The following is a 114028-nucleotide window of genomic DNA, read 5'->3' as shown; positions in this document are numbered from 1 at the left end:
GAGGGCAAGACGCTGCTCCTGATAGAGGTTTTTGTCAGCGGCACCCGGCCGCACTGGCTTAAATCCGAGGGCGCTGAATCAGGCGTCTATGTCCGCCTGGGGTCGACCAGTCGCCAGGCTGATGCGGCGCTGATCGGCGAACTGCGGCGGTCGGTCGATGGTGTGGCTTTTGACGAGATGCCGATGCCGGACTTGAGTCTGAAGGATCTCGACATGGAGGCGGCCCGGCAGCTCTTTCCTGGACTGAACAGGCCGGGCGAGCAAGCGCTGCGAACGCTCAAGCTGGTGACCCCGTATCAGGGTCATCTTGTGCCGACCAAGGGCGCCGTACTGCTGTTTGGCAAGGAACGAATGCAGCATTTCTCCGATGCCTGGGTTCAGTGCGGTCGTTTTGTCGGCACGGACAAGGCCGAAATCTTTGACCACGTCGACGTCCATGAGCATTTGCCGACGGCCGTGGATCACATCATGCTGTTTTTGAAAAAGCACGCGATGCGCGGTGCCGATTTTACGGAGGTGCGCCGCAAGGATGTCTGGAGCATTCCGCTGCTCCTGTTGCGGGAGGCCGTGATCAACGCCCTGGTGCATGCCGATTATTCGCAGCGAGGCGCACCCATCCGCCTCGCTTTTTTTGACGACCGTATTGAAATCGAGAGCCCCGGCATCCTTCTGCCCGGCATGACAGTGGCCGACATGCGTCAGGGTGTTTCGAAGATCCGCAACCACGTCATCGCCCGTGTGTTCCGTGAACTGAATCTGATCGAGCAGTGGGGCAGCGGGGTACCGCGGATCTTCCGGGAAGCCGAGGAGCAGGGTTTGCCGGAACCGCAAATCATTGAAGTGGGAATGCGCTTGCGCGTGGTGGTGCATCTGGCCGAAGCGATCCGCCCGGTACAAGTAACCGAGCAAGTAACCGAGCAAGTAACCGAGCAAGTAACCGAGCAAGTAACCGAGCAAGTAACCGAGCAAGTAACCGAGCAAGTAACCGAGCAAGTAACACGCTTCCTTGAATGCCTGAAGCAAGGGCCGCTCAGCACGCGCGAGGCGATGGAGCGTTTGGCGTTGCAGCATCGACCGACGTTTTCTGCGAACTATCTGCTGCCGGCGCTGAACGCCGGCCTGGTTGAAATGACCCAGCCGGAATCGCCAAGAAGTCCTACCCAGAAATACCGCCTGATTGCTCCAGCGTACCGCAGTGGTCGCGCACCGCTTGAACCGAAGGGATGAGCTAATGAATGAGGCTGCCGACACCGATTTGTCCAACAGCGTGTTGCACAAATGCTCTGCTGTTGCCCCCGATGATTCCCGGCTATGGCACTTCACGGCGGCAATCCGATGAGCGAGCAACGCATCACCGACGCGCTCAGCACCGCGTTCTCCAGTCATCCGATTGTCTTCTGGCACGATGTCGACGGGGAGTTCTCTTTCTCGGTCAGGAATCTCTTGCCCGACGGCGTCGAACTGCTCTATCTCGACGATCTGCCGGCCTTGTCGATCAAGCTCCAAGTGGAGCGCGCCGCGCCGCAGGCCAGCTTCCTCCTCTACAGCGCCAAACCGCTCCCTGTGCTTGCCGACGACTGGCTGCTGGACATCCGGCTGCGCAGCAAGAGCTTCCACGCCGACAACGCGTCGATTCTGCTGGAGGATCTCGGCCTGGCCTCGCAGCAACTGCGAGCGCATCTCAAGGAGCGCGCCAGGTTTCTCCAAGCCAAGGAGCGCGTCGAGCGCCTCAAGCGCTGGGTTGCGCCCAGCGATGGCGCCGGAGATCTCGATCGCAAGATGATCGCGGTATTGGCAAAGGCCGAGCAAGCCGATCTCGCTGCCATCCTTCTGCGTCTTTTTTCTGCCCTTGTTCAGGACGGCGTCGCCGATCTTGATGCCGAGCCGAAAGCGTGGTCCGACATCGTCGCCAACGACCTGATCGATTCGTTCTGGGTCCTGGTTGAGCAGGAGATGGGATATCGCGACGCCGCGCCGACACTGCGGGACTTCCTGTTCCGGATCCTGGTGACGGATCTTTCGCGGACCGTCAGCGGTGCTTGTCCGGCGCAGTTGTCGCATTTCATCATCAGTGACAAGGCACGCGCGGCGAATGCCTCGGTCTTTGTTGCCGGATGGCGTTCTCACATGCAGCACTTTGCCAGCTACGATGCCTTGTCGGGCAGCGTGGCTCGCGAACTGGGGCTGAGCAATGTGATTGCCGCTCTATCTGCCGAGTCATTGGCGGAAACGATGACTTTCGAGGAAGTCGAGCGGCGCATCATCCAGGACCTCAAGGGCCGCATCATCGCTGGCGCTGGCGCCGATATGGATACCTTGCGCGGACTGATTGCCCGGCGTCGCGACGGCCATTGGGCCAACAAGCTATTGGCGCATTCCAGCGCCACGACACGCGCGCTGGCATCGTGTTACGACGCGCTGGAAGCAGCGGCTGGCTTCTTCGAGTTGAAAGAAAGATTCAGCGTCGGCTTCGGTTTCGCCAACGCCGAGGCCGGTTTGGCGGCGTACCAGAGCGAGTTGTTCCGCTTCGATCAACTCTATCGCCAGATCAACCACGCCGCCGATGGCGTCGAGCCGATGGGCTGGGCCTTGCTGCATGAGCTTCGTCAGCGTATCGAGAGCGCCTATTCGGGCTGGTTCGTTCCGCAGCTGGCGTCTGCCTGGAGCAAGGTGCTGGAAGGCAAGGACGGCCTGTTGTCGAGCTGGCAGGTTGCTGCCTGGGTCAATCAGCCGGACTTCTTCGAAACGCACGTCATGGCGCATCTGGATGCGGGGATCCGCCGGGTGTTTGTCGTCATTTCCGACGCCTTCCGCTACGAGGCGGCGGAGGAACTTGTTCGCGACATCAATGGCAAGAGCCGCTTCAAGGCGGCGCTGACACCGATGCTCGGCGTGCTGCCCAGCTACACCGCGCTCGGCATGGCGTCGCTTTTGCCGCACCATACGCTGGCCTACAGGACGAACAGCAATCTCGACGTGATGGCCGACGCCGACGTGGTTTCGACGCTTGAGCAGCGCAGCGCACATCTCTCCAGATATCAGGGGGTTGCCGTCAAGGCCGATGAGCTGCTGGCGATGGGCAAGGACAAGGGCCGGGAGTTTGTCCGCGATCATCGCGTGATCTACGTCTATCACGACAGGATCGACATGCTCGGGGACAAACAAGGCTCGGAGGGGCAGACCTTCGACGCCGTTGCCCAGACGCTGGCCGAACTGAATCAGCTCGCGAGCTTTATCGTTAATAGCCTCAATGGGTCACTGGTGTTGATCACCGCCGATCACGGCTTTCTTTACCAGGAGTCGGCGCTCGACAAGGCCGATAAATCGACGCTCGGTGACAAGCCGGCGGGAACGCTGCGAGCGAAGAAGCGCTATCTTCTCGGGCAAGGGATCGGCGAGAGCAGCCACGCGTGGTGTGGCAACACGGCCGTCACGGCGGGAACGACAGCGGGTGAAGGCAGCATGGATTTCTGGCTGCCCAAGGGAGCCGCCCGCTTTCACTTTGCCGGCGGCGCCCGTTTCGTTCATGGCAGCGCCATGCCGCAGGAGATCGTCATCCCGGTGATCACCCTGCGCGAGAGCGAGCACCAGTCGGCCAGGACGCGCACGGTGGACTTCAGCTTGCTGGGCTCGTCGAACAAGGTGGTCACCAACAAGCAGCGCTTCGAATTCATCCAGACCGAAGCCGTTTCGGAACGGGTATTGGCCAGATCGGTGCTGGTCTCTCTGCGTGACGGCGAGACCATGATCAGCGACGAGCAGTCGCTGACTTTCGACAGCAGCTCGGGCCTGATGGACGAGCGCAAGCGCTCGGTGATCCTGACCATCAAGTCGGGTCAATACGACAAGAGCAAAGACCATTTCCTGATTGCCCGTGACACGCAAACCAAGGTCGAAGTGGTCCGGATTCCGGTCAAGGTGGACCTGGCCTTCGCCAACGACTTCTAGAACCGATCATGACTGAACAACTCCCCGAGAACGACACGAATCTCGATGCCCTGCTGAATCGGCAATTCGCCGGCAAGGTGGTGCGCAAGGATCTGACCAAGCTCATCAAGGAAGGCGCCAATGTTCCTGTCTACGTCCTCGAATATCTGCTCGGGATGTACTGCGCGTCCGATGATCAGGCGACCATCGATGCCGGACTGGTCAATGTAAAGCGGATTCTCAGCGAGAACTACGTTCGACCCGACGAGGCCGAGAAGGTCAAGTCGAAGATTCGCGAGAGCGGCAGTTACAAGGTCATCGACAAGGTGACGGTCAAGCTGAATGAAAAGCGCGATGTCTATGAGGCGCTGCTCTCCAATCTCGGGGTCAAGAACGCAGAGATTTCGGATGCCTACGTTCGCCAGTTCGAGAAGCTTCTGGTTGGCGGCATCTGGTGCATTGTGACCCTGCATTATCGATTCGAGGAGAACCAGAAGGGCTCGCCCTTCCTGGTCACCGACCTGAAACCGATCCAGATGCCCAACATGGACATGCCTGGGCTTTTCGAAGGGCGCAAGGCATTCACGGAAGCGCTGTGGATCGATGCACTGATCCGGTCAACGGGCATGGAGCCCTCCTGCTTCAAGGAGCGGGTGAAGTGGCATTTGCTGGCGCGGATGATTCCGCTGGTCGAGAACAACTACAACTTCTGCGAGCTTGGCCCGCGCGGCACGGGCAAGAGCCACATCTACAAGGAGATCAGCCCGAACAGCATTCTGGTTTCGGGTGGCCAGACCACGGTCGCCAATCTCTTCTACAACATGGCGGCGCGCAAGGTGGGCCTGGTCGGGCTGTGGGACGTGGTGGCCTTCGATGAGGTGGCGGGGATCAACTTCAAGGATCAGGACGGCGTCCAGATCATGAAGGACTTCATGGCCAGCGGATCCTTCTCGCGAGGCCGCGAGGCGATCAGCGCCAACGCGGCGATGGTTTTCGTCGGCAACCTCCCGCAAGGGCAGACTGTCGAGTCGTTGGTCAAGACCAGCCACCTGTTCAGACCCTTCCCCGAGGTGATGATCGATTCGGCTTTCTTCGACCGCTTCCACGCCTATGTGCCCGGCTGGGAAATCCCGAAAATGCGTCCGGAGTTTTTTACCAACCAGTATGGGCTGATCGTCGATTACCTGGCCGAGTACCTGCGCGAAATGCGCAAGGTCAACTTCGCCGACGCCATCGACAAGTGGTTCAAGCTCGGCAACAACCTGAATCAGCGCGACACCATTGCCGTGCGCCGAACGGTGTCGGGCCTTCTGAAGCTGATCTGTCCAGCCGGCGATTACGACAAGGAGATCGTGAAGAAGTGTCTTGAGTACGCGCTGGAAGCTCGCCGGCGCGTGAAGGAGCAGCTCAAGAAGATTGGCGGCATGGAGTTCTACGACGTGCACTTCTCCTACATCGATCTTGAGGATAGCCAGGAACGTTTTGTTGCCGTTCCTGAGCAATCGAGTGCTGCCTTGATCCCGGATGGCCGCCTGGCACCTGGCGCACTGCATACGATCAGTATGGGCACATCCGAAATGCCGGGGATCTACCGCATTGAAATTCAAACCATCGCCGGCGGTGGCAAAGTATCTGCCTCGGGTGTTGCACCGCGCGAGCCGGTGCGCGTGGCCTTCGACTACTTCAAGGCCAATTCTGCGCGTGTCAGTGCCTCGATCAAGCCAGGCGAACACGATTTCCACCTGCAGCTTGTCGAGCTACAAAATGCCGGCGCGCCGCAGTTATTCACCCTCGCCAGCTTCATCGCCCTTTGCTCGGCAGCGCTCGGCCGCCCGGTGCAGTCGCAGATGACGATCATGGGCGATATGAGCCTCGGCGGAACGGTCGTGCCGGTCAGGAATCTTGCGGAAAGTTTGCAGATCGCGTTTGACGCCGGGGCCAAGAAGATACTGTTGCCGATGTCCAGCGTCGGCGATATTCCGAGTGTTCCGGGGGAACTGTTCGCCAGGTTCCAGACAAGTTTCTATGCCGATCCCGTGGATGCGGTGTTCAAGGCGATTGGCGTTGAGTGAGGTCGGTTTTGAGGAAGGCAGTTCATGAAAAGCGCTTTATTCGTTGATTTCGACAATGTTTATTCCGGCCTGCGTCGCCTCGACCAGGGTGCCGCCGACCAGTTCGCACGCATGCCGACGGCCTGGATGAATTGGCTGATCGAGTCGCTGGAACTGCCCGCGCCAACTCGGCCCGGTGCCCGGCGCCGTATCCTTGTGCGGCGCTGCTACCTGAATCCGCAGGCTTATCAACGCTTTCGCCCCTCGTTCAATCTGGCTGGCTTCGAAATCGTCGATTGTCCACCCATGACCACCGAGGGCAAGACCAGCACCGACATCCACATGGTCCTGGACATCGTCGATCTGCTGCAACAGGAAACGCATTACGACGAGTTCATTGTCTTTTCTGCTGACGCTGATTTCACTCCGCTGCTGCGCAAACTGCGGCGCTGGGATCGGCGAACGACCGTGCTGGCCATTGGTTTTCCCTCGGCAGCTTACCGGGCGTCAGCTGACCTGTTGATTGATCAGGATGACTTCATCAGGGAGGCGCTGAGCTTTGGCGACGCTCTCACCGAGCCGCCTCCGGTAGAAATCCGCCCAGCCCGGACGTTGGCATCATCAGCCCTGGCTGTGATCCGCGAGGCGGTGCAAGAAGCGCCGACTCCGGTCCCCCTGGCCAAGATTGCTTCGGCACTGCTGCGGGCCGTCGACGGCCTCGACGCGTCGTCATGGGGTGGCCTCGGCAGTTTTCGCGCCTTGCTTGATTCCCTGGATCTCACGCCTCTGGCTGTCAGCTGGGAGGGTGGCGGGACGATCTACGACCCCAAGCGCCATTCGCGCGCCGTGACGCATGGCACTGGAGCAAGCGGTGGCAAGCTCAACGGCGTACAGCCCATGCTCGAGGAGCTGATCAGGGCAGAGGTCGCCAAGGCATCGCAGCCGGTACCCTGCGGACGATTGGCAACGCTGATTCTCGGGCAGGACGGATCGCTGGCAGCCGACTGGGCCGGCAAGGGAACATTTCGAAAGTTTGTCGAATCGCTGAACGTACTACCTGTTCGCTTCAACTGGAATGCTTCGGGCGGCTTTGCCGTCGACCCGAGTCGTCATACTGTGCCCTCGGACGTCGCCGTTGATCCGGGAACAGAGTGGGCCGACAACGCTCTCTACGAGGTGGCAAAACACATCCATGACCTCACCGATGTGCCTCTGCTCTCGCCAAAAAAATACCGAAACCTGATGGAGGTCATCGCAAGTGATGTTCTCGGCAGCCCATTTCACCTCGTCGCGACCGGCAAGCGAGTTCGCGACCGCTGTCGTGATTCCGGGTTGCCGGTCAGCCGTGCGGACGTGAATCATGTGTTGCGGGGCTTGTTGATGCGCGGCCACTCCTTCGAGGAGGGCAGCAATGATGCGCCTACCCTGTGCAGGAAGCTGGCGGACAGCATTCGTTCACTCTGTCTGCGCGAGGAAATCATGCTCGACGCCGCAATGGTCAGTGCGATCGACAACTGGATAGGCGGCGGAGCCGCTCGCTGAGGGCCGGTCGTGGTCGAGGAAATTCGGTGCTTCCACCGCGTCGGCTGGCCGGCCAACAGCCCCACGGCGAGCGGCTTCCTCTATGCCGCCGCTACCTTTTGAGCACTACTGGCATCTCCAGACAGGCCAGCGTCCTTATCCAGGAGTCCAAAAACTTGTCTTCCAAAAAGTTGTCGGACAACGCCAAGCGCTTCTTACCCCCAACATTGCAAAAAAAGGATTGAGTCATGATTAGAACGAAAGCATACGCAGCCCAAAGTGCGACGAGCGAACTTGCCCCTTTCGAACTGGACCGCCGCAGCCCCGGTGCAGAAGATGTGCAGATCGAGATTCTCTATTGCGGCGTATGCCACTCGGATTTGCACACGGCTCGTGGCGAGTGGCATAACAGCTTGTATCCGTCAGTCCCGGGCCACGAAATCGTTGGTCGAGTGGTCGCCGTGGGCGATAGCGTTCATGACTTCAAGCTAGGAGACCTGGCTGGCGTAGGCTGCATGATCGACAGTTGTGGGAATTGCTATTCTTGCCATGCGGGCGAAGAGCAATACTGCGAAAATGGCTTCACTGGAACCTACAACGGGCCGGTTTTTGGCGGCGAGAATACCTACGGGGGTTATTCCAAAACCATCGTCGTCAAAGAGTCATTTGTCTTGCATATCAACCACGCCGAAGAGGACCTGGCGAGTGTGGCGCCCCTCTTGTGCGCTGGAATAACCACCTATTCGCCCTTGTGTCATTGGGGTGCAGCGCCAGGCCAGACGGTTGGAATTGTCGGACTTGGCGGCCTTGGCCACATGGCAGTGAAAATTGCACACGCCATGGGCGCGCACGTGGTGCTATTCACCACATCGCCAACGAAAGTCGAAGACGGCAAGCGCCTGGGTGCCGATGTAGTGTGTATTTCCACCAATCCCGAGCAAATGGCTACCTATGCAAATCAGTTCGATTTCATCCTGAACACCGTGGCCGCCTCGCACAGCCTGGATGTCTATCTGCAAATGCTCAAGCGTGACGGTACGATGACCCTGGTCGGAGCTCCTGCCGAGCCGCACCCTTCGCCCAATGTCTTCAATCTGATCTTCAAGCGCCGCCAGCTAGCGGGATCACTCATCGGTGGAATCCGTGAAACTCAGGACATGCTTGATTTTTGCGCCAAACACAACATCGTTTCAGACATCGAGATGATCCCCATCGATTACATCAATACGGCCTACGAGCGAATGCTGAAAAGCGATGTGAAATACAGGTTTGTCATCGATATGGCGACTCTCAAGTAAGACCAGCCGACCGAATGAGCCGGTTCTGGCGCGAAAACCCGGCCGGTGGGGACGTGCGGAGCCAAAGCGTTCCGCGCGGAAAGCCCGCCAACAGGAGTTCCAGACTTTCCGGACCAGGGACGATATGTCGTGACCGTTAGCCCGGATAGCCGCGCACAGCCGGCGGAAAATGCGATGAGACGTTTGCTCTCGACGAAAACCACAGCCGGGTCACGCGCGGTACTCCGCTGCGACTGCGGTTATTGCAGCATGAAGGTTTCGTACTCGAGCCGGCTCAGACGACGGTCGAGGAGTGCCAGCGCGGTGGCCAGGGTGACGAGTACGGAAAGGGCGAAGCCGTAGCCGTAGAGCGCAGCACCCCACCATAGTGATACCTCGGTGAGCAAGATGTTCAGCAGCAGGAATTGCGAACAGAGCAGCAGGATGATGCGCCGCTGATCGAGATAGAAGAAGATGTTGAGCACCGACAGCAGCACGATCTGCAGGCTGGCGCCGATGACCTGAATGTAGAGCAGCGGCAAATAGAGCTCGGAAATGTCGAGAGCCTTCAGCAGGAGCGGCCCGGAAACGAAAGTGACGAGCACGGCGAGGGTCTGGATCTTGCCGATTTCGGCCAGCCCCTGCTTGATCGAGTAGACCATTTCGTCGCGCATGTCCTCAATGTATTCCAGCGAGCCGCCGCTGCGTACGGCATCGTAGAACTTGTCGTAGTACTCGACGAAATCGGTTTCGATACGCAACATGAATACCGCCATGCCGGGGATGATCGACAGGTAGGCGAGGAAGACCGGCAGGTCGTAGATGAGCGAAGCGCGCAGGGCGCCGATGATCGGTTCCGAGGTGTCCGGGAAGAACCAGAACATGAACTTGTCGGCCCAGATGCCAAGGTTGTAGAGAAGACCGATGGCGAGCAGGCTGGAAAACATCGCTCCGCGTTTGGCGAAGTCGAAGGCAATCAGGTCGCGCGGACGAAACTCGCCAATCGTCACTACCCACATGCCAGCGAGCAGAACACAGTGACCGATGACGAATCCGGCCAGCAGCCCTTCCAGCCCGAACGAGCGCAACAGCAACGCCAGCGAGACGGTGATCGCATAGCCGATGGCGAACAGCGCGACGATGGCCTTGTAGCGCTTCATCCCCGACAGAAAGATGGTCATGATCCAGATGGCGCACATCAGCACGAAAGCGGCGAGCATCAGGATGCGATAGACGACCCCTGTTCCGGGGAGCAGAACGAACATCCCGATGATGCTGACCGCCGATGCGACGAGGATGATCAGCATCAGCACCCCGTTGAGGTTCGGCGTGACGAGATGGTCCTTGTTTTCGAATAGGCGATCGGAGACGAAACGCGTGAAGCCCAGTTGCAAACCGCCGGTCAGGATCAGGCTGGTGGCAATCAGGTAAGTCACCGAGGTCTGGAACTGGGTCACCAGGAAGGAAGGCACGACAACCGAGCTGCTCAGCAGGCCGATGATCAGGATGCCGAGGATGGACAGCACCCAGGGGCCGGAGCCGATGATGCCGGCAAAGGTGTAGGCCTGCAGCAGCCCGACCAGCGTCTCCTTCTTCAGCAGCTTGCGCAGTTCGAAGCCGATGCCCGCCATCAGTCCAGCCCTCTTGCCGCCAGCGCCCGCTCATAGACCCGGCGATAGGCGCCGAACATCAGGTCGTCGGTGTAATAGCGCTCGACACGGGCGATCCCCGCCCGGCTCGCGGCGGCCCAGGCCGCGGGGTTGCCGAGCAGATCAAGGGCTGCATCGGCCAGCGCCTGCGGCTCGGCGATATTGACCACCGCGCCGGCAACACCCAGTCGGCGGTCGTCGCCGTCCAGCCCTTCGATCAGTTGCCGGCATGAGCCGACGTCGGTGGAGACGGTGGGAACGCCGGCGGCGTAGCCTTCAAGGATGACCAGGGGCAGCGCTTCGCTGATCGACGAGAGAATGGTCAGGCCGATCTTCGGCAGGATGTCCTCGACCTTCTGGAAACCGAGGAACTTCACCTTGCCTTCAAGGCCCAGACTGGCAACGAGATTGCGGCACTCCTCGGCGTAGCCGGGGTCTTCGTCCTGCGGCCCGGCGATCCAGCCTTCCGCCGCCGGCATCTGGTTCGCCACCCTGCGCATGGCCCGGATGAAGGTCTTCACGTCCTTGATCGGCACCACCCGCCCGATCAGGCACAGTACCGGCGGCGGCGTTTCCGGCCGGAGAGCGCGCAGCGGTGCGAAACGCTGCAGACTGATACCGTTGGGGACGTTGAAGGTCCTCTCGGCCAGTGCTCCGTCGGCCACCTGACGCAGCCTGTTGGCTTCGTAAAGGGCGATGATCGGATCGGCCGAGTCGTAGCAAAGTCGTCCCAGCCATTCGAAAAAGCGGATCCACATCTGGCGGAAGTAGGAGAGTTCGGTCGGGTCGCGCTGGAAGATGTTCCGGTTGTCGCGGATCCACTCGCTCTTGAACAGGTCGATCTTCCGTTCCTTGGTGTAGATGCCATGTTCGGAGAGGATCAGCGGCCGCTGTCGCGTCTGCCGAAGCATGGCGCCGAGTAGTCCGGCATAACCCGTGGACACCGAGTGGAAAGCCCGCACAGGGATCAGCTCATGAGCGACGCGGGCGAGCTTCCAGAGCGGGGCATGCATCATGCGCACGGTCCAGAAGTAGTCGACGAAGGAGGGATCGGTGCAGTTCTTGCGATAGCGGTCGCTGATGACGCGCCAGGCCTCCTCGCTATGCAGAAAGTCAGCTTCCGGCAGGCGGCCGCCGGGCATCAGGTCGCGAACGATTTCGCCGAATGCAGCGCAGGCGCCAGCCGCTGCGTCTTCCCGCCGGAAAGCGTCGTGCAGTCTGTCGGCACGCGCGAAGGCATTTTCGCTGCCGCGACGGGGTTTGGGCTTTTCGCCATGAGGGGCGAAGTCATACAGGTAGTGGGTCTCCAGATGAACGACGTTCTCCGGCAGGGTGTATTTCATCTCGTCGTAGTCTTGCCGACGGCTGCCGATGAAAACGATGGCAAAGCGCAGTTCCGGGAAGGCACGGATGATCTGGTTGACCCAACTCGACACCCCGCCGCTGACATAGGGGAAGGTTCCCTCGAGAAGTAGCGCGATGTCGGCCTCGCGAGCCTGCGGGAAAGTCATGCCCGGCTCCAGTAGGCGATCACTGGCTGCAGGCGCGGCAAGGATTGCCAGTTGTCAAGATCGCCCATCAGGGCGCGCACCTCGTCGTAGTCCCCGGTCGCGAACGCCACTTCCGCCAGATACGGCACGATACGGGTTTGCGGCATCCCCAGCGCCAGCGCCCGGTCGTAGGCCAGGCGAGCTTCCTCCGGCTGGCGCAGTGCCTGCAGCAGGCGGCCGTGGCGCAGATGCAGGGCGGCATCATCAGCCGCTGCGGCGAGAGCGATGCGGGTGAAGCGCAGCGACTCGCGCAGGGCGTGCGTGCGCAGGTCCCCCTGGGCCAGTTCCTGATAGACCAGCTCCCAATACAGGTCGGCGAGCCGCCGGGCGGCCTGCCAGCCGGCAGCGCTCCCTTCAACTGCCGTCTGATAGCTTTGCGAGGCGCGGTGAATGTCGTCGTTGATCACCTTCTCCTTGCTGTCGAGCATGCCGTAGGCAAGCAGGCGGATATCCTCGGAAGGATCCGTGAGCACGCCACGCAAGAGCGGCGAGGCGACGTGCCCGGGTATATCCTGCAGGGCGACCAGTGCGCGCTGGCGGGCCGCCACGGGTGCGCGTTCATTGCTGATGAAGGAGCGCATGCCGGCCTGACGGAAACCCTTGCCGGCGCGCTGACGGGAGTCCATTTCCGGAAGGGACAGCGCCTCGAAGAGGCTTTCACGTTGGGCTGGTGGCAGGGAATGAAGCCTGAAAACACCGAGGATGACGGCCACAAAACCGAGTATGGGGACGGCGAAGCCGGTACCGGCAAGCAGCAGCAGGACGGGCACTCGCTTGCCGCTGGCGGGCAGAAAGGCGATCGCCACGCGGGCCAGCAGCAAGCTGGCAGCGGCATGCGCGCCAAGATAGGCGAGCAGCGCCGCATCGCTGCTGCCGCCAAGCAGCAGGGCGGCCCAGGCCGCCGACTCAAGCGTCAGCGTGTAGAGAGCGAGTTTCGGCTGGAACATTGCAGATTTCGAACAACTGCTTGAGCAGCGGTAGCGGCGCTGTTTCGTTGATCGCCAGGACGTGCGAAAAAACACCGGCCTCGCTCAGCCGGCAGCCGCTTTTTTGGCCAACCCACTCCTCGATGCGGGCGATATAACCTTCTGCCGCCGCCGCGCCTGCCAGAGGCATCAGGGTCACCAGCACTTTTCGTTGTGGGGAGTCGATCAGCCAGCTGACGTCCAGGGCGCGACGCTGCCGGCCGATCTCGAGGGCCAGATAGTCGAGCTCCGGGCGGGGCAGGAATTCGAGAACGGTGATGATACTGCCGGTTAGCGATCCCTGCCGGACACGCCACAGGCGCTGCAGCTCTGCCGCAAAATCGTCCGGGCAGGACGGGTATTCGCTTTGCACCTCGGCCGCCAGTTGGCGCGTGTCGAGTCCATCAACGTAGTAGCTGACGAGCAGGTTCAGGGTCTGCAGCATTTCTTCGTTGAGCGCAAAAAAGGGGACCCGCTCGACGGCCAGCACGCCGATCAGTTGCTCATCAAAAGTGATCATTGGTACGGCTATGGCATAAGTGCTGGGCGAGGTGCCGGCGGCCAGCGCAGCGGCCAGATGCGACAGCGTACCCGCCTCAAGGGCATCGCGGAGCAGAGGATCGTCAAGGTCGAGTTGGCCATGGTTCTGACACTGGCCGATGGTGGCGACCGCTTCTGTCGTGATTTCCCCACCTCGCGCCGCATGGATGGTGGCGATTTCCAGTTGGCAGTATTGTGCCAGCAGCCGCAACAGCCCCTGCGCACCGGGCAGGGGTGATGCGGCGGCTGCAGCCTGCTCGCGAATCAGCGACTGCAAGGTCGCCAGCGCGTCACGCATGGCCATCGGGCGGCCAATCAGATCCTGCTCGAGACGATCGTGCGACAGGCGCAGCAGGTAGTATTGGTGCGTCAGATATTCCAGCCGCTGGTGGAGGTACTTCTGGAGGCCCTCGGCGCGCCGGGCACGGGCCAGCCAGACACTGGAAAACTCGCCGGCGAGCATGACCAGAATCAGGCCGCCGAGGTAATTCAGTTTCGGGAATTCACCGACGACCCAGCCGGAGGCGTTGAAGGCGAGCCAGGCCAGCAGCAGCACAGCCGCCCCTCCCAGCCCGGGAAAGGGGCCGTAGCGCATGGCAAGAATGACCGGGGCGAACCACACCCACGGAAAACTGGCCTTGATCCACAGCGGGTCGAGCGGATTTACCCAGATGCCGATGGCCACCGCCAGCAGCGGCAGGATCGCGGTTTCGCCGGCGACGGCCCAGGGCTTGCCGAAGGGGCCGAGGTGGCGGAGGAGGAGTTCCTTGGCGGCCAAAGTGCTCGCTCCGCTCAGTCCTGGCGCGCCGAAAGTCCATCGCCGATCAGCTTGCGCAGCAACTGCTGCGCAACGGCGGCCAGCGAATCCCGACTCCAGCCGGCTTTTGCCCCGACGCCGGTCCACAGGGTTTCCCCGCTGGCCACGTCGATGATCGACACCGCGATGCCAACGGCAGGCTCGCCGTCCACACCGACTTTGTAGCGCCACTCTTCGACGCTGCCGCCAAGTGCGTAACGCGCCCCTTCAGCGCGCGCCCATTCGAGCGCCGCCTCGGTCTGCCGGCGATCAGCCGCTTCAAAAAGTGCTTCCTGCTGCAACGCCGCCGGGTAGCGGCGCAGCCTGGCGATGCCCTGCGCGCGCAGCACGCCCTCGGCAACCGCCTCCGCCCGGCTGCCGGCCAGCGGTGTTTCGGTGAGGTTGGCGAAAGGCAGCAAGACCCACGCGGCCTGTCTGCTGACGGCGGGTGGCGCGCTGCTGTCGAGCGTGCTGCAAGCCGCGAGCAGCAGAATCGCGGCCAGTGCGACGAAGCCTTGGACGATGCGTTTCATGGTGATTCTCCTGTGGTCAGTCTGTTCAATCCGTTCGCCCTAGAAGTGCAGGCGATAGTTGAGGCCGAATTCTCGCACCAGTCCTTCGGTGTTGGCGCCGCCGCGACTCAGTCGCCAGCCGAAATTGAGGTGATCGGCACCGAATACGCTGCCGGCAATACCCGTGGCCAGGTCGTAACCCGGCCCTTCGTCACTGTGCCAGGTGCGGGCAACGCTGGCATAGGGGCGCCAGGCACGGGTGTAGTCTTCTGCGAAATTCATGTCCGTCGACAGACGGATTCCCTTGTAGTCGAAGCCGGTTGGAACGAAGAAGGTGCCAACGCTCCACGGGCTATACTCACCGGCCGGGAACAGCGGCGCCAGTTGCGGGTCGTTAACGAAGTTTTTCTGGCTGTAGCGGTGCTGCGACCAGAAGACGCTGGCCTCCAGGCTGCGTGGCTCGACGCGCAAGGCATGGCCGTATTCAAATCGCCAGACATTCCCGCTGCCAACCTCGGCACCGGTCTGGGCATAGAAGCGATCAGTGCTGCGTTCGACCGTGAAGCGGTCGAAACGGGTCAGCTGGTAGGCCAGCGATAGCGCGGCCAAATCCCGCATGCCGCCGACGCGCAGCGCGGTCGACTCGTTGGCCGGCTGCTCGTGACCGAGCGCAAAGGTGGTCGTCAGCCGATTGCCCAGATTCTGCTCGTGCTCGATGAGCAGGGGATGGTACTTCTCGAAGCTGTTGTGCTCGGCAACGCTGAGCTTCGTTTTTCCTTCCTGGTGCAGCCATGTCATGCGCGCGCTGTAGTCGGTCTCATCGGGTGTTTCCCCCATGGTTTCGGGATCCAGGTTGTGGCGTGCGATTGTCCCCGCCGCGAAGTCCATCGACAGGCGCGGTGAGAGGGCGAGGTGGGCGCGGACACCGGTATTTCGTTCGTCAACCGTGCCGATATCGTTCTGCCAGACACTGCCACCCAGCTGCTGCGAGTGGGCGAGCAGGGTCTCGCTCAGCTGCTGGTGTAGCGGGTCATCTGCTGGCAGCTCGGCCTGTGCGTCGAAGGCTTCGCTCTGCGCCAAGCGCAAGTCCCCGACCACGCGTGCCGCCGCGATACGGTCGTAGCGTGGAATCAGCGGCGCAAAGTCATCGAGCAGCTCGCCGGCCTGCGCCCGGTCGCCCGACTCCAGGGCGAGGCGCATTTCCCCCCATAGTGGCCGTGCCGCCGTTTTTGCATATTGTTGCCAGAGCCAGCCACGCGCGGCGTCGAACTGCTGCGCATCGAGTAGCCAGCCGAAGGCCACATCGCGCGCGGACGGCGACAACTGGCCGTCTGCAGCACGATCAAGCCTGAGCATTTCGCGCAGCGTCGCATAGGCCGGGTCACCGGGCTCGGCAAGCATCAGCAGTCGCGTGCGCGCGGCCTGCCGCAGTGCGGCCATCGCCTGCGGCAACTGTTCGCCAGCGGCTTGCTGCCGCTGGCGCATGCGGTCATCGAGCAATAATTGCTTGCGCAGGCGCCAGGCACGATCCACGTCCTGATTCTGCTCCAGCGCATCGGCATAGTTCATCAGCCACAGGAAGTCGTCGCGGTGGGCGGCGAGCCGGGGGGTCAGATAGCGGCGCAGGGCAACGTCGGGAAGCGATAGCGCGAGATTGGCGGCAGCCAGCACATCGTGCATCGCCGGATCAGGCTGCCAATGGCGTTCGTGGGCGGCCATGATGTTGCGCAGGCGCTTTCCTTCACCGCTCTCGATGAGCAGCCAAAGCAATGCCTGCTGGATGTCGGCGCTGTCCGCGGCCAGCGCAAAGGCGGCATCCAGGTCGGCCAGCGCCATGCGCCGCTGACCGCTGGCCATCAGGTACTGGGCCGAAAGACGGAGGAAGCTGGCCTGGTGGCGCAGCTGGGCCGATTCTTCGGCCGACAGGGTGCTGATCAGCTTGCCCATCTCCTGCCAGCGCCCGGCCGTCGCGTAGAGGCCGAGCGCCTGCTGCAGCAGCTGCGAGTCACGGAAGCGTAACCAGCCGTCACTGCTGATACGCGCGGCTTCGAGCGGGTACTCGTCAAGGAGTAGTCGGGCCAGATTCTCGTGATCGCCGGCCAGCGCTTCCTGGCCAGCAAGCACGTGCCGATAGGCGGCGGCGGCCTGCTTGTCGTCACCGAGCCGCGCGGCGATGTCAGCGCGCAATCGCCAATAGCCAGCACCGGCAGCGCCGGCTTCGCCGGCATCATCGGCACCTTCAAGTATCGCCAGAGCGCTGGCCTGCTCGCCGCGTAGCAGGTAAAGCGTCGCCACGTGCACCGACTGCGCCGCTGTCAAAGCCTTGCTGGCCATGAAGCTTTGCCAGAGCGCCAGCGCCTGGTCATCGTCCCCCATCCGTTCGGCCAGTTCGGCCATGCTGAGCAGCAGTTGCGGCTGCTTGTGCCGGCGGTATTCCTGCTCGAGAAAGCGCATCGCCCCCCGGGGCTTGCCGAGACGTTCGAAGGTCGCCACCAGTTCCACGATCAGCGCCAGATTGGCGGGCTTCTGACGCAGCTGATGTTCGAGCGCGGCCAGCAAGGCCTGGTCGTCAAACAGCCCGGGCGCCAGCCGCAGGATGGCCTGCCAGGCTTCGTCGCTGGCGTTGGCACGCGCCAGATACAGCCAGTGGGTAAGCGCGATCGCCGGGCGCCCGCTCCATTCGGAAACGCGTGCCAGCCGCTTACGCCAAACCAGATTGTCGGGTGCCTGGCGCACCGCGGAGGCGGCGACTTGCCAGGCATCCTCGAGATTCCGGTTGTCGAGGAAAGCTTCGAAGCCGATGGTGTAGATACGGTCGTCGAACGGCAGCTCCGGGCCGCTCTTTTCGCCGACGGTTTGCCAGCGGATCGCGTAGGCGCGTGCCAGCTGCTCCTCTTTCAACTGTTGCAGCAGCGACAGGCGCAGGAGCTTGCGGGCATATTTGTCGGCCAGGTCCGGGCGCCTGAGCGAGCGCGCAAAGCGCACCAGCAGTTCCAGAACCCGAGTGCTTTCAGTCAGTGACGGCATTGCAGTCAGCGCTTCTTCAGCGAGGGCTAGCGCCTCCTTCACCTGGTCGCCGGACTGGAGCACGAGCATGCCATCCAGGAAGAAACGGCGTTGTTCGGCGGGCTCACTGCTACGTCGCGCCGCAGTCAGGAAAAACTTGCCCGCGGCAAGGTACTCGCCACCCGCCAGGGCGGCGCGTGCTGCCGCTGCGTGCCAGTCGGTAGAGCGTCCCTCACCGCTGACCGACATTCGCTGCAGCAATTCGATGCCCAGCCGGGCATCGCCGGCAAAGTGCACCAGCAGTGCCAGCACCTGTGGGTTTTCACCCAGGGACGGCGTTACGGTCAGCTCTTCTTCAACGAGGGCCAGCGCCTCCTTCACCTGGGCGGCGGACTGGAGCGCGCGCATGCCATCCATGAACAGGCGGTGTTGTTCGCCGGGCTGACTGCTACGCCGCGCCGCGATCAGGAAAAACTTGCCCGCCGTAAAGTATTCTCCTTCCGCCAGGGCTACGTGGGCGGCCTCTGCGTACCAGTCGGCAGAACGCCCCTGAGCGCTGGCAGAGCTGCGCTGAAACAATTCGATGCCGAGCTGGGCATCGCCGAACAGGAAGGCCCGCCGGGCAATCTCGATCGTCATGAGCTCGGGCCAGTCAAGGGCAGCCAGGGTGTGCAGCCTGGCCCGCAGTTGCGCCTTATGCTCTGCGTGTTGCGCTGTCCCGGGGGGCATGCGGGAAAAGCGTTGCTCCGCTGCGCGCCAGCTCAGCCAGCTTGCTTCCAGGCGGATTTCCTTGTCTGGCGACTGCAGCAGCTTGGCCAGCGTATCTTCCAACTGCTCGTAGAGGCCGCTGCTCAGGCGGTGGCGGGCGAGCAGCAGGCCGAGTTGTGGGTTGCCGGGATCGGTGCGCAGCAGATTGACCAGGTAGGCCTCGGTGACGGCATTCTGCGGGGCTTCGATGATGCGATTGACCAGCGCCTTGTGTGGATAGATGGCGACCAGCACGCCAAGCACCAGCACGCCAAGCAGCGTGATCGACCACGGCGGCGCCAGCCGCGGGCGCTCAATCGCGGCAGCGAGTTTCGATTGTTCCAGCAGCATCGCGCACACGGAAGGATTGAACGCCGCCGGAACTCTTCCACGGTATCAGCTTGCGCCCATTGGCGAGCACGCTGCAGTGGCTGGCGTTGGCCAGCGAAAACTCGATGGCCTGATGCCCCTTGAGCGAAAAGCGCAGGCCGGCCTCTGACGACTGCCAGTCAGTCAGTCGGGCGTCGGCATCGGCAAGATAGACGGCGCCGGATGGGCTGCCAGCAAAGCGCAGCAGGGTGTCGCCAGTGGCCAGGTGAATGTAGTTGCCCTCCTTGCCGACGAGATAGCCGGCGACACCGCTGGAAGCCCGGCGGTCCGGGTAGCCCATGCTGACCGGCGCGCGCAGCGTGCGCAACTCGCCGTTGCCGCGGATGCGCCAGCCGCCATCTTCCCGTGCCAGTACCATGGTCTCGAAATCAAGGGCCTTGCGGATGAAGTCGGAGGCGTGGATCAGGTTGGGTGACTGTGCCAGCGACCAGTCGTAGACCTTGTACAGCGCATTCAGCGACGCCCGCTTGCTGGCCGAGAAGGTGTGATAATAGATATCGATCGGCTTCAGCCGTCGCGGCGATTCGGTCATCTGGAAAGTCTCGATGACCCGCTCGAAGCCATAGAACGGGCCGTGCCAAAGGTTGGTGTAAACGTTCTCGTTCATCACCGGGGCGAAGGTCTGGAAGATGCCGTCGATGGCATAGCCGAGCGGTGAAACGGCGGTCAGGCTCGGGAAGGAGCGGGTGATGATGGTATTGCCGCCATTCATGTTCAGCAGGCCGGCATCTTCGGCAATGCGCAAAGCCCGCGCCTGGGGTGCGGCATCACCGCTCCACAGCATGATCCGAACCGGTTTTCCGGGCGGCGCAAGATTCTTGCGGATGTAGTCGACCGAACCGACGATCTCCCGTTCCAGATTCATCTCGTAGCCGGGAATCTCCAGATGATAGCTCTCCTCCCCTTTCTTTTTCGGCGTGGCCAGCTCGGCGCGACTCCAGTCAAACGGGTGCGAATAAGTGTGGCTGGCAATCTCGATGTAGGGCAGCGCGAAGGTGCGTCGGGCGATCGCCTCCATCGCCGGTGAGAGGGCCGGGTACAGCCCGTCCGGGGCGACCTCGCCTTCGATCACCGACATCGTCGTCGGTAGCCGGTAGCGCTGCAGCACTTGCGTCAGCAGTGCTTCGCCGGCCAGTGGTGTGCCCGGCAAGGCGGCGCGTGAAGGATAGCCGTCACCGTCGATATGGATGAACATCAGGCGATGGCCGTTCTCGGTCGTCGTATCCGGCAGTGGCAGCTCGGGCAGGGCCAGCGCCTGCTGCAGAAAGGCAAAGGGGTCGATGATCCAGCGCGATTGCTCGGTGTTGGGCAAGTCGATAGCAGCGAAGGGGTCAAGGACATAGCCTCCCCAACGGGTCAGTGCGGCAGCATCGAAAGTTTGCCCGCGAGCATCGGCCAGCTTCAGCAGGGAGCGGCCCTGGCCGTCAGCCAACTGCAACGGCTCCAGGCTGCGAGGATCGGCTTGCGGGGCTGCCTCGAAAGCCATCATCGCGTCCTGGCTGAGCACCGTCAGGCGCCCAGCGCTTCCCGATACCGGCACGGATTTCAGGCCCAGGCGCTGAGCCAGCCGGCCTTCCGCAGCAAAGGGGAAGTTACCGAATATGGCCACTCTCAGACCCTGGTCAATCTGTCGCTGCAGCCAGTCTGCCACCTGGCGGCCGTGGGCGAGCGGCGCTTCGGCCCAGCTCACAATGCCGGCGTAGCGCGCGGCCAGCGGGCCGGTAGGCAGCGGCTTGCGCAAGTCGTGGAAGTCGATCGCATAGCCCATGTGCTGGATCGGCATGGCGCCAAAACGCAGTGCCGGGTGATTGATCAGCAGCGCTCCGGGGCTGCCATCGTAGAGCATCAGGATGCGTCGTGGCACGACTTCCCGGCGCCCGATGCCGAGCGTGCTGACCTGCCCGTCGGTGACCCAGGGCTCGATGCCGAGCGCACGAATTCGCGCGGCCGTTTCGCGCATCTGGCCACGTGCCTGCGGCGGTAGGTAGTCGATGGCCAGCACCGGTACGCCGAATTCATCACGCACGCGACGCAACTGGCCGAGCAACCACTCGCGGTCATTGGCAGGCACTTCCACGTAGCGGCGCGCGGCCGCGTCCCAGCCCCGGAAGAGAGTTCGGCGGCGACCATGGTGATCTTGTCGCGGACGGCCGGCACGATCTCGAACCCACGGTTGAGAATCAGGCGAATACCCGGAAAGCGCTGGTGCAGTGTCGTAAGTATTCGGCCAACCCGTAGCGCGCCAGCGCCATTGCCGAGGCGGGTTAGCGGCAGAGGACTGATCGGAAGGATCGGTGAAGGGGATAGAGCCAGATATCCTTGATCGGGAGGATCGACTTGCGGGTGGGGCACTTCTTGCCTCGGCCGGCGGTTTGGCCGACCTTGATCCAGTTGGCGGCCTGGTAGCAGGTGCCGCGATGGCGGGGCGTCTCGACGAAGGTTTCGAGTAGTACGGGGCGGTAGCCGTAGCGCGCCAGCCAGTCCTTGGGCAATTGCCGCTGCATAAGCGAGAGGATCTTGGAGGCCAGGCCCTTGCACTGGATCCAGGGCAGGATCAGAAAGCGGGCATTGTTCACCACCAGTTGCAGGTTCCTTTGTCGCTGCTCATCGTGCCAACCGATGAATTGCTCGCGCGCGGCGAGTTTCCAGGCGCTGGCGCCGAAGCTGAGCAAGGCGACCAGGGTCTCGCCGGCGAAGACGAAGTAGCGGCTCTGACTGCCCGCCATGGGCGTGTGGCCGAGATAGTGGTAGCGGGCGATGTACTCGTTCCACAGACGCGAGTTCGCCGAACCGACGACCTGATGCAGACGCAGCGGCGGCAGTTCATGCACCGGCTGGGTGAGCAACGGTTGTGGATCGGTGGCGTGAGTAGGCAGATACTCGGGTTGGCGAGGAGCGGCCCGTCGTGCCGCCGGCAGGGTGAGCAGGCCGTCGGCCTGCATACGCAGCATGGCCACCCGGCAGGTCATATCCTTCAGCTCGCCATTGGGCTTACGCCAGTCGAAGAGCTCACACACCTGGCGCGACAGTTGCGCGCGGCTGCTGCCAGGATGGGCTTCGATCAGGCGGCAGAGGGCCTGCAGTTCGTCGTCGGTAAAGTGACGCCCGCAATAAGGCTTCACGAGCTATCGATGGGACGGCTCTGATCGACCGGGATGCCACGCATCTGAGCCAGTCGATCGGTCGCCATCGCCCAGGGCAGAAAGGCACTCAAGTCCGTCGGCGGCAGGTTGCCGTTGGCGGCGCAGGCCTCCAGATACGCCGTCAGCCAGGTGCGCGGGTTGATTCCCCACAAGCGCAGCGTCAGCAGCAAGCTGAACATCGTCGCGGCGAGTGCGCCGGACCAGAGACTGCCCGACCCATAGAAGTTCTTGCGTGCGACCACCGGCGTGCGCTGTGCGCGCTCGGCGGCATTATTGTCCATCGCCACCTCGGGGCGGTCGACAAAGACGGTCAGGCCGGACCAATGTTTGCGCATGCTTCGCAGCACCTTGCTCGCCGGCATTTTGAGCGCCGGGTTCGCCAGTTCGCTTTCCCGTTGACTGGCCATTTGCGTGATCGCCTGCCGCAAGGCGCGGTCGCGTTCGGCCCACTGTACTGGGTCGCTACGGACTTCCAGGCGCCGTCCATTCAAGTGGTAGAGCTGAGCGATCTGCTCGACCCAGGCCAGTGCCCAGTCCGCGAGCTCCGGATGGGCGTTGGCCAGTTCCAGGAAATCACGCCGCTGATGTGCCCAGCAGAAAGCCAGAATGAAGTGGTCAAGGACTCGCGCGAGCTTCTTGTAGGCCGAATAGCGATCACAGATGATGACTCCTCCGGCGCTACCGGAGAGCTCCCGGATCGGCACCGCCGCCGAGCGGCTCGGGTCGAGCACGAAGTGGATGACCGATGGGCCGTGGAACACCCAGAAATACCAGCGATGTCCGACCTTCCCTTCGGTCTCGGCAAAGACCCGCCAGCGGGTCTCGTCTGCGTGCCACTGTTTCTCGCTGCGTAGTTGGCCAAGCAGTGCTTCTTCAAGCGGCTCGAACAGCGGTGCCAAGGCACGCAGTCCGCCGGCCACCGTTCCTGCCGAGAGCGTCAGTCCGTGGTCGGACAAGTCTCGCAGAAGCCGATGCGTCGGCTGGCCGTACAAGAACTTCGACAGCAGCAGGTGCACCCAGATCGACACGCCGTACTTTCCACGCGGGATCAATCGTGCCGGCGGTGGCGCGGTCAGAATACCCCGCGCGCCCGAACACTGACAGGTCCGCCGGTAGCGCCGCCGGCAGATCTTCCGGCGGTAGGCCTTGACCTCGATCTCGAGGACTTCACTGTCTTCCGTGCCGGGAAAGTCGACGTAGCCCAGACCACAGTCCGGGCAATGCGGGCAGTCGATGTCGATGACCTCGATCTGCGTCGGCAAGTGACTTTCCGGGTTCCGCCCGTGACCCGCTGCTCCCGGTTGCTGACCTCGAGCTCGCGACGATTTTTGGTCCGCCGCCGGGTTCTTCTCGGCTCCCGAAGAGCGTTCTGACTTGCGACCAAACAGGCGTTTTTGCAGATCGCGGATCTTGCCCTTGGCCTGCTCCAGTTCGCTGCGCAAGGCCGCCTCGCGCGCCGCCGCTTGCGCCATTTCCACCCGATGAGCGGCCTCCGATTGCGCCAACCGAACCAGCGCTTGTCGATGTTGGCTCCGCCAGAAGCTGGCCTCCCAGCGGAGCTTGATTTCCTGCTCCTTGGTCAACGTCACCAACACCTCGGCGAACGGCGCCACTTGGCGGTGACTTGCCGCCGATCCTCCGCCAATGATGTCCGCACCCGTGTCCATGCGCCGCATGGTGCCGGATTTCCGCTGCTGTGTCCAGTCCAGATTTCCGGTCTACCCGCCAATCGCTGACTGAACCACGCCGACCAAAAAAGCGGGGGCTACGGGTTCACCGAATACTTACGCAGTGTCTCGATGACGGCAATCAGCCCTTTTTGTTGCGCCGCTTCGTCGATGCCGCTGGCCCGGCGGTACGAATCAAGCGTATCGAGGAAAAAGCCGCGGTAGCCTCTTTCCCAGAGCGGGCCGACGATTGCCTCGGCAACGAAGGTCGGCAGCTCCGGCCAGCTCAGGTCAATGACCTTCGACCCCCAGTCGGTATTGGTGGTCAGCAAGTGCTTGGCCGGAATCGCTGCTGCATGGGCGCGCGAGGGCTGCACTTCGCCGATGGCGATGTAGGCATACAGTTCGCTATAGGGCTTCTTGTAGCGCTTCGGGTCAAAACCGTGATCCGGTTCGACGACGACGATATCAAAGGCCTTGAGTTCTTCCAGCGGCGCGTCGGCACCATAGTGCAGCGCGACCGACGGGGAGACACCCCCCGCCTGGGCGCAGGCCAGCCACCCGAACAGGCCCACAGCAAGCGCGCAGCGCCGCAGCAGCCGCCCAAGGCCGCTAGCACAACCACTGGATTGAATTAGATAGTCACGCATCTCCGCTCGTCACCCATTGCAATCATGCCGCGTCTCGATCTGTGGGGAGTCTAATGCACGCGGTCACCGCGGATCGGGTTTTGTTACAGCGGCGCTGTTGAACGTTCGCTCCTTCTCCTCACACCGGCCACGTCGATGGTGTGATTGTGGTCGCCGCGTGTGCCGTAGATCTGCGTCCGGTGGATTTCGCCGGTGGTGCGCACCCGCCGTAAACAGTCCACGCCGAACGGATGCAGCGCCAGGTCCTCTTTGGCCAGTAGTAGGTTTGGGCGCCGGCCTGTCGATGAATTTGCAAGGCTGGCATCTTGTAGCGGCGCAGCTTACGCGGCCCTGTTCGCTCCCGGGTTGTCGACGTGGACGCTGGTGAGCCACTCATCGGATTCATCGGCGACCAGCGTCTCGCCCGTGGAGAAGGTCATGCGGTACAGGGTCGATCGACCAGAATGTCGGAGACCGCGGTGACGTTGCAAGGCTTGCCCTTTTCATCGAAGACTTGATCGCCGACCTTCAGATCGGCCATGCGCTTGAATCCCGCCGGGGTGGCCTTCAACGTGTCAGCGGCCAGCGCTTTGCCGTTGCCGCGTGGCACCTCGACGTAGGCCCGGCGAAAGCGGCGCTTGCCATCAGGCTTCACCCAGCCAAAGAGGGTGGTCAGGATGAACAACTGCCACGGCTCCAGAGTAATTGGCTGTCCTGCGAGCGGTCCCTTGACGTGCGGCAGACGCTCGATGAAGGCGCACAGGTTGTCGGCAGGCCGAAAACTGCGGCCCCGCTTGTCGGTCAGCGTCGGGTTGAAGTGGTATTGGGACTGTCCTTGCCTTTGAAGCGTGCCAGATCTTCGAGTTGCCGCTGGCAGGCCTCGCGCACCCACTTGCCGGTCGAGATTTTGCCGGTCACGACAGCCTTGGCGTACTGGTGGGCGGTGGTAGCGTAAGAACTCAAGGATCAGTCTCGGGCTTCGTGGTGTATTGACAACAGATACACGTCGCCATACGATAAGTGTGTTTTTTGTGTATGCATCAAAGGAGAAACTCATGCGTGACGCCGCCATCAACTTGCGAGCACTTCCCGAGCAGCGGGACCTGATTGATCACGCCGCGCAGTTGCTCGGCAAGAACCGTTCGGACTTCATGCTCGAAGCCGCCTGCGACAAAGCTCAGTCGGTGGTGATCGATCAGGTGTTCTTCGGTCTCGATGCCGGCAGGTTCCGGCAGTTCACCGCCATGCTCGACGCGTCTCCTGCCGACAATCCCGGACTTGAACGTCTGATGGCGGTCAAGGCGCCTTGGGAAGCAGACGCCACCAAGGCATGAACCTTTCGCTGAGCGCAGCGCAACCCCTGTTGGCTGCCCATCATCTGGATACATTCGACTGCGGCGAAGCCGTACTCGACGACTGGCTGAAACGCCGGGCGATGGCCAACCAGCTGAGCGGCGCCAGCCGCACGTTCGTGGTGGCCGATCGGGAGCAGCACGTCTACGGTTACTACGCTATGGCGGCAGGAGCGGTTTCGCACCATACAGCCACGAGTTCCGTGCGTCGCAACATGCCGGACCCCGTTCCGGTGATGGTACTGGCCCGGCTCGCCGTCGATCATCGTGCCCAGGGGATCAAGCTCGGCGCTTCCTTGCTGCAGGACGCCGTCAAGCGGGTGGCGATTGTGTCGCAAAACGCCGGGGTCAGAGCCCTGCTGGTGCACGCGATCAATGACCAGGCGAAGCAGTTCTACGAGCACTACGGCTTTCAGATTTCGCCGGTGCATCCCATGACGCTGATGCTGCGTTTGAGCCGCGTCGTTTCCTGAGCGCATCAACCGGCAATCTCCGACCAGGGATCCGACTCGGTCGTCGATTCCGCGGGTAGCGAGATGCGCAAGCGCGCCGCCGGGGTGAATCCCATCTCGGCCTCGTAGCCCTTCATCTCCAACGCCAGATCCCGGATCACGTCCATCAATGGCGAGCGCCGCAGGATGCCGCTGGGCGTCTTGATGATTATCCCCGAGACGCCGGCGCGATTGATCTTGGAGAGTGCCTCGCGGTACTTCGGCCTCCGGCGGACAGCGAGGCCGGGGAGAAGAATGGCCCGGAGAGAGTGAAGACGCCCAAATCCGGGCGCAGGCGGGAAACCCCGAAGTCCACAGCAACCCGCACGAACCCGCGTAAACACGCCGCAGTAGGCAAAAAAAGACCAACCCGATGAGGGGTTGGTCTTCTTGTTTGGTGGGCCCGCAGGGACTTGAACCCTGGACCAAAGGATTATGCTTACCACTACGGCTTTCGCCGCCTCTTTCGAGTTTGTGGTCTGGACTATACCTTCCCGTTACAGGCTGGCCGTCTAGTCTCTACACCTTCCCCCGTTGTCGTCTGGGGCTTGGCTCGGTATTGGCTTCTCCCGAAGGTCTTAGCTTCCACCGAATTTGACCAGTTCTACCCGCCACCAGCGTGTGACTGGTCACGGGCAACCCATGCCAAGCAGCCACCCATCGTCGATGTACAGGCTGCTCACGCTAAGTCCTCTGCTCTAACCAACTGAGCTACAGGCCCGGGACGGTATTCTACAGACTTCCGGCGCGCTGGCGAGCATCGACGAGCCGCGTCGCGGCGCTCGGCGGCGGCACCATCGACGCCATCGCTGGCCCGTGCCGCTCAGGAGCGCGCGTCGCCGGCTGCTTTGACTTCGGCCTCGATGAGGCAGCTTTCGATACGTTCGGTGGTCTGCTCGATATCCTCGTCGAGGCCGATCGAAAAGCGGATCAAGCCCTCACGCAAGCCCGCGGCTTCGCGCTCTGCGGGCGGGATTTCGGACGAGGTGCTGTGGCCCGGGGTGTTGAACAGCGTCTTGAAGTAGCCGAGGCTGACGGCCAGGTAGCCGACCTTGTCGCGCTGCATCAGCGTCATCAGGCGGTTGGCGGCGGCGAGGTCGCCGGCGTCCAGCGTCAGCATGCCGCCGCAGCCGTAGCCGGGGTTCATCAGCCGCGCCAGCAAGTCATGATGCGGATGGCTGGCCAGCCCCGGGTAGTGCACGGCGTGCCCCAGCGCTTCCAGCCGGCTGGCCAGGTAGAGCGCGTTGGCGCCGTGCTGACGGAGGCGGATGTGCAGGCTGTGCAGGTTCTTCAGGATGCTCGCCGCGCGCGTGCTGTCGAGGACCGGCCCAAGGAGCATGCTTGGACCGGCATTGATGTCGGTCAGGCGGCCAATGAAGTCGCGTGACGAGACGACGCAGCCGGCAACGCAGTCGCTGGTGCCGTTGACGAACTTGGTCAGGCTATGGACGACAATGTCGGCGCCGTGACGCAGCGGCGACAGGATCATCGGCGTGAAGGTGTTGTCGACCACCAGCTGCGCGCCCTGGTCGTGCGCGATGGCGGCCAGCGCCGGCAGGTCGCTGACTTCGAGCAGGGGGTTGCTGAGCGACTCGCAGTACAGCACACGCGTACGCGGCGTCATTGCCGCGCGCACCGCGTCGTGATCGCGGAGGTCGACGAAGCGCGTGTTGACGCCGAAGCGTGGCAGCAGGTTCTTGAGCAGCGCGTAGGTGCCGCCGTAGATGCTGCGGCCGCAGACAATCTCGTCGCCAGCGCTGCAGAGGGTCATCAGCGTGGTGCTGATGGCGCCCATCCCGGAGGCCATGACTTGCGCCGCCTGGCCGTCTTCCATGCGCTCCAGGGCGCTGGCGAGGTATTTGTTGGTTGGATTGAAATGTCGCGAGTAGAGGAAGCAGCCTTCGATCTCGTGTTCGAACAACTCCTCCATTCGTTCCGGGCTCAGGAAGGTATAGGTTGAGGAGTCGGTGATCGATGGATTGACGTCGCCGAACTCACCGAATACCAGGTAATCCTGGACGCGCGATGCTGGACTGAAAGCCATGCTGATGCCCTCCGGATGATGATCGAAAGGCAACCGTAGCACGTGCCCGGTGGCGCGTGCAAAACGCCTGCGCGTTGTCCGCCGGCGGGCGCTGTTCTGCGGCGCGCCGGCGCCAGTGGCCGCGCCGAACTTGCCGATGACGAGCATGTAAACACGTGTCGTGAAGGCCTTTGGCGCGTCGGGTCGGCGTTTTGTGGTGCGCCGCTAGCGCTGTCGAGTAACGCACCGGCCACCCCGGATCTGCAAAAAAAATCGCCAACGTAATAAAAACTCTTGACCACGCCGCACATTTTCCTTATCAATGGGCGGCGCCAAGCACTGCCATGGTGATTTCCCGGACGACGCTGCCACCGGGATTGATCGCCGTTGGCGGTGCAGCCGTCTCGGCCGCTTCGCCGGGATCCTTCGCTGCCGGCTTCGCCAGTCGACCTTTGCACTTTCAGGACAATGGAAAGAAGTGAGCATGGACAGAAGAGATTTGCATTTTCAGATCGCTGTTGTTCCTGGAGACGGAATCGGGCCGGAAGTCATGGCCGCGTGCCTGCAGGTTCTCGAGGTGCTGCAGGAGCGTTTCGGCGGCGCCAGCGTCGAGTTTCTACACATCGCTGCGGGCGCCGGCCACTACCAGAAAACGGGCATCGCCTTTTCCGACGAAAGCATGCGCGCGTGCCAGCGGGCCGATGCGATCCTGTTCGGCGCGGTCGGCCTGCCCGACGTCCGCTACCCGGACGGAACGGAAATCGCCACGCACTTCGACCTGCGCGCGGAACTGGGTCTGTACGCCGGCTTGCACCCGATCCGCAGCTATCCGCGTTTGCCGCGCCTCCTCGCCGACAAGCGCGCCAGTGCCATCGACCTGGTCGTCGTGCGCGAGCTGAGCGAAGGCCTGCTTTACTCGCGCGGTCGTGGCACCGTCGACAGTGACACGGTGGCCAGAGAAACGATGGTGATCACGCGTGACGGCAGCCGCCGGGTGTCGGAGTTTGCTTTTCGCGTCGCCAGCCGGCGTGCCACGGGCAAGCGGCGAGTCGGCAAGGTCACTTGCGTCGGCCAGGCCAACGTGCTGTCGTCGATGGCTTTTTTCCGCAAGGTCTTCGGCGAAGTCGCTGCCGGTTATCCCGCGGTCGACGCCGAGTACGGTTACGTCGACGCGATGGCAGCGAAGCTCGTCAAGTCGCCGTGGGAGTTCGACGTTCTGGTCGCCGAGAATTCTTGCGGTGGCGCATTTTCGAGCCTCGCTGCGGCGCTTGCCGGTAGTCTCTCGCTGGCGCCGACGGCCGACATCGGCGACCAGCATGCCGTCTTTCAGCCCGCGCACGGCAGCGCACCGGATATCGCCGGCCGCGACGTCGCCAACCCGGTGGCGCAGATTCTCTCGGCGGCGCTGATGCTCGACTGGCTGGCCGACCAGCACGCCGAACCGCGGCTGGCGCACGCCGCACGAATCCTGGAAAGCGCCGTCGACAAGGCGATGTCGGTGATCTACCCGATAGCTCTCGGCGGTCAGGACGGCACCAGGGCGATCACCAAAGCGGTCATCGCGCACCTCCGCAAAGCCTGATCTTCGGCACGGCTCTGGCGCTGGCGACCGCCAGCGCGTCGAGAAAACCGGGCAGGCTGCTAAAATGGCGGTCGTTTACCTGAATCAGGAGTCATTCGATGACCGCAGCAGTTACCCAAGCCGCCGATCTACTACTGCCCGCTGTAGAACGTCAAACCGGCGAGTCCCCCAAATGCGCGGTGATCTGGTTGCACGGGCTGGGCGCCGATGGGCACGACTTCGAGCCCATCGTCGACGAGTTCGATTTCGACCAGTTGCCAGCGCTGCGCTTCGTTTTCCCGCATGCGCCGATGCGCGCGGTGACGATCAATGGCGGCATGGTGATGCGCGCCTGGTACGACATCGTCTCGCCCGATTTTTCGCCGGGTCGTGAGGAAGCCACCGGCGTTCGCGAGTCGGCGCGACAAGTCGAAGCGCTAATTGCCCGCGAGAACGAGCGCGGCATTCCCGACTCACGGATCGTCCTGGCGGGTTTTTCGCAGGGCGGCGTCATTGCCCTGCATGCTGGCTTGCGGCATGGCCAGCGGCTGGCCGGCATCCTGGCGCTGTCGTGCTATCTGCCGATGGCCGATACCCTGGCTGCCGAGGCGCATGCCGCCAACCGCGACGTGCCGATCTTCATGGCGCACGGACAGAACGATGGCGTCATTCCCCACGACTTTGGCAAGCGCAGCTGCAAGCTGCTGAAGGCCGAGAAATACGCCGTCGACTGGCATACCTACGCCACCGAACACTCGGTGTGCATGGAAGAGTTGCGCGATATCGAAGCCTGGTTGCATCAAGTCCTGGCCAAAGCCTGCTGAGCGTGCTGCCGCTGCGCTATCTGGCGGGCTATCCGGAGCATCTGCAGCAGCAGGTTCGCGCGGCAATCGAGCACGGTCAGCTGGCGACGATGCTGCGCAGCCGCTATCCGGGTACGCACGCGGTACGTTGCGACAGCGCGCTGTACGACTACACGCTGGCGCTCAAGAGCCGTTTTCTGGGCAAGGTCGAAACGCCGGCCAGGGTGCTGTTCGACAGCCGCCTGCAGCTGACGGCCAATGCCCTGGGGGTCAATGGCAAGTTGCCACGCGTCCAGGGCAGCAAGATCAAGTGGAAACGCGAGATCCGCGTCGCCAGCGTTTTCAAGGAAGCGCCGCCCGAGTTCTTGCGGATGATCGTCGTGCACGAACTGGCGCACCTCAAGGAGCGCGAACACGACCGCGCTTTCTACCAGCTGTGCACGCACATGGAGCCAGCGTATCAGCAGCTCGAATTCGATCTGCGTCTCTATCTGACGCAGCGCGAGCTCGACGGCGCGTCTGGCGCCTGACGCTGGCGACATTTCCGAAGCCGCAGCGGCGCCTTTTCCGCCGCTCCGCACGCCGCGCGCTTTCCCGGACGTCGACTAAAGACTACACTCTCGGCTAATCCTTACATCCCTAGGGGGGAATGTCATGCGCCGAGTGGTCTTCAATCAGAAAGGCGGTGTGGGTAAATCGACCATTGCCTGCAACCTCGCCGCCGTCGGCGCCGCGCGCGGGCGACGGACGCTGCTGATCGACCTCGACGCGCAGGCCAATTCCTCGCGCTACCTCCTCGGTCAGGCGCTGCAGCAGCAGGACAAGACGCTCGCAAACTTCTTCGATGACCTGCTTGGCTACAAGCTTTTCCCCGAGCCGCTGGAGGCGTACATCGTCCATACGCCTTTCGCCAATCTCGACATACTGCCGTCTGATGCACGGCTCGAGGAACTGCAGTTCAAGCTCGAGTCGCGCTACAAGATGTACAAGTTGCGTGAGTCGCTCGACAAGCTGCGTGCCTACGACGACGTTTTCATCGATACGCCGCCGGCGCTGAACTTCTTCACGCGTTCGGCGCTGATCGCCGCCGATACCTGCCTGATTCCTTTCGATTGCGACGACTTCTCGCGGCAGGCGCTGTACACGCTGCTCGACAGCGTGCGCGAAATCAGGAGCGACCACAACCGCGAACTGCGCGTCGAAGGCATCGTCGTCAACCACTTCCAGGCACGCGCCAAGCTGCCGCTTCTCCTGGTCGACGAATTGCGCGCCGAGGGACTACCGATCCTCGACGCTTTCCTGTCGGCGTCGATCAAGATCCGTGAGTCGCACCATCAAGCCTTGCCGATGATCCATCTCGATCCGCGGCACAAGCTGAGCGGCGAGTTCGGCGCGCTCTACGATCTGCTGTCGAATTGAGCCGCGTGCCGGCGCCATCTGGCGGGCCGTCAGGGAATTTCTTGCTGTAGCGGTGGCTCGAGCGCGCCGACCCAGTCGCTGATCTGCCGATAGACGCGCGCATCGGTGAGCATTCGCAGGTGACCGAGCTTGCCGACGCTGGCGCACTGCACGTCGCCGTCGATGGCGTGCGCGGTGGCGCTGCCGAGCGTCACCATGCCGTCACCGAAGACGTTGCCGACGCGATAAGTGCTGTCTGCTGCCAGGCTCGAGCCGAGAAAGCGGAAAGCGATGTGCTCGTGCGCGGGATCACGGCTCGGCGCGCCAGGGCCGTGCCGGAGGTCCTTGATTCCCTGGCTGCGCGCGGCGGCGATCTTGCCGAGCGGCGCGGTGATCTTCGACACGTTCAGCGCCGTATTGGTTAGGTGACCGAGGCGCTCGACCGGCGAACCGAGGTTCGGCGAGCCGAGGCAAATCAGCATCCGCGTCGATTGCGGCCAATGCATCGCGGCCGCGGCGGCGTGCTCGCACGCCGACAGCGCGACCAGCCCGCCCATGCTGTGGGCGATCAGCAGCAGTTCGCTGGCTGGCTGCGGCCACGCCGCCAGCAGCTCTTCGAGGATGGCGGCCAGCTGCGCGCCATTGCGAACAATCGGCAGGCCGCTGTTGTAGCGCAGGTAAACCGGCGTGCACGCGAAATCGGCGTGCAGTTGCCGGCCAAAATGACATTGCGCCGTACTCGCGCGATCGTCGGCATCCCAGGAATGTTCGTCGCAACCGAGGCCGTGGACGAAAACACACAGGCGCTTGCCGGCGTCGGGGAAAGCGCCGCGCAGCGTTGCCGCGTCGAGTGCAATCGCCGCGCCGTCGACGTAAATCGCCATCGGCACCGCCAGGACGTTGTTGCTGGCCGCCAGATGATCGCCGAACGCGCCGTTCAGCGCGCTGCGCAGGCCAGTAGCGAGGCGTCCGGGTGGTTTGCCAGGTGGCCGGCCGCTGCCGCGCTTCTCGACCAGCGACGCGGCGGCGAGCAAGCCGCCACTGCCGTGGTGGATGGCGCCGTAGACGCCGGCGGCGATCGTGTCGTGGGCGCTGCGAACGAGCTGCGCCGGCGCCGACAGCAGTGGAATCCGGCTCAGGATGTCGAAATAGGTGTCGGCGATGGCGCTGTGCATTTCCTGGACGCGCCGGGCCGTTTGCTGCACGGCGGTTTTCGCGGCGTCGCTGTAGCCGGTGCGCGCTAGCGGCGCGCTGGATTTTGTCTGGTCGCCTGGCATGGCTACTTTACGCACTGTCGGGTGCTTGTGGCGGCACTCGGCGCCGATCGTCGCGGTCGTCTGCGACGTCGATCATGGGTGCAACGGCCCGGCCGTTCTGCAGCCAGGCGCGGTAAATTCGCAACGCCACTTGTGCGTCGTCGGCGGCGTAGAGCTTCTGCCGCTCACTCAGGCGTGCCGTTGCCCAGTTGCTGGTACCGATCTTCTTCGACTTCTGCAGCGTCTGCGCGAAGAAATGCGCCACCGCCACTTTGGCCCCGACCGTACCGCGATGCCCCGGGCCGCGCAGCACCTCACCAAGGTCAACGACGTTGCGCGTCTCGATTCGCAGCTTCGATTGCAGCGCTCGCCGATCATTGCCCAGGCCAAATCCGACCTTCAAGACGCGCGAAGACTCGAGAACTGCTCGCAACGCGTCGTTGCCGTGCGATCGCGAAATTGGGAACAGGTAGACGCGCGTGTCGGTAGCCAACTGCACCAAATGCGGACCCGTCGAGGCTTCGCCCTTGTGAAAGGTGGGCTTCGACTCGCTATCGAAGCCGATGGCGTCGCTGGCCAGCAATTCCTCGCCAGCCTCGCTGCACGCCGCTTCGCAATCGAGCAGGCGCACGTCGGCGAGGGCAATGCCCGGATACGCGGGAAACGCCGCGGCCCGCAGCGAGCCTCGGTTCAAGACGACATCAGTCAATTCGACACGCTACTTTCCCGGGTTTCCCCGCCGAGACCCCGGCAGCGCCTGCACGTTGCGGCGGTCGAGGAAATCAATCAATGAGCGACGCCTTCGCGACGCAGCACCTTGCGCATCGTCAGCCAGACGATGCGCATATCCAGCCAAAACGATCGCTGCTGCAGGTAGGCGACGTCGAACGCGACCTTTTCGGGCAGCGGCAACTCGTCGCGGCCATTGACCTGCGCCCAGCCGGTCAAGCCCGGCAGCAACTCGTCGATGCCGCGCTCGCTACGCAGGGCGATCAGGTCGTGCTGGTTGTAAAGCGCCGGGCGCGGCCCGACAAAGCTCATGTCGCCGGCAAGGATACTCCACAACTGCGGCAATTCGTCGAGACTCGAGCGCCGCAGGAAGGAGCCGATCGGCGTCAGAAAGCTTGCCGGATCGGCGAGCAGATGCGTCGCCACCGCCGGTGTGCCAAGCCGCATGCTACGAAATTTGGGCATCCTGAAAATGCGGTTGTGGCGGCCGACGCGATCCGACCAGTACAGGGCCGGTCCGCGAGACGTCAGCTTCACCGCCACGGCGACCAGACAAACCGGCAGCAACAGCAGCACCGCCGCCAGACACGCGAGCGACAGGTCAACGAGACGCTTGAGGAGAAAATTTTTCATGCGATACGACGATCCGGAATCCCGATTTCCATCGACGAGAAGGGAAATCGGGCGATTGCTGGGGGCGGCCCGGCACAGCAGCTGCGTGCGTGACCGGAGAGCGACTTTACCATGCCGGGGTATCGCCTATCCGCGCTTTGCCGTCGATCACGCGACACCGCAGCGCTAGGCGACCGCATTTCCGTTCCGACGGGGCTGCCGGCGACAATGAAACGCCACTGACCGGAGATCCCCGTGACGCCTGTTCTTGAATCGACACTCACCTGTCCGGCATGCGGCTACGTCAAAACCGAGCAGATGCCCACCGACGCGTGTCAGTGGTTCTACGAATGCACCGCGTGCCAGTTGCTGCTGCGGCCCAAGCCTGGCCATTGTTGCGTCTTCTGCTCCTACGGCAGCGTGCCGTGTCCGCCGATGCAACTTTCTGGCGGCGCGTGCTGTTCGCCGGACGGGGCGTAGCTGTTGGCGGCTGGCCAACAAAAAGCCCCGGTCTTTGGCCGAGGCATCGTGTCTATTTCTTGGTGGAGACAGGCGGGATCGAACCGCCGACCTTCTGATTGCGAATCTGCAGTTCTACACGTTTTTCTATGTTGAAGGGGATTCGAGAGAAGCATAAAAACTACGCGCAAACAGGTGTTTAGTGCGACTTGGCGTTGCTTGACGTTGAAGCGAATTGCTATAATTTGGCTACATGGTGGCTACATGAATTCTCCGTGTAGCCAAGACAGGAGCCAACAGCATGAACCGCGAACGCCTGACGCCCGACCGTATCCGCCGCCTGAAGCTGCCCGCCGAAGTGGCGCAAGCCTTCCTCTGGGACACCGACGCGCCGCGCCTGGCCGTTCGCGTGACTGTCGGTAGCAAGGCGTTCATCTTTGAGTCCAAGCTGAACCGGCGAACCGTCCGCACGACGATAGGCGACGTGCTCGCGTGGAATCTCGACGACGCCCGCAACGAGGCGCGCCGCCTACAGACGACGATCGACCAAGGCATGGACCCGCGCCAAGAGAAGGCCGATCGAATCGCCGCGGTAGAGGCCAAGCGGGAAGAAGCAAAGCGCATCAAAGCGCCAGCGCTGGAAGCGTGGCAGGCGTACATCGAAGCGCGCCGCGCGAGCTGGAGTGCGCGTCATCTTCTCGAACATGAAACCGTGGCCAAGGAGGGCGGCGAGCATCGCGGGCAAGGCCGCAGGCGTGGCGAGAGTGACAAAACCCTACCGGGCATCCTGCGCCCCTTGCTGGTTCTTCCACTGGAGCAGATCGACGCCGACCGCGTGCGCGCTTGGCTGAGAGACGAGGCAACGCATCGCCCGACCTACGCGCGCCTTGCGTTTGCATTGCTACGCGCCTTCCTGAACTGGTGCAGCGACCGCCCCGAGTACCGCGGCTGGGCGCACGCCGACGCGTGCCTTACCCGCATTGCCCGCGACGAACTGCCGAAGAAGAGCGCGAAGGATGATTGCTTACAGCGTGAGCAGTTGCCCGCGTGGTTCGCTGCTGTGCGCCAGATACAGAACCCGGTAATCGCTGCCTACCTGCAAACCGCCCTGCTTACTGGAGCGCGCCGGGAAGAGGTAGCGGGTATCCGGTGGGAAGATGTCGATTTCCAGTGGAAGGCCCTGACCATCAAGGACAAGGTCGACGGCGAGCGCACCATTCCGCTGACTCCCTATGCTGCCGCATTGCTGGCCGCGCTGCCGCGCCGCAATGAGTGGGTATTCTCCAGCCCTGCCGCGGCATCTGGCAGGCTGCAGGAGCCGCGCATTCAGCACAACAAAGCCCTGACCGCCGCCGGCTTGCCGGCACTCTCGCTGCACGGCCTGCGCCGCTCGTTCGGCACTCTGGCTGAGTGGGTGGAGTGCCCCGCCGGGGTGTCAGCGCAAATCATGGGGCACAAGCCGAGCGCGACCGCCGAGAAGCATTACCGCGTTCGGCCACTCGACCTGCTGCGTAAGTGGCACACGACGATAGAGGCCTGGATTCTGACCGAAGCAGGCATCGAGCAGCCCGGCGAATCCGACGCGGGTTTGCGTGTCGTGCGGAATCAATTGTAAAGCGGCGATATACAGACTAGGATTACTTCGTTCCGCCACAAAGGGCTGGAAGCGTTCTTCCGCTCTGGCACGCAAGCCGGCATACAGCCGATTCACGCCAAGCGCCTACGGGAAATGCTGGCCGCCCTGCACGCCGCCGCCGCGCCTGACGACCTGGCCCGCCCTTCCTGGCGTCTGCATGGCCTGTCCGGCAAGCTCGCCGGCTTTCATGCGATGACGGTTCAGGCGAATTGGCGGCTGGTTTTCCGGTTCGACGGAACGGACGTGGAGCTGCTCGACTACATCGACTATCAGTGAGGCCCGACACATGGACATGCACAACCCCGCGCCCCCCGGCGACCTGCTCGCCGGCTGGCTGGACGACCTCGACATGAGCGTGACTGCGTTCGCTGCACACGTGGGCATCAGCCGCGTCATGCTACTATCTCGCATCCTGCACGGACACGCCGCCATCACCGCCGATATGGACCTGCGCTTGCACGAAGCATTGGGCACGTCGCCGGGCTACTGGCTACGGCTGCAGGCACAACGCGACTTGTGGACCGCTGGTGAGCGTGCCAAGGAACGCGCCCCGGTCGCACGACTCGCCGCCTGACCGAGTTTGCCGCGCTTATCCCGACGGGAAGCAAAAACCGGGACGCTCTTGTCTCGCGGGCAAGATTCCTCAACGATAGGCCAAGCCTGAGGGAGACACCATGAACGTCGCAGTCATCACTTATGCGCACTTCTGCCAAATGCATCCAGGAGTCGGCACATGACGAACGCGCCTCGCTGGCGATTTCCGCCGATCCTTTGGCGCAAAGTCTGTGGAGCACTGGACGCGCTTAGCAGCCTAGGCCACGAAGAAACCATGGATTTGTTGGCGCGCTATCGGCGGAATCGTTGCAAGCGGATAGCGACCCAAGGTGTTCTCAATCCTCGTGCTTGGGTTGATGGACTTGAGCCGATTCCTTTTGCACACCAGCGGGCGATCGAGCGGCTGGATGAAGCCTTTGAAGAGTTGCACCACTACAGGGATGGGGGCGCCGGTGACTATAGCGCCATCGGCGTTGAGAGCGAGATCAATCGGCGCCGCGCGCAGCAACCGAGGAAGAGTAGCCACGAGCACGGGGAGATTTGCGCCTGGATGCGCCGCAAGGGGTACGAAGCCAGCGACGACAAGAGGACACTGATAGCAGATGCGGTAAGTTTTTTTGGAACCAGCGAGTCGACCGTTCGTAGGGCCATCCGCGCCGGCGGTCTTGCCCGGAAAAAGCGAACTGCTGTCACTTAGCGGCTGATGACAATTTAGGGCGCTTTAATCTGTTCGCCTACGGTGTTTCGCGTTGAAGCACCGAGGTTTTCCACCTTGGAGAACCAGCGAATGGAAAGCAACAAGACTGAAAAGTACGAACTGAGCGCCGAGCAGTTCGCCGCTTTGAATCAAGTCAAGGCACAAACGGTGCGCGCCCGGCTTTGCCGCACGGGCGCATACTTCGGCGTGGTTCCGTTGAAGCTGGCGAACGGACGGCTGGCTTGGCCTGCTGTTCAGGTGGCGAAATGAAAACGCTCCCGAACCAAACAGCATCCGAGAGCGCCCCAAGCAAGCGCCATCATAACCCGAGAAGCGCCTCCCCTCACACTTCGCTGCCGATCGTCACCGGGAAATGCGCACAGATGCTCGGAATCATCCGCGAGCAAGGCCCGGTCCCGAGCTTCGAGCTGACGGCGAACCGTGCCATCCCCAAAGCCGCGGCGCGCATTCACGGCCTGCGTGCAAGAGGGTTTAACGTCCTGACGGTGATCCTGGCGGAGTTTGAATTCCGCTGCACCGTCCGCCGCAACGTCGCCATATACTCGATGGGCACACCGGAATGGCCGGCGCCCGGCTTCCTTGAAACAAGAGGGTGTCGGTGATGCGTGACGATAGCCGCCATCAGGCTTGGCGTGTAGCGCATCAGCTCGCCTTGCTGATTCCAATCCGCCCCGCGCCAGAGAAGCGATTACTGAAATCGTCGTTGCTCGCCCTGTGGCTGCGCCTCCTGCGGGGGGTGCGCGAATGGAACTGATTGCCGCCCGCGACCTTCGGAGCGCGTTCGACATTGCCGGCATGCCCTTCCCGGATCGCGAACCGGAAGCCGGAGAACTGCTGCGATTCTCGACCAATGGCAGAAACGGCGACGCCGCCGGCTGGCTGCGAGTCTTCCCCGATGCCGATGGCGCCGCGTTCGGATGTTGGCGCTCCGACGTTTCATACACCTGGCAGAAACGCCGCGAAGGGCTGCCGCCGACTGGCGAGGAAATCGCACGACTGCGGGCCAAGGCCGAAGAATCGCGCCAGCAAGCCAAAGCAGACCGCGATGCCGGATATGCCGAGGCTGCGACTCGAGCCACAGACGAATGGAACAAGGCCCCTCCGGCCGAGCCCGCGCACGCCTACCTGAGCGCCAAGGGGATACCGGCAGACAGCTTGCGGCAGGATGCTGCCGGCCGCCTGCTCGTGCCAGTGCGCAACGGCGTCGGGGATCTGCAAAGCCTGCAAACCATCGCGCCCGATGGCACGAAACGCTTTCTACCTGGCGGACAAATGGCCGGCGGCCGTTGCTGGCTTGGCGAGCCTGACGCCGCCGGGCCGCTGGTACTGACTGAAGGGGTGGCGACCGCTGCGAGCATCCGACAGGCAACAGGCTGGCCTGTGTGCGCTGCCTTCTCTGCCGGCAATCTTCGGCGAGTTGCCGAAAGTGTTCGGTGCCAGTTCGGAAGCGCGGACATCTTCATTGCTGCGGACGACGACTGGCTGACAGAAGGCAATCCCGGGTTGACCAAGGCGACCGAGGCCGCCGAGGCCGTTAAGGGCAAGCTGATCGTTCCTGACTTCGGCGCCGATCGGCCAGAATGTGCGACCGACTTCAACGACCTGGCGAGATTGGCGGGAGAAGAGGCCGTGCGCCGCGCCCTCCTGGCTGGCACTTGGCCGGGCAACGGACTTGACATTGCCACCTGCCTGGCGACGCCTGCGCCGCCTGTACGCTGGTTCATCACCGAGCGAATGCCGGCCGGCCGTGCCGGGTTGCTGGCGGCTGTCGGGGGCAGTTCAAAGACTCGTCTGCTTTTTCACCTGGCCATCGGCGCCTGTATCGGGCGGCTGCCGTGGGCCTGGGAAGTCGCCAGAACGGGCCGCGCTGCGTTGCTGCTGGCTGAAGACACCGCCGCCGATGCTCACCATGCTCTGAGCACTATCGGACGCTTGCTGAGCGATAGCGAGCGGAAATTGCTCGCCGAGCGCCTGACCGTCTACGCGATGGCCGGCAAGGATGCGCGCCTGCTGCACTTGGCCGCCGGTGGCGTACTGATCCCGACGAAGAACGCCGCCGATTTGATGCGCCGATTGAGGATGACGCCGGACCTTGTTTTCATTGGGCTTGACCCTGCGCTAGCGCTTACCGAGGGCGACGAACTGAGCCCGGCGCACCAAAGGCGACTTGGAGAGCTTGTCGACCGGCTCGCAATCGACACTGGCGCTACCGTGCTTGTCTCGGCGCACGCCGCCAAGGGTAGCCAATCACTTGACGAACCGGGGAGCCACACGGCCCGCGGATCGGGCGCGCTGACCGATTGCGTGCGCTTTGAATACGTCCTGCGCACGATGACGGCGCAAGAGGCGAGGCAGTTCGGCATTACCGACATTGCAGAACGCAAGGCGCACGTTCAACTGCTGGCCACCAAGGGCAACGCCCTGCCGCCGTCATCGTTCGCGCCTCTGTGGCTGCGGAGAGGCATCGGCGGTGCCCTGGAGCTTGCCGAGCTTGAGCGACAGGAAGCAGGCGCCGTTGGCCGGCGAGAACTTGCCGCCCTGCAAATCCTGCGCGATCTGTGCCGGGAAGCGACACCTGCACTCAAGGACTGGCGCGAGGCTTGCGCCGCTGCCGGCCTGCTAACCGGCAACGCACCGCGCGCGCGCGAATCTTCAATGGAACGGATGCGTGATGCTCTGCTGGACGGTGGGCTGATTGTGGCGGGCGTCTGTCGTGGGTTCTTCACGCCAGTTGAGGACGAAAAATGAGCGCTTTTCTCCCCTCCCTTGCCCGCAAACCCCAAGCCCGCCCGCACCCTAAAGGGTGTGCGGGCATGGCGGGCAGGGGTTTTGCCGGAAATGCGGGCGATTTGCGGGCTTATTGCGGGCATGGTGCGGGCAGCGCGTTTTCCGGTGCTTTTAGGCCAGAAGAACGCCCCCTCTCTCGCACGCACGACGGTAGGCCATGACTGCCGACCTATTCGGGTTCGAGTCGCAGACGACCAGGCGCACCAACAACAGGCCCGAGGCCGCCGCGCTGGCCGAAGTGCTCAGAGTGCTGCGGCATCACCCCGCTGTCGCCTGGGTGGAGCGCCAGAATTCCGGGGTGGCGCGGATGGGCGGCCGGTTCGTGCGGTTCGGGTGGCCTGGCTGCTCAGACCTGATCGGCATGCTGCAGGACGGCCGATTGCTGGCGGTAGAGTGCAAAGCGCCAGCCGGGAAGGTGCGAGCAGAGCAGGCTGAGTTTCTTGCTCTGGTGCGCCGGTTCGGTGGCGTGGCCTTCGTGGCGAGAGATTGCCGCGACGTGCTGCGGGAACTACCCGGGATCGGCGGTGGATCGACAGTGCACCGCAACGCGCCGGCAACGCTGGCGAAGGGCTGACCGTGGGATACCTCGAGCAACGGAAATTCGGGGAGCTGGAAAGAAGCCATGCGGCCGAATCGCTCGATGCGATCACCGGGCAGACGCCAGCACCGATCCCCGCCGACCAGGAAGCCGCTATCGTCCGCTGGCTGGCAGCGATCGGCGAAACCGACCAGGCGATCATTGCCGACGTACTGACCACGTGCGGGCACGACGAGGGCGCGCGGGCGTACTGCCTTGGCCGGGCGGGGTACGCGGCAGCAGATGACCTCGACGACCGGCGGAGCTGCCGCAAGTGCCGCAACCTGCGGGCGGGCGCGTGCACCGTTGCCAAGCCAGGCAGTGCGGTATCGGCGACACGCGGTTACCGGCCGGCGGCGCCGGAAATGCTGCGGCGCTGCGACGGGTATGCGACATGAACGAATCGACACCCGAGAAGCGGCGGCGCTGGCGCGAGTATCACGAACTGTGCTCGGCTGTTCATCGGCTATGGCAAGAGCGTGACTATCGGCATCCTCTGCCACCTTGCCCCGCGTTCCCCGCCGACCTGATTGGCCTGGCCTGCGGCGCGAAGACGCGAGCCGGAACACCCTGCAAGATCACGGCGCTGTACTCGGGCGGGCGCTGCAAGTGGCACGGCGGCTGCTCGACCGGTCCGAAGACGGAGGCCGGCAAAGAGCAGTCACGCATCAACGGCAGGAAGGGCGGCAGGCCAAAGAGGCAAAAACCGGAGTCGTAGGAGGGAAGGTGGAAGGAAGGTTTCAGTCATCGGCAGCCGGCGGCCAAGAAATCCGAAGTCATAGATGGGCAAGGTAGCAGCAAGGTCACACCCCAAGTTGACCCCAAGGTTCAGTCGTCAGCATGGCGACCGTGGAAACCGAAGCCTAACGCTTGAAGAAACCTGACCAACATTGCCCGGGGCGCTTTTCGTTCGCTGTGGCGCGTTTCTGTGGCCTTGGCGCGGCATCGCCGACTGAAATAACAGGAGGGATTCAGGATGGTTTGGACAAAAGGGCAGAGCGGCAACCCAGCGGGGAAGCCTGCGGGGACCAGGAACAAGTCGACGCGCATGGTGCTTGCCATCATGGAGCGCGGCGCGAAGGAAATCACCGAGGCCGTCGTCAAGCTGGCCAAGGAGGGCGATCTATCCGCGGCGCGATTGGTGATTGAGCGATTATTGCCGCCGGCCAAAGATCGCCCGGTCTTCGTGGCGCTGCCGGACACCGACACTGCCGCCGGCATCGCCCAGGCTCAGGCCGTCATTTTGCGGGCCGTTGCTGCCGGCGAGCTGCTACCAGCCGAGGCCGCGACCCTGGCCGGTATCGTCGAGGGCTACCGCAAGGCGCTGGAGACGCAAGAGCTTGAACAACGCATCGCCGCACTGGGGACGAAATGACCGCGATAGAACGAAAGGTGGCTGCCCTGGAAGCACGCCACGCCAGCCAGGCCGAGGCACACGGCGGCATTGCTCCGCGGGAGCACGTCACCAAGGAGGACGGCACGCGGTGGGTGCGCATCACCTATGGCGACTCCGTGTACGAGCTACCAGACAACGGGGGTGACCCTGTGGACGAAATGTTCCGTCGTGTTGAAGGCGGGGAGCCGAAGCCGGACGATCTGACAGCCAGCGCGGATGAGCTGTGGGACCTCTTAAAGCACGTGAACGACAGCGTGTGATGGTTGCGGCGGGGCGCCGGCGCCCGCTATCGCGCCTTTTTATAGACCGCAACAACTGATCGCTGGCCCGCGTGATGCCTGCGCCGATCCGGCGCCGGCGACGCATGTCGGGCTTTGCGGCAAATGATGGCCCGGCACCGCCGTGGGACTGGCGGAAGGGGGAACGCTGATGCAGCCGAAGCAATTTCCGGAGACGCTCGACGAAGCGGTCGGCGTGGTGATCGCCGCCCTGTCGGATGACGAGAAGGCTAGAATGGCTACCGTGGCGCAATTTGCGCCCGCGGCCTGGGGAAGTGGGCTCGGAACAAGCTTGGGCTGTGGACGAGGAACAGCGACCTGATGCGGGCAATAGGAGTTGGTGATCAGTCGATGTGCCGGCACGACGCGCCGATGGTGAACACCGGGGATTTCTGGAATTGATTGCGGAAGATGGTGCCGAAGGTGCATTGATGGGAGGCTTGCGGCTATCAAAAGTCAGTCGCGCCGCGGCACATCGCGTCCAGGGCGACGGCCGGGAGCCGTTTGTTGTTTCAACGAATGGTTTTAACGTGTTCTTCCGAATTTTTCTGAGAGAGGGGTTGCCGTGTACATCTATCGAACCAAGGTTGGCGTCTTCTCAATCGTTCAGAACAACGGCCGCTGGCATGCCATGTTCATGGATGAAAACCTGGGTAGCTACATCTCTGCGCAGCACGCTGCAGACGATTTGGCTGGCGGCCATACGTTCACCCCGCCCGGTGGGTACGACACATCGACGCTCGGCATTCCAGAAGACATTGGGGAGTGGGAGCGCGTCAGGTAATAGATGTCGTTTCGAAGAACTCTAGGGCGACCCGAAATCCAGGCTGCCCGATCCGATCAGAGTCGCAGGCTGCAAGTCCCAAGGACCTGAGACCTAGCTCGCGAGGTGCCGCGTCGGAAGATGTTCTGGTACGGCATTGAACCAAGGGACATGCGCAGCGGAGCCTGTTGCGGTGAGGCTTCCAGCGTTCCGAGCGACGCCTAGTCACGGAGACGGCTCCGACGTTACGCAGGGTAACGCGGGGGCCCTAATTGTTAATAGTGTTTTTTAAAACATAAAGGAGGCGGGGGAGTGGTGGTGTGAACAAAAAAATGGTTGGGGCGGGTTGGGGGGGGGGAAGCGGGGGCGTGTAGGTGTTATGGGGGTGGAGGAGAAAACAAGGAAAAAAAAAAAAGAACTAATGAAAACAACAAAGAAAAATTGGTTTTGTAGGATGTTTTGTGTTTGTGTTAAAGAACAAAACGAAGTAGGCCTTCATGTGATGTGCTCCTCTAGGGTGAAATTGGGCTCACTATTCGCTTGATTTGTCTCGCGCTCGACACAGATTGTGATCGCAGGTCTTCTCTATCGTGCCTGCTACAACAATCAGCGACGGGCCTCCTATTGTCTATATTGGGCATCGTTCTCGCGGGCGCTGGCGCTTCTACTGGGCTCGTAACCTGTTTGCAATTGAAGCGTTCGCGGTGTTCCGAGATGTCACTTGAGGCCGCTTCGACATGATCATGAACTAAGGCATATGAAAAATGGCCCAAGGAGAGGCTCCAGAGTCAGTACGAGTATGTACAGTCGACGGCGCATGGCGCTCCCGGGCAAGGTTGATTCTTGACTGCCCGACCGAACGGGTTGGGGAGCGGATAACAGAGCCAGCACCGCACCGGGACGAGCCTGACTTTACCGACGAGGAAATCGAAAAAATGCAGAGCTTCGGGCCACGTGGACTAGGGAGCCTCATGGCTGACGTTCGTCGTTTGCCGCGCCCCGGGGCCTAGTGATGAAGCCCAAGCCATCCATCAACACGGACTGGCACGATAAAGCTGCGCCAGCCGGGTAATTCTAACCCTGAACGTCTGCTCTCAACCAACACGAAGGTGGCCTTTGTGTCGTAGGCCGCCATTCTCCAGCACCAAGTTGACCCGAAGGCGCAGTAATGAAGACGCGCTTTCCGCCGGCCGTTGCGCGACCGTAACTCAGGCAGGATTTCGCAGGATGATTAGTCCATTCTTTGCTAGATCATATAGCCTGCTACGCGCGCTGCGCCAAGCCTGTTTCTGTCTTCCAGGCAGCAAAAAGAAGACGTCACCGTGGCTGGAATCGGCTTCTGTTGCAGTGTCATACACTCCAAAGAGCCGGCGCACTGATTCTGGTTCGTGTCCGTGCAGTAGTAACCTAATGTCAGACGTTTTGAAGACGGTGTAGGCAACCATCCTTCTCTTCTCCGCTGTCGGTTGCCTCCCCAATGCGGACGCGTCTTTGGCCTTGCTGTGGTTGACCATCGCTACACGGGAAAACGCCAACCTTAGCGCGTCATCGACAGTGATATACGACATTCTGTTGACGGACATCCCTCGAATCTTTGCGTCGTCGAAGGCCGTCGGCACGATTTCGCCGTTCTGGAAGTGTACTGGTTGATCGAACGCGCGAAACAATAGTTCCGCGTCGCTAATTGGCCCTGGCGAGCAAGCGCTTACGCTTACTCTTTCACCGTTCAGTTGCCGAGTCTCTGTTAGCGCCTGAAGGCTTTCGGCCAGTTGTTCAGCAGTAGAAGTGGTGGCAGTCTCGAAAACGGTGAGCGCCATCGCGATTTAACACGCGACTCACGCAGCCGTCACGAGCAGGTGTGGTGCCAGAACGGCGAGGATCCGTTCTTGTTCCGGAAGCTGGCGAAACTCTGGCTCAAGGCTTTCCGCGAAGTACTCTTTGCCATCCTTGTCGCGGACGAAAAACGAGCCGATACCTTCGGCGTCGAAACTGATATCGGCATACCCGGTGGGCAGGCTCCAGTAGAACTCCATCTCGCCGAGTTCGGTCATCATCGGCGTAGGCAGTGCGATTCCGGGAGGTATTGAGTCGAGGAACACCCTTGCTGCATTCACCGCTGCGGCGCTTGGCGCTACACTTCCTTCGCCGTTCCAACCATCATGAATAGCGGCAAACTGCTCAATCAATCGTTGAAGTAGCTCTCGTTTGCCATGCACGCCGGACAAGGAACCCAACTGCAGGCACATCTCCGTCACGGCTGGTGTACGTTGAAGCAGAGCATGCTCCGTGTCCTGACGGCTGACCAATGGTGTTCGCTCGTAGCTGTCCACGTAGCGCTCGTACTCTGGACGCGCGGTAGCCAACCCGTACGCAACGGCCGGCATTGCGAGAATCGTAGTAATCTGAGCAAGCACGTATGTCTCCCTAATCAGCTCGAAAGCAAGTTGATTCTACGCAGTACCTCATCGCTGAAGAGGTCTGCCAGGATCGTCTTGTTGTCGTCATGAAACCTGTCGAGAACCTGTGAAATCGGGTCGTCGTCTGAAAGAGGCTGTTTCACCCAGATTGGGTTTGCAAAGCTGGCGCGGTGTGCGACCAATGCTTGCACAGATTCTAATGCGTTGACCATCGATCGGCTGACGTTAACGTTATCCAGTTGCTTGAAATTGCATGGTGATACCTGATCACAAAAATACCCGTGATGCGAATGCCATAGGTTCTGTATGCTGAAGACGTGTGGAGGTAGCCAAGTGGTATCTTGCTTGAACACCTCAGTCATGATCAGCTCGTCGGGTGGAGCCTTCCAGAGAAATACATCATTGAACTGCAATGTCAGGTGCAAGATTGGCACTGTCGTCCCGACCAATGGAAGCAAGACGTTCAAGTACTCTCGGATATCGTGCTTGGCCTTCGCCCAGCGAGTGTAGTCATCTATCTGGATGATGCAATTTTCGCGTGTCAGCATAACGCTGCGTGCCTCACCACCGGTAGGTGAGGGGCGGCTGGCCTTGAATCCCCCCACCACTTGTGATGAGTGCGAAGCCGCTTTCCCGGGAACCATCTGAAGTTCAAAGACGTTGAGTATCTCGCTCGCGCCAAGGCCGAGTTCGGCGAGCTTCGGTAGAGCCACACTCTGTAGTTGCTGCAGGTGGTCGGCCGCAAGATGCCCGGAACCGCCAGGCGCTGCCCATTCGACGACGACGACAGCGCTTTGGATAGCGTGGTCCCCAGCGAATGGAAATAGGTGCTTGAGACTCATGTTGCCTGACCGATAGGAAATCGAATGGTTCGTTGAGCAGTATACGGGCGTGTACGAACTGGCGTCAATCGACGAAATTCGCAATGCTCATCGTCGTTTCCGTCATGTGGTTCACACACTTCTCCTTGGTACCTATCCTTTGGGTCACCATCTGCGGTGGCTCGGGACCCGGCCGATTGAGCCGTGGCCCGGTCCTTGCCACCGCCGTGGCGGGCTCACCGTCAAGCCGATACCCGCAGCGCTCCACCCGCGAGCTTCCTGGACATCCGATCAGCACAAGCGTGCACGATCTCGGCCAGTAGCTCTCCCTCGATCATAAACCCCGGATCTCGTATCAGCGCCGGCTGTTCGTCCATCGTCAGCAAGAGTTCGTCGGGGCTGACTCGCGGGCGGCATAGTCGGAGATGATCACCCAGCGGTGGCTGACGGTCGCCGAGGCTGCGCTGACTTTCATCGAGGGCGTGGCGTGAGCGCTCCAGGCAATCCCCATTTGCAGGCCGCCCGGTCCGGGCGTATGATTTCGATGTCGCTGCACATCAGCGATGCGAGATTGGCGTCTCGGAGCTATGGCGGACAAACCGCCTGCAGTGCGGTATTTTTTTGTCCGTTGCATGCTGTCCAAGTTTTGGGCGGCCGTGCGGGGCAGCTTCGGCTGCGCCGGTTCCATAGCCCGGTACGCCAACCCGCACGGCCTGCCCTCCTCGATTGGCGTCGGGGAAGGCGGAACGAAGACCCGTTGCTATGGAGTTTCACCATGCCCAATATCCCCGGCGCCGACGCGCGCCAATCCCGCACGCTGCAAAGTCTCAACCGCTTCACTCCTGACGGAATCACTGCCCTGGCCGTTGTCGGGCTGGTACTGCTCGACGCGATCAACAAGGCGCACCTTGCCGTCAACGAGGCCCGGCTATCGCACGATCTGGCCTTGGCCTACCGGCGCATGCTCGACGACCTGTACGACGTCCAGGACGCGCTGCACGGCGACGCAAGCAAGCTGCCGGCCGCCCTGGCGGCATTCCTCGATACGGCGGAGGCGTGCCATGAATGAGCAGACACAAACCAGTCGCCCGGCTATCGACTCTTCCGTCTACGGCTTTGCCCCTGGCGCGACGGCTGACGACGTTCGAGAATTGATCGAGAAGAAGCTGGCGCACCTTGACGCAATGCTGCTGATGACATGGGGTGTCGGCGGCGAGACGTTCGGGCGCGTGCTCGACGCGTCGGCCCAAGACAATTACTTGTGGGCGTGCAGCGAACTGGCCACCGAGATACGAGAACTGTTTGGCTTGCAGGGGGTGATGCGATGAGAGCCGACGCCCACGTACAAGCCGAATGCGAGCCGAAGCCCTACTTCGCCACTGCCGGAAACGCTGCGCAGTTCTTCGTCGTCAGCGAGGACATCACGACCGAATGCGCACTTGAAGGGGCTTCGATGTTTTGTCGTCAGCCGCCAGCCTGGGCAGCAACTCGGACGCGCTGGACGATGGCGCCCGGTGGGCGATCGTTCACCTCGTTGAATGGCCAAGGCGCTTGTCGACACCGTCGTCTGTCCGCGCCGGCGTGAAACCGGTCCGCACTGGACGGTTTGAAACTGGAGTCCCGCCATGGCGTTCCCAGACAAAGAAAATCGCGCGCTTTCAGTGCGTTACCTCGCCTTGACATGTTGGCCAATCAGGTCTCGCTCCGACGCTCCGCTGGTTGTTCCACGGCCTCCAAAAGAACACCGAAGAAGGGCCACACAGCGAAGGAAGATACAAGATTTCCAATTTGCATAGCCAAAGAAGATCCAGTTTCACGTCGTCACGTTTGAGCCGGTTTCAGAATGGCCGCGACAGTCGTCAATGCTCAGATGGAAAGCCGTAGGGTGTAGCGACGTGGCAGCAGACCATGCACAGCCCTGGCCTCGCCGGGTTTTTCTGTGGTGCGGCTTGCTTCTGTGGGCTGGATGCGCCCTTCGGCCGGTTAGTTCTGGAAACCCGTCCGGGTATCGTGGCGCGCACAGCCGCAAAACTCCGACAACGGTATGGCGTGGCAAATCTCCGAAGTCGACGCGCTCAAAACTGCCGCCCTTCTTTCCTCGTGCGCCTAGCCAACCGTAGCGCTACGAGGCCGAGGCTGAAAAGAGCGAGGCTGGCGGGTTCGGGGACGGGAGCCAGCAAAAAGGCGTGCTCCTGTCCGGTGATGCTGTTGCGGGCGACGCCAGTAATCCAGCCACTGTCGTTGATGCCGTGACCCTCCGTCAACACCCAGCCTGAGCCGACAGTCGCAGCGTCAAGGAAGCTGTTCAGGTCAGTCGCTGCGCCTTCCTTCCAAAGGGCGGCGTGAGCAACCACGTCGCCTCCGATGAAGGAAGACCCAACAACCTGCCGCGAGTTGTTAATTCCAAAAGCATAGCTAATCCTTCCACCCAGGGTGCCGAGGTCAGTGGCCACAATGCCGTTCCAAATCGTGGCGTGTTGATCGCCGCCAGCGGTGTAGGCACCTCCAACGATTTGGCCGGAATCGTTAATTCCGTATGCACTGCTGTAATTTCCACCCAGGGTGCCGAGATCGGTGGCTGTGGTGCCGTTCCAAAGCGTGGCGCGCTGATCGCCGCCAGCGGTGTGGGCCCTCCCAACGACTTGCCCGGAGTTGTTAATTCCAAAAGCATAGCTAGATGTTCCGCCGAGGGTGCCAAGGTCGACCACCGCCGTACCGTACCAGACCGTGGCGTGCGCAGCCGCGTCACCCGCGGTGTGCCCAAACCCTACGACTTGTCCCGAGTCGTTGATTCCGTATGCGAGACTGTAAGTTCCACCCAGGGTGCCGAGGTCGGTCACGACCGTACCGTTCCAGACGGTGGCGTGGTAACCCTCACCAACCGCGGTTGTGTAGCTCCACCCCGCGACCTGCCCGGAGTTGTTGATGCCAACCCCAAAGCTAGACATTCCGCCTAGGGTGCCGAGATCAGTGGCTGTGGTGCCGTTCCAAAGCGTGGCACGCTGATCGCCGCCAGCGGTGTAGCTACTCCCAATAACTTTTCCTGCGTTGTTGATTCCAGAGCCATAGCTAGAGGTTCCCCCCAGCGTGCCTAGATCGGTAAAGGTGTAGCTGGCTGCGCTCACGCTGGTACTGGCTGAATATACGGCGGCTGCCGATAGGAGCAGCGCTACGGAGCGCAAACGACGGAAACGCGTACACATTGCTTAACCCCCCCTCTTGGTCTGAGCGAGAGTGCTGCTCCAATGACCCGGCACCGCGCCAAGTTTTCCTTTGGCGGGATTGATTCGGATTGCTCGAATCTGGCTACATGGTGGCTACACGGGCGCCAGACAGCAAAATCCCGACCTTGTGAGCCGGGCTAAGTGTTTGAATTACTTGGTGGAGACAGGCGGGATCGAACCGCCGACCTTCTGATTGCGAACCAGACGCTCTCCCAGCTGAGCTATGCCCCCGAACCCGCACGGATTCTACGTGTCGCGATTTGGCGCGTCAATCCCGGGAGTTGCCCGAGGATCGCGCGCCGTCGCCGCGACGGCAGAGGCGCGTCGTGTTTCTTCTTATTTCTTCTTCGCCTTGCTGCCTGCCGGGACGACGGAAACGGCCAGCGCCTGGGCATACACACCCTCGACCTGGTCACCCTTGTTGATCAGCTTCAGCTGTTCCGGGTCCTTGATCTTCAGCTTGACGGTCTTGGTGGCGCCGCGCAGTGTAATCACCTGCTTCTTGCGGTCGACGGCGGTCACGTCGGCGATGAAGGCGACTTCGTTAACGACCTGGGCGGCGGGCTTTTCACCCGGCTTTGCGGAGCCTCCCGAGGTGCTTTCGACACGCTCGCGAAGTGCTTTTCCGTCCTTGACCAGGGTAATGTCAAGCCCCTGCGTGTAGCTGGCGATGACCTGGTCGCCGACCTTGATCTGGGCGAAGTTCTTGACGGCGTCGCTGGCGATGATCGCCATTTTTTCGCCCTTGTCGTCGCGCAGGACAAGGCCGCGCGACGCCGGATCGATGGCCTCGACGACCAGGGTCACCTGAGCTTCGACGACGCCGGCAAAGTGGCCCGGTCCGACTGCGGTCAGCGCTTCGGCGGTAGCGGGCTGTTGCGCCGCTGCGGCCAACGGCAGAAGGGCAAGGGCGGCGGTGAGGATAGCGGTGCGGATACGCATGGGCAGGACTCCTATAGGGTGATGGACTGCCAAGAGGCAGGGTCAAGCGTCCGCGATGGACGCGGCTGGCTGGCTAGCTCTTGCCGGCAACTTTGCTCTTGAACGTTGCGCCGGCGGCGAACTTCGGGACGACCGTCTCGGGGATCTGAATCTTGTCGCCTGTTTTCGGGTTCTTTCCTTCGCGTGCCGCACGCGCGCTGGCCTTGAAGGAGCCAAAACCAACCAGGGTTACCGCTTCACCCTTGGCTACCGTTTCGACGATCGTGTCGATAACGGCATCAAGCGCCTTTGCGGAGCCTGCTTTGGAGAGCTCGGCGCGCTCGGCGATAGCGTCGATCATTTCGGACTTGTTCATATTGTCTCCTTTGGTGGTTAAAACCGTCTTTGCTGCTAGTACGGAAATTTACGCGGCGGCCGGTGAACGGGGCGCCAAAGGCTGCAATTCTGGCATGGTTTCGACGCCCGCCAAACAAGTTTTTTCGGCTTCGGCAGTTCGCAGATGCGCAGCCAGCGGCTTGTCGGCACGCGTCCAGTGGCCCAGGGCGGCGGCTCAATCGCCGCTTGCCGAAGCGCTGGCGGCGATTGTAACGGCATTTTCGGCGCGGGCCAGGAGGGCCGCCAGGAAGCGGCCGCTGTGGCTGCCGGCGAGTTGTGCGATCTGCTCCGGCGTGCCGGCGGCGAGAATCCGGCCGCCGCCAGCGCCGCCTTCCGGGCCGAGGTCGAGCAGCCAGTCGGCGGTCTTGATAACGTCCAGATTGTGTTCGATGACGACCACCGTATTGCCGTGGTCGACCAGCCGGTGCAGTACCGCCAGCAGCATCTCGATATCCTGGAAATGCAGGCCGGTGGTCGGCTCGTCGAGGATGTAGAGCGTTCGGCCGGTATCGCGCTTCGATAGTTCGAGCGCCAGCTTGACGCGCTGCGCCTCGCCGCCCGAGAGCGTGGTTGCCGATTGGCCAAGCGTGATGTAGCTCAGACCGACATCGACCAGCGTCTGCAGTTTGCGGGCGATCACCGGCACGGCGTCGAAGAATTCGCGCGCGACCTCGACGGTCATCTGCAGAACCTGGTGAATGTTGCTGCCCTTGTAGTGGATTTCGAGCGTCTCGCGGTTGTAGCGCTTGCCGTGACAAACGTCGCAGGGTACGTAGATGTCGGGCAGGAAGTGCATTTCGACCTTGATCACGCCGTCGCCCTGGCAGGCTTCGCAGCGTCCACCCTTGACGTTGAACGAGAAGCGTCCGGGGCCGTAGCCGCGCGCGCGGGCTTCCGGAATTCCCGAAAACAGTTCGCGGATCGGCGTCAGCAGGCCGGTGTAGGTGGCCGGGTTCGAGCGCGGCGTGCGGCCGATCGGGCTCTGGTCGACGTTGATCACCTTGTCGAAGTGATCGAGGCCGACGATGCGATCGTGTTCCGCCGGCTCGGCGCTGGACCCGTACAGGTGCCTGGCCGCGGCGGCATACAGCGTGTCGTTGATCAGCGTCGACTTGCCCGAGCCGGAAACGCCGGTGATGCAGGTAAACAGGCCGACCGGAATGTCGGCGGTGACGTCCTGCAAGTTGTTGCCGCGCGCGCCGACGATCTGCAGCAGTCGTTCGGGGTCGGCCCGGCGTCGCTGTGCGCGCAGTGCGATCCGCCGGCGGCCGGCGAGGTAGTCGCCAGTGAGCGAAGCCGGGTTGGCGACGATCTCGGCCGGCGTCCCCGCGGCGACGACGAAGCCGCCATGGACGCCGGCGCCCGGGCCGATGTCGACGACGTAATCGGCGCCGCGAATCGCTTCCTCGTCATGTTCGACGACGATCACGGTATTGCCGATGTCACGCAACTGTTGCAGCGTCTTCAACAGGCGTTCGTTGTCGCGCTGATGCAGGCCGATCGACGGTTCGTCGAGGACGTACATCACGCCGGTCAGTTGCGAACCGATCTGCGAAGCAAGCCGGATGCGTTGCGCTTCGCCGCCGGACAGCGTTTCTGCCGAGCGGTCCAGCGACAGGTATTCGAGGCCGACGTTGATCAGGAACTGCAGCCGGCTGACGATCTCCTTGAGCACCTTCTCGGCGACCTGCGCCTTGTTGCCGGGCAGCTTCAGTGCCAGGAAGTAGTCGCGTGCCTCGGTCAGCGGCATGCGGCTGAGTTCGTGCAGCGTGCGCGCGTTCGCCCGCACGCCGACGCGCACGTTGCGTGCCTCCTCGCGCAGGCGGCTGCCGTGGCAAGACGGACACGTCTGGTTGCTGATCAGCCGCGCCAGTTCTTCGCGAACTGCTTGCGAGTCGGTCTCCTTGTAGCGGCGCTCGAGATTGACGACGATGCCTTCGAAGCTGTGCTGCCGGACGCTGCGGCGTCCGCGCTCGTTGAGATACTCGAACGGCAACTGCTCGCGACCGGAACCGTAGAGGACGATCTGCTGAATGTTCTCGGGCAGGTCGGCAAACGGTGTTTCGACGTCGAAACCGTAGTGCGCCGCCAGCGAGCAGAGCATCTGGAAATAGAAGGGGTTGCGCCGGTCCCAGGCGCGGATCGCACCGCTGGCCAGTGACAGTTCCGGATGGCCGACGATGCGCTTCGGGTCGAAGAATTGAATGACGCCGAGGCCGTCGCATTTCTGGCACGCGCCGAGCGGGCTGTTGAACGAGAATATTCGCGGTTCGAGTTCGGGCAGCGAATACGAGCACACCGGGCAGGCAAAGCGCGCCGAGAAGAAGTGCTCGCGTTGGCTATCCATCTCGTAGGCGATGGCGCGGCCGTCGGCGTGGCGCAGCGCCGTTTCGAATGACTCGGCAAGCCGCTGGCGGCTGTCGGCACGCACCTTCAGGCGGTCGACGACGACGTCAACAGTATGTTTGCGCGTCTTGGCGAGCTTCGGCAGCGCGTCGATCTCGTAGATCTGGCCGTCCACGCGCAGGCGCGCGAAACCCTGCGCGCGCAACTCGGCAAAGAGCTCGAGCTGTTCGCCCTTGCGGTCGGCGACTACCGGCGCCAGGATCATCAGCCGGCTGTCCTCGCTCAAGGCGAGAACGTGGTCGACCATTTGCGAAACAGTTTGCGATTCGAGCGCCTGCAAGTGCTCGGCGCAGTAAGGAGTGCCGGCGCGGGCGAACAGCAGGCGCAGGTAGTCGTGGATTTCGGTGACCGTTCCGACGGTCGAGCGGGGGTTGTGGCTGGTCGCTTTCTGCTCGATCGAAATCGCCGGCGACAGGCCTTCGATCAGGTCGACGTCGGGCTTCTCGATGCGTTGCAGGAACTGTCTTGCGTACGCCGACAGCGACTCGACGTAGCGGCGCTGCCCTTCGGCGTAAAGCGTGTCGAAGGCCAGCGACGACTTGCCGGAACCCGAAAGACCGGTGATCACGATCAGCCGATTGCGCGGCAGGTCGAGATTGATGTTCTTCAGGTTGTGCGTACGCGCACCGCGGATCCGTATTTCTCTAATCTCGTCCATTGGTTGCCAGCCTGAGGGGCTTGAGCAAACCTGCTAATATACGCAATTCCGCAGTCGGCACCAACGCTCATGACAATTCGAGACACTTCCGATCATGATGGTCATGACTGTTTCCCGCCACTTGCCCCCTGAATTCCCCGTCGCATCCCGGCCCTTCTCCCACAGCGGCGAGAAGGAAGCTTCGTGAATCGCAGACGCGACTTTCACATTAAATCCCCGAATCGCCAATCCCATATGTCCGCGCCTACCATTGACCGCATGAACAGCCAGGAGAAGCGCGCCGGTATCAGCCTGGCAGCGGTCTTCGCCTTGCGTATGCTCGGCCTGTTCCTGATCCTGCCGGTGTTTGCCATCTACGCGCAAGACTTGCCCTCCGGCCACGACATCGCGCTGGTCGGCATGGCGCTCGGCGCCTATGGCCTGACGCAGTCCTTCCTGCAGATCGCCTACGGTGCCGCTTCCGATCGCTTCGGGCGCAAGCCGGTAATTGTCTTCGGGCTCATTCTCTTCGCCGTCGGCAGTTTCGTCGCCGCTTCGGCTGGCGACATTTACGGTGTGATCGCCGGGCGCGTCCTGCAGGGCGCTGGCGCGATCTCGGCGGCAGTCACCGCGCTGGCCGCCGACCTCACCCGCGAGCAGCATCTGACCAAGGTGATGGCGCTGATCGGCTCGTCGATCGGCATGGTCTTTGCGGTGTCCATGGTCGCCGCGCCGCTACTCTTTGTCAGCATCGGCATGCCCGGAATCTTCGTGCTGACCGGTGTCCTGGCCCTGCTGGCGATCTTCGTCGTCCTCAAGGTGGTGCCGGTCGCGCCGACGGTACCGCGCCAGCCGACCTGGCCAAGCTTTGTCGAAGTCCTCACCAATCGCCAGTTGCTGCGCCTGAACTTCGGTGTCTTTGCGCTGCACCTGATGCTCACCGCGATGTGGGTGTTGCTGCCATCACAGCTGATCAGCACCGGTGGCTTGCCGGTCGCCGAACACTGGAAGCTCTATCTGCCGGCGCTGCTGCTGTCGTTCGTGGTCATGGTCCCGGCGATCATCGCCGCCGAGCGCTACGGGCGCATGAAACTGGTGTTCAACGCCGCGGTGGCGCTGCTGCTCGTCGTGCAGATTGGTTTCGGCCTGTTGTCGAGCAGTATTTACTGGCTGGCCTTGTGGCTGACGCTCTTTTTCATCGCCTTCAACATCCTCGAAGCGACGCAGCCGTCGCTGATTGCGCGAATCGCACCCGCACACGCCAAGGGCGCCGCGCTCGGCGTATACAACACCACGCAGGCGCTCGGCCTGTTTGCCGGCGGCGTCCTTGGCGGCGCGCTATCCAAGTACGTCGGTCCGGGCGCCGTGTGGGGCTGCGGCGCGCTGCTGAGCGTCATCTGGCTGTCGCTGTCGACGACCATGATCATGCCGGCGCTACGCCGTCGGCAAGTGCCGGCCTGACGGCGCAGGCTCTATAATCGCGATCTTCTCTTCTCGTACTGCACATCCAGGGAGGCAACATGGCTTCGGTCAACAAAGTGATTCTCGTCGGCAATCTTGGCGCCGATCCGGAAACGCGTTATCTGCCAAACGGCGACGCCGTCTGCAACATCAGGATCGCCACCTCGGAATCGTGGAAAGACAAGCAGACCGGCGAAAAGAAGGAAGCCACCGAGTGGCATCGCATCGTCTTCTTCCGTCGCCTGGCTGAAATCGCCGGCCAGTATCTGAGAAAGGGCTCGTCGGTCTACGTGGAAGGCAGCCTGAAGACGCGTAAATGGCAAGACAAGGACGGTAACGAGCGCTACACCACCGAAATCACCGGCAACGAGATGAAAATGCTCGGCGGCCGCGAAGGCATGGGTTCGCCATCGTCGAGCGACGAAAGCGACTACGGCGGCAGCATGCCGTCGTCCGGTGGCCCCGGCGGCGGCGCTGGCGGCGCGGCGCGCTCGGCGCCGGCCAAGAAGGCGCCGAGTTTCGACGACATGGACGACGACATCCCGTTCTAGGCCGCCACTTGCCGGATGATTGCCAGATCGGCTCGGCAAGCCGGCTGGCCGTTGCGGCACAGCAGATGCCCATCGGCAGCGACAGCGAAACACGCCAGCCGGTGGCCGCTGGGCCGGTCGGTAGGCGTCTCGGCGCGGCGTCGCTTGTCGCCGACAAGATACGGCTGGCCGCGGCCAGGCAGCCATTTTCGAGCCCACGCTCATGACCACTGCAGACCCCATCGATCGTTCGCCCGATAAGCGCGCCGTCGTCCTTCTCTCGGGTGGCCTCGACTCGGCGACAACGCTGGCGATTGCCGGTGCCGCCGGTTTTGCCTGCCATTGCCTGTCGATCGACTATGGCCAGCGCCATCGCGCCGAATTGCACGCCGCGACGGCTGTTGCCGCCGCGTTTGGCGCGCACGCGCACCGCGTTTTGCGTCTGTCGCTTGAGGATTTTGGCGGTTCGGCGCTCACCGACGACGCCATCGCCGTGCCGGTAACGGGAATCGCGCCGGGCATCCCGGTCACTTACGTGCCGGCGCGCAATACCATCATGCTTTCGCTGGCGCTGGCCTGGGCCGAAGTACTCGGTAGTGGCGACATCTTTGTCGGCGTCAACGCCGTCGATTACTCGGGCTATCCCGACTGTCGCCCGGAGTACATCGAGGCTTTCGAAAGAATGGCCAACCTGGCGACCAAAGCGGCCGTCGAAGGCGCCCGCTTGCGCGTGCACGCGCCGCTGATCGATCTCGGCAAGGCGCAGATCATCGCGCGTGGCGCGGCGCTCGGCGTCGATTACGCGCTCACCGTTTCGTGTTACCAGGCCGATGAACTTGGTCGTGCCTGCGGAATTTGCGATTCGTGCCGCTTGCGGCGGGCCGGTTTTGTCACCGCTGGTCTGGCCGATCCGACGCGCTACGCGCGCTAGCGGCGACGCTCGTATCCGAAGCAATCGCCGCCGCTTCCGCGCCGCCGATCGCCAGCGCCCTGGCGATCAATACCTTATCGACTCTATTGTGGTCCATGTCGACGACCTCGAAGCGCAGCGCGGCGAGATCGAAGTAATCGGATGGCGCGGGAATCCGCCCGAGCACGTACATCATCAAGCCACCGACGGTATGAAAAGCGTTCTCGTCCTCACCCGGCAGATCGCCGCTGATCTTGACGACGCTGCGCAGCCGTTCGATGCTGACCCCGCCATCGACCAGCCACGAGCCGTCCTCACGAACGACGACGTCCTGGACCGCGGGCGTATCGTAGACCGGCAGATCGCCGACGATCGAAGTCAGCACGTCGGTAAGCGTCACCAGGCCCTGCAATTCGCCGTACTCGTCGATCATCAGCGCACATTGCTGGCGCGCCCGGCGGAAGGTTTCCAGCAGCTGCGTCGTGGTCACGCTGGCCGGCACGTAGAGCGGCGGCCGGACGAAGGACTCGATCGCCAGTGGCTGCCCGAAGAGCGCGCCTTTGAGCAGATCGCCGGTGCGCAGCACCCCGACGATCTGCTCGAGACCATCGCGGCAGACGACAACGCGCTTGTGCGGGCTGTTTGCGAGGCGATTGCGGATCGCTTCGTCGCTGTCGTTGAGGTCCAGCAGATAGATGTCCTTGCGGTGCGTCATGATCTCGCGGATGTGCTGCTCGTCGAGGCGCAGGACGTTGGCGACGATTTCCTGCTCGCTGGCGTGGAAGGTTCCCGCCAACGCGCCCTGGCGCATCAACAGCTTGATTTCGTCGTTGCTGACCGACGAGCTCTGCTCGCGCGGCGCGCCGAGCAGGCGCAACAGCACGCTCGACGATGACGAGAGCAGCCAGACCAGCGGCCGCGCCAGGCGCGACAACCCGTTCAGCGGCGGCGCCATCAGCGCGGCGACGCGTTCCGGCGCCAGCAGGCCGAGGCGCTTGGGCACCAGTTCACCAATGACCACAGCGAAATAGGTCACGGCGACGACCACCAGCGTCAGCGCCAGACCGCCGGCGTAGGGCGCCAGCGGCGGAAAAGTCGCCAGCCAGGCGGTCAGCGGCACCGCCAGTGCCGCTTCGCCAATGGCGCCGCTGAGGATGCCGACGCTGGTAATCCCGACCTGGATGGTCGACAGGAAGTTTGCCGGCGCGCGGTTCAGCTGCAGCGCCGAGCGGGCGCCGGCGTTGCCGTCATCGGCGAGCTTTTGCAGACGCGACTGCCGCGACGAAACGACGGCGATCTCGGCCATCGCCAGGACGCCATTGAGCAGGATCAGAAAGACGAGTAGCGCGATGTCCATGGGCAGTACGAGCTCGGTCGGGTGATTAGCCAGCGTTGCCGGCCGCTGTGCGCATTATATCGACCGTGGCCGCGGCCGCGCGGCGCCGCGATGCAGCGTCTGCGCGACGCTGACGAAGCGGCCGTCCGCTGCCCTTTGGCGCCGCGAAAAGAGGCTCGCGGCGAGCGCGGTGGCGTCTCGGGCCGCGTTTACGGCGCGCGATGTGTTGTATTGGCGCAACACTTTTCCCGGCGCCCGACGCCGTCGAGCGATGCCGCCGTGCTTGCCGCCGGTGAGCGCTGCAGCGCCCTTGGCGCAAGGCTTGCAGCGGCGTCGTCCGGCTGCCCGGCTGGCCTGCGCGCGGCGCCGCGGTGACCGCTGACGGCGGCCATGCGGGCGCCGTCCCGGCGCGGTGCCTTGACCAAGGCCTTGATTATCAATAGAGTCCGTTTCCTGTTGAAGCGCAGCCACCCAAATTCAGCTGTCCAGTTTCACTCCCGCCCCTCTGTTCGCGGCACTTAAAAGCGTACGGAGTCCCGGCCTCAGGGTACCTGTTTCCCCCAATTTCGAGGCTTTGCACCCGCCTGTAACAGTCGCTCGTCGGGCCGTTCATCGGTACGACGACTAACGTGAAGGAGAGAGCATGTCTGCATTTATTTCGCTCAAAAGTACAAGGGCGCGTCGTAGCGACGCCACCTTGAGTTCGATTCAATACGCATTGATTACCGTCAGCCTGATGCTCGTTCTGGGCATCGCCAAGCCGGCGTTCAGCAATAGCATCAGCAGCGGCGATCCACCCGCCGTGCCGATGACACCGAGCACCGCCGAAGAAGCATCGATTGACCCCGAAGCCTTGCCAAGCGAAGCCGTCAAGGTGTCGCCGACGAAAGCCGTAGCCGAAGCTGCCGTCGAAGCGGCGCCCGTCGAAGAAGCTCCCGAAGCACTCCGCCCGTCATTGCGGCGCGCCCTCGACTATGTGTCGCGTCGTTACCGCGTTGCTCCGGAGGCGCTGGTGCCGATTTTCCAGGCCGCGCAAAGCGTCGGTCGCGAAAGTCGTCTCGACCCTTTCCTGATCATTGCCATCATTGGTATCGAGTCGCGCTTCAATCCCTTTGCCGAAAGTTCGGTCGGCGCCCAGGGCTTGATGCAGGTGATGCCCAATATCCATCTGGACAAGGTGCCGGAAGGCGCTGGCGAGCAGCCCTTTCTCGACCCGGTGACCAACATCCAGGTCGGTGTCCATGTCCTTGAAGAGGCGATCCGTTGGCGTGGCAGCCTGACTGGCGGCCTGCAGCATTATGGCGGCTCGCCGACCGACCCGAAAACCGGTTATGCCAACAAGGTGTATGCCGAAAAACAGCGCCTTGAGCAGGCGGCGCGGCGCGGCAACGGCCGGGCCTGAGTCGGGCCTGTCACGGCGTGCCGATCACGCCGCCGGCTGGCTGGCGACGCCGGTACCAGCCAGCCGCCGGATTGCCTGCCGTGCCGCCGCCGCGAGCAGCAGCTCCGAGTCGGCCAGCGGCGCCAGCAGGCGATCGTCGAAATGCAGCAAGCCAGCATCGTCTTCGCGCAGGAATTCGGCTTCGATCAGCCAGGCAATGAACGCCGAGAAGCTCGCTTTTTCGGCGAACTCCGGGCTGTTGAAATCGTATAGTTGCGCCAGACGCTGGCCCAGGCGATGACAGTTGTCTGCCAGCGCCTGCCGCGTCAGACGACCGCTCCCCTGCTGTTCGAGCAAGGCCAGCGTCAGGAAGTGGCGCTCGAGCAGCGGTCGGATGCTCTCGCCGAGGAGCTGCAGTTCGGCAAATTCCGGGCTCAGCGGCTCGGGCGCGGTGAGCCCGCCCGACGCTGGCGGGCGACGTAGCAGGCCGCGCGCCAGAAACACGCGAACGACCGCCGCGCTGGCTGCCGGCAACTCGTCGACCGGCCAGCGCAGGAACAGCTCGCTGCGCATCAAGGAGTAGATGCCGCGCACCGCCTGCGCCACGCGCGCGTCGTCCAGGTGGCGGTTGTCGCTGAGCAGGCAGGCGATGACCGCCGGCAGGGCAAACAGGTGCAGAACGTTGTTGCGGAAATAGGTCAGCAAGGGCGCCTGTCTGGCGGGCGCACGGATCAGGTCACCGAGCGGATCGGCGCTGCGTTCGACGAAGGCCAGTCGTTCGCCGTAGGCGACGATGGCCGGCGCGTCGAGCGCACAGGCGACGCTGCTCGGAGCATATGCGGCCTCGCTGAGCAGTGCCTGGTAGTGCCCGATCAGCCGCTGCAGCGTCTGCTCGTCGGCGGTATGCTTGGGAGTCGCCAGCAAGGCCAGCGCCAGCAGGTTGACCGGATTGACCACCGCCGCTGCGTTCAGCCTGCGGGCGAGTTCGGCGGCGGCGCGGCGCGTTACACGCTGTGACCATGCTGACGGACAGTCGCCGGCTTCTTCGCGCCAGGCCGGGTGCTGGGCATCCAGGTAGTCGGCCAGCAGCAGCGGTTCGCCGACGTTGACGTGCACCTTGCCAAAGACCCGCTTGATCCTCCAAATACTCTTCAGGACGCCCAGCAGCGATTCACGCGGCTTGGCTTTGCCGGCCATTTCGGCGATATAGCTGGGCCCTTCGAGCAGTTTCTCGTAGCCGATGTAGATCGGGACGAAAACCAGTGGCCGCCGCTGCTCACGAATGAAGCTATGCACCGTCATCCCGAGAATTCCCGCCTTGGGCGGCAACAGCCGGCCGCTGCGGCTACGGCCACCTTCGATGAAGTACTCGAGTGGGAAGCCGCGGGCGAGCATCAGATGCAGGTACTCGTCGAAGACCGCTGCGTACAGGGGCTCGCCCTTGAAGCTGCGGCGCAGGAAGAAGGCGCCGCAACGCCGCAGCAGCGCGCCGATGAGCGGCAGATTGAGGTTGGCGCCGGCGGCGATGTGCGGCGGCGTCAAGCCATTGCGGTGAATCAGATACGACAGCAGCAGGTAGTCGATGTGGCTGCGGTGGCAGGGGACATACACGATCTCGTGGCCCGGCGCGATGCGCGCCACGACGTCGAAATGATGCACTTCGATGCCGTCGTAAAGCCGCGACCACAACCAGGTCAGCGACAGTTCCAGCGCGCGTACCGCGCCGTAAGAATAATCGGAGGCGATCTCCAGCGCAAAACGCCTCGCCTGCGCGCGTGCTGCTGCCGGCGAGATGGCCCGCGTCGCCGCTTCGCTGGCGATTGCTGCGCGGACGCGCTCGCCGGCAAGCACCGCGCCGACCTGCGTGTTGCGGTGCGACAGGTCGGGGCCAATGGCCATCTGGCGCTGGCGGCGAAAATGGACGAGCAAGACCCGCGACAGCTTGCGCAGCGCCTGTTCTTCGCCGACCGCCGCCGGCAGCAACTGGCGTAGGGACAGCGGCGCGCTGTAGCGCACCAGGACCTTGCGACCGTGCAGCACGATCGCCAGCAGTTGTCGCCAGGTGCCCGGCGGCCGCCAGTTTTCGGCGAACAGCGCCTTGACAATGGAGTCCTGCTTGTCCGGGGCGCGACCCCAAAGGATCAGCACCGGGACCAACTGCACGTCGACCGCCAAATCGTTCGGCGGCGCCGCACGCCGCTGGCGAAGCAAGTCGACCAGCAAGGCCGAATGCGCGCTGCCGTTACGGGCCCGGCCGGCCAGGCGGCGGTCACGGTTGAGGAAAAAGAAGGAGCGCGGCAGCCGCTGGCCGGCGATCAGCATTGGCGACTCGGCGCTCGGCAAGCCGGCTCGCCGCGACTCCTCGAAGAGCACCAGCAGATTCGAGAGATGTCGGTCCTGCAGCACGTAACAGACGGGTTTGTTCGGGTCGAGGCCGAGTTCCGCCGGGTTCTCCGGGAAAACCGCGGTCCGCACCCACAGATACAGCAGGCGGCGCGCCAGCCGGGCAAACCAGCCGGCGACGCCTGCGTCGCGCACGCCTACGCCGCCTGTCGCTGGCCGCTATTCCTCTTCAACGACCTGATGTTCCGAAACCAGTTGCTGCTGCGTCGCGGGCGGCACCTGCGCATAGTGCGAGAAGGCGATGTTGTACGAGCCCTGGCCGCCGGTTAGCGACTTGAGGCGTGATTGATAGCCCTCGAGTTCGGCCAGCGGGACCTCGCCGGTAATCGCCATCACCCCCGGGCCGCGCGGTTGCGTGCCGGTCAGGTGGCCGCGCTTGCTCGACAGGTCGCCGGTGAGGTCGCCGGTCATCGCGTCCGGCGCGAGGATTTCGATTTCGACCACTGGTTCGAGGATGATCGGCCGGGCGGCGCGAATCGCGTCGATGGTCGCTTTGCGAGCGGCGGTCACGAAGGCGATATCCTTGCCGTCGACCGGGTGCGACTTGCCGTCGTGGACGGTCACGCGCAGGTCCTGCACCGGGAAGCCGGCGAGGACGCCGTCGGCCAGCGCCTGGCGGACGCCTTTTTCGACCGAGGCCATGAACACTCCGGGAATGACGCCACCCTTGACGACGTCGACGAACTCGAAGCCGGCACCACGTTCCAGGGGTTCGACGCGCAGCGCTACTTCACCGAACTGTCCGGCGCCGCCACTCTGTTTCTTGTGCCGGCAGTGGCCTTCGGCCGAACCGGTAATCGCTTCACGATAGGCAATCTGTGGTGGCGTGGTGTCGAGTTCCAGTTTGTACTGCTGCGCCAGGCGCGTCAGTTTGGCGCGCAAATGCATTTCGCCGATACCGCGAATCACCGTTTCGTTGGTCGTCGGATGGCGTTCGATGATGAAGCACGGGTCTTCCACTTCGAGCTTGCGCAGGATTTCGAACAGTCTCTGTTCGTCGGCCTTGCGCCTGGCATGCACCGCCAGGCCCAGCATCGGCTGCGGGAATTCAAGCGGTTTCAGGTGGATATGGTCTTCGTCGTGGGAATCGTGCAAGACGCAGTCAAACTCGATTTCATCGACCTTGGCGATTGCCCCCAGGTCGCCCGGGAGCAGCGCTTCGGCCTCGACGTACTCCTTGCCCTGGACGTGGTAGATGTGGCCAACCTTGAACGGGCGCTTGGCGTCGCCGACGAAGAGCTGCGAATCCTTCCTGATCGTCCCCTGATGGACGCGGAAAATGCCGACCTTGCCGATGAACGGATCGCTGACGATCTTGAAGACGTGCGCCAGGACGTGCTTGTCCGGGTCAGGGTCGGCCGCGAAGGCTTCTGCCGGCCCGTCGGGTTCGCCGCGATAAAAAGGTGGCGGGTTGCTTTCGGCCGGACTTGGTGCCAGTCGGGCGAGGACATCGAGCAGTTGCGGGATACCGGCGCCGGTCCTTGCCGAGACGAACAGAATCGGAATCAGGTGACCCGAGCGCAGCACTTTCTCGAAGGGCAGGTGCAGTTCGTCCGGATTCGGGTCGACGCCTTCCTCAAGGTAGCGCGCCAGCAGATCCTCGTCTTCCTCGACGATCTGGTCGATCAGTGCGCGGTGCGCTTCGGCCACCGACGCAAAATCACTGTCGCCGCTGTCGTGCCCGAGCAACTCGACGACTTCGCAGCCGTCGTGCGCCGGCAGGTCGAGCAACAGGCACTGACGACCGAAGCGTTCGCGGATTTCACCGACCAGAGCCGGCAGGTTCACGTTGTCGGCGTCGATCTTGTTGACGACGATCATCCGGCAGACGCCGCGAGCCGCGGCCAGCGCCATCATCCGTTCGCTGACCAGCTCGATGCCGTTCTGCGCGTTGATCACCACCAGCGCGGTATCGACGGCGGCCAGGGCGCCAATCGCCTGGCCGGCGAAATCGGGAAAGCCCGGCGTGTCAATCAGCTGGACCTGCACGTCCTGCCACGAAAACCCCACCAGCGCCGCATTCAGGGAATGACCGAATTCCTTCTCTTGCGGATCGAAGTCGCAAACCGTATTGCCTTTTTCGACTGTCCCGCGGCTGTTGATCGCGCCAGCGGCGGCGAGCAGGCTTTCGGCGAGAGTGGTCTTGCCGGCGGCGCCGTGGCCGACCAGAGCGACCGTGCGCAACGTGTTGGTGGTGGTGTGGCCCATTCATCTTCTCCCATTGAAGGCAAACGCACGTCGCATTCGGAAAAAACCACCTGGCGTGGTGGCCCACGCGTGCTCACAGCATTTTACCCCGCTCGTAGCCGAATCGCTCGCCCGGCGCCGCGGGCGATTGTTGGTGCTTCCTGGCAGCGAAAAGAGCGCTCGTCGACGCACGGCAAGCGACGGCGGCGGTAATGCCGGCCAGTGACGAGTCGTCGACTGGCAAGCTCGCCGCGTCGGCAGGCTGTTCAGCGCGGCTGACGAACGACGCATCGATTTTGTGTAAACCGCCCGAGTCGGCTACAGTGACGCGCTCTATTTTGACCAACCCCATGCCAGGAGCCTCAATGAAAAAAGATCTGAGCCAGACCGATCTTCGTGAAGCGGCCCTCGAATACCATCGCTACCCGACTCCGGGCAAGGTTGCTGTGCAGCCGACCAAGGGACTGAGCAATCAACTCGACCTGGCGCTCGCCTATTCTCCGGGTGTCGCCTTCGCCTGCCATGCGATCGTCGACGACCCCGGCTCGGCGAGCCTTTACACCTCACGAGCCAACCTCGTCGGCGTCATCACGAACGGCACGGCCGTCCTCGGTCTGGGCAACATCGGGCCGCTGGCCGCCAAACCGGTGATGGAGGGCAAGGGTTGCCTGTTCAAGAAGTTCGCCGGCATCGACGTTTTTGACATCGAGCTGGCAGAAAACGACCCCGACAAGCTGATCGACATGATCGCCGCCATGGAACCGACGCTCGGTGGCGTCAACCTGGAAGACATCAAGGCTCCGGAGTGCTTCTACATCGAGGCCAAGCTCAAGGAGCGGATGTCGATTCCGGTTTTTCACGACGATCAGCACGGCACGGCGATCATTTCGTCGGCGGCGATCCTGAATGCGCTGCTGGTGACCGGCAAGAAGATCGACGAAATAAACGTCGTCTGCTCGGGCGGTGGAGCGGCAGCGATTTCCTGCCTCAATCTGTGGTGCGATCTGGGAGTTCGGCGCGAGAACATCATGGTCTGCGACTCGAAAGGCGTGATCTACGCCGGCCGCGACGCCAACATGGAGCCGAACAAGGCGCGCTATGCACGCGACACGGCGCGCCGAACGTTGGCCGAAGCACTCGACGGCGCCGACGTCTTCCTCGGGCTGTCGGCTGCCGGCATTCTCAAACCCGAGATGCTGCTCAAGATGGCGGACCAGCCGATCGTCTTCGCCCTGGCCAATCCGACGCCGGAAATCATGCCCGAACTGGCTCGCGAAGTCCGTCCCGACGTCATCATGGCCACCGGTCGTTCGGATTACGCCAACCAGGTCAATAACGTTCTTTGTTTCCCGTTCATCTTTCGTGGCGCTCTCGACGTCGGTGCGACGGGTATCAACGAGGAAATGAAGATGGCCTGCGTCAAGGCGCTGGCGGCGATGGCGCACTGGGAGGTCAGCGACGAAGTGGCGATGGCCTACGCCGACCAGGACCTGGCATTTGGCCCGGACTACCTGATTCCCAAACCATTCGACCCGCGCTTGATCACCACCATCGCCCCGGCGGTCGCCGCGGCGGCGATGAGCTCCGGCGTGGCGACGCGGCCGATTGCCGATATGGACGCCTACCGGGAGAAGTTGCGCGAGTTCGTTTACCAGGCCGGCTTTGGCATGCGGGCGGTTTTTTCTGCGGCCAAGCGCGTCCGCGAGACGCGCATTGTTTACTGCGATGGCGAGGACGAGCGGATGCTGCGCGCGGCGCAGACGATCATCAACGAAGGACTGACCCGGCCGATCCTGATCGGCCGCCCGGAAGTGATCGCGACGCGACTGCAGAGGATCGGCTCGAAGCTGCAAGCCGGCACCGACTTTGATGTCGTTGATCCAGCCAGTGACGAGCGCTACAAGGAATGCTGGAAGACCTATCACCAGTTGAGGAAGCGCCATGGTGTGACGATCGACATCGCCAAGACGCGCCTGCGCACCAACAATACGATCATCGGCGCCATCCTGCTCAAGCTCGGCTACGCGGACGGGATGATCTGCGGCCTCTCCGGCCGCTTTGCGCATCACCTGCGTCAGATCGACGAGATCATTGGCAAGGCGCCCGGCGGCAGCACCATGGCCGCGATGACGCACGTCTTGCTGCCCGGCCGATCACTGTTCCTCTGTGATACGCACGTCAACGAAGACCCTGACGCCGAGCAACTCGCCGAGATCACGCTGATGGCGGCGGCGGCGGTCAGCCGTTTCACGATCCAACCCAAGGTGGCGATGCTGTCGCATTCGAATTTCGGATCGTCACAGACGCCGGCGACGCGCAAGTTGAGCGAGGCGGTGACGATCGTCCGCAGCCGGGCACCCGATCTGGAAATCGATGGCGAGATGCACGGCGAAAGCGCGCTGTCGGAAGCGATCCGCAAGCGCTCCGACCCGGACTCGCCGCTCACCGGCGAGGCCAACCTGCTGGTGATGCCCAATCTGGACGCGGCGAATATCTCCTACAATCTGCTCAAGATGACCGGCGGTGATGGCATGTCGGTGGGCCCGATCCTGTTGGGTGCGGCGCTGCCGGTGCATGTGCTGGTGCCGACCTCGACGGTTCGCCGAGTCGTTGACATGACCGCGCTGGTGGTCGTCGAGGCGGCGGCAGAAACCTGAACGTTGCTGGCATCCCTCATGACCGGCGGCGGCTGGTCATGACCGTCGGCGGCTGCCGGCAATCGCTGCGCCGGCAACTGACGCTGTGGGGTGAACGGTGGTCGGCGTTGGCCGCCGGCCAGCGCTACGCCACTTGAGCAGATCCGTTGCGGCGCTGGGCAAGCGCCGGCCCGGCTTCTTTACAAACCTGCTGAGTCAATGCATCATCAAGCGCGCCAACTCGGCATAGTCGGGACCCAATGGTTCACAACGCATCCACAAGGTCCTATTGCGAAAAATGGCAGCCAACCCGCAAAACACGCCACTTAGCGCTTTCGCCCGCGCGCTGGTCCAAGCTGACCGCCTCAAGGAAACCGAGGCGGAGTCTTTGCTTGCGCTGGCCGCTGCCAACCGGACTTCACTGATCGAGCAACTGGTCAGCGCCAAGAAGGGCACCTACCTGGAGCTGGCGCGTTTCGCCTCCGACAAGTTCGGCTATCCGCTGCTTGATCTGTCGGCCTTCGACGATGTCCATCTGCCGAAGAATGCGGTCGACCGCAAGCTGATTGCCAACCACCGCGTCGTGCCACTGTACAAGCGCGGCAATCGTTTGGCGATCGCCATCGCCGATCCGACCAATCTGCGCGCGCTCGATGAAATTCGCTTTCAGACGGGCCTGGCGGTAGACCCGGTGGTCGTTGAAGAAAGCAAGCTCGCGCCGCTGGTGGCGAAACTCTCGGAAACCGTCGAGGACAGCCTCAAGAACTTGAGCAGCGACGACATCAACCTCGAGTTCACCGACGAGCAAAGCCAGGAAAAGGCCGACGAAGCCTCCAACATGGAGGTCGACGACGCGCCGGTGGTCCGATTCATCCAGAAGATGATGCTCGACGCGATCAACGACGGTGCCTCCGATATCCACTTCGAACCCTACGAAAAGACCTATCGCATTCGCTTCCGAACCGACGGCATCTTGCGCGAAATAGCGTCGCCGCCGCTGGTCATCAAGGACAAGATCGCCTCGCGGATCAAGGTTATTTCGCGCCTCAATATCGCCGAGAAGCGCGTCCCCCAGGATGGCCGGATGCGCTTGGTGTTGTCGAAGAGCCGTTCCATCGACTTCCGCGTCAGCACCTTGCCGACGATGTACGGCGAGAAAATCGTTCTGCGAATTCTCGATCCGGCCAGCGCCACCCTGGGAATCGATGCGCTGGGCTATGAACCCGAGCAGAAGGCGGTGCTGCTGGAGGCCATCAACCGGCCTTACGGAATGATCCTGGTGACCGGGCCAACTGGCTCGGGGAAGACCGTTTCGCTATATACCTGCCTCAATCTGCTGAACAAGCCCGGGGTCAACATTTCCACCGCCGAAGATCCCGCTGAAATACCCTTGCCCGGCATCAATCAGGTCAACGTGGACGACCGGGCCGGACTGACCTTTCCGGTTGCCCTCAAGGCTTTTCTCCGGCAAGACCCGGACATCATCATGGTCGGCGAGATCCGCGACATCGAAACCGCCGAAATCGCCATCAAAGCCGCGCAAACCGGTCACATGGTCTTGTCGACGCTGCACACCAATGACGCTCCGGCGACGGTGACTCGCCTGATGAACATGGGTATCCCGACCTTCAATCTGGCATCGAGCATTTTGTTGATTACCGCGCAACGTCTGGTGCGCCGGCTATGTACGTGCAAGAAACCTCTCGAGACGCCGGTCGAGACGCTGCTCAACGCCGGCTTTCTGGAAAGCGACCTCGATGGCAGCTGGGCGCTGTTCGGTCCGGGCGAGTGCGAACGCTGCAAGGGAAGCGGCTACAAGGGGCGCGTCGGTCTCTACGAGGTGATGCCGGTGACCGAAGACATCCAGCGCATAATTATGGCCAACGGCAGCGAGCTCGACATCGCCCTGCAGGCCAGAAAAGACGGCGTCAATGATCTGCGCCGTTCCGGCTTGCTGAAGGTCAAGCAAGGGATGACTTCGCTTGACGAGATTCTCGGCAGCACCAACGCTTGAAGACGGGGGAAGAATGGCGACCGCAGCGAAAACCACCAGAAGAGCCGCGCCAGAAGTCAAGGAGTTCACTTTCCTCTGGGAAGGGAAAAACAAGGCGGGCAAGATCGTTCGCGGCGAGCAGCGGGCGCACAGCGATACCGTCGTCCGGGCCACTCTGCGGCGCCAGGGGATTGTCGTCAGCAAGGTCAAGAAGCAGCGCTTCAAGGGCGGGCGACAGATCACCGAGAAGGACATCACGCTGTTCACCCGGCAGTTGGCGACGATGATGAAAGCCGGCGTACCCTTGTTGCAGACCTTTGAAATTGTCGGGCGGGGGCACGACAACCCATCGGTGGGCAAACTCCTTCTCGACATCAAGGCCGACGTCGAAACCGGCAGTTCCTTGTCGCAGGCATTCCGGAAGTACCCGCTGCATTTCGACCAGCTGTACTGCAATCTGGTCTCCGCCGGCGAACAGGCCGGTATTCTCGAGACGCTCCTCGACCGCCTGGCCAACTACAAAGAGAAGATGATCGCCATCAAGTCGAAGATCAAGGCGGCGCTGTTTTACCCGGTGGCGATCATCGTCGTCGCTTTCATCATTACGGCGGTGATCATGATCTTCGTGATCCCGGCTTTCAAGGAAGTTTTCAAGAGCTTCGGCGCCGACCTGCCGACTCCGACGCTGGTCGTCATCGCCATCTCGGACTTTTTCATCGAGTACTGGTGGGCGATTTTTGGTGGCATCGGGCTATCGATCTACGGCTTCTTCTATACCTGGAAGCGATCGGAAAAGATGCAGATCGTCTTCGACCGGTTGTTCCTCCGCCTGCCGGTCTTTGGCGACATCATCCGCAAGTCGGTGATCGCACGCTGGACACGCACTCTGGCGACCATGTTTGCGGCCGGCGTGCCGCTGGTCGAGTCGCTCGAGTCGGTCGGCGGCGCGGCCGGCAACTATGTATACAAGGCCGGGACGCGGCAGATCCAGAGTGAGGTCAGTACCGGCACCAGCCTCACCTCGGCGATGCAGAGCAGCGAACTATTTCCGAACATGGTCAATCAGATGGTCGCCATCGGCGAGGAATCCGGCGCCCTGGACGCGATGCTTGGCAAGGTTGCCGACTTCTTCGAGGCCGAGGTCGACGACGCCGTCGAGGCTTTGTCGAGTCTGATGGAGCCGATCATCATGGTCGTCCTCGGGGTGCTGATCGGCGGCATGGTGATTGCCATGTACCTGCCAATCTTCAAGCTGGGCGCCGTCGTCGGCTAATGCCGGACGTGCTTCCTGGCGAACTGGCGCCGACGCTGTGGCCGCTGCTCTTTGGTCTGCTTGGGCTGCTGGTCGGCAGCTTTCTCAATGTCGTCATCCATCGCCTGCCGACGATGATGGATCGCGACTGGCGCGTCCATTGCGCCGAACTGTGCGGCGAGCCGCCGCCGGTCAATGAACCGCTGTCGCTGGCCCGGCCGCGCTCGCGATGCCCGGCGTGCGGGCACGCGATCACCGCGATCGAGAATATTCCGGTACTCAGCTGGCTGTTCCTGCGCGGCCGCTGTTCGGCCTGCGCGGCACCGATCTCGCCGCGCTACCCGCTGGTCGAGGCGAGCAGCGCCCTGCTGTCGGCGTTCGCCGCGTTTCACTTCGGCTATGGCTGGGCAGCGTTTGGCGCCATGTTGCTGATCTGGTGTCTGATTGCGCTGACCTTCATCGACTTTGACAGCCAGCTGCTGCCCGACTCGATTACCCTGCCGTTGCTGTGGGCCGGCCTACTGTTCAATCTGTTCGCGACCTTTACCGACTTGCCGTCGGCGGTGCTCGGGGCGGTGGGTGGCTATCTCTCGTTGTGGTCGGTCTACTGGGCATTCAAGTTGACCACTGGCAAGGAAGGCATGGGTTATGGCGACTTCAAATTGCTCGCCGCGCTCGGCGCCTGGCTCGGCTGGCAGATGTTGCCGCTGACCATCCTGCTCTCGTCCCTGCTTGGCGCAGTGGTCGGCATCGCGCTGATCGTCGGCGCCAAACGTGGGCGCAGCGTGCCGATCCCTTTCGGCCCTTACCTGGCCGCGGCGGGCTTGCTGGCGCTGTTCTGGGGGAGGGCGCTGACGCGCGCCTACGTCGGCCTGCTGTAGACGGCTGCGGCGCCAGGGACAGTCCTGGCGGTCGGGCGTGCGCGGGTGAACCATCGGCGGCTTCGCGTATAATCCACCCTTTTCCAGCGCTTTCTGAGGGTTAGTCATGCCGATTTACGCCTATCGTTGCGCTTCGTGTGCTTTCGCGAAAGACCATCTGCAAAAACTCAGCGATCCGACATTGAGCGTGTGTCCGCAGTGTGGGCAGGCGACGTATCGCAAGCAGGTGACGGCAGCGGGCTTCCAGTTGAAGGGAACCGGTTGGTACGTGACCGACTTCAAGGGCGGCAACAAGGCGCCAACGACAGCGGTCGGCAAGCCCGAGAATTCCGAGAGCTCCGAGAAGGCGCCAGCCGCCGCCAGCAGCACCGCCGATACCGCGACCACGGCCACCGCCGCTGCCCCGAAAGCGGACACCGCAAGCTCAACGACAGCCTCGGCCGGCAGCTCCACCGCCAAGACCGGTGTTGGCACCGACAAGGGATGAAGCGCTATTTTATTACCGGGCTGCTGATCTGGGTGCCGTTGGCGATTACCGCCTGGGTGCTGGTGCTGATTGTCGGCACCATGGATCAGTCGCTGCAACTGCTGCCGGCAGCAATCCACCCGCGGACGATCATCGGCTTCGACATCCCGGGTGTTGGCGCGATCCTGACGCTGCTGATCATCATGGTCACCGGCTTGCTCGCGGCGAATTTCATCGGCCAGCGACTGGTTTCGTGGTGGGAGCTGCTGCTGGCGCGCATTCCGGTCGTCAATTCGATCTACAACAGTGTCAAGCAGGTTTCCGACACTCTTTTCTCGTCGTCGGGCAACGCTTTTCGCAAGGCGCTGCTGATCGAATACCCGCGCCGCGGGGTGTGGACGATTGCCTTCCTCACCGGCAAACCGGGCGGTGACGTGCTGCAGCATCTCGACGGCGACTACGTCAGCGTCTACGTGCCGACGACGCCGAACCCGACTTCGGGTTTCTTTCTGATGCTTCCGAGAGCGGACGTCATCGAGCTCGAGATGAGCGTCGATACCGCGCTCAAGTACGTGATCTCGATGGGCGTTGTCGCGCCACCGCGCAAAGCACGGCCAGTCGCCGCCGTCCAGACTACCACCACAACCTGATACAAGTAAGCGGGAAAGCCATGCGCACTCATTATTGCGGACAAGTCAATTCACAGCTGATCGGCCAGGAGGTCAAGCTCTGTGGCTGGGCGCACCGGCGTCGCGATCACGGCGGCGTGATTTTCGTCGACCTGCGTGATCGCGAGGGGCTGGCGCAGATCGTCTGCGATCCCGATCGTGCGGAGATGTTCGAAACCGCCGAGTCGGTGCGTAACGAATTCTGCCTGCGGATCACGGGCAAGGTCCGTGCCCGCCCGGCCGGCACGGTCAACGCCAACCTCGCCAGCGGCGAGGTCGAGATCCTTTGTCACGAAATGGAAGTCCTCAACGCCTCGGTGACGCCGCCCTTTCAGCTTGACGAAGAGAACCTCTCCGAAAGCATCCGCCTGCTGCACCGCGTCATCGACCTGCGTCGCCCGCAGATGCAGAAGAACATGCAACTTCGTTACCAGACGGCGCGCGCCTTCCGGCGCTTCCTCGACGATGCCGGCTTCATGGACATCGAAACGCCGATGCTCACCAAGAGCACGCCGGAGGGCGCGCGCGACTATCTGGTGCCGTCGCGCGTCCATCCCGGGCAGTTCTTCGCGCTGCCGCAGTCCCCGCAGCTGTTCAAGCAATTGTTGATGGTCGCCGGCTTCGACCGCTACTATCAGATCGTCAAGTGCTTCCGCGACGAGGACTTGCGCGCCGACCGGCAGCCGGAGTTTACGCAGGTCGATATCGAAACCTCGTTCATGCGCGAGACCGAGATCATCCAGCTGATGGAAGAGTTGATCCGGGCGGTCTTCCGGGAGGTGATCGCCGCCGAGCTGCCCAATCCATTCCCGCGCATTGGCTATGGCGAAGCGATGGACCGCTACGGCTCGGACAAGCCCGATCTGCGCGTCACGCTCGAGCTCGTCGAAGTCGCCGACGTGTTGAAGGACGTCTCGTTCAAGGTCTTCGCCGGCGTGGCCAATAGCGAAGGCGGCCGCATTGCCGCTTTGCGCGTTCCCGGCGGAGCCAGTCTGACGCGTGGCGAAATCGACGCCTACACGCAGTTTGTCGGTATCTACGGCGCCCGCGGACTGGCCTACATCAAGGTCAACGACGTCACGCAGCCCAACGAGAGCGGCCTGCAATCACCGATCGTCAAGAATCTGCACGCGACCGCGCTGCAGGCCATCGTCGAGCGCACCGGCGCCGAGTCGGGCGACCTGATCTTCTTCGGCGCCGACAAACGCAAGGTCGTGAACGACGCGCTGGGTGCGTTGCGCGTCAAGATCGGTCACGAAAAGGGCTTCCTGAACGGCCACGCCTGGGAGCCGGTGTGGGTGGTCGATTTCCCAATGTTCGATTACGACGACGGCGAGCAGCGGTGGACGGCGTGTCACCACCCGTTTACCAGCCCCAAGGACGACCATCTCGAGCTTCTCCAGAGCGACCCGGGCGCCTGCCTGGCCAAGGCCTACGATCTGGCGCTGAACGGTTCCGAACTGGGCGGTGGCTCGGTGCGGATACACCGCTCCGAGGTTCAGGAGCAGGTTTTCAAGGTGCTGGGGATTGGCGAAGAAGAGGCGCAGCTCAAGTTCGGCTTTCTGCTCGACGCGCTGAAGTACGGCGCACCGCCACACGGCGGCCTGGCGTTTGGCCTCGATCGCATCGTCACGATGATGGCCGGCGCCGAGTCGATTCGCGACGTGATCGCTTTTCCGAAGACGCAGCGCGCGCAGTGTCTGCTCACCGATGCGCCGAACAGCGTCGACGACAAGCAACTGCGGGAGCTGCACATCCGCCTGCGTCAGAAAGTCGAAACGCAGGTCGAAGTCGGCAAGAGCTGATCGGCGATGTCGCGCATCGCCGCCGTCCTCCGGCTGCTGCTGCTGGCGGCGCTGCTCGGACTGCTCGGCCAGGTCCTCACGGCGCAGGCGCGCGCGACGCCGGACCCCGAAAGTATCACCCTGGCCGAGTTGCCGGCCGAGGCCCTGCGTGTCCTGCGGCTGATCCAGCAGGGCGGGCCGTTTCCGTACCCACGCAAGGACGGCAGCGTTTTCGGCAATTTCGAGAGACGCCTGCCGGAGCGCGCGCGCGGCTACTACCTGGAGTACACGGTGCCGACTCCGGGTAGCCGTGACCGCGGCGCCCGGCGCATCGTCGCCGGCCAGGGCAGTAGCGGCGACGTTACCCGCTCTGGCGAGTATTACTATACCGACGACCACTACCGCCGCTTCCGCCGCATCCGTGAATAGTTGCGCATCCTTACGAACGCCTATCCCATGACCATCAGTCATCAGACGCTGCAAGGCCTGCTCGAGGATTCACGACAAGCCGGCATCTACCATCTTCCGCTCAGCGGCCAGGCCGCGCTGAAGGCGGCGGCAGTCGCCGCGGCGTTTGCCGTTTTCGAGATCAGTCTCGGCGATGTCGAGCGGATTGACGCTGTTCTCCAGCAACTGGGCCGCGAACTCGGCTTCCCGGGGTGGTACGGCAACAATTACGATGCCCTCAAGGATTGCCTGAGCGATTTGTCGTGGTGCGAAGCGCCCGGCTACGTGTTGATGCTGTCGCGAGCCGAGACGCTGGCCGCCGAAAACCCCGCCGCCTTGCGGACGCTCAATGAAGTGTTTGCCGCGGCGATCGACGACTGGCGGGTGGCGCACGTGCCGCTGTGGATTTTCTACGACCTGCGTGCGGACGGGCTGGCGACTCTGCCGACGCTGGCATGAGCGAGTACAAGCGGCCGGTCTCGGTACTGGTCGTCATTCACACGCCCGAGCTGCTGGTGCTGCTGCTCGAGCGCGCCGCGCACGCCGGCTACTGGCAGTCGGTAACCGGCAGCCAGGAAGCCGGCGAGAGCCTGCTCGAAACGGCGCTTCGCGAGCTTGCCGAGGAGACCGGAATTGCCGCCGCCGCAGACGATCTGTGCGACTGGCAAGTCAGCAATCGCTACGAGATCTTTGCCGAATGGCGCCACCGCTACGCGCCAGGCGTGTTGTACAACAGCGAGCACGTCTTCTCGCTGCAGCTGCCGGCGGTGCAGCCGGTGACCGTCGCGCGCGCCGAGCATCTGGGCTATTGCTGGCTGCCCTGGCGTGAGGCCGCGGCCAAGTGTTTCTCGTGGAGCAACCGCGACGCACTGCTCATGCTGCCGGAGAGGGCTCGCCAGTCGCCGCGGCGCTAGTCCGGCTGCTTCGTTCTGCCAGGCAGTTCGGGCAGTAACAGCTGCCACCGGCCGTCGGCTCGATCGCCGTCGGCGCCTTTTCCATGCACCAACAGCTCGCCAGTCCGGCGACGACGCCGCACACGAAGCTCGCACCGCAGCTGGCGCAGACACTGCCTGGCGCTTTGTCCTTGTTTTCAGGCATTGGCTTTCCCGGTTCTCTTTCCCGGCCCGCGGGCCGACAGGGTTTACGGCGTGCGTCGTTCTTCAAGCTGTTGAATCAGCGCTTCGACGTCAATCGGTAGATGGCTCGTGATTTCGAGGCGCCGGTCCTCAAAGACGTCCGCGTCCGGCGACCTGGCCTGCCAGTCGGCGATCACCGCGTCGCGCTGGCGAATCAAGGACTCGATCTGCGGACGATAAAGCCGCAGCATGGCGCTGATCCAGCGATTGACCGCCCAGTTCGGAAAGGCGTGGTCAATGACGAAGCCGTCGAGCATCGCGATCACCTGCGCCGCCGGATACCAGGCTTCGGCGCTTACCCAACGATTGGTGCAGAACAGCGCGATCGGGTAACCGTAGCTGTCCATCGAGATGGCGACCAGATGCGAGATCGCTGCATCGCCCGTCGGCCAGACGTCGGTGGCCTGCGGGTAGTCGATCGGCTGGCAGCCAGGCGGCATGCCAACGGCACGAAGGAAAGTGTGGAAATGGCCATGTTCGAGTGCCGCTTCGCGATGCGCGTGGTAGTAATACTGCCCACCGCTTGCGTTGTCGAAGACGTCGTCCCGCGGATAGTGTTCGAATTCGATGAACTCGTTCTGACCACGCAGAATCTCGCCAACGAGATTGATGCCGGCTTTTTCGAGGACACGGTAACACTCGCGGACTTCGTAGCCGGCCGCCAACATGTCGGCGCGGCGTTCGGCGCTCACGCTGGCAAGCTTCATCTCGGCACGACGGTTGGGGTGAGGCGCGGCTGCCGCCATCGGCGCTGGCCTTCTGGATGCTTATTTGGCAAGCGCATCACCGACGATCGCCGCGAAGACCGGATCGAGTTCGCGGGCCAGCACGTCGAGTTCGGCACTTCGGTAAGGCGCGAAAATCGACGACGGCGTCCGGTAGGTAATCGTTACCGTGCCGTCACTGCCCTCGCTGACGTACACCCGGATAGGCGCTTCGATACCGGCGGCAACGCTGGCTGCCAGCATGCGCACCGCGTAGTCGTTGCGGAAGATCATCAGCACCGTATTGCCGGCGATCCTGACGCCGCGGGCAGCCGCCCCGGCACTGGCGCTGGCCTTGGCAACCAGCCCCATTTTGTTCTTGTCGGTGGCCTTCTCCAGACGCGCGACGGTATCTGCAAAGGCGTGCGGCGAACTGATCCTGACGGTCCCCGGATAGGGCTCGGGATCGCTGGCGTACGCCAGGCGTGTGGTGGTGAGCAGCACGCTCAGGATGATCAGTGCAGCAAAGCGCTGCGGCGCGGTGTTCTTCAACAGTTCGATCATGATTTTTCTCCTTGTGCCCGGTGCTTGACGGGAGCTTGGCGATTGCAAGCCGAATGGCTGCTGCGCGTCGCTACGTCAAGGCCCAGAGGGGGCCGACGGTCCCGGCATTTTCGTTGACTCGTCAGTCGCCAACGCCATCTTAACGGCAAGCGATTGGCGATGGTCGATCGAGCGGAAATTAGCGCGCATCGGAAACGATTCGAGCACCGCGGTCAGCCGTCGCGTGCAATACGCTGCGCCAGGCGTCAGCAGACGCCGCAAGCTGGAGTGGATTTGAGTGCCAGCTTGTCGGCGCGGTCGACGTATAATCGCCCTCCGCAGCAGTAGTCGCCCGATAGACGGGCTTGAAAATCTCATCAGACGATGAGACGGCTGCGGCTGTCGCGGTCGGGGGGCGTCCTCGACCACTTCAAATTTTTCTTATAGTGGGGGTACTGTATGGCGGAGCAGAAGCTGGGTAATCCAGCGGTTGTCGGTCTGGCGGGTTTTGGCTTGACGACAATGATCTTGCAGTTTCACAACGTTGGCTGGATGGGGCTGGGGCCGGTCATCTGGCTCGGACTGATTTTTGGCGGGCTGGCGCAAATGATCGCCGGACTGCAGGAAATGAAGACAGGAAACAATTTCGGTTATTGCGCGTTCACCGCCTACGGTTGCTTCTGGATCGCGCTGACCTTGCTTCTGATCGGCAACCACTACGATATTTACACCTCCAGCAAGACCGACATCGGCTGGTTCCTTGTGGCCTGGACGCTTTTCACGGCAATCCTGTGGGTCGGCTCAATGCGGATTCACGGCGCCTTGGCACTGACCTTTACGCTGCTCCTGATCGGCTTCATTCTGCTCGATCTGGCGCACTTCGGCTATCCGGGGCTGACCGTCGTTGCCGGTTACGAGCTGATGGCCACGGCGGCGATGGCGTGGTACATCATGGCCCACATCATCTATGCTGACGTCTTTGGCCGGGACATCCTTCCGGTAGGCAAGCCCTGGATCAACTAGAAGCCGCGGTGACTTCGCCTGGCCCGACAAGGGCCAGAGCGGATGCCGTGGATAGGAGTGTACTGATGAGGAAGGAAGAATCTATGAACGCGAGGAAAACAATTCGCTTGATGGTGGTTCTGGCTGCGGCTGGTTTTGGCCATGCCGCGTTGGCTGCAGAAGCCGGCGCGGCGGCGGCCGACGAGGCGATCAGCAAGGTGCGCGCTGCGGCCCAGTTTCTGCACCAGAAAGGATCGTCCGGCTACGCCGAGTTCAACAACAAGGATGGCCGCTGGGTGTGGAAGGACAGTTATGTATTTGTCTATGATTGTCGTCAGGACCGGATGATGGCGCACCCGATGAGGCCCGATCTGGTCGGCAAGCCAATCATGCAGATTACCGACAACACCGGCAAGTACATCTTCCGGGAACTGTGCAAGGCCGGTGCCGAACCCCATGGCGGTTGGGTGGAGTACATGTGGTCGAAGCCGGGTGCGGGAGCGTTGTCCAGGAAACTTTCCTATTCGCTGGCAGCTGACATCGCGTTTGCCAGTGGCATCCAGGTCAGCGCCGGTATCTACGACGAGAAATTGACCGTACAGGAACTGGACAAGGTACTCGAAAGAATGTCCGATCCAGCCAAGTATCAGGCCTTGTAAGTCGCTGGCCGACGGCTGCGCGCGAGTGCTTGTCGAGTTCTTCGGCTCGCTCGGCGTCCGGCCGCACTCGCGCTGCCCCGTGCCTTGCACGCGGGCGGCGCGACACCGTCGCTGACCATGCCGCGAGCGACAGTACGAGTTCCCGGAGTTGCCGCGCGCTATCTTCCTCGGGCTGCCGGGTCTGCTGGCCGATTCGCTGCCGGATAAATTCGGCACGGCCTTGATCGATGCCTGGCTGGCGACGCAGAGCCGCCGGCCGGAGAGCTTCAATGCGCTCAAGCGCCTCTGCTACACTGGCAATCGCGGCATGGCTGCGCTGGAATTTCCGCCGCCGCTTCGATCGCCTGGCCGGTGGCGACAAGCTGCACATGCCGTCCTTGTGTGCGCTGGCACATTTCGATTTGAACCAGGCCGGGCCTGTGTCTACAAACAGGTGTAGGCTGACGATCCGTCAATTGCAGCTGCTGCGCGCGGCGCTCGATGAGCGGCTCCGGCTGTCTTTTCCCGAGAAATGAAGGTCAACGGACTCATCGCTAAAAATGCCGCCGGCGATCGCTTCGCCGATCCGGGCCCTGCGGCCGGGTGCGGGCTGCGTCTCGCGCCCGGCGCAGTGGCGAGCGCGCGGCGATCGCTTGCCGCGCCGGTGGAGTTGCCGCCCGAGTCTTGGCAGGCGCCTTGATGATTCGTCCGCGTGACTCGCTGCAACTGGCGCTGCGGGCGATTACCGCGCACCGCTTGCGCAGTTTCCTGACCTTGCTCGGAATTGCCGTCGGTATCGCGGCGGTGATCCTGCTGACGTCGATCGGCGAGGGAATTCACCGCTTCGTACTCGCCGAGTTCACGCAGTTCGGCACCAACGTGATCAGCGTATCGCCGGGCCGGACCAAGACCGCCGGGCACGCGCCGAGCGGCATCCCGACGTCGGTGCGACCGCTGACGCTCGATGACGCCCGCGCCCTTGCACGTCTGCCGCACATCACCGGCATGACCGCAACGGTGTGGGGCAATACCGAGGTCAATGCCAATGGCCGTCTGCGGCGGACGACCGTCAATGGCGTCAGTGCCGACATGCTCAAGGTGTTCAGCATCAAGGTACGCAGCGGCCAGTTCCTGCCCGCCGAAGATGCCGACAGCGCACGCGCCTTCATGGTTCTCGGTGCCCACCTCAAGGACGAGTTGTTCGGCAGCGCCAACCCGCTCGGCGCTCGCGTCAGCGCCGGTGGCATGCAGTTTCGCGTCATCGGCGTTCTCGAAGCCAAGGGGCAGTTTCTCGGCATCGACCTCGACGACGCCGCCTACATCCCGACGGCGCGGGCGCTCGAACTGTACAACCGCGACGGGATCATGAAAATTGACCTGTCGTACGAGGAGGGCGCGCGCGCCGCCGGCGTCAGCGCGCTGGTCGCGAGCACGCTGAAGGCGCGGCACGGTCGCGAGGATTTCACGATCACCACCCAGGAAGACATGTTGCGCACGCTGTCGAACATCCTCGACTTGCTGACCATGGCCGTTGGCGCGTTGGGCAGCATCTCGCTGCTCGTCGGCGGCGTCGGCATCGTCACCATCATGACCATCGCGGTCAGCGAGCGCACCGGCGAAATCGGCCTGCTGGTCGCCCTCGGTGCGCCGCGGCGGACGATCCTCGGCCTGTTCCTTGGTGAGGCGGTGGCACTCTCGGCGCTCGGCGGCGTGTTCGGGCTACTGCTCGGCTTCGCTCTGGCGCAGCTGCTCCACCTGCTGGTGCCGGCGCTACCGGTACACACGCCGCTCAGCTTCGTCGCCCTGGCCGAACTGATCGCCGTCGTCATCGGTCTGCTGGCGGGGGTCTTGCCGGCCAGGCGCGCGGCCAGGCTCGACGCCGTCGAGGCGCTGCGCGCCGAATGAAACGCCGCCACCAACAGTGGCGGGTCATGGCAATGACGTTCTCGGTGCGTGCCGCGCGTTGTTTACGTGGACTGTCGGAAAATTTTACACCTGGCGTGCTCTTGCTCCTGCCGATCAACGAGAGACGTATATAAAACAGTACGATATCGTCCATGGCTCAAGTTTTGCTTGCGACCATCTGTCCGTTCAAAATGCCGCTCTGGCGCCGCGCCAGCAGTTGCCAGCGGCCTGCGATTGATTCCTGACTTCTCGCGATATTTAACCGACCAAAGGGGAACACGCAATGAAGAAACTGCTTGGCGCGACGGCGCTATTGGCGTCGCTGGCTGTGCCGGTATCGGCGAACGCCGCGTTGGGACACCTCTCCAATCTGTTCGTTTTTGGCGACAGCCTGTCGGATGGTGGTAACAGCGGCCTGGCGACCGGCGATATATTCACCTTCCCGCCGCCACCGTACTACAACGGCCAGTACTCGAACGGCCCGGTCGCCGTCGAATACCTGTGGAAAAGCTATAACCCCGGCGACTCCAGCTTCAGACCTTCTCTGGCCGGCGGCACCAATTACGCGATCGGCGGTGCGACGAGCGGTCTGGCGAGTTACAATTCGATCAATCCCAAGGTGCCGGTTTTTCTGCAGCCGGTCTATGACAACCTTGGTGAGGCTTGGCAGCTCAAAACTTTTGCGGCACAGAGTCCAGCCTTCGACCCGGCGACTTCGCTGTTTGTCATCTGGACCTTCCCGAACGACATCTTCTATTGGCAGGGCAGCGGCGGTATGCTGCCGGGCACGGCGACAGGCTCATCGGGCGGCTTTGGGGGCATCCCGGAGCTGATCGGCAATGGTGTCATGAACATCGTAAGCACTGTCCTGGGTCTGGCACAGGCCGGTGCGCAGCACTTCCTGGTCCCGAACATGTTCGATCTCAGCCAGACCCCCGCGTTTCTCGGCGAGAAGAAAATGGGGGAACTGAGCGGCGCGTTCAACTACGCTCTGGGTGATGCCCTTACCGCCCTTGACGCAGCTCTGCCGTCTGCCGAAATCATCCAGTTCGATAGCGCCGCATTTCTCAACAAGATTCTTGCCAATCCTGCTGCCTATGGAATGACGGTGACCAACAAGTCCTGTGTCGACAACTTCAATCTGTGCGAAGGCAACGAGAACGAATGGCTGTTCTGGGACAGCGTGCATCCGACGACCAAGGCGCACGAGATTCTGGCCGCACAGTTCCGCGCGGCGGTGCCCGAGCCAGGCACCATCGTTCTTTTTGCCCTCGGCCTGTTCGGCCTGGCCGCGGCGCGCCAACGCAAGTTGCTGTAGGCTACCGCAACTTACTACACAAGCCCCGCTCAGGCGGGGCTTGTCGCTTGCGAGCTCGCTTTGCCGTGCGGCGTCGCGAGCGGCAAAGTCAAAATTGACGAGGAAGCCCGATGAGCGACGTTGCACTTCGTATCTATCACAACAAGCGCTGCTCGAAGAGCCGCGCCGCCTGCCAGCTGATCGCCGACAAGGGCGTCGACGTCGAGATCATCGACTATCTGGCGACGCCGCTGAGCCGCGAAGAACTGCGCGAATTGCTGCAGAAGCTCGGCATGAAGCCCGAGCAACTCGTTCGCCGCGGCGAAGCCGTCTTCAAGGAGCACTACGCCGGCCGCGTGCTGATCGACGACGAATGGCTGGAAGCGCTGGCGACGCATCCGATTCTGATCGAGCGGCCAATCGTCGTGCGCGGCCAGCAGGCGGTTCTCGGAAGGCCGCCGGAGAAGGTGCTGGAGCTGCTTTAGGCGCGACGGCTCGGGCTTGGGCCGCCGTCATTGCGAGCGTAGCGAAGCAATCCAGGACCAGCGGCGCTGGCGGCGGTCGCCACGGTCGGCGTAGCGAGAATTGCTGTTCGCGTCACGCCAGCACCGGCTCACTTGCGCGCGCCGCCCTTCGCCGACCACGAATCCCTGAGCGTCACCGTGCGGTTGAACACCGGCGTGCCGGCTTGCGAATCGACGCGATCGGCGACGAAGTAGCCGTGCCGTTCGAACTGGAAGCATTCTTCGGCCTGAACATTCTTCAGCGACGGTTCGAGCCAGGCCTTGATGACCCGCACGCTGTCCGGATTGAGGTCGTCACGGAAGTCACGCTCAACGCCTTCGGCGTCACCTTCACGCCGGGCGCCCGGCGTGGGAAGCGCGAACAGCCGGTCGTACAGTCGCACTTCGGCGGGGCAGGCGTCGCGCAGCGAAATCCAGTGCAGGTTGCCCTTGACCTTGTAGCTGTCGGCGCCGGCGGTGCCGCTCTTCGAGTCCGGCAGGTATTGGCAATGGACGGCGCTGACCGCGCCGTCTTCGTCGCAGTCGAAACCCGTGCAGCGGATCACGTAGGCGTAGCGCAGGCGGGCCATGATGCCGGGGGAGAGGCGATGATAGCCCTTGCTCGGCTGCGCCATGAAGTCTTCGCGCTCGATCCACAGCTCGCGGCCAAAAGGCAGCGCGCGCTTGCCGGCTGCCGGCTTTAGCGGGTGATTGGGTGCGAAGCAGTCTTCGCGGCCGTCGGCGGGGTAGTTGTCGATGATCAGCTTGAGCGGGTCGAGGACCGCGACGCGGCGCTCGGCGGCTTCATTGAGGACTTCGCGCATGCAGTCTTCAAGCAGCGAGTAGTCGATCAGCGAGTCCGATTTGGAAACGCCGACGCGCTCGGCAAACAGGCGAAAACCCGCCGCCGGGTAGCCGCGGCGGCGCGCGCCGACGAGCGTCGGCAGGCGCGGGTCGTCCCAGCCGGTCACGTGCTTTTCCTCGACCAGCTGGATCAGCTTGCGTTTCGAGAGAACGATGTAGCTCAGGTTGAGGCGCGAGAATTCGATCTGCTGTGGCAGCGGCCGTTGCAACAGTCCGCCCTCGGCGAGGCGTTCGAGCAGCCAGTCGTAGAACGGGCGCTGGTCGGCGAACTCGAGCGTACAGATCGAGTGCGTGATATTTTCCAGAGCGTCTTCGATCGGGTGTGCGTAGGTGTACATCGGGTAGACGCACCAGCGGTCGCCGGTATTGTGGTGGCTGGCGTGGCGGATACGGTAGATCGCCGGGTCGCGCAGGTTGATGTTCGCCGACGCCATGTCAATGCGCGCGCGCAGGATGTGCGTGCCGTCGGCAAACTCGCCCTGCTGCATGCGCTTGAAGAGGTCCATGCTCTCGTCGGCGCTGCGTTGGCGAAACGGCGAGTCGGCGCCGGCTTCGGTGAGCGTGCCGCGGCTGGCGCGCATTTCGTCGGCGCTCTGGCTGTCGACGTAGGCGTGGCCGCTGCTGATCAGGTATTCGGCGAACTCGACCATCCAGGTGAAGTAGTTGGACGCGAAATAGAGGTTGCACTCTTGCTCGGACTGGCCTTCGCTGATCGCTCCTTCCCAGGAATAGCCGAGCCAACGCACCGAATCGACGATTGAATCGACGTATTCCTGCTCTTCCTTTTCCGGATTGGTGTCGTCGAAGCGCAGGTGGCAGCGGCCGCCGTAGTCCTGCGCCAAGCCGAAGTTCAAGCAGATCGACTTGGCATGGCCGAAGTGCAGGTAGCCGTTCGGCTCGGGCGGAAAGCGCGTGCGAATCTTCGCCGGATCGAGCTCGCCGGTGAGTTGCTGTGCGCTCGGGCCGGGAGCGCCCGACCACTGGCGCGCCGCGTGTTTGCCGGCCGCGAGATCGGCTTCGATGATGTTGCGGACGAAGTTGGTGCTGGCTACGGCGGCGGCGTTTGCCGTCTCGCTTGTTGGCTTCTGGCTCACGGGTGGTCCTTGGTTCGAGAAGCTTCGCATTTTAACCGGCGAGCGTCGTCGGCGAGCCACTATTCCCGCGCTGCGGTGAGCGATTACGCCGCTGGCTCAGCCTCGCCAGCGTCAGCGCGGCCGCCCTGCCTGGCCTGGCCGGCCAGCGCGTGCGCGCGGGCCTCGAAGGCGCCAACCATGCTCTTCGCCATCGGCAGCACCAGCAACTCGATTACCGGCATCAGGAACAGCGAGCGCGTTTCGCAGTCGAGCGCGAAATCGACGTGGCACTGATCGTCGGGCAAAGGCGTAAAGACCCAGCGGATATCGAAACGGCAGAACGAGCGATCGTCCGACACGACCTGAATTCGCCGTGGGCGATCGAGCTCGGTGCGCGTCCGGAAGCGATGCGTCAAGAGACCCAAAGCCAGCCGCTGCTCGGTTTCGTAAGCGTTGTCGTCGCGCTGCACGATCTTCGCCTCGAGCATCAGCGGCACGAACTCGGGGTAGCGCTCGACGTCGGCGACGACGTCGAACAGCCACTCGGGGCTTAGCGCAATGGTGCGGCTTTCGCGATGGTTTGCCATGGTGCTACCTCCCGATTGCTGTGTCGCTGGCCAGGCTCGTCGCCGGCAGATTCCGGTAGCGCGATCGCCGGATCAGGAGCGCGCTGCTGTTGAGCGGCGGCACGCAGGTGCAAGGGCTTCGATGATAGCAATGTTGACCGTCACACGGGCGTGCCGTTGCCCCGCTTTTGCCACATTCACGTTTTGCCGACGGGTAGAAAGACTGAAAACCAGCGCGCGAATGTCGAGCTGGAGCCGGGGCGGACGTGGGAGTACGGTGACCTTGAGTCCGTTCGGGTAGTCGACCATCTGCCATCACGCATCTACTGGCCCATGTTCTGGCAAGGACGGGCTGCGATTGACTAACCAAATCCCGACTGGAGCACCCCGGTATTCTGCTACATCTCCAAGGTGAGCCGCCAGTTCCTGCGCTTCTTCAAACACTGTTTTTACAAACCGGCCTCGTAGGCGCTCTATGGCGCACATCTGCGGCCATTGTTGTTAGCATACCTATGAGGAAGCCGGGCAACCTTGTTCCACAGGTTTAACTCCAAGTGCTATCGCAGCTATTTGCCATTAGGAAAGCGCTGATTTAATCGGAAACCGATATTGCCTCCCCAATAGCATCAATAGGTTGCGTGGCGGCTTTCTGTGGAGAATCGATTAAGTCAGGGTTTAGGTCGTTTGGTGTGGAACGGTGCCGATGCCTGTGGCGAGCCCTTCGGGCGCCCCCACCCCTGACCCCGCCCCCGGGGCGGGGAAGTCCTTGCCGCCGGACCGGCTCGGGGGCTGGCCGCGAAAAACCGCAACCGGCCCCAAGCCCTTGAGCTTACTAGCTTTTCTGGCGCAGTAAAGGGTCCGCTTCGCCGGGCTTTGCCCGCCCTTGACAGCGCCATCAACGCTCGCAATGCCGCTGGTCACGCTGGCTATGCCTGGGCAGCGGCGGAGGTCGATCGTGGCCCGTTCCACACGAAACGACATAGACCCTTAAGTCAGCGCTTCCTTAGTATTCGATTGAAATCGGGCTTTAAGAGGCTTCTCAAATAGGTCATTTATAGACTGACTCTTGCCGAGCGCCTTCACTTGCGTCTTTTCTGTGGGCAGTTTTAGCATGTGATTAAGTTTCCTCTCGTGCTCTTTAAGCAACGGAAGCTTCGCAAAGTCTTTGTTTGTATTCTGCTCAAGTTTGATGGCAATAGAAATCGGTAGTGGAAGCCTCTCTGCGCCATATGTCTTTATTAAATACTCCAATCCGCTGCGATCGTTTAGCTCTGCGGCGAAGCATGCGGCGAAGAATAGTGCCGCATGTTTAACCTCGTCAGTTAAAAGTTCCTCATCAATTCGCAGTAAAGTCGTAGTAATAGAGCGTTTGAAGTAGTCATAATCAAAAGATCTCCTGATAACTCTTTGGAAGAACCACAGCAGGTGCATTTCCGGCAGCTCTGATAGCTGTGCCAATGATTTTCCGCGCTTTGCCTGCTCATACAGATAGGCCGCGTCCACGAAGAGCCTAAAAAGATTCTCTTCAACAATATTGTATCGTGTCTGATAGCCAGAAAGAAAGTACTCAGGCATTAGCAGTATTTTGAGCCAAGCCTCGACGTCCGAAGTTGGTTGGTATGCCATCAAACTCTGTAAGTGTTCCTCGCAATCCCCAAGCAAGCCCGTTTGAAAGAATTGGACACTCACCCAATAAGGATCGAAAGCTTGCTTCGGAGATATCAGTTTGTGTTTCTTGTAACAACCCAATGCATACAAGTACTCCCCAAAGGATCTGTGCCTGAATGACAACGTACCACTGTCAGAGTCAACAAAAAATAGGCCGCTCTTTTCAAAGACCCGTTCTATCAGGGCGGCCAAATCGGTATTTGTGTTTCTCTCGGTGTGCCATGAAGTTATTCGTTCGCGTGCTTCGTTTTCGCTAATGTATATTAGGCGATTACCTAGCATAAAGTTGGCCAGATCCATGGCGACCTGTTCGGCATCACGGTATTCTTTCTCGGTGCATCCGCCTTTCGATATATCCCATCTTCCTAGAAGATTTTCGACGGATTTGGCGTAAAGTTCAGTGAGATTTGATGGAAGGTCAGTTGAGTTTTGCGCGATGAGCCTTGAGAGCAACGCCGCCGCGATTGGGCTCTGAGGAAGCTGTTGGAAGAGGTCAGATTTCTGAAGGTCTTCGAACAACCTCTTGGGAACGGACAGCTGTTCACACGCCTTCTCAATAAAGGCGATGAGCTTGTGGATGCTCAATGGCCGCAAGGAGTACCGCTGAGTTCCAGAGTAAATAGTCAATTCTTCGTCAATACGGCGTATCGGCCTTGAGGTCAAAAGCAGATAGTAACCGTCAGTGGATTTGGCTTCCTGAATCAATTGGTTGAGGTGATCAGCCCAATTTGGATACTTGCCAATCGCTTCGTCCAGACCATCCAATATGAACAAATATTTGCACTTTTGATGTTCGTTGATATTGAAAAATGGCGCCGTCGACGTCCCTAGGAGAGCAGAGAGCGTCTGATCGCGGTCGAGAACAGTCCTAAACGTTTCGAACACTGGGAGGACAGCGGAATGCTTAAACCTGTCTGGCCCGCAGAAATGCATTGCGATGTGTCTTGCGGTCTTAGATTTTCCGAAACCCATTTCTCCTTCAAGGATGCTGACCTTTGTTTGAATAACTTCTTCCATAATATTAACAAAACGTGGCTTCGCAGGGCGTCTTGATTTAACAACGTAGTGAGTTTTGGCAAATTCCTGGATTTCAGGGGTGATATAAAAGTCGTCGCACCCAAGCCCGCCCAGTATAGTAATGTCACGTTCGAGCTGACTTATTTTCCTCGCGAGGTCGGCCAAGTAGCTTCCTATATCTGATGATATTGCGTGCCAAAAGTATGGTGCGTGCTTGTCAACAAGATCGGTTAGTTTTTCACCAGATATAAACTCAACTCTTTGCCCGGCGTACTTATGGTTAATTTTGTCCTGCGCATTGTTGCTAATCGTCGACGTGTTAACAACCCAGACTTCGGAAAGGCGAGTTTCGGTAGCGCCACCTTGAATTCTTCGAGGCAACTGGCATTCTTCTATTTGCCTGTAGATGTCATCGAGGTTACTAACAATCTTCCCCCTTTTTGCTATGACGCCAACCTGATGGCTTCGCTCAAGGGCTTTGTCTAGCCGGGTAATGATTAAGTCGGCACCTTTTTCATTGGGGCCGTGCGTGTATTCGATCTCCGTTACACCGTCCATGTGGCGAAAAGTGTCTCTGAGAAGGGGGTGAAGAACTCTGACCTCGTCATTTATATCGCTAATGATTCTGCACTTGTCGGAAAAATCCATTGTGTTCTCTCAGATCTTGTTTGCGTCCACGTGGGGTCGGGGCTTTGCGGGTTTGGGTCGTTTGGTGTGGAGCGGTGCCTATGCCTGCGGCGAGCCCTTCGGGCGCCCCCACCCGTGACCCCGCCCCCGAGGGGGGCGGGGAAGTCCTTGCCGCCGGACGGGTTCTGGGGCGGGCTGCGACGTAAGTATTCGGTGAACCCGTAGCCCCGGTTTTTTTGGTGGGCGAGCTTCCGTCAGCGATTGGCGGGCAGCCCGGAGATCTGAACTGGACACAGCAGCGGAAATCCGGCACCATGCGGCGCATGGGCACGGCTACGGACATTATCTGCGGAGGATCGGCGGCAAGTCACCGCCAAGTGGCGCCGTTCGCCGAGGTGTTGGTGACGTTGACCAAGGAGCAGGAAATCAAGCTCCGTTGGGAGGCCAACTTCTGGCGCAGCCAACATCGGCAAGCGCTGGTCCGTTTGGCGGAATCGGAGGCCGCTCATCGGGTGGAAATGGCGCGTGCGGCGGAGCAAGCGGCGGCGCGTGAGGCGGCCTTGCGTAGCGAGCTCGAGCAGGCCCAGGGCCGGATCCGCGATCTGCAAAAACGCCTGTTTGGTCGCAAGTCAGAACGCTCTTCGGGAGCCGAGAAGAACCCGGCAGCAGACCAGAAGTCGTCGCGGGGTCGAGGTCATCAACCGGGAGCAACGGGTCACGGGCGGAATCCGGAAAGCCACTTGCCGACGCAGATCGAGGTCATCGACATCGACTGCCCGCATTGCCCGGACTGTGGTCTGAGCTACGTCGACTTTCCCGGCACAGAAGACAGTGAAGTTCTCGAGATCGAGGTCAAAGCCTACCGCCGGAAGATCTGCCGGCGGCGCTACCGGCGGACCTGTCAGTGCCCGGGCGCCCGCGGCATTCTGACCGCGCCACCGCCGGCACGATTGATCCCGCGTGGAAAGTACGGCGTGTCGATTTGGGTGCACTTGCTGCTGTCGAAGTTCTTGTACGGTCAGCCGACGCATCGGCTTCTACGAGACTGGTCCGACCACCAACTGAGGCTTTCGGCAGGAACGGTGGCCGGCGGACTTCGTGCCTTGGCGCCGCTGTTCGAGCCGCTTGAAGAAGCACTGCTTGGCCGACTGCGTCGCGAGAAACAGTGGCACGCGGACGAGACTCGCTGGCGGGTTTTTGCCGAGACCGAAGGGAAGGTCGGACATCGCTGGTATTTCTGGGTGTTCCACGGCCCATCGGTCATCCACTTCGTGCTCGACCCGAGCCGCTCGGCGGCGGTGCCGATCCGGGAGCTCTCCGGTAGCGCCGGAGGAGTCATCATCTGTGATCGCTATTCGGCCTACAAGAAGCTCGCGCGAGTCCTTGACCACTTCATTCTGGCTTTCTGCTGGGCACATCAGCGGCGTGATTTCCTGGAACTGGCCAACGCCCATCCGGAGCTCGCGGACTGGGCACTGGCCTGGGTCGAGCAGATCGCTCAGCTCTACCACTTGAATGGACGGCGCCTGGAAGTCCGTAGCGACCCAGTACAGTGGGCCGAACGCGACCGCGCCTTGCGGCAGGCGATCACGCAAATGGCCAGTCAACGGGAAAGCGAACTGGCGAACCCGGCGCTCAAAATGCCGGCGAGCAAGGTGCTGCGAAGCATGCGCAAACATTGGTCCGGCCTGACCGTCTTTGTCGACCGCCCCGAGGTGGCGATGGACAATAATGCCGCCGAGCGCGCACAGCGCACGCCGGTGGTCGCACGCAAGAACTTCTATGGGTCGGGCAGTCTCTGGTCCGGCGCACTCGCCGCGACGATGTTCAGCTTGCTGCTGACGCTGCGCTTGTGGGGAATCAACCCGCGCATCTGGCTGACGGCTTATCTGGAAGCCTGCGCCGCCAACGGCAACCAGCCACCAGCGGACTTGAGCGCCTTTCTGCCCTGGGCGATGGCGACCGATCGTCTGGCCCAGATGCGTGCCATCCCGGTCAATCAGACACCTTCCATCGATAGCTCGTGAAGCCTTATTGCGGGCGCCACTTTACCGCCGACGAACTGCAGACGATCCGCGGCCTGATCGAGGCCCCTCCCGGCGCCAGCCGCGCACAACTCTCGCGTCAGGTGTGCGAGCTCTTCGACTGGCGCAAGCCCAATGGTGAGCTGAAGGATATGACCTGCCGGGTGGCCATGCTGCGCATGCAAGCCGACGGCCTGCTCACCCTGCCGGCTGCACGACGGACCGCTCCTCGCCAACCCGAGTATCGGCCCACGCACGCCACCGATCCACAACCCTTGCTCACTCAGCCGGTGCATGAACTGCCGCCTCTCTCGGTGCGACAGGTCGTCGGTTCGGCGAACTCGCGTCTGTGGAACGAGTACATCGCTCGTTACCACTATCTCGGCCACACGCCCATGGCCGGCAGTCAGAGCCGATACTTCGTCTTCGCCGGCGAGACACTCGTCGCCTTGCTCAGCTTCGCCGCCAGCGCCTGGAAACTCGCCGCGCGCGAGCAATTCATCGGTTGGCACGATGAGCAGCGACAAAGGAACCTGCAACTGGTGGTGAACAATGCCCGCTTTCTGATCCTGCCCTGGATCCAGTGCAAGGGCCTGGCCTCCAAGATCCTCTCGCTCATGCAGCGGCAACTGCCCAAGGACTGGCTGGCGCGCTACGGTTACCGCCCCGTGCTGCTCGAAACCTTCGTCGAGACCCCCCGCCATCGCGGCACCTGCTACCAGGCCGCCAACTGGATCAAGGTCGGCCAAACCGCCGGCCGAGGCAAGAAGTGCCCCACCAGCAAGCCCATCCTCCCGATCAAGGATATCTGGCTCTATCCCCTTCACAGAGCCTTCCGATCAATCCTCTGCCGCTAACCGGCCTCGCCAACGGCGCTGGCTCACTACGGGTTGGCCGAATACTTACGCTGCGACAAACCGCAACCAGCCCCAAGCCCTTGAGCTTGCTAGCGTTTCTGGCGCAGTAAAGGGTTCGCTTCGCCCGCCCTTGACAGCGCCAGAAACGCTGGCAACGCCGCTGGTCACGGTGGCTATGCCTGTTCAGCGGCGGATGTCGTTGCCCGTTCCACACGAAACGACATAGACCCGCCTTTGCTCCTGCCCTATACGTGCCATCTGGTTTTATACGAAGGCAAGAAGAAAGACCTGGCCCCGATGCGTTCGTGGCCCCGATGCGTTTGGTGGCCGGTTCCACACGAAACGACCTAAACCCAAACATGACGCCGAAGCTCGGGGCAGCGGCGAGCGGGCGAAGCCCGGTTGCTGACGTCCTCTGGAGCGCAGGGTTATACGAACTAGCGGATGCTCGCCAGGCATGAAGGGAATCCGTAAATTCCTCCCGCGATGAGTAGGGGTGGGACGACAACGCACACGATGTACAAGCCCCATATGTATAGGAAATATTGAATTCGGAATTTGAGCCACTTCAGGGTGCCTTGAAATCCCGTGAGATGGAACTTGTGCGGGTGCATGCTCTGAAAGTAGATATAGTCGATATCTTCGTGCTGAACCTCAAACTCATTGTTTATCTTGTTGGACGAAGCCGCTACGCGGAGGAAACCCCGGTGCTGTCGTCGCGTTGACTCAAGATGTGACCTCGCCCCTCATCCGAGGGACGTTCATGACGAATGCGAGGTTACCGCAAGATGGAAGAGATGTCCGCTGTCGCAACGACGATTTTTGACACGAACTACGAGCTGCACCAGAAGCACCTGAAGCTCAAGGGCTTGCAGCCGAAGACGATAGACGCGTATTCGCGCGCCGTCCGCCGGGTGGGAGATTACTTCGCTCATCAGATCGACGATCTGAGCGAGGCCGACCTGTTGGACTACTTTGCAGACCTGCGTGAGACGCACTCCTGGAGTTCGCTCAAGCTCGATCTGTACGGTCTCAAGTTCTACTACGAGCACGTGCTGAAGAAACCCTGGGTGGCGCCCGGTCTGATCAAGCCGCCGCGTTCACAGCGCCTGCCGGACATCGTCACGGTCGAGGAGACCGAGCGGATTTTCCTGGCCACGCAGGTGCTCAGTTACCGGGTCTTCTTCTTCACACTCTACAGTCTCGGCCTGCGCCTGGGCGAAGGTTTACGGCTGACGGTCGCCGACATCGACGGCGCGCGCGGGCGGGTGCATATCCGCGATGCCAAGGGCAACAAGGATCGCCTGGTGCCGCTGCCGACGGCCACCTACCGACTCCTGCGTTGTTTCTGGCAGCGCCACCGTAATCCCGTTCTGCTGTTTCCCAATCGCCGCGGCGGCTTGCCAGGTGCGAGCAGCGCCAGGACACCGCTCAATCGCAGCGGCGTTCAGAAGGCACTGCGGGCGGTGGTCGAATCCTGCGGGCTAAAAAAAACATTTCGCCGCACAGTTTGCGTCACGCCTATGCCACGCACCTGATCGAGGCGGGCGTCGAGCTCACCGAGGTGCAGAGCATTCTCGGCCATCAGTCGATTCTCACGACGGTTCGCTACACCCATCTGACGGATCAAACCCGGCATCACGCCATCGACCGCATCAACGCGCTGATGGACCGCTTTTGCCTGAGCAAGGGGACGCCGCGATGATCCGCCTCGGCTCTGTCATTGCCGAATTCGAAGCGGACTTCATGACGCAATTTCGCCACCGCCTGAGCTTCGATCAGCTTCGGGCACTCTCGGCGATGCGCGATTGCCGCGGCCCGGCCAGCCCGATGATGCAGCTCCAGTGCGAAGGCTGCGATCAGCAAAAACTCGTTCCGCATTCCTGCGGCCATCGCCTTTGCCCGCACTGCCAGCACCACGAGAGCCAGCAATGGCTGGAACGTCAGATAGAGCGCCTCGTCCCGGCCGACTACTTTCTGCTGACCTTCACGCTGCCGGCCGAATTGCGCGGGCTCGCTGCGGCGCACGCCGACGTCGTCTTCGATGGCTTGATGCGCTGTGCCTGGGAAACGGTGCACCGCTTCAGTCAGAACGACCGGCAGTTGCAGGGCACGCCCGGCGCCATCGCGGTGCTGCACACGCACTCGCGTCGGCTCGACTTCCACCCGCATGTCCATCTCGTCGTCCCCGCGGCAGCGATCGATGCGGCGAAGCAGCGCTGGCGACGCAAGCGGCGCGGCAAGAACGGCACTTACCTGTTCAACGAGAGGGCGATGGCCAAGGTCTTCCGGGCCAAAATGCTGGCGGCGATCGAGGCGGCCGGCATTTGCCTGCCGGCGTCCTATCCGCGGGAATGGGTGGCGCACTGCAAATCGGTGGGCAGCGGCGAGAAGGCCTTGATCTACCTCGGTCGTTACCTCTACCGCGGCGTCATCCGTGAACAGGACATCCTCGCTTGTAAGGATGGGCGGGTGAGCTTCCGCTATCGCAACGCACAAACCGGCAAGTCGGAAAAGCGCTCGCTCAGCGGCGCTGATTTCCTCTGGCTGCTTCTCCAGCACGTGCTGCCCAAGGGCTTTCGCCGCGCCCGCAATTTCGGCTTCCTGCACGCCAATTGCAAGCGCCTGATCAGTTTGCTGCACCGCTTGCTGAAGTTCGATCCCAGCCGCTTCACGCCGCCGCGCAAGGAGCGGCCAGCGATGCTTTGCCCGTGCTGTGGCTCCGTGATGTCAATTGTCCGGACGCGTATTCGATCAACATCGCCCGCCTTCGTCGCTGCTCCACCGCTCGTCGCGATCGCTGCCTGATCGTGTAAGCCGCCTTCACAGCGCTGTCCGGCCGCCTTTGGGACTTCAGTTTCCCCAAGCTGAGTGACGGGGTCGCCCGGAGTTCAGTGGCCGGGACGCCAAAACGGCCGGATTTGCGCGATCTTCGCTGACGGTGCCGCAGCGCGCGGCGACGGCCCGCTCCCCGCCCTTCGGCATTCATGCCTGCGGGGTAAATCCAAAAAAGATATTTGCAGAGGGCGCGCCCAGCGCTCCGGCCCGGGCTCGTCCAACAAACGGATCAGATCGTGGCTTCGCACGATCTATCCTTATTCGTTATAACGCCCGATAACGCCTTGCATGAACTCACTCGTTATCGTTTCGTATCGAATGGCCATTTTCAACTCATCGTGAAGCGGCGAAAGGGCTTGAGCGCCTTTGAGCATGCGGTCGGCTGTTACGGCGTAGTTCTTTGAGTATTCCAAATTGCTGAGAACGAGTATGAACACCGATGCATCTATCGCTAAAAAGTTGATGAAGTCAGCTAATCTCTTTTGTTCCGGGGGGATGGTCAGGAGCCAAATGCCGGCTATAATGACCGCCACCGCAAAAAAAGAGAGGACCATCTGAGAAGCGTGATTTTTCCGTTGTAGACGGCGGTTTGCGACGAAGCGAGAGCCTCTGCTTGCCCAAATCTTCATCAGATAGTAGTTTGCGTGCTCAATCTGAGGTGCTGTTTGCCGATTAATGTGGTCAGTCATACCGTTCGTTCGTATAATGTTTAGTCGGCACCGATGTCGGTATATATCTCGGCGCACAAGGGTGCATAAGCCGGATAAAAATGCGTAAGAATCTGTACTATATGCTGACGGCAAGCACGAACGCGCCTGCTCAGTCGCAAAAACACACCGTCCGAACCCAAGCGTTTCGGTCCGCCTGAAACCCCCACTGCCCGCAAGTTGTGTAGCATACGAACCGAAAACCAATCTGTCTACAGGAGTTACTCAACGCAGCTTGGTGCGACCATCGACCCAGCACGCTGCCAAGCCCGATAACGCCCTCTTGAGCGATAATTAGCGTTCGCTAATACACAAGGATTGCTCCCGATGTCCGCCGCTCTACCCGCACAGCCCACCTATCCGAAGTTCTCCGAGATCGTCCGTCACTTCGCCCCCGGCTGGTTTTCGGCAGTCATGGGCAGTGGCGTGCTGGCGATTACGACGCTGACGCTTTCTACACGTTGGCCGATCCTCGCGCCGCTCGCCTGGGGTATTCACTACTTCAACCTGCTGCTTTTCTGCGTGTTGCTCGTGCCTTGGCTGGGCCGCTGGGTGGCGTACCGCGAGTTGGCGCTGGCGACCTTTAAGCACCCGGTGCAGGCGAGCTTCTATCCGACATTGTCGATTGCCATGCTGGTCATCGCGACGGAGTTCCTCGCCTTTGGCGGCCAGGTCGAGTTGGCGCTGCTTTTCTGGTGGCCGGCGATGGTGCTCACCTTCGTTTTCAGTTTTGCCGTGCTCTACGCGATCTTCAGCGGCGAGCACGTCGCGCTGGAGCACGTGACACCAGCGATCTTCATCCCGGCGGTCGGCCTGGTGGTGATCCCGGTTGCTGGTGGGCCGCTGCTTGGCCACCTGCACGGGAGTGCGCGCGAGCTGGCGTTGCTGGCCAATGTCGTCGGGCTCGGTGCTGGTTCGCTGATGTACCTGAGCCTGCTGGCCCTGACGTTGCAGCGCAAGTATCTGGCCAAGCCTGCCTTCGGCCCCCTGGCGCCGACAGTGTGGATACATCTCGGGCCGATCGGCGCGATTTCCCTGAGCCTGCTGAATCTTGCCGAGCAATTGCCGGTGGCGGTGCCAGGCGGCACGCTGGTCTTCGTCAGCCTGCTCCTGTGGGGCTTCGGCGCCTGGTGGGTGGTGATGGCCGCGCTGCTCACAGCGGCCGCCTGGCGGCGGGGAATGCTACCTTTCGCGCTGTCGTGGTGGGGCTTCACCTTTCCGCTCGGGGCCTTTGTCTCGGCCAGCTTCCGGCTCGCTCATGACGCCAGCCTGGGCGGCGTCGAAGCGTTCGGAATCGGCTGCTGGTGCCTGCTCGTGGCGATCTGGCTGCTGACTCTGTTGCGGACGGCGAGAGGGGTGGCCAGCGGCGCGCTGTTTCGGCCAACTGCGTGAGTCAATGAGCGGCGATCCCGGCTGGCGGTCATGAGCACGTGGCCGGCCGGTTTGCTGGACTGCCGCGTCGCTGCGCTCCGCGCAGTGACGGTGTCGAGCGCCGTGGGGTGGGTCGCGGCGCTGCGGCTGGCGCCCGCACGGTCAGGCCAGCCTAGTCACCGACGAAACCCGCTTCCCGCTGACTGCGTACGGCAAGGACAAAAACGATGTCCAACTCGGCAACATAACGGTACAAGGCCAGATAGCCGTGCGCCCGACGCCCGATCACCAGTTCCCGCATGCCGTCTCGTGCCGGTCTGCCGATCAGCGGGTTGGACTCCAGTACGTTGATCGCTTCGACGATTTCCCGTATGCGTGATGCAGCTTGCTCGACCTTATACCTGGCGAGGTGGTCCAGGATGCGATCAAAATCGTCACCGACCTCAGGCGCCAATTCGATGCGCGACATTGTCAGCGCACGCGCTGGCGTGGTGTGGGGGCGGGCACCGAATTCCCGGCAAGGCGTTCTTCGAGAAAGGCGCGCATTTCCTGCCAGGAAATCGTTTCTCCAGAGGTGGTGATTTTGGCATAGCGATTCTCTGCGGCCTGATTGAAATCTGCGCGTCGCTCTTCGTGTTCCGCCTTCTCCGCAATGGCGGCGAGGATGAAACCATGGGTGGTGGTACCGGAACGTTTGGCTGCTTCGGCAACGCGAGCTTTGAGGTCGTCCGGCAAACGGATCGTCGTCGTGGGCATGGTTGACTCCAGTCATTTCATAAGCGAGAAACAACTGTAGCACCTTCGTGCTACAGCAAGCCATCCAAAGTCATCTACGCTTTGGACACGTTTCCGCCAACCGCTCATTGGCCGGTCAAATAGGCTTAGCGACAGGCAGGCGCGTCGCGCCATTCAGCTCGTTCCGTCCTTCAGAGAAGCCGTATGGAAGTTCCGCCGATAGCGACCTTTCCCTGTTGCACAAGCATTTGCTCTCGCCCGTCGGTCTGACTTCAGGGCGTCGTCCGCAATCTGCGTCAAACTACAGACCACAAGCTCATCCTTCTTCCGCAGCGGGGAAAAGAAAGATTCGAGAGTCGCGGCCGCGACTTTCACATTAAAATGCCGGCACCATGAGCGAGCACACTCCCCACGATCACCATCCGCACGAGCAACACGATCACCACGCCGCTCACGACCATGAGCACGACCACGACCACAGCGGCCACGCCCATCACCACCACGCCGACGCCGGCCCACGCCTGATCTGGGCGCTGGTATTGACGCTCGGCTTTGCCGCCGTCGAAGCGGCGACCGGTTTCTGGTCGGGGTCGCTGGCGCTGCTCGGCGACGCCGGCCATATGGTCACCGACAGCGCCTCGCTGGGCCTCGCCGCTTTTGCCGCCTGGCTGTCGCAGCGGCCGCCGACGCAACGCCACACCTACGGCTACGGCCGTGTCGAGACACTGGCGGCGTTGGCCAACGTCGTCTTCATGGTGTTGGTGGTGGTCGGCATCTCGGTGATGGCGGTGCGCCGCGTTCTCGAACCCGGCGAAGTCAACGGCGAAGCGGTGACCGTCGTTGCGGCGATTGGCCTGTGCCTCAACATCGGCGTCGCCTGGTTGCTGATGCACGGCGAGCAGACGATGAATACCCGCGGCGCGCTGCTGCACGTCCTCGGCGACCTGCTCGGCTCGGTCGCCGCGCTGGTCTCCGGGGCGGTGATCATGTGGACCGGCTGGATGACCGTCGACCCGCTGCTGTCGCTGCTGATCTGCGCGCTGATGCTCGTTTCCAGTCTGCGCCTGTTGCGTGAGGTCCTGCAGGCGCTGATGGAAGGCGTACCGGTGAGCCTGTCCACCGAGCAGATCGGTCGCCTGCTGGCCGGCGTGCCGGGCGTCGCCTCGGTGCATGATCTGCATATCTGGACCTTGTCTTCGAACCGCATCGCGCTGTCGGCACATCTGGTCGTCGAATCGCTGGCGCACTGGCCGGCGGTGCTCGCCGCCAGCCGCCAGGCGCTGGCCGAGCAGAGCATCACGCACGTGACGTTGCAGCCGGAACCGCTGCACAACACGGTGCGCTGGCTGGCGCCCGGCGAACAACGCGGCGTACCGGGAAGCTGAAGAGCGTGGCATCGGCGCCCTTGGCGATGAGCGAGCCACGGCTCGACGAGTTGCCGGCCTTGCTCGCCCTGCTTGATGAATGCGCCCTGCCGATCGCCGACCTCGAAACGCAGCATTTGCCGGCGTTTCTGGTCTGTCGCGACGATGCTGGCCTGATCGCCGCCGCCGCCCTCGAGTCGTGTGGCGGCGAGCTGCTGTTGCGCTCGTTGGCCGTAGCGCCGGCCTACCGACGGCGCGGGCTGGCCGCTCGGCTGCTAGAGGCGCTGGAGGAACGGGCGAGAACGATGCGGCGAGAACAGGTCTTTCTGCTGACCACCTCCGCGCAGGACTTCTTTGCGGGCCACGGTTTCCGGCCGCTGGCGCGAAACGCGGTGCCGGCGGCGATTGCCGAAACCGCCCAGTTCCGCCGCCTGTGCCCGGCATCGGCGACGTGCATGGTCAAGAATCTGGAGTGCGCGCCGGAACGTGCGGCGTCACCATGAGGGTCGTCGTCCAGCGCGTCGCTGCGGCGCGTGTCGAAGTCGATGGCCAGGTCAGCGGCAGTATTGCTAGAGGCCTGCTGGTCCTGGCCGGCTTCGAAGCCTGCGACGCCGCCGCCGACCTCGACTGGATGGCCGCCAAACTGGGCAGGCTGCGCATCTTTGCCGATGCCGAGGGCGTGATGAATCGCAGCGTCGTCGATGCCGATGGCGAGGTGCTGGCAGTCAGCCAGTTCACGCTCTTCGCATCGACCCGTAAAGGCAACCGTCCTTCATGGAGCCGCGCGGCGCCACCGGAAGTCGCGCAGCCGCTTTTCGAGCGCTTTGTCGCGCGGCTGGAAGTGGCACTCGGACGCCGCGTCGCCACCGGCGTCTTCGGCGCTGATATGCAGGTTCACCTGGTCAACGATGGCCCGGTGACGATCAGCATCGATTCGCGCCAGCCGGAATAGCGGCAGGGTGCCCGGAGCGCGGCCAATGCGGGCACGCGCGACCGGGACGATGGAGGCGATACGCCCCTCTGGCCCCGACCGCGCTGGCGGATGCTCAATCGCCGGATGCCACGCCCATCTGCGTCTGCAGATAGTTTTGCACGCCGACCTTTTCGATCAGCTCGAGCTGCGTTTCGAGGTAGTCGACGTGATCTTCGGTGTCGTTGAGGATCTCCTGCAGCAGGTCGCGAGAAACGTAGTCCTTCACCGACTCGCAGTGGGCTACGCCGGCGATCAGGTCGGCATGCGCGCCGCGCTCGAGCTTGAGGTCGCCGCTCAGGCACTCGGGAACGTTCTCGCCAATCAACAGCTTGGGCATCTCCATTTTCGGCAGGCCCTCAAGAAACAGCAGGCGCTCGATGATCTTGTCGGCGTGCTGCATCTCTTCGATCGATTCTTCGTACTCGTGCTTGCCGAGGGCGTTGAAACCCCAGTTCTTGTACATCCGCGCGTGCAGGAAATACTGGTTGATTGCTGCAAGCTCGTTGGCCAGCTGCTTGTTGAGCAGCTGAATGACCGTTTTGTCGCCTTTCATGGGGGGCTCCGTTTGAGGTTGCCACGAATCGAGTCGCGGCGGGTAAGCGGGTGGAAGAGCAGGGCGTACAGGGATTCCGCAAGACGTCTTTCGCCAGCTCGGCGCTGGTCGCCATCGCTACAGACAGCGCGTTGTAGGGGCGTACGCGCAATTCACGTCGGCGGCCAGCTGGCCTGGACACTCCGCGGGGCTTTCCGAGATCGGGAAAGACGAAGGGAAAGCGGAAAGGGAAGGAAACAACGAGAAAGCGAGGCCGCAGCGCGGTGTTCCGCTGCGCCGTATAGGCCAATACTGGCGTCCCCACGGGGATTCGAACCCCGGTACCTACCGTGAAAGGGTAGTGTCCTAGGCCTCTAGACGATGGGGACCCGGAACTTCTTTCGGCTTGTTGGTGGAGGTACGCGGGATCGAACCGCGGACCTCTTGCATGCCATGCAAGCGCTCTCCCAGCTGAGCTATACCCCCTGGCCCGAAAGAACGCGGATTATAGGCAGACGATTGCCTGCTGTAAAGCGCCGTGAATGCGAAGCCAGGGTGGATTTGTCCTCTCAGGCAACGCACGGGCAATCAAGCAGTTAGTTCTTCCCCCTGGACATCTGCGCCGGAAGTCCGTATAAATGGCGCATGGAAAGCGTTCTTGGTGCATTGCGTGTTCGCTTGGTGGGCAAGAGCGAAGAGGCTCGCTATCGGGAGTTGATGGCAGAGCATCACTACCTGGGCGACCTGGCGAAGATCGGGCACACGCTTTGGTACGTGGCCACCTACGGCGAAAAGTGGACGGCCCTGCTGAGTTTCTCTGCGGCGGCCTGGAAATGCGGCGTTCGTGACCGCTGGATCGGCTGGGACTATCGGCATCAGTACGATCGCTTGGGCCTGGTCGCCAACAACAGTCGCTTTCTGATCCTTCCCGATTGGCATTACCCCAATCTCGGCTCCAAGGTGCTCTCGCTGTGCGAGCGACGGGTCGCCGAGGATTGGCAGGCGCATTTCGGGAAGCCGCTGTTACTGCTGGAGACCTTTGTGGACCCCTCGCGCTTCCAGGGGACAGTCTATCGCGCCGCGAACTGGACGCCTCTGGGGCTGACGCAAGGCTTTCGCCGCACCCGAGAAGGCTACAGCGCCCACCCGACGTCGCCCAAAGTTGTCTTTGTTCGCCCCTTGCAGGCGGACGCTCGCGGCCAACTTTCCCGCTCGATACTCAACCCCCGCTATCGCACAGGAGCGCCCAGGATGATGCTCACCGCCGAACAGATGCGCACGCTTCCCGATTTCTTTGCCGGCATCGCCTACCCGCGGCGCGCGCAAGGAAGGCGTCACCCCCTTCCTGCCGTTCTGGCCATCGCCACGGCGGCGGTCTTGTGCGGAATGCGGGGCTACAAAGCCATCGCCGGGTGGGCCAAAGACCTCACACCGAAAGCACGCGAGCGTTTCCGCTGTCGTCGCGAGAAGGGCGTTTACCGCGTACCCAGCGAGTTCATCATTCGTGACGTCCTGATCCGTGTCGATCCCATGGCGCTCGATCAAGCGTGTCAGCAGTGGAACAAGGCCTATGCTCAAGACGACCCCAGTCTGGCGGTCGACGGCAAGACCATGCGCAATGCCCATGACGAGCACGGTCAGCAAGCACACATCATGAGCGTGGTCGGGCATCAGACCGGCGTGTGTCACACCCAAAAAAAGTCGGCACCTTGCCCGTAAATGGCGGGGACGAGCTCAAGCAGACCAATGAAATCGGGATGTTCATACCCCTGCTCGATGCGATCGATATTCAGGGCAAGGACATCACCGCCGACGCGCTACTGACACAGCGCAAGCTGGCGACCTACCTGGTGGAGCGCAAGGCGCACTATCACTTCACGGTCAAAGGCAATCAGCCAACACTGCAAGCCGATATCGCGCTCCTCTTCCAGGATCGGAAGGGGGCAGACTTCGTGGCGGTTTCGCCACCTGACCATGGTCGGATCGAGACTCGGCGTATTTGGTGCAGCAATGCCCTCAACGCCTATCTCGACTTCCCGTATGTCGGCCAGGTGTTCTTGATCGAGCGCGAAGTGCTGCACAAGAAGAGCGGCAAGCGGACGCACGAAATCGCTCTCGGGATCACCAGTCGCCCTCCAGAACAGGCCAGCCCACAGCAAATCCTCGCCATCAATCGCGGCCATTGGTCGATAGAGAACCGCTGTCACTACGTCATCGACTGGAACTACGACGAGGACCGTAGCCGTATTCGGACTGGTTACGGACCCGAGAACATGTCACGCCTGCGCCGCTTTGCCGTCGGAATCCTGCACCACTTCTCCGACGGCAAAACCAGCATTTCCGAAAAAATGCGCCACCTCAACCGCAACATCCGATTGGTCTTCGACTACCTGCGCATGACCAAAAATTCTACAGGCCACGTATCACCTTGATCCCGGCACGAGAACAAATTTACCGTGAATGCGAAGCAGCCCTGACGCATGACCTCCCCGAATCGACAGCACTTGCCGGTTACGCCCACTTTCGCCGCCGAGGCGGCCAGATGGGGGTTGGCTAGCGGCAAGGGAGCGCTTGCGGCGCGGGGGTTTGGTGTTCAGTCAGTGGGACAGGAGAGGTCGAGGGAGCTCCGTTCAGATTTCCTGATCTCGGAGGAAACCGGGTTGGCACTTCAGACAAGAGTGAAGGTCATTCTTGCCCCGGTTTCCGGATGCGGAAAATCTTGCAGGGTGAGTTCCTCGAGGAGCGCGGCGATAGCGCGATCATGAGCTGGGCTGGCCATCCGGTGAATTTTGATGGTCAGGGTGTTGGCTAGCGCGTTCGGTTCGATGTCAGCGGAAGAAACGAACAATTCGCGAATGAGCGCACGTGCGTCGTCCTCCTTCTTCAAGTGGCGGCGCAATAGCGCCACCATGGCGGTCTCGGCCCGGTAGGCGACCATTTTCACGGTATCGCAGAGCATCTTGTTCAGCGGCGGCAGTTGGGTCGGTCGCTCGGCCTCGGGCAGACTGTCGATCGTCATCTTTCGGGGGCTTGCCTTGCGCGCCGCGCAAAGTCGCTTGAGCTCCTCCTGAACGGCCTGCAGTGCTTCGACAGACTCGGCGTTTTTCTGGATTTCGCCGCCGTCGTTCAAGGCCGTCCTGGCGATTGCGGCCTGCAGTTTTCTTTCGCTCTGGCGGGTTTGCCTGACGGCCTTGTCGAGTTCCCGCCAGCGGGGGTTAACGACCTGGTGAGTGCCGGGAAGAGATTCGTCTCCGTACTCGATAAGCCCATCAATATCATAATGTTCCATCATGTACGCGAAGTAGTTTTCCTGGCACCAACGGGCGAACATCCGCCCAGCGATGGTGGTGTTTCCGAGTTGCCGGGCGGTCGTGATCACGGCTGTTTGATGTCCCGTCTGGGTCAGCCGACGAACTTCGCTCACGGCCAGGCTGCCATCGCCTGTGCCGAGTCGGGTTTCGCGCATGGCGAGTTTCATCCCGGTGCTGCCGCCTGCCGGCAGATGGACTTCCTGTTCCTGAAACACCTCTTCGGACCAGAGGTCCTTGACGTTCTTGCGGTAGGTCAGTGCGCCGATGCGCTGTTTCCAGAGTCTGCCGAGGAGACTCTGGGTGGCCCCTTCCCGATCGAAGACCATGACAAACCGGTGCAGGGTCGGGTCGGCGTCCAGTTCGGCCGGCGTCGGCTGTCCCGGGACAATCTCCAGCAGTTGGGGGACGATGTCCTTGAGCAGGGTCTCGGCGAGTCCGTCATTGAGCGGCTGCGAAACCACAAAGAACGGGCGACCCAGGGCATCGTTAACCCAGTAGTCGGTGGTGCCCCGCAGGCACAGGCGTTCGCGCGAGACGTAGCGCTTCGACAGCCTGGCCTGCTCGCCGTGATACACCCGAACATGACCATCGACATACAGGTAACCCGCTTCTTCTGGCTCGCTTTCCATCCAGAGCTTCGCGAGATCCCGCATCCAGGCTGCCGGGTCACCCGTCTTGGCCAGCAGATGGACCTTTTCCCGCAGGGTGCGGACTTCCGGTACCCGGTCCAGGCCGATGACTTTGCCGAGTTCTCCGGGCGAGGTTTGTCGCAGATGTTCCGGCCGCTTGATTCGCCCCAGGGCCATGAAGCCGAGGACGAGAAGGATGTGCAAGGCGCTGTAGAATCCCCGGGGCAGCTTGAGATGGCGATCCAGGCCGGTCAGTAGCCCGTTCGCGCACAAGGCCGGCAAGCCGGCCAACAGCCCCCCCATCGCCACATCGTGGCTCGCTTCGAAGCGCGTCGTCGCACCGGTCGCCAATCCCAGCGCCGTTTGGATCCGCTCGTCGGCGCGCGTGCAGGCGGTGCCCATCCCCGCGGCGGCTTCCGCATCCGCCCGGCTGCGCTCACTCTTGGTGCTCGCCGCTTCCAACTCCCCTGCCTCTTGCGGCAAGGCGGCCAACTGCGGCACGCCCTGGCGCCGGATCGCCTTGCGCAGCGTCGACTCCTGGACGCCCACCTGCCGTGCCACTTCGGCAGGACGCTTTCCCTCGCTCAACAGCCGCGCGCATTCGGCACTCTTGTCCGGCGTCATGATCCGCGGCCGGCTCGCCGCCGCCGGTCGAAAGAAAGACGATGGCCCGGCTTTGCGGCTTTGTCCCACCCAGTTCATCAGCGTGCGGTGCGGGATGCACAGCGGTGGCCTTTCCAGTTCGACCGCCTTGACGTGCCCGTTCTCCATCAGGCTGGTCAGAGCGAACCTGCGGCCAGCGTCGTCTCCTACGGGGTGCGAGAAGTAATTGTCTCCCCCAACAAAGTAGATCGCTTGGCCATCCTTCTCCAGAATCGCCAACCCTTCTCCCACTTTCTGCGCACCATCCGGAAACCCTGGAAGCCACGATTGCCTCAACGTCTGCTCCTCCTTGCACTCCTAGCGAAGCTTGGTTTATGCCATAAGAAAATCATGGCCGTCAAAATAAAGTGCCACGTGCAATTCCGGAATTCTACCTACATTCCCGGCCGGGATCAGGAAATCTGCCGTTACGATCGCCAGGCGAGCCTTTCCCGGCGCGGGGTGCGCCGCGCTTGGGAAGATGTGTTGGGCAGGCCTGGGCAAGGTTATTCGAGTTGCAGCAGGAACGGTTCGGCGAGAAGCAGACGCAGGCGTGCTGGGTCAAGCCAGGGCGCAGCACAGGAATTACGGATGAAGGCGATGGCGCCGCGCACACCGAGTTCTTGATACAGGTTGCGTAACTGCCGGGTGAAACGTGCCAGGGTATTGAACACATGCGCCAGGCGCATGAGGAGGTGATAGCCTTTCATGGCATTCCAGTCGAGGGCAAAGGCATGCTCGTAGTGGTAGCCCTGATGTTTTTCGACGAGGAAGCCCGCTTCGATGCCCCAACGGTGGCGGGCACCGAGGTTGCAGCGCTCATGGACATTGTCTTGTCTGAGCGGTTGGCTGGAGAGCCAGGCGTGGCGCGATGTTTCGGTGACGGTCCTGGCCTGTTCATCGATCTTTTCCCAGCTTTCCTCACAGACCACCAGGTTCAGCTTGAGACGCTGACGCCCGTTGGCCGCGAAGGCGTAGTCGATGTCGTTGACCCAGCTGAAGTGTTGTCGGCGCCTTCCCCAAGCGCGCTGCACGGCTTGTGGCTTCAGGGCGTGGAGTGCGCGGAACTCCTGCCAGACCGTGGACAAATCCTTGTCCTTAAGCACGATCATGAACTGCCAGTGGGCGCGCAAGCAGCGCTGCATCACCGGCCCGTTGGCGTAAAGGCCGTCGAGCAGGAGCAGGATCGGCAGGCGGGGGAACAGCGTCTTGAGCCGGTCGCTCAAGCGCACAAAGCCGCGCAGCTCGCAGTCCTGCTTTTGCGCTTCGGTATCGCCCAGCGCGTGTTCGAGGAACTCGCTGAGCAGTGGGACGACCAGGCCGTTGTGGAAAGCCAGGCTGGCCTCGAGGACGTAGACGAAGTACTGGGTGTGGCGGGTTTCCTCCTTGCCGACGGTGCGCTGGAGGAGTTCCTCCGCCCAGAGGGTGTCGCCGGCGACCTTCTGCGAGCCGTCGATGGCGATGGGGTAGCAGTGGTTGATCAGATAGCGGCGGAAGCTCTTGCCGCGGATCAGCCGCTTCACCAGATCGACGTGGGCCTGCTCAAGGTGGTCAAGGTCGATGTCGCGCAGCAGCCGAAACAGGGTGTCGGCGTGTGGTAGGGTCTCGATCTCCGGGAACAGCAGGTGGAGGTTGGCCATGAACTGGGGACGGGATATTTCGCGGTTGGTCTCGCGCCGAGAGGAGAACTGAAAGACGAACATCAGCAGACCGTAAAGCAGCAGCGCGGTCAGCTTGTGGCGGCGCTTCCTGGGGTCTCTCGGGTCGGGAATTTGTTCCAGTTGCTCGAGCAAGGCGGGTAGCTCTTTGCGCAGGAGACGCGTCTTTTTGCTCACGGCGTCCTCGCGGGCCTCCCTTTCCTCGCCGACGGTCGCGAAGGCTGAGCATCGGTTGGGCAGAGAAGTGGGGGAGTGGAGGACTTGTCCACTCGCGCGCCGTTTCGCGTTCAGTGCCTTTTCCTGCCGTTTCTTCTCTGAGCGCAGCTCCTTGAGGGCAGCGCGTGTCGGGCGACGGCAGGGTTTGCTCATGGCCGGGAGCTCCCAGGGGCGGCACACAGCCGGTCGCGACAATCGGCGCTCAGCGGTTTGAGCCACACCTGGCGGGGCGTGCTGCGATACGACTGGCCGGGGCGGGCCAGCCCGCGCCCGCTGGTTGCCCCGAGCAACTGCCAACCGGCCGCGCGGTAACAGGTGCCGGTATAGTGACGAGGATCGACGAAAGTCTCCAGCAACAGGGGCTCGAAGCCCCAGTGATCGAGCCAGTCCGCGCGTGCGCGGCGCGCGAGTTGTCCGAGCACATGACTGGCCAGATGCGGCACCCGGACGTGGGGAAAGATCAGGAAGCGGCTGTTGTTCACCACCCGCGCCAGGTTCTCGCGGCGGGCCTGGGCCGTCCAGCCGATCCAGCGGTCGCGCACGGCGACCGCGCGGGCAGCGCCGGCCAGCAGGACGCTGCCGAGCCGCCGGTCGCCCGCCGTGATGAAGTAGCGCAGGCGGTAGCCGAAGGCCCCCTGGAAACCCAGTGGGTGCCAGCGCGCCACCAGCGCATCCCACTGCGCCACCAACGCCGCGTCGCGAACGACTTCCAGGCAGACCGGTGCGAGTGCCGACAGGGCGCAGTGCACGGGAAGCTCCCCGGTGACCGTATCTACGGGTGCCGCGGGCGGCGCGCAACGGCGTGCTGACGACGGCCTTATCGCCGGCAGTGTCAGCAGCCCGGCCGCCTGCAAACGCTCCAGAAACTCCAGGCAGGCGCTGATCTTCGCCGTCCCTGTCAGAGTGGTCCACCCCAGGTGCTCGCAGACCGTCGCCGCCAACTCCTTGCGCGCCAATCCCGGCAGCCACGCCACCGTCCCGCACACCTCGGCGATCTCCGCGGCGCTGAATACGCGACCGCAGTGCACCCACTCCCCTTCGCTCGTTGCAACCACCACGATACCTCCGGCTGAAACGTGGACCAATGACCCTCCACCTATCCTGCCAGAAGTCCCCCCGGCTGTCTAGCTCCCTTGTGCGAAACCTTTTTTGCCTGCCCACCGCAACGCCTTGCCAGTACTGGGCTGGCGCAGTCATGCTTCAGCGCTGAATGCGAAGCCTTGGCGCATTGACGACGCGTCGGCGAGCTGCGTCGCCGCTAATCGTGGCTGGCCATCCCCAGACGGCCCAAGCCAGGTAGCTTGAGTGCCGGCGGCGAGACGTCGATACCCAGCGACAGGCCCAGCACATTGACCTCGACGCCTTCTTCGGCGGCGATCGTCAAGCCGAGCAAGCCGAGCAGCGAAAACTGCAAGCCACCGCCGCTCGGCGCGCTGGCAAACAGATCGCCTGCCGGCAGGTAATCCTTGCCGATTGCCGTCGGCGGTAGATCGAGGTGCAGTTCGGGTGCCGCCCGACCCAGGTAGGCGATGAAGGTATTGCTGTTGGGACCCGGCCACAGCCGATATTCGTGCTGGTACGGATAGGCCTGCGCCGCCGCGTGCAGACGGGCGATCAGCGCGTCGACCTCGGCGCCGCCGCGGACTTCACGAATCAGCGTCGGCGCGTTGCCGTACCAGTAACCGTCGGCTTCGCCGTGTTCGATGCGCACCGCATTGATGCCGCGCTGCACGCCCCAGCCGACCACTTCCAGGCGCGTGTAACGTTCGCCGTGCATCGGTTTGGTGGCGATCCAGGTATGCACGCCGAAGGCTCCGCGCCAACCGAAAGCACGTGCCGCGTAGACCTGGATCAGCGCTGCCGGCGTTTGTTGGGGGTCGGGCGCCTGGCCACTGCTGTCTTGCCGTGCCGTACGCCAATCATTGGCCTGGGCGTCATTGCCAAGATGCTGGCTGACCGCGACGCCGACCGGGACGACGAACAGCAGCGCCAGGCTCAGCGCCAGTCGTCGCGACCACGATCCCGCAATTTTCATGTGCATTACTCTCTTGCTCTCCGGCCGGCCATTCAACAGCCATTGGTCCGTGAGCCGCGGCAAAGGTTCGCGGTGCCGACCGGTGCGCCAGGGTACCGTTGATGGGCGAGCCGGGCCGTCACGCCCGCCGCCGATTGGCCACGATGGCGGGGGAGCTAAAGCCGCGCGCTCGACACTTCGAGAGCCGTTGCCAGGCACTCCTCGAAGGCGCGCACGACGGCGACGTTGTCATCGACCGCTGGCGCGGCGGCGAGCACCGCCGCGCGCAGCGCCCGTCGGCGATCGCCATCGCGGCATTCGCCGGCCAGGCGCGCGGCAATCGTCACGTAATCGGCCACCGACGAGGCAACGTAATCGCTCAGGCCGGCTTTGCGCAGCAGGCCCGCGGCGAGGCGCTGACGCAGGTAGTGCCCTTCCAGGGCAACGATTGGCAGACCACGATGGATCGCCTGCCACGCCGTCGTGTAGCCCGAAAAAGCCGGGCAGTCGAGGTAGACATCGCAAAGATCGAGCAAGGCGAGAAACTTTGCCGGCGACAGCCAGGGGATCAGCAGCAGATGGCGGGCTGGATCGAGTCCGTGGTCGCGGAACTGCGACTGCAGGCGCGCCATGATCTGCTCGCTGGCCCACGGACAAAGCGGATCGCGGAGAACGATGAAGACGCTGGCGCCGCTGGCCAGCGCGATCTTCGCGTAGATCGCATCGTCGGCGGGAGCGAACTTGATGGCGCGCTGAGCGATGACGAAACGCGTGCCGTCCATCGCCAGCAAGGCCGCCTCGACGTCGGCGATCGGCTCGGCGACGAGCGCTCGCGGCGTCGTGCAGCAGCCGGTGCCGGGCAGGCGCAGCAGCCGTTCGCGATAGTGCGCATCGGCATCCGGCGCTTCGAGCAGGTCGCCCGAGAGAAAGACGTCGATGCTCGCCAGGCCGGTGCTGATCGGGTGCCCCCAGCTGGCCACCTGCAGCGGCGCCAGGCGATGCGCGGCCAGGAAGTACGACAGCGACGACATGCCGATCTCGGGGTAGAAGATCACGTCGGCGCGGTCTTCGCGAGCTGCGGCCAGCCAGCCGCTGGCGTCGGCAATCGTCCGCCGGTCGCGCCAGTGATCGACCAGCGTGCGCGCGAAAGCGGTTTCGTCGTCCTCGACGTTGCCAAGGTGATAGACCAGGACCTCGAATCGCGTGCGATCGAGATGCCGCAGCAAGCCGCGCAAGACGATGTCCCATACCGAGTGGCGGCGGATGTGATGCGATATCACCAGCAGGCGAATCCTGTCGCGCTGCGCTCGCGCTGGCGGCAGATCTCTTTGCGGCCCCAGGCATGCGGCGAGCAGGTCGGCGTAGCGCGACAGCAGTTCGCGGTGATTGCCGTAGCGGTAGGCGAGCATGAATGGTTGCTGCGCCGCCGCCAGGTCGGCCAGGCACGGCTGCCGCGCGGCGTCGGCCTGCAGCCAGTCCGACAGTTCGTCGAGTGCCTGACTGAACAAGGCCGGCACCGCCGTCGCCTCGGCGGCGGTTTGCGCGATCACCGGCAAGGCCGCGGTGGTCAGCGCCAGTCGCGCGCTGATGCGTTCGGGCTGGACGCGCAGTGCCTGCAGAAAAGAGTCCCTGGCCTCGTCCGGGCGGCCGAGTTCGAGCAGTACGCCGCCGAGTCGTTCGAGAATCTCGGCGTTCTGCGCTTGCCGGCTCAGCGCCCGGCGATAACACGTTTCGGCGTCGGCAAAACGGTTCTGTTCGACGAACAGCTTGCCGAGATTGGCACTGGCGTTGGCGTAGTCGGGGTTCAGCTGCAGCGCACGGCGATAGCACTCTTCCGCGTCGCCGAAACTCCCGAGTTCCTGCAGCACATTGCCGAGGTTGCCGAGCGCCGCGACGTAGTTCGGCTCAACGCGCAGCGCCGCGGCAAAGCAGTCCCGCGCTTCCTCGGGACGCGCCGCGTCGCGCAGGATATTACCCAACGCGAAATGCGTGGCCGCGTACTCCGGTGCCAATTCGACGGCCCGCCGGCAGTTGGCTTCGGCTTCGCCGAATTGGCCGAGCTCGCCGAGCGCTGCGGCGAGCGACATCAGCGCTTCGGCGAAGTCCGGGGCCTTGTCCGCAGCGCTGCGCAACAGCGCCACCGCGTCTTTGCAGCGGCCGAGCAGCCGTAGCGTGTCGCCAAGGTGGAACTGCGCCGCTGGATTCTCGGGCTGGATTGCCAAGGCCCGCCGGAAACTGTCGGCCGCGTCGGTAAAACGCCCGCTTTCGACGAAAGCCCTCCCGAGACCCGTCTGCGCGTCAAAATCGCCGGGCGCCAGCGTCGTCGCGCGCTGCCAGGCGAAGACGCTATCCTTGCCCTGCGCCTGCAAGCTGGCGCCGAGCAGCGTCCATAGAAAGCCCGATGGCGGTGGCCGCTCGACCAGCACGCGCAGAGCCGACTCCAGCTCGGCGTAACGGCCAGCTCTGAACATCGCCAGCAAGCGCTCCGGGTCGATCGACGCCGACGAGACGCTCGCCGGACGACTCGGCGCGCTTCCGACAGCACCGCTACTCAGGCAGCAGCTCTTGTATTTGCGGCCACTGCCACACGGGCAGGCGTCGTTTCGTCCAGGTTTCATCGCGACTCGTTGGCATCGCCAGCGCTCGCCGCGCTGGTTGTTGTTGGTTTTGTGGCAGGAGGGCTGCCGGGACGCGAGACCCGGCGCCGGCCACGAGAGTATAGGTGGCGCCTCCAGGTCCCGGCAAGCAGCGGCGCGATCGATGCACGCACCCACACCGTCATGGCGAGGAAATCGCTTGCGCTCGGTGAATCCAGGCCCGCCGGCCGTATTCAGCGCACGCTGATTTCGACGCTGTCGTAGCGACCGGCGTCGTCCATGACCGTGATCTGGTAGCGGCCGGCGTCGTTGAAGCGCTGCTGCAGCGCGTGCCTGGCGGGCAGGCGGGCGATCTGGCGGCCGTTCAGCAGCCAGATCAGCTCTTCCTGGCCGCCGCGCGCTTCGAGGCGTAGTTCGGGCGCCGGGCCGTTGCCGGCGCGGCGGATGCTCTCGCCGTCGCTGACGCCGACGATTCGCAAGCCGCCCTCGGGGGCGCGCGCGCTGCGGCATGCGGGCGCCCATTCGGGCGGCAGCGCGCGCTGTCGCGTCGCGCCGTCGAGCCAGGGTTCGACGGCGGCCGGCCAGCGCGCCATGTCGACGGCGTGCATCTGACCAGCGGCGCAAGCGGCGCGGACGCGCAGGCCGCTGCTGGCATCGCGGTAGTCGACGTAGCGCGCGGCGCCGGCGCGCAGGCGGTCGGGGAAGGTCGGTGGCGCGGTGCCGTTGAGGAGCCACGCCGTTCGCTGCTGATGACAGAGCTCGGGCGGTGTCGCCTCGCGGCGTAGCCCCAGCGGCCAGCAGATGATTGCCGGCGAAACGCTCGCTGGCGGCGTTCGTGCACGCGGCGCGGCGTCGTCGATCGCCGAGAAGATATCGACCAGCAGCGGCGCGGCGATGTTGGCGCCGAAGAAACCGGGGTTGGGTGTGCCATCGGGCCTGCCGATCCAGACGCCAATCGTGAAGCGGTCGCTGACGCCGAGCGCCCAGGCGTCGCGGAAGCCGAAGCTGGTACCGGTTTTCCAGGCGATGCCGCGGCGTTCGCCGACGCCGTCGTCGACCAGTCGCGCCAGCGGTCCGCCCGATTCGAGGATGTCGCGGATGATGAAGGCGGCGCCGGCGCTCATCATCCGCGCCTCTTCGAGCGGCGCGTCGGCAAAATAGCGCGGCCGGCCGCTGACGCCGGCGCGCGCCAGCGCGGTGTACGCGCCGACCAGACCTTCGAGGCTCACCGCCGTGCCGCCGAGAATGACGCTGAGATTCGGCGCCGCGCCGCGCGGCAATTCCAGCTTGAGTCCGCCGCGGCGCAGCAGCGCGACGAAGCGCCTTGCCCCGAGCTGCTCGAGGACTTCGACCGCCGGTACATTGAGCGATTTGCGCAGCGCTTCCGAGGCGCTCACCGGGCCGCTGAAGTCGGCCTGGAAATTGCCCGGCTGGTAACCCGAGAAAGACTGCGGTACGTCGGCCAGCAGCGATTCCGAGTGCGTCAGCCCCTCGTCGAGCGCCAGCCCGTAGAGGAAGGGTTTCAGCGTCGACCCCGGCGAGCGAGCGGCGCGCACCATGTCCACGTGCGCGAAGCGCTCGTTGTCGGTGAAATCGGCCGAGCCGGCGTAGGCGCGGACCTCGAGGCTGGCGTTGTCGACGACCAGCGCGGCCATCGACACGCGCGCCGGCAGGACCGCCAGGCGCGTCGCCAGCAGGTGTTCGACGGTCTGCTGGATGGCCGCGTCGACGGTGCTGTCGACGCGCGCCGCAGCTGGCTTGAGCCGCCGCAGGCGTTCGGCGAGCAGCGGTGCGAGCAGCGGTTCGCGGATGCTCAGGGCGATCACCGGTTCCTGGCGGGCGTCGGCGATCGTTGCCGGACTCCAGCGCACTTGCAGGCGATCGAGCACCTTGTCGCGCGCCGCGCGGGCGCGCTCGGGGTAGCGGTCGGGCCGTAGCCGCGACGGCGCCTGCGGCAGCACGGTCAGCAGCGCCGCTTCCGAAGCGCTCAGATCGCGCGCCGATTTGCCGAGATAGGCGCGACTGGCGGCCTCGACGCCCTCGACGACACCGCCCATCGGCGCATAGCTGAGGTACAACTCGAGGATCTCGCGCTTCGAGAGGCGCAGCTCAAGCTGCACGGCACGGGCGATTTGCCGCAGCTTGCCGGCCAGCGTCCGCGGCGTCTCTTCGAGCAGGCGGGCGACCTGCATGGTCAGCGTCGAGCCGCCGGAAACGATCTCCCCTTGCCGCAGCCATTGCCAGCCGGCGCGCAGCAGTGACCACGGGTTGACGCCGGGATGCCACCAGAAGCTGCGGTCCTCGTAGGCGACCAGCGCTTCGAGGTAGCGCGGCGAGACGTCTTCGACGCGCACCGGGTGGCGCCAGATGTGCGCCTGGTCGGGGAAGGCGCGCAGCGGCGTGCCGTCACGGGCGACGACGAGCTGTGCGTGTGGCGCCGCGCCGCCGGCCAGCGGCGGTGGCCACAGCTGGTCGGCGACGAGCAGCAGCGCCAGCGCTGTGGCCAGCGCCAGCTGCGGCTGGCGCTTCATTTCGCGGCGCCGGCTTCCCTGCCGTCGACGATCTGCAACGTTTCACCGCCGCCGGCCAGACCGTAGACCTCGGGCTGGTACATGTCTTCGGCGTAGCTTGGCGGCACCACGAAGCGTCCGGGGGTGACCGCGCGAACGCGGTAGAAGAACTGCATCTTGCCGGCGATCCGGGCGGCGACGACGAAGCGGTCGTCGCGGAACTCGACGTGCCGGATATCGCCGTGCAGCATCGCCTGCCGCGGGTCGACGCCGTCGATGGTGAGCACCGACTGTTCGCCCTGGACGATATTGGCGTTTTCGATCTCGAGACCCGCCGGGATGTGGTCCACTATCAGGCCGTTGGCGTAACGACCGGGCGTCTTGACCTGCAGGCGAACGATCGCCGTCTCGCCGACGCGCAGCGGCCGATTGCCGAGCGGCTTGCCGTCGGCGGCGAACCAGTCACGCTGCAGATCGAAGGCGTCGCGCCGCGCGGCCGGCATCTGGAGCGCGTTGCCGCTGGCCTGCAGTTCGACGAACAACCGTTCCTTGCCGCCGTTGTTGATCCGGATGCCGCTCGTCAGCT

The 114028-nt window shown here is 62.8% G+C and carries 100 protein-coding genes, 3 tRNA genes and 3 pseudogenes (1 of these 106 cut by a window edge); 59 read left to right on the top strand and 47 right to left on the bottom strand.

Annotated features, from left to right (window positions below; genetic code table 11):
- From QZ656_RS10360 to QZ656_RS10340, 5 genes are all read left to right on the top strand, one after another.
- Nucleotides 1–1227 carry the 3' portion of a helix-turn-helix domain-containing protein gene (locus tag QZ656_RS10360; RefSeq protein ID WP_291993323.1) on the top strand. 276 nt of this gene lie to the left of the window's left edge, so the window shows 1227 of its 1503 coding nt (coding positions 277–1503); its start codon lies off the left edge, out of view; the stop codon is at nt 1225–1227.
- A gap of 108 nt (nt 1228–1335) precedes the next feature.
- Nucleotides 1336–3948, top strand: coding sequence for a BREX-1 system phosphatase PglZ type A (gene pglZ / locus QZ656_RS10355; RefSeq protein WP_291993822.1), 2613 nt, complete (start codon nt 1336–1338; stop codon nt 3946–3948).
- 8 nt (nt 3949–3956) lie between these two features.
- Entirely contained in the window at nt 3957–5999 is a 2043-nt protein-coding gene (gene brxL, locus QZ656_RS10350) for a protease Lon-related BREX system protein BrxL (protein ID WP_291993322.1), read from the top strand.
- A gap of 24 nt (nt 6000–6023) precedes the next feature.
- Nucleotides 6024–7520 (top strand): NYN domain-containing protein, encoded by a 1497-nt coding sequence (locus tag QZ656_RS10345; protein ID WP_291993321.1) that lies wholly within the window; start codon nt 6024–6026, stop codon nt 7518–7520.
- A gap of 227 nt (nt 7521–7747) precedes the next feature.
- Nucleotides 7748–8797: an NAD(P)-dependent alcohol dehydrogenase gene (locus QZ656_RS10340; RefSeq protein WP_291993320.1), complete on the top strand. Its 1050-nt coding sequence runs from the start codon at nt 7748–7750 to the stop codon at nt 8795–8797.
- Between the two features lie 239 nt (nt 8798–9036).
- Here QZ656_RS10340 and pelG read toward each other — a convergent pair whose 3' ends face one another.
- The 12 genes from pelG to QZ656_RS10280 form a co-directional block, all read right to left on the bottom strand.
- Nucleotides 9037–10407 carry an exopolysaccharide Pel transporter PelG gene (gene pelG / locus QZ656_RS10335; RefSeq protein ID WP_291993319.1) on the bottom strand — a complete coding sequence of 457 codons (1371 nt, stop codon included), beginning with the start codon at nt 10405–10407 and terminating at the stop codon, nt 9037–9039.
- Entirely contained in the window at nt 10407–11936 is a 1530-nt protein-coding gene (gene pelF / locus QZ656_RS10330; protein ID WP_291993318.1) for a GT4 family glycosyltransferase PelF, read from the bottom strand. Before pelF ends, pelG begins: the two co-directional genes overlap by 1 nt.
- A complete protein-coding gene (locus tag QZ656_RS10325) occupies nt 11933–12922 on the bottom strand; it encodes a hypothetical protein (protein WP_291993317.1) in 990 nt (329 codons plus the stop codon). Before QZ656_RS10325 ends, pelF begins: the two co-directional genes overlap by 4 nt.
- Nucleotides 12882–14258 (bottom strand): PelD GGDEF domain-containing protein, encoded by a 1377-nt coding sequence (locus QZ656_RS10320; RefSeq protein WP_291993316.1) that lies wholly within the window; start codon nt 14256–14258, stop codon nt 12882–12884. Before QZ656_RS10320 ends, QZ656_RS10325 begins: the two co-directional genes overlap by 41 nt.
- Before the next feature lie 14 nt (nt 14259–14272).
- The gene (locus QZ656_RS10315; protein ID WP_291993315.1) at nt 14273–14809 is read right to left on the bottom strand and encodes a penicillin-binding protein activator LpoB; all 537 of its coding nucleotides are present in this window, start codon (nt 14807–14809) and stop codon (nt 14273–14275) included.
- A 39-nt stretch (nt 14810–14848) separates the two neighbouring features.
- Nucleotides 14849–18892, bottom strand: a complete 4044-nt coding sequence (locus QZ656_RS10310; protein WP_291993314.1) for a tetratricopeptide repeat protein — start codon at nt 18890–18892, stop codon at nt 14849–14851.
- Nucleotides 18855–21002: a hypothetical protein gene (locus QZ656_RS10305; RefSeq protein WP_291993313.1), complete on the bottom strand. Its 2148-nt coding sequence runs from the start codon at nt 21000–21002 to the stop codon at nt 18855–18857. Before QZ656_RS10305 ends, QZ656_RS10310 begins: the two co-directional genes overlap by 38 nt.
- Before the next feature lie 193 nt (nt 21003–21195).
- Nucleotides 21196–22053: a DUF4338 domain-containing protein gene (locus tag QZ656_RS10300; RefSeq protein ID WP_291991654.1), complete on the bottom strand. Its 858-nt coding sequence runs from the start codon at nt 22051–22053 to the stop codon at nt 21196–21198.
- Nucleotides 22050–23750 carry an IS66 family transposase gene (locus QZ656_RS10295; protein WP_291991655.1) on the bottom strand — a complete coding sequence of 567 codons (1701 nt, stop codon included), beginning with the start codon at nt 23748–23750 and terminating at the stop codon, nt 22050–22052. The genes QZ656_RS10300 and QZ656_RS10295 overlap by 4 nt, the downstream gene beginning before the upstream one ends.
- An 89-nt stretch (nt 23751–23839) precedes the next feature.
- On the bottom strand, nt 23840–24391 hold the full coding sequence (locus QZ656_RS10290; RefSeq protein ID WP_291993312.1) for an endo alpha-1,4 polygalactosaminidase: 552 nt from the start codon (nt 24389–24391) through the stop codon (nt 23840–23842).
- A 415-nt stretch (nt 24392–24806) separates the two neighbouring features.
- Nucleotides 24807–25055, bottom strand: a complete 249-nt coding sequence (locus QZ656_RS10285) for a terminase large subunit (RefSeq protein ID WP_291993311.1) — start codon at nt 25053–25055, stop codon at nt 24807–24809.
- 116 nt (nt 25056–25171) lie between these two features.
- Nucleotides 25172–25333: a hypothetical protein gene (locus tag QZ656_RS10280; protein WP_291993310.1), complete on the bottom strand. Its 162-nt coding sequence runs from the start codon at nt 25331–25333 to the stop codon at nt 25172–25174.
- A gap of 92 nt (nt 25334–25425) precedes the next feature.
- Here QZ656_RS10280 and QZ656_RS10275 point away from each other — a divergent pair, with 92 nt between their 5' ends.
- Nucleotides 25426–25704, top strand: coding sequence for a DUF1778 domain-containing protein (locus QZ656_RS10275; RefSeq protein ID WP_291993309.1), 279 nt, complete (start codon nt 25426–25428; stop codon nt 25702–25704).
- Nucleotides 25701–26195: a GNAT family N-acetyltransferase gene (locus QZ656_RS10270; RefSeq protein ID WP_291993308.1), complete on the top strand. Its 495-nt coding sequence runs from the start codon at nt 25701–25703 to the stop codon at nt 26193–26195. The genes QZ656_RS10275 and QZ656_RS10270 overlap by 4 nt, the downstream gene beginning before the upstream one ends.
- A 5-nt stretch (nt 26196–26200) precedes the next feature.
- Here the strand turns inward: QZ656_RS10270 and QZ656_RS10265 are convergent, their stop codons facing one another.
- Nucleotides 26201–26557 (bottom strand): P27 family phage terminase small subunit, encoded by a 357-nt coding sequence (locus QZ656_RS10265; protein ID WP_291993307.1) that lies wholly within the window; start codon nt 26555–26557, stop codon nt 26201–26203.
- A gap of 479 nt (nt 26558–27036) precedes the next feature.
- On the bottom strand, nt 27037–28257 hold the full coding sequence (locus QZ656_RS10260) for a PLP-dependent transferase (RefSeq protein ID WP_291993306.1): 1221 nt from the start codon (nt 28255–28257) through the stop codon (nt 27037–27039).
- Nucleotides 28258–28720: 463 nt separating this feature from the next.
- On the opposite strand from QZ656_RS10260, the gene QZ656_RS10255 reads away from it, so the two are divergent.
- The 4 genes from QZ656_RS10255 to QZ656_RS10240 all read left to right on the top strand — a co-directional run bounded on the left by QZ656_RS10255 (nt 28721) and on the right by QZ656_RS10240 (nt 32019).
- Entirely contained in the window at nt 28721–29818 is a 1098-nt protein-coding gene (locus tag QZ656_RS10255; RefSeq protein WP_291993305.1) for an isocitrate/isopropylmalate family dehydrogenase, read from the top strand.
- 98 nt (nt 29819–29916) lie between these two features.
- Nucleotides 29917–30621: an alpha/beta hydrolase-fold protein gene (locus QZ656_RS10250; protein WP_291993304.1), complete on the top strand. Its 705-nt coding sequence runs from the start codon at nt 29917–29919 to the stop codon at nt 30619–30621.
- A gap of 2 nt (nt 30622–30623) precedes the next feature.
- Nucleotides 30624–31130, top strand: a complete 507-nt coding sequence (locus QZ656_RS10245) for a YgjP-like metallopeptidase domain-containing protein (protein WP_291993303.1) — start codon at nt 30624–30626, stop codon at nt 31128–31130.
- Between the two features lie 124 nt (nt 31131–31254).
- Nucleotides 31255–32019, top strand: coding sequence for a ParA family protein (locus QZ656_RS10240; protein ID WP_291993302.1), 765 nt, complete (start codon nt 31255–31257; stop codon nt 32017–32019).
- Between the two features lie 29 nt (nt 32020–32048).
- Here the strand turns inward: QZ656_RS10240 and QZ656_RS10235 are convergent, their stop codons facing one another.
- From QZ656_RS10235 to QZ656_RS10225, 3 genes are all read right to left on the bottom strand, one after another.
- The gene (locus QZ656_RS10235; protein ID WP_291993301.1) at nt 32049–33275 is read right to left on the bottom strand and encodes an alpha/beta hydrolase; all 1227 of its coding nucleotides are present in this window, start codon (nt 33273–33275) and stop codon (nt 32049–32051) included.
- A 7-nt stretch (nt 33276–33282) separates the two neighbouring features.
- On the bottom strand, nt 33283–33963 hold the full coding sequence (locus tag QZ656_RS10230) for a 3'-5' exonuclease (RefSeq protein WP_291993300.1): 681 nt from the start codon (nt 33961–33963) through the stop codon (nt 33283–33285).
- Nucleotides 33964–34040: 77 nt separating this feature from the next.
- On the bottom strand, nt 34041–34616 hold the full coding sequence (locus QZ656_RS10225; RefSeq protein ID WP_291993299.1) for a sugar transferase: 576 nt from the start codon (nt 34614–34616) through the stop codon (nt 34041–34043).
- 234 nt (nt 34617–34850) lie between these two features.
- Between QZ656_RS10225 and QZ656_RS10220 the strand changes: the two genes are divergently transcribed.
- From QZ656_RS10220 to QZ656_RS10155, 14 genes are all read left to right on the top strand, one after another.
- Complete coding sequence (locus tag QZ656_RS10220; protein WP_291993298.1) at nt 34851–35075, top strand: GDCCVxC domain-containing (seleno)protein; 225 nt, start codon at nt 34851–34853, stop codon at nt 35073–35075.
- Between the two features lie 280 nt (nt 35076–35355).
- Entirely contained in the window at nt 35356–36669 is a 1314-nt protein-coding gene (locus QZ656_RS10215) for an integrase family protein (protein ID WP_291993297.1), read from the top strand.
- Nucleotides 36670–36678: 9 nt separating this feature from the next.
- Complete coding sequence (locus QZ656_RS10210; RefSeq protein WP_366522160.1) at nt 36679–36966, top strand: type II toxin-antitoxin system RelE/ParE family toxin; 288 nt, start codon at nt 36679–36681, stop codon at nt 36964–36966.
- 10 nt (nt 36967–36976) lie between these two features.
- Nucleotides 36977–37264 carry a HigA family addiction module antitoxin gene (locus QZ656_RS10205; protein WP_291993296.1) on the top strand — a complete coding sequence of 96 codons (288 nt, stop codon included), beginning with the start codon at nt 36977–36979 and terminating at the stop codon, nt 37262–37264.
- Between the two features lie 159 nt (nt 37265–37423).
- On the top strand, nt 37424–37942 hold the full coding sequence (locus tag QZ656_RS10200; RefSeq protein WP_291993295.1) for a hypothetical protein: 519 nt from the start codon (nt 37424–37426) through the stop codon (nt 37940–37942).
- A 90-nt stretch (nt 37943–38032) separates the two neighbouring features.
- Nucleotides 38033–38212 (top strand): hypothetical protein, encoded by a 180-nt coding sequence (locus QZ656_RS10195; protein WP_291993294.1) that lies wholly within the window; start codon nt 38033–38035, stop codon nt 38210–38212.
- 113 nt (nt 38213–38325) lie between these two features.
- A complete protein-coding gene (locus QZ656_RS10190; protein ID WP_291993293.1) occupies nt 38326–38565 on the top strand; it encodes a helix-turn-helix domain-containing protein in 240 nt (79 codons plus the stop codon).
- A gap of 142 nt (nt 38566–38707) precedes the next feature.
- Nucleotides 38708–40711 carry an AAA family ATPase gene (locus QZ656_RS10185; RefSeq protein WP_291993292.1) on the top strand — a complete coding sequence of 668 codons (2004 nt, stop codon included), beginning with the start codon at nt 38708–38710 and terminating at the stop codon, nt 40709–40711.
- Between the two features lie 196 nt (nt 40712–40907).
- On the top strand, nt 40908–41324 hold the full coding sequence (locus QZ656_RS10180) for a VRR-NUC domain-containing protein (protein WP_291993291.1): 417 nt from the start codon (nt 40908–40910) through the stop codon (nt 41322–41324).
- Nucleotides 41325–41326: 2 nt separating this feature from the next.
- A complete protein-coding gene (locus QZ656_RS10175; protein ID WP_291993290.1) occupies nt 41327–41725 on the top strand; it encodes a hypothetical protein in 399 nt (132 codons plus the stop codon).
- On the top strand, nt 41722–42045 hold the full coding sequence (locus QZ656_RS10170; RefSeq protein ID WP_291993289.1) for an HGGxSTG domain-containing protein: 324 nt from the start codon (nt 41722–41724) through the stop codon (nt 42043–42045). The genes QZ656_RS10175 and QZ656_RS10170 overlap by 4 nt, the downstream gene beginning before the upstream one ends.
- A 258-nt stretch (nt 42046–42303) precedes the next feature.
- Nucleotides 42304–42702: a DUF5681 domain-containing protein gene (locus QZ656_RS10165; RefSeq protein ID WP_291993288.1), complete on the top strand. Its 399-nt coding sequence runs from the start codon at nt 42304–42306 to the stop codon at nt 42700–42702.
- Complete coding sequence (locus tag QZ656_RS10160) at nt 42699–42983, top strand: hypothetical protein (protein WP_291993287.1); 285 nt, start codon at nt 42699–42701, stop codon at nt 42981–42983. The genes QZ656_RS10165 and QZ656_RS10160 overlap by 4 nt, the downstream gene beginning before the upstream one ends.
- A 583-nt stretch (nt 42984–43566) precedes the next feature.
- Nucleotides 43567–43785 carry a hypothetical protein gene (locus QZ656_RS10155; RefSeq protein WP_291993286.1) on the top strand — a complete coding sequence of 73 codons (219 nt, stop codon included), beginning with the start codon at nt 43567–43569 and terminating at the stop codon, nt 43783–43785.
- A 1187-nt stretch (nt 43786–44972) separates the two neighbouring features.
- On the opposite strand, the gene QZ656_RS10150 is transcribed toward QZ656_RS10155, so the two are convergent.
- The 3 genes from QZ656_RS10150 to QZ656_RS10140 are packed head-to-tail and all read right to left on the bottom strand — an operon-like array spanning nt 44973 to nt 47023.
- Complete coding sequence (locus QZ656_RS10150; protein ID WP_291993285.1) at nt 44973–45581, bottom strand: hypothetical protein; 609 nt, start codon at nt 45579–45581, stop codon at nt 44973–44975.
- 18 nt (nt 45582–45599) lie between these two features.
- On the bottom strand, nt 45600–46178 hold the full coding sequence (locus QZ656_RS10145) for a hypothetical protein (RefSeq protein ID WP_291993284.1): 579 nt from the start codon (nt 46176–46178) through the stop codon (nt 45600–45602).
- Nucleotides 46179–46192: 14 nt separating this feature from the next.
- Nucleotides 46193–47023: a hypothetical protein gene (locus tag QZ656_RS10140; protein WP_291993283.1), complete on the bottom strand. Its 831-nt coding sequence runs from the start codon at nt 47021–47023 to the stop codon at nt 46193–46195.
- Nucleotides 47024–47777: 754 nt separating this feature from the next.
- Between QZ656_RS10140 and QZ656_RS10135 the strand changes: the two genes are divergently transcribed.
- Complete coding sequence (locus QZ656_RS10135; protein WP_291993282.1) at nt 47778–48071, top strand: hypothetical protein; 294 nt, start codon at nt 47778–47780, stop codon at nt 48069–48071.
- Nucleotides 48064–48330: a hypothetical protein gene (locus QZ656_RS10130; protein WP_291993281.1), complete on the top strand. Its 267-nt coding sequence runs from the start codon at nt 48064–48066 to the stop codon at nt 48328–48330. The genes QZ656_RS10135 and QZ656_RS10130 overlap by 8 nt, the downstream gene beginning before the upstream one ends.
- 747 nt (nt 48331–49077) lie before the next feature.
- Here the strand turns inward: QZ656_RS10130 and QZ656_RS10125 are convergent.
- From QZ656_RS10125 to uvrA, 5 genes are all read right to left on the bottom strand, one after another.
- The gene (locus QZ656_RS10125; protein ID WP_291993280.1) at nt 49078–50127 is read right to left on the bottom strand and encodes a PEP-CTERM sorting domain-containing protein; all 1050 of its coding nucleotides are present in this window, start codon (nt 50125–50127) and stop codon (nt 49078–49080) included.
- 254 nt (nt 50128–50381) lie between these two features.
- Nucleotides 50382–50457, bottom strand: a tRNA-Ala gene (locus QZ656_RS10120).
- A 105-nt stretch (nt 50458–50562) separates the two neighbouring features.
- Nucleotides 50563–51168 carry a hypothetical protein gene (locus QZ656_RS10115; protein ID WP_291993279.1) on the bottom strand — a complete coding sequence of 202 codons (606 nt, stop codon included), beginning with the start codon at nt 51166–51168 and terminating at the stop codon, nt 50563–50565.
- A 73-nt stretch (nt 51169–51241) separates the two neighbouring features.
- On the bottom strand, nt 51242–51523 hold the full coding sequence (locus QZ656_RS10110) for an HU family DNA-binding protein (protein WP_291993278.1): 282 nt from the start codon (nt 51521–51523) through the stop codon (nt 51242–51244).
- 195 nt (nt 51524–51718) lie between these two features.
- Entirely contained in the window at nt 51719–54598 is a 2880-nt protein-coding gene (gene uvrA / locus QZ656_RS10105) for an excinuclease ABC subunit UvrA (RefSeq protein WP_291993820.1), read from the bottom strand.
- A 267-nt stretch (nt 54599–54865) separates the two neighbouring features.
- Between uvrA and QZ656_RS10100 the strand changes: the two genes are divergently transcribed.
- From QZ656_RS10100 to queC, 3 genes are all read left to right on the top strand, one after another.
- Nucleotides 54866–56047 carry an MFS transporter gene (locus tag QZ656_RS10100; protein ID WP_291993277.1) on the top strand — a complete coding sequence of 394 codons (1182 nt, stop codon included), beginning with the start codon at nt 54866–54868 and terminating at the stop codon, nt 56045–56047.
- A gap of 59 nt (nt 56048–56106) precedes the next feature.
- A complete protein-coding gene (gene ssb, locus QZ656_RS10095) occupies nt 56107–56598 on the top strand; it encodes a single-stranded DNA-binding protein (RefSeq protein WP_291993276.1) in 492 nt (163 codons plus the stop codon).
- Between the two features lie 202 nt (nt 56599–56800).
- Nucleotides 56801–57508 (top strand): 7-cyano-7-deazaguanine synthase QueC, encoded by a 708-nt coding sequence (gene queC / locus QZ656_RS10090; protein ID WP_291993275.1) that lies wholly within the window; start codon nt 56801–56803, stop codon nt 57506–57508.
- Here the strand turns inward: queC and QZ656_RS10085 are convergent.
- Nucleotides 57468–58844 (bottom strand): hemolysin family protein, encoded by a 1377-nt coding sequence (locus QZ656_RS10085; RefSeq protein WP_291993274.1) that lies wholly within the window; start codon nt 58842–58844, stop codon nt 57468–57470. The two genes, queC and QZ656_RS10085, sit on opposite strands and share 41 nt — an antisense overlap.
- A 622-nt stretch (nt 58845–59466) precedes the next feature.
- Between QZ656_RS10085 and QZ656_RS10080 the strand changes: the two genes are divergently transcribed.
- On the top strand, nt 59467–60225 hold the full coding sequence (locus tag QZ656_RS10080) for a transglycosylase SLT domain-containing protein (protein ID WP_291993273.1): 759 nt from the start codon (nt 59467–59469) through the stop codon (nt 60223–60225).
- 24 nt (nt 60226–60249) lie between these two features.
- Here QZ656_RS10080 and plsB read toward each other — a convergent pair whose 3' ends face one another.
- The gene (plsB, locus tag QZ656_RS10075) at nt 60250–62742 is read right to left on the bottom strand and encodes a glycerol-3-phosphate 1-O-acyltransferase PlsB (protein WP_291993272.1); all 2493 of its coding nucleotides are present in this window, start codon (nt 62740–62742) and stop codon (nt 60250–60252) included.
- A gap of 24 nt (nt 62743–62766) precedes the next feature.
- On the bottom strand, nt 62767–64815 hold the full coding sequence (gene fusA, locus QZ656_RS10070; RefSeq protein ID WP_291993271.1) for an elongation factor G: 2049 nt from the start codon (nt 64813–64815) through the stop codon (nt 62767–62769).
- A 344-nt stretch (nt 64816–65159) separates the two neighbouring features.
- Between fusA and QZ656_RS10065 the strand changes: the two genes are divergently transcribed.
- The 10 genes from QZ656_RS10065 (at nt 65160) to nudB (ending at nt 75835) form a co-directional block, all read left to right on the top strand.
- A complete protein-coding gene (locus QZ656_RS10065; protein WP_291993270.1) occupies nt 65160–67451 on the top strand; it encodes an NADP-dependent malic enzyme in 2292 nt (763 codons plus the stop codon).
- 277 nt (nt 67452–67728) lie between these two features.
- A complete protein-coding gene (gene pilB / locus QZ656_RS10060; RefSeq protein ID WP_291993819.1) occupies nt 67729–69444 on the top strand; it encodes a type IV-A pilus assembly ATPase PilB in 1716 nt (571 codons plus the stop codon).
- A 13-nt stretch (nt 69445–69457) separates the two neighbouring features.
- Nucleotides 69458–70696 carry a type II secretion system F family protein gene (locus tag QZ656_RS10055; protein WP_291993269.1) on the top strand — a complete coding sequence of 413 codons (1239 nt, stop codon included), beginning with the start codon at nt 69458–69460 and terminating at the stop codon, nt 70694–70696.
- Nucleotides 70696–71556: an A24 family peptidase gene (locus QZ656_RS10050; RefSeq protein ID WP_291993268.1), complete on the top strand. Its 861-nt coding sequence runs from the start codon at nt 70696–70698 to the stop codon at nt 71554–71556. The genes QZ656_RS10055 and QZ656_RS10050 overlap by 1 nt, the downstream gene beginning before the upstream one ends.
- A 106-nt stretch (nt 71557–71662) precedes the next feature.
- On the top strand, nt 71663–72043 hold the full coding sequence (locus QZ656_RS10045; RefSeq protein WP_291993267.1) for a zinc ribbon domain-containing protein: 381 nt from the start codon (nt 71663–71665) through the stop codon (nt 72041–72043).
- Nucleotides 72040–72672: a DUF502 domain-containing protein gene (locus tag QZ656_RS10040; protein ID WP_291993266.1), complete on the top strand. Its 633-nt coding sequence runs from the start codon at nt 72040–72042 to the stop codon at nt 72670–72672. The genes QZ656_RS10045 and QZ656_RS10040 overlap by 4 nt, the downstream gene beginning before the upstream one ends.
- A 20-nt stretch (nt 72673–72692) precedes the next feature.
- A complete protein-coding gene (gene aspS, locus QZ656_RS10035; RefSeq protein WP_291993265.1) occupies nt 72693–74495 on the top strand; it encodes an aspartate--tRNA ligase in 1803 nt (600 codons plus the stop codon).
- Nucleotides 74496–74501: 6 nt separating this feature from the next.
- Nucleotides 74502–74903 carry a ribonuclease domain-containing protein gene (locus QZ656_RS10030; protein WP_291993264.1) on the top strand — a complete coding sequence of 134 codons (402 nt, stop codon included), beginning with the start codon at nt 74502–74504 and terminating at the stop codon, nt 74901–74903.
- Nucleotides 74904–74930: 27 nt separating this feature from the next.
- Complete coding sequence (locus tag QZ656_RS10025; RefSeq protein ID WP_291993263.1) at nt 74931–75380, top strand: barstar family protein; 450 nt, start codon at nt 74931–74933, stop codon at nt 75378–75380.
- Entirely contained in the window at nt 75377–75835 is a 459-nt protein-coding gene (gene nudB, locus QZ656_RS10020) for a dihydroneopterin triphosphate diphosphatase (RefSeq protein WP_291993262.1), read from the top strand. The genes QZ656_RS10025 and nudB overlap by 4 nt, the downstream gene beginning before the upstream one ends.
- Here the strand turns inward: nudB and QZ656_RS10015 are convergent.
- Genes QZ656_RS10015 through QZ656_RS10005 form a run of 3 tightly spaced genes read right to left on the bottom strand, consistent with a single transcriptional unit; the run spans nt 75795 to nt 77325 of the window.
- Nucleotides 75795–76019 carry a cysteine-rich CWC family protein gene (locus tag QZ656_RS10015; RefSeq protein ID WP_291993261.1) on the bottom strand — a complete coding sequence of 75 codons (225 nt, stop codon included), beginning with the start codon at nt 76017–76019 and terminating at the stop codon, nt 75795–75797. The two genes, nudB and QZ656_RS10015, sit on opposite strands and share 41 nt — an antisense overlap.
- A gap of 43 nt (nt 76020–76062) precedes the next feature.
- A complete protein-coding gene (locus QZ656_RS10010; protein ID WP_291993260.1) occupies nt 76063–76764 on the bottom strand; it encodes a hypothetical protein in 702 nt (233 codons plus the stop codon).
- A 60-nt stretch (nt 76765–76824) separates the two neighbouring features.
- The gene (locus QZ656_RS10005) at nt 76825–77325 is read right to left on the bottom strand and encodes a DUF302 domain-containing protein (RefSeq protein WP_291993259.1); all 501 of its coding nucleotides are present in this window, start codon (nt 77323–77325) and stop codon (nt 76825–76827) included.
- Between the two features lie 438 nt (nt 77326–77763).
- Here QZ656_RS10005 and QZ656_RS10000 point away from each other — a divergent pair, with 438 nt between their 5' ends.
- The 7 genes and pseudogenes from QZ656_RS10000 to arsC all read left to right on the top strand — a co-directional run bounded on the left by QZ656_RS10000 (nt 77764) and on the right by arsC (nt 82631).
- A complete protein-coding gene (locus tag QZ656_RS10000) occupies nt 77764–78327 on the top strand; it encodes an acetate uptake transporter (RefSeq protein WP_291993258.1) in 564 nt (187 codons plus the stop codon).
- Between the two features lie 83 nt (nt 78328–78410).
- Complete coding sequence (locus QZ656_RS09995; RefSeq protein ID WP_291993257.1) at nt 78411–78965, top strand: cache domain-containing protein; 555 nt, start codon at nt 78411–78413, stop codon at nt 78963–78965.
- Nucleotides 78966–79134: 169 nt separating this feature from the next.
- Nucleotides 79135–79290: pseudogene (locus QZ656_RS09990) on the top strand (HipA N-terminal domain-containing protein); the annotation flags it as partial.
- A complete protein-coding gene (locus QZ656_RS09985) occupies nt 79235–79480 on the top strand; it encodes a hypothetical protein (protein WP_291993856.1) in 246 nt (81 codons plus the stop codon). The pseudogene QZ656_RS09990 and the gene QZ656_RS09985, both read left to right, overlap by 56 nt.
- A gap of 163 nt (nt 79481–79643) precedes the next feature.
- Entirely contained in the window at nt 79644–80849 is a 1206-nt protein-coding gene (locus tag QZ656_RS09980; RefSeq protein WP_291993256.1) for an ABC transporter permease, read from the top strand.
- A 283-nt stretch (nt 80850–81132) separates the two neighbouring features.
- Nucleotides 81133–82167, top strand: a complete 1035-nt coding sequence (locus QZ656_RS09975) for an SGNH/GDSL hydrolase family protein (RefSeq protein WP_291993255.1) — start codon at nt 81133–81135, stop codon at nt 82165–82167.
- A 110-nt stretch (nt 82168–82277) separates the two neighbouring features.
- A complete protein-coding gene (gene arsC, locus QZ656_RS09970; RefSeq protein WP_291993254.1) occupies nt 82278–82631 on the top strand; it encodes an arsenate reductase (glutaredoxin) in 354 nt (117 codons plus the stop codon).
- A 128-nt stretch (nt 82632–82759) separates the two neighbouring features.
- Here the strand turns inward: arsC and QZ656_RS09965 are convergent, their stop codons facing one another.
- The 3 genes from QZ656_RS09965 to QZ656_RS09955 all read right to left on the bottom strand — a co-directional run bounded on the left by QZ656_RS09965 (nt 82760) and on the right by QZ656_RS09955 (nt 88485).
- Nucleotides 82760–84637 carry a glutamine--tRNA ligase/YqeY domain fusion protein gene (locus QZ656_RS09965; protein WP_291993253.1) on the bottom strand — a complete coding sequence of 626 codons (1878 nt, stop codon included), beginning with the start codon at nt 84635–84637 and terminating at the stop codon, nt 82760–82762.
- Nucleotides 84638–84690: 53 nt separating this feature from the next.
- On the bottom strand, nt 84691–85173 hold the full coding sequence (locus tag QZ656_RS09960) for a type II toxin-antitoxin system RatA family toxin (protein ID WP_291993252.1): 483 nt from the start codon (nt 85171–85173) through the stop codon (nt 84691–84693).
- 966 nt (nt 85174–86139) lie between these two features.
- Entirely contained in the window at nt 86140–88485 is a 2346-nt protein-coding gene (locus tag QZ656_RS09955; protein WP_291993251.1) for an NACHT domain-containing protein, read from the bottom strand.
- A 293-nt stretch (nt 88486–88778) separates the two neighbouring features.
- Between QZ656_RS09955 and QZ656_RS09950 the strand changes: the two genes are divergently transcribed.
- The 5 genes and pseudogenes from QZ656_RS09950 (at nt 88779) to QZ656_RS09925 (ending at nt 94153) form a co-directional block, all read left to right on the top strand.
- Nucleotides 88779–90491: an IS66 family transposase gene (locus QZ656_RS09950; protein WP_291992872.1), complete on the top strand. Its 1713-nt coding sequence runs from the start codon at nt 88779–88781 to the stop codon at nt 90489–90491.
- Nucleotides 90488–91345, top strand: coding sequence for a DUF4338 domain-containing protein (locus QZ656_RS09945; protein WP_291991652.1), 858 nt, complete (start codon nt 90488–90490; stop codon nt 91343–91345). Before QZ656_RS09950 ends, QZ656_RS09945 begins: the two co-directional genes overlap by 4 nt.
- A gap of 545 nt (nt 91346–91890) precedes the next feature.
- Entirely contained in the window at nt 91891–92070 is a 180-nt protein-coding gene (locus QZ656_RS09940) for a hypothetical protein (protein WP_291993250.1), read from the top strand.
- A 45-nt stretch (nt 92071–92115) separates the two neighbouring features.
- Nucleotides 92116–93050: pseudogene (locus QZ656_RS09935) on the top strand (site-specific integrase).
- A complete protein-coding gene (locus QZ656_RS09925) occupies nt 93047–94153 on the top strand; it encodes a transposase (RefSeq protein WP_291993248.1) in 1107 nt (368 codons plus the stop codon). The pseudogene QZ656_RS09935 and the gene QZ656_RS09925 overlap by 4 nt, the downstream one beginning before the upstream one ends.
- 287 nt (nt 94154–94440) lie before the next feature.
- Here QZ656_RS09925 and QZ656_RS09920 read toward each other — a convergent pair whose 3' ends face one another.
- Entirely contained in the window at nt 94441–94872 is a 432-nt protein-coding gene (locus QZ656_RS09920) for an SLATT domain-containing protein (RefSeq protein WP_291993247.1), read from the bottom strand.
- A 345-nt stretch (nt 94873–95217) separates the two neighbouring features.
- Between QZ656_RS09920 and QZ656_RS09915 the strand changes: the two genes are divergently transcribed.
- The gene (locus tag QZ656_RS09915) at nt 95218–96282 is read left to right on the top strand and encodes a C4-dicarboxylate ABC transporter (protein ID WP_291993246.1); all 1065 of its coding nucleotides are present in this window, start codon (nt 95218–95220) and stop codon (nt 96280–96282) included.
- Between the two features lie 151 nt (nt 96283–96433).
- On the opposite strand, the gene QZ656_RS09910 is transcribed toward QZ656_RS09915, so the two are convergent.
- Together QZ656_RS09910 and QZ656_RS09905 are read right to left on the bottom strand one after the other, a co-directional pair.
- The gene (locus QZ656_RS09910; RefSeq protein WP_291993245.1) at nt 96434–96730 is read right to left on the bottom strand and encodes a type II toxin-antitoxin system RelE/ParE family toxin; all 297 of its coding nucleotides are present in this window, start codon (nt 96728–96730) and stop codon (nt 96434–96436) included.
- Between the two features lie 2 nt (nt 96731–96732).
- Nucleotides 96733–97017, bottom strand: coding sequence for a ribbon-helix-helix protein, CopG family (locus tag QZ656_RS09905; RefSeq protein WP_291993244.1), 285 nt, complete (start codon nt 97015–97017; stop codon nt 96733–96735).
- 371 nt (nt 97018–97388) lie between these two features.
- On the opposite strand from QZ656_RS09905, the gene QZ656_RS09900 reads away from it, so the two are divergent.
- The 3 genes from QZ656_RS09900 to dtd are packed head-to-tail and all read left to right on the top strand — an operon-like array spanning nt 97389 to nt 99312.
- A complete protein-coding gene (locus tag QZ656_RS09900) occupies nt 97389–98381 on the top strand; it encodes a cation diffusion facilitator family transporter (protein ID WP_291993243.1) in 993 nt (330 codons plus the stop codon).
- Nucleotides 98382–98407: 26 nt separating this feature from the next.
- Nucleotides 98408–98863, top strand: coding sequence for an arsenic resistance N-acetyltransferase ArsN2 (arsN2, locus tag QZ656_RS09895; protein WP_291993242.1), 456 nt, complete (start codon nt 98408–98410; stop codon nt 98861–98863).
- Nucleotides 98860–99312, top strand: a complete 453-nt coding sequence (gene dtd / locus QZ656_RS09890) for a D-aminoacyl-tRNA deacylase (RefSeq protein WP_291993241.1) — start codon at nt 98860–98862, stop codon at nt 99310–99312. The genes arsN2 and dtd overlap by 4 nt, the downstream gene beginning before the upstream one ends.
- A 94-nt stretch (nt 99313–99406) precedes the next feature.
- Here the strand turns inward: dtd and bfr are convergent, their stop codons facing one another.
- From bfr to QZ656_RS09875, 3 genes are all read right to left on the bottom strand, one after another.
- Nucleotides 99407–99886, bottom strand: coding sequence for a bacterioferritin (gene bfr / locus QZ656_RS09885; RefSeq protein ID WP_291993240.1), 480 nt, complete (start codon nt 99884–99886; stop codon nt 99407–99409).
- Nucleotides 99887–100178: 292 nt separating this feature from the next.
- A tRNA-Glu gene (locus QZ656_RS09880) sits at nt 100179–100254 on the bottom strand.
- Nucleotides 100255–100275: 21 nt separating this feature from the next.
- Nucleotides 100276–100351 (bottom strand) — tRNA-Ala (locus tag QZ656_RS09875).
- A 159-nt stretch (nt 100352–100510) separates the two neighbouring features.
- On the opposite strand from QZ656_RS09875, the gene QZ656_RS09870 reads away from it, so the two are divergent.
- Together QZ656_RS09870 and QZ656_RS09865 are read left to right on the top strand one after the other, a co-directional pair.
- Entirely contained in the window at nt 100511–101584 is a 1074-nt protein-coding gene (locus tag QZ656_RS09870; protein WP_291992010.1) for a Druantia anti-phage system protein DruA, read from the top strand.
- Nucleotides 101548–102297, top strand: coding sequence for an ISAs1 family transposase (locus tag QZ656_RS09865; protein WP_291991589.1), 750 nt, complete (start codon nt 101548–101550; stop codon nt 102295–102297). Before QZ656_RS09870 ends, QZ656_RS09865 begins: the two co-directional genes overlap by 37 nt.
- A gap of 236 nt (nt 102298–102533) precedes the next feature.
- Here QZ656_RS09865 and QZ656_RS09860 read toward each other — a convergent pair whose 3' ends face one another.
- From QZ656_RS09860 to QZ656_RS09830, 7 genes and pseudogenes are all read right to left on the bottom strand, one after another.
- Nucleotides 102534–104687: a helix-turn-helix domain-containing protein gene (locus tag QZ656_RS09860; protein ID WP_291991554.1), complete on the bottom strand. Its 2154-nt coding sequence runs from the start codon at nt 104685–104687 to the stop codon at nt 102534–102536.
- A gap of 266 nt (nt 104688–104953) precedes the next feature.
- On the bottom strand, nt 104954–106474 hold the full coding sequence (locus tag QZ656_RS09855; protein ID WP_291991619.1) for a transposase family protein: 1521 nt from the start codon (nt 106472–106474) through the stop codon (nt 104954–104956).
- Entirely contained in the window at nt 106471–107379 is a 909-nt protein-coding gene (locus QZ656_RS09850; protein ID WP_291991618.1) for a DUF4338 domain-containing protein, read from the bottom strand. The genes QZ656_RS09855 and QZ656_RS09850 overlap by 4 nt, the downstream gene beginning before the upstream one ends.
- Before the next feature lie 200 nt (nt 107380–107579).
- On the bottom strand, nt 107580–108356 hold the full coding sequence (locus QZ656_RS09845; protein WP_291993239.1) for a DUF3750 domain-containing protein: 777 nt from the start codon (nt 108354–108356) through the stop codon (nt 107580–107582).
- 155 nt (nt 108357–108511) lie between these two features.
- The gene (locus tag QZ656_RS09840; RefSeq protein ID WP_291993238.1) at nt 108512–110953 is read right to left on the bottom strand and encodes a tetratricopeptide repeat protein; all 2442 of its coding nucleotides are present in this window, start codon (nt 110951–110953) and stop codon (nt 108512–108514) included.
- A 212-nt stretch (nt 110954–111165) separates the two neighbouring features.
- The gene (pbpC, locus tag QZ656_RS09835; RefSeq protein WP_291993237.1) at nt 111166–113463 is read right to left on the bottom strand and encodes a penicillin-binding protein 1C; all 2298 of its coding nucleotides are present in this window, start codon (nt 113461–113463) and stop codon (nt 111166–111168) included.
- Nucleotides 113460–114028: pseudogene (locus QZ656_RS09830) on the bottom strand (alpha-2-macroglobulin family protein); the annotation flags it as partial. The pseudogene QZ656_RS09830 and the gene pbpC, both read right to left, overlap by 4 nt.

Origin of the sequence: Candidatus Accumulibacter sp. ACC003, assembly GCF_907163085.1 — a bacterium.
In the GTDB taxonomy this organism is placed as follows: domain Bacteria; phylum Pseudomonadota; class Gammaproteobacteria; order Burkholderiales; family Rhodocyclaceae; genus Accumulibacter.
This window is presented reverse-complemented; position numbering and strand designations above follow the sequence as displayed.

Excerpts from the sequence above, each read along its gene's own strand:
- pelF (WP_291993318.1), bottom strand. The coding sequence starts at position 11,936 with ATGACTTTCCCGCAGGCTCGCGAGGCCGACATCGCGCTACTTCTCGAG.
- QZ656_RS09855 (WP_291991619.1), bottom strand. The coding sequence starts at position 106,474 with ATGAGCAAACCCTGCCGTCGCCCGACACGCGCTGCCCTCAAGGAGCTG.
- pbpC (WP_291993237.1), bottom strand. The coding sequence starts at position 113,463 with ATGAAGCGCCAGCCGCAGCTGGCGCTGGCCACAGCGCTGGCGCTGCTG.
- QZ656_RS09950 (WP_291992872.1), top strand. The coding sequence starts at position 88,779 with ATGCGGCGCATGGGCACGGCTACGGACATTATCTGCGGAGGATCGGCG.
- QZ656_RS10015 (WP_291993261.1), bottom strand. The coding sequence starts at position 76,019 with ATGCCTGAAAACAAGGACAAAGCGCCAGGCAGTGTCTGCGCCAGCTGC.
- QZ656_RS09960 (WP_291993252.1), bottom strand. The coding sequence starts at position 85,173 with ATGGCAAACCATCGCGAAAGCCGCACCATTGCGCTAAGCCCCGAGTGG.
- arsN2 (WP_291993242.1), top strand. The coding sequence starts at position 98,408 with ATGAGCGAGCCACGGCTCGACGAGTTGCCGGCCTTGCTCGCCCTGCTT.
- QZ656_RS10295 (WP_291991655.1), bottom strand. The coding sequence starts at position 23,750 with ATGCGGCGCATGGACACGGGTGCGGACATCATTGGCGGAGGATCGGCG.
- QZ656_RS10195 (WP_291993294.1), top strand. The coding sequence starts at position 38,033 with ATGGAAAGCAACAAGACTGAAAAGTACGAACTGAGCGCCGAGCAGTTC.
- QZ656_RS10225 (WP_291993299.1), bottom strand. The coding sequence starts at position 34,616 with ATGAAAAATTTTCTCCTCAAGCGTCTCGTTGACCTGTCGCTCGCGTGT.
- QZ656_RS09980 (WP_291993256.1), top strand. The coding sequence starts at position 79,644 with ATGATTCGTCCGCGTGACTCGCTGCAACTGGCGCTGCGGGCGATTACC.
- queC (WP_291993275.1), top strand. The coding sequence starts at position 56,801 with ATGACCACTGCAGACCCCATCGATCGTTCGCCCGATAAGCGCGCCGTC.
- pglZ (WP_291993822.1), top strand. The coding sequence starts at position 1,336 with ATGAGCGAGCAACGCATCACCGACGCGCTCAGCACCGCGTTCTCCAGT.
- QZ656_RS09910 (WP_291993245.1), bottom strand. The coding sequence starts at position 96,730 with ATGTCGCGCATCGAATTGGCGCCTGAGGTCGGTGACGATTTTGATCGC.
- QZ656_RS10235 (WP_291993301.1), bottom strand. The coding sequence starts at position 33,275 with ATGCCAGGCGACCAGACAAAATCCAGCGCGCCGCTAGCGCGCACCGGC.
- QZ656_RS10055 (WP_291993269.1), top strand. The coding sequence starts at position 69,458 with ATGGCGACCGCAGCGAAAACCACCAGAAGAGCCGCGCCAGAAGTCAAG.
- pelG (WP_291993319.1), bottom strand. The coding sequence starts at position 10,407 with ATGGCGGGCATCGGCTTCGAACTGCGCAAGCTGCTGAAGAAGGAGACG.
- QZ656_RS10180 (WP_291993291.1), top strand. The coding sequence starts at position 40,908 with ATGACTGCCGACCTATTCGGGTTCGAGTCGCAGACGACCAGGCGCACC.
- nudB (WP_291993262.1), top strand. The coding sequence starts at position 75,377 with ATGAGCGAGTACAAGCGGCCGGTCTCGGTACTGGTCGTCATTCACACG.
- QZ656_RS10345 (WP_291993321.1), top strand. The coding sequence starts at position 6,024 with ATGAAAAGCGCTTTATTCGTTGATTTCGACAATGTTTATTCCGGCCTG.
- QZ656_RS10190 (WP_291993293.1), top strand. The coding sequence starts at position 38,326 with ATGCTCGGAATCATCCGCGAGCAAGGCCCGGTCCCGAGCTTCGAGCTG.
- QZ656_RS10205 (WP_291993296.1), top strand. The coding sequence starts at position 36,977 with ATGGACATGCACAACCCCGCGCCCCCCGGCGACCTGCTCGCCGGCTGG.
- QZ656_RS10150 (WP_291993285.1), bottom strand. The coding sequence starts at position 45,581 with ATGGCGCTCACCGTTTTCGAGACTGCCACCACTTCTACTGCTGAACAA.
- QZ656_RS10080 (WP_291993273.1), top strand. The coding sequence starts at position 59,467 with ATGTCTGCATTTATTTCGCTCAAAAGTACAAGGGCGCGTCGTAGCGAC.
- QZ656_RS10270 (WP_291993308.1), top strand. The coding sequence starts at position 25,701 with ATGAACCTTTCGCTGAGCGCAGCGCAACCCCTGTTGGCTGCCCATCAT.
- QZ656_RS10340 (WP_291993320.1), top strand. The coding sequence starts at position 7,748 with ATGATTAGAACGAAAGCATACGCAGCCCAAAGTGCGACGAGCGAACTT.
- bfr (WP_291993240.1), bottom strand. The coding sequence starts at position 99,886 with ATGAAAGGCGACAAAACGGTCATTCAGCTGCTCAACAAGCAGCTGGCC.
- QZ656_RS10200 (WP_291993295.1), top strand. The coding sequence starts at position 37,424 with ATGACGAACGCGCCTCGCTGGCGATTTCCGCCGATCCTTTGGCGCAAA.
- QZ656_RS10140 (WP_291993283.1), bottom strand. The coding sequence starts at position 47,023 with ATGAGTCTCAAGCACCTATTTCCATTCGCTGGGGACCACGCTATCCAA.
- QZ656_RS10045 (WP_291993267.1), top strand. The coding sequence starts at position 71,663 with ATGCCGATTTACGCCTATCGTTGCGCTTCGTGTGCTTTCGCGAAAGAC.
- QZ656_RS10100 (WP_291993277.1), top strand. The coding sequence starts at position 54,866 with ATGAACAGCCAGGAGAAGCGCGCCGGTATCAGCCTGGCAGCGGTCTTC.
- QZ656_RS10250 (WP_291993304.1), top strand. The coding sequence starts at position 29,917 with ATGACCGCAGCAGTTACCCAAGCCGCCGATCTACTACTGCCCGCTGTA.
- QZ656_RS10010 (WP_291993260.1), bottom strand. The coding sequence starts at position 76,764 with ATGAAGCTTGCCAGCGTGAGCGCCGAACGCCGCGCCGACATGTTGGCG.
- QZ656_RS10000 (WP_291993258.1), top strand. The coding sequence starts at position 77,764 with ATGGCGGAGCAGAAGCTGGGTAATCCAGCGGTTGTCGGTCTGGCGGGT.
- QZ656_RS10115 (WP_291993279.1), bottom strand. The coding sequence starts at position 51,168 with ATGCGTATCCGCACCGCTATCCTCACCGCCGCCCTTGCCCTTCTGCCG.
- QZ656_RS09965 (WP_291993253.1), bottom strand. The coding sequence starts at position 84,637 with ATGCGAAGCTTCTCGAACCAAGGACCACCCGTGAGCCAGAAGCCAACA.
- ssb (WP_291993276.1), top strand. The coding sequence starts at position 56,107 with ATGGCTTCGGTCAACAAAGTGATTCTCGTCGGCAATCTTGGCGCCGAT.
- QZ656_RS10215 (WP_291993297.1), top strand. The coding sequence starts at position 35,356 with ATGAACCGCGAACGCCTGACGCCCGACCGTATCCGCCGCCTGAAGCTG.
- QZ656_RS09905 (WP_291993244.1), bottom strand. The coding sequence starts at position 97,017 with ATGCCCACGACGACGATCCGTTTGCCGGACGACCTCAAAGCTCGCGTT.
- QZ656_RS09955 (WP_291993251.1), bottom strand. The coding sequence starts at position 88,485 with ATGGATTTTTCCGACAAGTGCAGAATCATTAGCGATATAAATGACGAG.
- QZ656_RS09985 (WP_291993856.1), top strand. The coding sequence starts at position 79,235 with ATGCGCTCAAGCGCCTCTGCTACACTGGCAATCGCGGCATGGCTGCGC.
- dtd (WP_291993241.1), top strand. The coding sequence starts at position 98,860 with ATGAGGGTCGTCGTCCAGCGCGTCGCTGCGGCGCGTGTCGAAGTCGAT.
- QZ656_RS10160 (WP_291993287.1), top strand. The coding sequence starts at position 42,699 with ATGACCGCGATAGAACGAAAGGTGGCTGCCCTGGAAGCACGCCACGCC.
- QZ656_RS10030 (WP_291993264.1), top strand. The coding sequence starts at position 74,502 with ATGTCGCGCATCGCCGCCGTCCTCCGGCTGCTGCTGCTGGCGGCGCTG.
- QZ656_RS09975 (WP_291993255.1), top strand. The coding sequence starts at position 81,133 with ATGAAGAAACTGCTTGGCGCGACGGCGCTATTGGCGTCGCTGGCTGTG.
- QZ656_RS10260 (WP_291993306.1), bottom strand. The coding sequence starts at position 28,257 with ATGGCTTTCAGTCCAGCATCGCGCGTCCAGGATTACCTGGTATTCGGT.
- QZ656_RS10275 (WP_291993309.1), top strand. The coding sequence starts at position 25,426 with ATGCGTGACGCCGCCATCAACTTGCGAGCACTTCCCGAGCAGCGGGAC.
- QZ656_RS09900 (WP_291993243.1), top strand. The coding sequence starts at position 97,389 with ATGAGCGAGCACACTCCCCACGATCACCATCCGCACGAGCAACACGAT.
- QZ656_RS10040 (WP_291993266.1), top strand. The coding sequence starts at position 72,040 with ATGAAGCGCTATTTTATTACCGGGCTGCTGATCTGGGTGCCGTTGGCG.
- fusA (WP_291993271.1), bottom strand. The coding sequence starts at position 64,815 with ATGGGCCACACCACCACCAACACGTTGCGCACGGTCGCTCTGGTCGGC.
- QZ656_RS10325 (WP_291993317.1), bottom strand. The coding sequence starts at position 12,922 with ATGTTCCAGCCGAAACTCGCTCTCTACACGCTGACGCTTGAGTCGGCG.
- aspS (WP_291993265.1), top strand. The coding sequence starts at position 72,693 with ATGCGCACTCATTATTGCGGACAAGTCAATTCACAGCTGATCGGCCAG.
- QZ656_RS10240 (WP_291993302.1), top strand. The coding sequence starts at position 31,255 with ATGCGCCGAGTGGTCTTCAATCAGAAAGGCGGTGTGGGTAAATCGACC.
- QZ656_RS10165 (WP_291993288.1), top strand. The coding sequence starts at position 42,304 with ATGGTTTGGACAAAAGGGCAGAGCGGCAACCCAGCGGGGAAGCCTGCG.
- QZ656_RS09925 (WP_291993248.1), top strand. The coding sequence starts at position 93,047 with ATGATCCGCCTCGGCTCTGTCATTGCCGAATTCGAAGCGGACTTCATG.
- arsC (WP_291993254.1), top strand. The coding sequence starts at position 82,278 with ATGAGCGACGTTGCACTTCGTATCTATCACAACAAGCGCTGCTCGAAG.
- QZ656_RS10290 (WP_291993312.1), bottom strand. The coding sequence starts at position 24,391 with ATGCGTGACTATCTAATTCAATCCAGTGGTTGTGCTAGCGGCCTTGGG.
- brxL (WP_291993322.1), top strand. The coding sequence starts at position 3,957 with ATGACTGAACAACTCCCCGAGAACGACACGAATCTCGATGCCCTGCTG.
- QZ656_RS10065 (WP_291993270.1), top strand. The coding sequence starts at position 65,160 with ATGAAAAAAGATCTGAGCCAGACCGATCTTCGTGAAGCGGCCCTCGAA.
- QZ656_RS10185 (WP_291993292.1), top strand. The coding sequence starts at position 38,708 with ATGGAACTGATTGCCGCCCGCGACCTTCGGAGCGCGTTCGACATTGCC.
- QZ656_RS10050 (WP_291993268.1), top strand. The coding sequence starts at position 70,696 with ATGCCGGACGTGCTTCCTGGCGAACTGGCGCCGACGCTGTGGCCGCTG.
- QZ656_RS09870 (WP_291992010.1), top strand. The coding sequence starts at position 100,511 with ATGGAAAGCGTTCTTGGTGCATTGCGTGTTCGCTTGGTGGGCAAGAGC.
- QZ656_RS10135 (WP_291993282.1), top strand. The coding sequence starts at position 47,778 with ATGCCCAATATCCCCGGCGCCGACGCGCGCCAATCCCGCACGCTGCAA.
- QZ656_RS10085 (WP_291993274.1), bottom strand. The coding sequence starts at position 58,844 with ATGGACATCGCGCTACTCGTCTTTCTGATCCTGCTCAATGGCGTCCTG.
- QZ656_RS10310 (WP_291993314.1), bottom strand. The coding sequence starts at position 18,892 with ATGCTGCTGGAACAATCGAAACTCGCTGCCGCGATTGAGCGCCCGCGG.
- QZ656_RS10255 (WP_291993305.1), top strand. The coding sequence starts at position 28,721 with ATGGACAGAAGAGATTTGCATTTTCAGATCGCTGTTGTTCCTGGAGAC.
- QZ656_RS10170 (WP_291993289.1), top strand. The coding sequence starts at position 41,722 with ATGAACGAATCGACACCCGAGAAGCGGCGGCGCTGGCGCGAGTATCAC.
- QZ656_RS09845 (WP_291993239.1), bottom strand. The coding sequence starts at position 108,356 with ATGAAAATTGCGGGATCGTGGTCGCGACGACTGGCGCTGAGCCTGGCG.
- QZ656_RS10005 (WP_291993259.1), bottom strand. The coding sequence starts at position 77,325 with ATGATCGAACTGTTGAAGAACACCGCGCCGCAGCGCTTTGCTGCACTG.
- QZ656_RS09920 (WP_291993247.1), bottom strand. The coding sequence starts at position 94,872 with ATGACTGACCACATTAATCGGCAAACAGCACCTCAGATTGAGCACGCA.
- pilB (WP_291993819.1), top strand. The coding sequence starts at position 67,729 with ATGGCAGCCAACCCGCAAAACACGCCACTTAGCGCTTTCGCCCGCGCG.
- QZ656_RS09995 (WP_291993257.1), top strand. The coding sequence starts at position 78,411 with ATGAACGCGAGGAAAACAATTCGCTTGATGGTGGTTCTGGCTGCGGCT.
- QZ656_RS09915 (WP_291993246.1), top strand. The coding sequence starts at position 95,218 with ATGTCCGCCGCTCTACCCGCACAGCCCACCTATCCGAAGTTCTCCGAG.
- QZ656_RS10315 (WP_291993315.1), bottom strand. The coding sequence starts at position 14,809 with ATGAAACGCATCGTCCAAGGCTTCGTCGCACTGGCCGCGATTCTGCTG.
- QZ656_RS09840 (WP_291993238.1), bottom strand. The coding sequence starts at position 110,953 with ATGAAACCTGGACGAAACGACGCCTGCCCGTGTGGCAGTGGCCGCAAA.
- QZ656_RS10130 (WP_291993281.1), top strand. The coding sequence starts at position 48,064 with ATGAATGAGCAGACACAAACCAGTCGCCCGGCTATCGACTCTTCCGTC.
- QZ656_RS10025 (WP_291993263.1), top strand. The coding sequence starts at position 74,931 with ATGACCATCAGTCATCAGACGCTGCAAGGCCTGCTCGAGGATTCACGA.
- QZ656_RS10110 (WP_291993278.1), bottom strand. The coding sequence starts at position 51,523 with ATGAACAAGTCCGAAATGATCGACGCTATCGCCGAGCGCGCCGAGCTC.